At 71.9% G+C, this 112,264-nt stretch carries 104 protein-coding genes, 1 tRNA gene and 1 pseudogene (1 of these 106 cut by a window edge); 62 read left to right on the top strand and 44 right to left on the bottom strand.

The window, feature by feature from the left end; genetic code table 11:
* From tmk to ACFWJX_RS24010, 4 genes are all read left to right on the top strand, one after another.
* Window positions 1-1,649: the 3' portion of a dTMP kinase gene (tmk, locus tag ACFWJX_RS24025; protein ID WP_383246674.1), read on the top strand. Its footprint begins 1,561 nt before the window's first position; 1,649 of the gene's 3,210 nt are visible here — the last part of the coding sequence; its start codon lies beyond the left edge, outside the window; it ends in the stop codon at window positions 1,647-1,649.
* Between the two features lie 128 nt (window positions 1,650-1,777).
* On the top strand, window positions 1,778-2,983 hold the full coding sequence (locus ACFWJX_RS24020; RefSeq protein ID WP_383246671.1) for a DNA polymerase III subunit delta': 1,206 nt from the start codon (window positions 1,778-1,780) through the stop codon (window positions 2,981-2,983).
* Between the two features lie 112 nt (window positions 2,984-3,095).
* Window positions 3,096-4,667, top strand: a complete 1,572-nt coding sequence (locus tag ACFWJX_RS24015) for an alpha/beta hydrolase (protein WP_383246668.1) — start codon at window positions 3,096-3,098, stop codon at window positions 4,665-4,667.
* Between the two features lie 128 nt (window positions 4,668-4,795).
* A tRNA-Thr gene (locus ACFWJX_RS24010) sits at window positions 4,796-4,869 on the top strand.
* Between the two features lie 472 nt (window positions 4,870-5,341).
* Here ACFWJX_RS24010 and ACFWJX_RS24005 read toward each other — a convergent pair.
* Together ACFWJX_RS24005 and ACFWJX_RS24000 are read right to left on the bottom strand one after the other, a co-directional pair.
* On the bottom strand, window positions 5,342-5,917 hold the full coding sequence (locus ACFWJX_RS24005) for a TerD family protein (protein ID WP_383246664.1): 576 nt from the start codon (window positions 5,915-5,917) through the stop codon (window positions 5,342-5,344).
* Window positions 5,918-6,024: 107 nt separating this feature from the next.
* Entirely contained in the window at window positions 6,025-6,480 is a 456-nt protein-coding gene (locus ACFWJX_RS24000; protein WP_383246661.1) for a DUF5707 domain-containing protein, read from the bottom strand.
* A 270-nt stretch (window positions 6,481-6,750) separates the two neighbouring features.
* On the opposite strand from ACFWJX_RS24000, the gene ACFWJX_RS23995 reads away from it, so the two are divergent.
* Genes ACFWJX_RS23995 through ACFWJX_RS23985 form a run of 3 tightly spaced genes read left to right on the top strand, consistent with a single transcriptional unit; the run spans window position 6,751 to window position 10,213 of the window.
* Entirely contained in the window at window positions 6,751-9,150 is a 2,400-nt protein-coding gene (locus ACFWJX_RS23995) for a histidine kinase (RefSeq protein WP_383246658.1), read from the top strand.
* Window positions 9,147-9,830 (top strand): response regulator, encoded by a 684-nt coding sequence (locus tag ACFWJX_RS23990; protein ID WP_383246656.1) that lies wholly within the window; start codon window positions 9,147-9,149, stop codon window positions 9,828-9,830. The genes ACFWJX_RS23995 and ACFWJX_RS23990 overlap by 4 nt, the downstream gene beginning before the upstream one ends.
* 29 nt (window positions 9,831-9,859) lie before the next feature.
* Window positions 9,860-10,213 carry an SCO4225 family membrane protein gene (locus ACFWJX_RS23985; protein ID WP_383246653.1) on the top strand — a complete coding sequence of 118 codons (354 nt, stop codon included), beginning with the start codon at window positions 9,860-9,862 and terminating at the stop codon, window positions 10,211-10,213.
* A gap of 51 nt (window positions 10,214-10,264) precedes the next feature.
* Here ACFWJX_RS23985 and ACFWJX_RS23980 read toward each other — a convergent pair whose 3' ends face one another.
* Window positions 10,265-10,951: a response regulator gene (locus tag ACFWJX_RS23980; protein ID WP_383246651.1), complete on the bottom strand. Its 687-nt coding sequence runs from the start codon at window positions 10,949-10,951 to the stop codon at window positions 10,265-10,267.
* Window positions 10,948-12,354, bottom strand: coding sequence for a sensor histidine kinase (locus ACFWJX_RS23975; protein WP_383246648.1), 1,407 nt, complete (start codon window positions 12,352-12,354; stop codon window positions 10,948-10,950). The genes ACFWJX_RS23980 and ACFWJX_RS23975 overlap by 4 nt, the downstream gene beginning before the upstream one ends.
* Window positions 12,355-12,592: 238 nt before the next feature.
* Between ACFWJX_RS23975 and ACFWJX_RS23970 the strand changes: the two genes are divergently transcribed.
* Both ACFWJX_RS23970 and ACFWJX_RS23965 read left to right on the top strand, forming a co-directional pair.
* Window positions 12,593-13,282 carry an ABC transporter ATP-binding protein gene (locus tag ACFWJX_RS23970; protein ID WP_383247098.1) on the top strand — a complete coding sequence of 230 codons (690 nt, stop codon included), beginning with the start codon at window positions 12,593-12,595 and terminating at the stop codon, window positions 13,280-13,282.
* Between the two features lie 77 nt (window positions 13,283-13,359).
* Window positions 13,360-15,690: an FtsX-like permease family protein gene (locus ACFWJX_RS23965; RefSeq protein WP_383247097.1), complete on the top strand. Its 2,331-nt coding sequence runs from the start codon at window positions 13,360-13,362 to the stop codon at window positions 15,688-15,690.
* 35 nt (window positions 15,691-15,725) lie between these two features.
* On the opposite strand, the pseudogene ACFWJX_RS23960 reads toward ACFWJX_RS23965, so the two are convergent.
* Window positions 15,726-16,063 (bottom strand): annotated as a pseudogene (locus ACFWJX_RS23960) (RNA-guided endonuclease TnpB family protein); the annotation flags it as partial.
* A 458-nt stretch (window positions 16,064-16,521) separates the two neighbouring features.
* On the opposite strand from ACFWJX_RS23960, the gene ACFWJX_RS23955 reads away from it, so the two are divergent.
* Complete coding sequence (locus tag ACFWJX_RS23955) at window positions 16,522-19,617, top strand: BTAD domain-containing putative transcriptional regulator (protein ID WP_383246645.1); 3,096 nt, start codon at window positions 16,522-16,524, stop codon at window positions 19,615-19,617.
* Here ACFWJX_RS23955 and ACFWJX_RS23950 read toward each other — a convergent pair whose 3' ends face one another.
* Window positions 19,618-21,300 carry a bifunctional 3'-5' exonuclease/DNA polymerase gene (locus ACFWJX_RS23950; RefSeq protein WP_383246642.1) on the bottom strand — a complete coding sequence of 561 codons (1,683 nt, stop codon included), beginning with the start codon at window positions 21,298-21,300 and terminating at the stop codon, window positions 19,618-19,620.
* A 70-nt stretch (window positions 21,301-21,370) separates the two neighbouring features.
* Window positions 21,371-22,111: a Clp protease N-terminal domain-containing protein gene (locus tag ACFWJX_RS23945; protein ID WP_383246639.1), complete on the bottom strand. Its 741-nt coding sequence runs from the start codon at window positions 22,109-22,111 to the stop codon at window positions 21,371-21,373.
* An 85-nt stretch (window positions 22,112-22,196) separates the two neighbouring features.
* On the opposite strand from ACFWJX_RS23945, the gene ACFWJX_RS23940 reads away from it, so the two are divergent.
* Complete coding sequence (locus ACFWJX_RS23940; protein ID WP_383246636.1) at window positions 22,197-23,303, top strand: DUF2786 domain-containing protein; 1,107 nt, start codon at window positions 22,197-22,199, stop codon at window positions 23,301-23,303.
* Between the two features lie 35 nt (window positions 23,304-23,338).
* Here ACFWJX_RS23940 and ACFWJX_RS23935 read toward each other — a convergent pair whose 3' ends face one another.
* The 4 genes from ACFWJX_RS23935 to rpmB all read right to left on the bottom strand — a co-directional run bounded on the left by ACFWJX_RS23935 (window position 23,339) and on the right by rpmB (window position 25,212).
* Window positions 23,339-23,866, bottom strand: a complete 528-nt coding sequence (locus tag ACFWJX_RS23935) for a DUF4232 domain-containing protein (RefSeq protein ID WP_383246634.1) — start codon at window positions 23,864-23,866, stop codon at window positions 23,339-23,341.
* 93 nt (window positions 23,867-23,959) lie between these two features.
* Complete coding sequence (locus tag ACFWJX_RS23930) at window positions 23,960-24,517, bottom strand: hypothetical protein (RefSeq protein WP_383246631.1); 558 nt, start codon at window positions 24,515-24,517, stop codon at window positions 23,960-23,962.
* Window positions 24,518-24,670: 153 nt separating this feature from the next.
* On the bottom strand, window positions 24,671-24,976 hold the full coding sequence (gene rpsN / locus ACFWJX_RS23925; RefSeq protein WP_073495648.1) for a 30S ribosomal protein S14: 306 nt from the start codon (window positions 24,974-24,976) through the stop codon (window positions 24,671-24,673).
* Window positions 24,976-25,212: a 50S ribosomal protein L28 gene (gene rpmB, locus ACFWJX_RS23920; RefSeq protein WP_073495651.1), complete on the bottom strand. Its 237-nt coding sequence runs from the start codon at window positions 25,210-25,212 to the stop codon at window positions 24,976-24,978. The genes rpsN and rpmB overlap by 1 nt, the downstream gene beginning before the upstream one ends.
* A 62-nt stretch (window positions 25,213-25,274) precedes the next feature.
* Here rpmB and rpmG point away from each other — a divergent pair, with 62 nt between their 5' ends.
* The 5 genes from rpmG (at window position 25,275) to ACFWJX_RS23895 (ending at window position 28,134) form a co-directional block, all read left to right on the top strand.
* Complete coding sequence (rpmG, locus tag ACFWJX_RS23915; protein WP_150472150.1) at window positions 25,275-25,439, top strand: 50S ribosomal protein L33; 165 nt, start codon at window positions 25,275-25,277, stop codon at window positions 25,437-25,439.
* Between the two features lie 6 nt (window positions 25,440-25,445).
* Window positions 25,446-25,700, top strand: coding sequence for a type B 50S ribosomal protein L31 (locus ACFWJX_RS23910; protein ID WP_383246626.1), 255 nt, complete (start codon window positions 25,446-25,448; stop codon window positions 25,698-25,700).
* Entirely contained in the window at window positions 25,697-26,881 is a 1,185-nt protein-coding gene (locus tag ACFWJX_RS23905; protein ID WP_383246623.1) for a CobW family GTP-binding protein, read from the top strand. Before ACFWJX_RS23910 ends, ACFWJX_RS23905 begins: the two co-directional genes overlap by 4 nt.
* Window positions 26,882-26,884: 3 nt before the next feature.
* Complete coding sequence (rpsR, locus tag ACFWJX_RS23900) at window positions 26,885-27,118, top strand: 30S ribosomal protein S18 (protein ID WP_086771852.1); 234 nt, start codon at window positions 26,885-26,887, stop codon at window positions 27,116-27,118.
* A 755-nt stretch (window positions 27,119-27,873) separates the two neighbouring features.
* Window positions 27,874-28,134 carry a DUF397 domain-containing protein gene (locus tag ACFWJX_RS23895; RefSeq protein WP_355907402.1) on the top strand — a complete coding sequence of 87 codons (261 nt, stop codon included), beginning with the start codon at window positions 27,874-27,876 and terminating at the stop codon, window positions 28,132-28,134.
* A 96-nt stretch (window positions 28,135-28,230) separates the two neighbouring features.
* Here the strand turns inward: ACFWJX_RS23895 and ACFWJX_RS23890 are convergent, their stop codons facing one another.
* Both ACFWJX_RS23890 and ACFWJX_RS23885 read right to left on the bottom strand, forming a co-directional pair.
* Window positions 28,231-28,734, bottom strand: a complete 504-nt coding sequence (locus ACFWJX_RS23890; protein ID WP_383246619.1) for an ATP-binding protein — start codon at window positions 28,732-28,734, stop codon at window positions 28,231-28,233.
* A complete protein-coding gene (locus ACFWJX_RS23885) occupies window positions 28,676-28,906 on the bottom strand; it encodes a hypothetical protein (RefSeq protein WP_383247119.1) in 231 nt (76 codons plus the stop codon). Before ACFWJX_RS23885 ends, ACFWJX_RS23890 begins: the two co-directional genes overlap by 59 nt.
* A gap of 181 nt (window positions 28,907-29,087) precedes the next feature.
* On the opposite strand from ACFWJX_RS23885, the gene ACFWJX_RS23880 reads away from it, so the two are divergent.
* The 5 genes from ACFWJX_RS23880 to ACFWJX_RS23860 all read left to right on the top strand — a co-directional run bounded on the left by ACFWJX_RS23880 (window position 29,088) and on the right by ACFWJX_RS23860 (window position 34,095).
* The gene (locus tag ACFWJX_RS23880) at window positions 29,088-29,912 is read left to right on the top strand and encodes a helix-turn-helix domain-containing protein (RefSeq protein ID WP_383247094.1); all 825 of its coding nucleotides are present in this window, start codon (window positions 29,088-29,090) and stop codon (window positions 29,910-29,912) included.
* A gap of 142 nt (window positions 29,913-30,054) precedes the next feature.
* Window positions 30,055-31,515, top strand: coding sequence for an aldehyde dehydrogenase family protein (locus tag ACFWJX_RS23875; RefSeq protein ID WP_383246616.1), 1,461 nt, complete (start codon window positions 30,055-30,057; stop codon window positions 31,513-31,515).
* Between the two features lie 143 nt (window positions 31,516-31,658).
* Entirely contained in the window at window positions 31,659-32,300 is a 642-nt protein-coding gene (locus ACFWJX_RS23870; RefSeq protein ID WP_383246613.1) for a PadR family transcriptional regulator, read from the top strand.
* An 83-nt stretch (window positions 32,301-32,383) separates the two neighbouring features.
* Window positions 32,384-33,340, top strand: a complete 957-nt coding sequence (locus ACFWJX_RS23865; RefSeq protein ID WP_383246610.1) for an ATP-binding cassette domain-containing protein — start codon at window positions 32,384-32,386, stop codon at window positions 33,338-33,340.
* Complete coding sequence (locus ACFWJX_RS23860; RefSeq protein WP_383246607.1) at window positions 33,337-34,095, top strand: ABC transporter permease; 759 nt, start codon at window positions 33,337-33,339, stop codon at window positions 34,093-34,095. Before ACFWJX_RS23865 ends, ACFWJX_RS23860 begins: the two co-directional genes overlap by 4 nt.
* 41 nt (window positions 34,096-34,136) lie before the next feature.
* On the opposite strand, the gene ACFWJX_RS23855 is transcribed toward ACFWJX_RS23860, so the two are convergent.
* Both ACFWJX_RS23855 and ACFWJX_RS23850 read right to left on the bottom strand, forming a co-directional pair.
* Window positions 34,137-35,537 (bottom strand): glutamate decarboxylase, encoded by a 1,401-nt coding sequence (locus ACFWJX_RS23855; RefSeq protein WP_383246604.1) that lies wholly within the window; start codon window positions 35,535-35,537, stop codon window positions 34,137-34,139.
* Window positions 35,538-35,614: 77 nt separating this feature from the next.
* Entirely contained in the window at window positions 35,615-36,898 is a 1,284-nt protein-coding gene (locus ACFWJX_RS23850) for an ion channel protein (RefSeq protein WP_383246601.1), read from the bottom strand.
* 132 nt (window positions 36,899-37,030) lie between these two features.
* Between ACFWJX_RS23850 and ACFWJX_RS23845 the strand changes: the two genes are divergently transcribed.
* The gene (locus tag ACFWJX_RS23845) at window positions 37,031-37,795 is read left to right on the top strand and encodes a MerR family transcriptional regulator (RefSeq protein WP_383246598.1); all 765 of its coding nucleotides are present in this window, start codon (window positions 37,031-37,033) and stop codon (window positions 37,793-37,795) included.
* A 16-nt stretch (window positions 37,796-37,811) separates the two neighbouring features.
* Here ACFWJX_RS23845 and ACFWJX_RS23840 read toward each other — a convergent pair whose 3' ends face one another.
* Window positions 37,812-38,177: a YbjQ family protein gene (locus tag ACFWJX_RS23840; protein WP_382782549.1), complete on the bottom strand. Its 366-nt coding sequence runs from the start codon at window positions 38,175-38,177 to the stop codon at window positions 37,812-37,814.
* A gap of 139 nt (window positions 38,178-38,316) precedes the next feature.
* Between ACFWJX_RS23840 and ACFWJX_RS23835 the strand changes: the two genes are divergently transcribed.
* Window positions 38,317-39,282, top strand: a complete 966-nt coding sequence (locus tag ACFWJX_RS23835) for a DedA family protein (RefSeq protein ID WP_383246595.1) — start codon at window positions 38,317-38,319, stop codon at window positions 39,280-39,282.
* Between the two features lie 28 nt (window positions 39,283-39,310).
* Here ACFWJX_RS23835 and ACFWJX_RS23830 read toward each other — a convergent pair whose 3' ends face one another.
* Together ACFWJX_RS23830 and ACFWJX_RS23825 are read right to left on the bottom strand one after the other, a co-directional pair.
* Entirely contained in the window at window positions 39,311-41,008 is a 1,698-nt protein-coding gene (locus tag ACFWJX_RS23830) for a threonine/serine exporter ThrE family protein (protein ID WP_383246592.1), read from the bottom strand.
* 127 nt (window positions 41,009-41,135) lie between these two features.
* A complete protein-coding gene (locus ACFWJX_RS23825; protein ID WP_024885835.1) occupies window positions 41,136-41,627 on the bottom strand; it encodes an inorganic diphosphatase in 492 nt (163 codons plus the stop codon).
* Window positions 41,628-41,706: 79 nt separating this feature from the next.
* On the opposite strand from ACFWJX_RS23825, the gene dacB reads away from it, so the two are divergent.
* The 6 genes from dacB to folE all read left to right on the top strand — a co-directional run bounded on the left by dacB (window position 41,707) and on the right by folE (window position 49,433).
* Complete coding sequence (gene dacB, locus ACFWJX_RS23820) at window positions 41,707-43,362, top strand: D-alanyl-D-alanine carboxypeptidase/D-alanyl-D-alanine-endopeptidase (protein WP_383246589.1); 1,656 nt, start codon at window positions 41,707-41,709, stop codon at window positions 43,360-43,362.
* Between the two features lie 120 nt (window positions 43,363-43,482).
* Entirely contained in the window at window positions 43,483-44,613 is a 1,131-nt protein-coding gene (locus ACFWJX_RS23815; protein WP_383246585.1) for a zinc-dependent metalloprotease, read from the top strand.
* Window positions 44,614-44,824: 211 nt separating this feature from the next.
* Window positions 44,825-45,850 carry a tRNA lysidine(34) synthetase TilS gene (tilS, locus tag ACFWJX_RS23810; protein WP_383246582.1) on the top strand — a complete coding sequence of 342 codons (1,026 nt, stop codon included), beginning with the start codon at window positions 44,825-44,827 and terminating at the stop codon, window positions 45,848-45,850.
* A 51-nt stretch (window positions 45,851-45,901) separates the two neighbouring features.
* Window positions 45,902-46,462: a hypoxanthine phosphoribosyltransferase gene (gene hpt / locus ACFWJX_RS23805; RefSeq protein ID WP_086767428.1), complete on the top strand. Its 561-nt coding sequence runs from the start codon at window positions 45,902-45,904 to the stop codon at window positions 46,460-46,462.
* Between the two features lie 184 nt (window positions 46,463-46,646).
* On the top strand, window positions 46,647-48,686 hold the full coding sequence (gene ftsH / locus ACFWJX_RS23800) for an ATP-dependent zinc metalloprotease FtsH (RefSeq protein WP_383247090.1): 2,040 nt from the start codon (window positions 46,647-46,649) through the stop codon (window positions 48,684-48,686).
* A gap of 141 nt (window positions 48,687-48,827) precedes the next feature.
* The gene (gene folE / locus ACFWJX_RS23795; protein ID WP_383246579.1) at window positions 48,828-49,433 is read left to right on the top strand and encodes a GTP cyclohydrolase I FolE; all 606 of its coding nucleotides are present in this window, start codon (window positions 48,828-48,830) and stop codon (window positions 49,431-49,433) included.
* 41 nt (window positions 49,434-49,474) lie between these two features.
* Here the strand turns inward: folE and ACFWJX_RS23790 are convergent, their stop codons facing one another.
* The 6 genes from ACFWJX_RS23790 to ACFWJX_RS23765 all read right to left on the bottom strand — a co-directional run bounded on the left by ACFWJX_RS23790 (window position 49,475) and on the right by ACFWJX_RS23765 (window position 54,723).
* The gene (locus ACFWJX_RS23790; RefSeq protein WP_383246576.1) at window positions 49,475-49,963 is read right to left on the bottom strand and encodes a DUF3180 domain-containing protein; all 489 of its coding nucleotides are present in this window, start codon (window positions 49,961-49,963) and stop codon (window positions 49,475-49,477) included.
* Between the two features lie 70 nt (window positions 49,964-50,033).
* Entirely contained in the window at window positions 50,034-50,645 is a 612-nt protein-coding gene (gene folK, locus ACFWJX_RS23785; RefSeq protein WP_383246573.1) for a 2-amino-4-hydroxy-6-hydroxymethyldihydropteridine diphosphokinase, read from the bottom strand.
* Window positions 50,642-51,001: a dihydroneopterin aldolase gene (gene folB / locus ACFWJX_RS23780; protein WP_383246571.1), complete on the bottom strand. Its 360-nt coding sequence runs from the start codon at window positions 50,999-51,001 to the stop codon at window positions 50,642-50,644. Before folB ends, folK begins: the two co-directional genes overlap by 4 nt.
* A gap of 263 nt (window positions 51,002-51,264) precedes the next feature.
* Window positions 51,265-51,777: a nuclear transport factor 2 family protein gene (locus tag ACFWJX_RS23775; RefSeq protein ID WP_383246569.1), complete on the bottom strand. Its 513-nt coding sequence runs from the start codon at window positions 51,775-51,777 to the stop codon at window positions 51,265-51,267.
* Entirely contained in the window at window positions 51,774-52,751 is a 978-nt protein-coding gene (gene folP / locus ACFWJX_RS23770; protein WP_383246566.1) for a dihydropteroate synthase, read from the bottom strand. The genes ACFWJX_RS23775 and folP overlap by 4 nt, the downstream gene beginning before the upstream one ends.
* A gap of 145 nt (window positions 52,752-52,896) precedes the next feature.
* Window positions 52,897-54,723, bottom strand: coding sequence for a phosphatidylglycerol lysyltransferase domain-containing protein (locus ACFWJX_RS23765; protein ID WP_383246561.1), 1,827 nt, complete (start codon window positions 54,721-54,723; stop codon window positions 52,897-52,899).
* Window positions 54,724-54,954: 231 nt separating this feature from the next.
* Between ACFWJX_RS23765 and ACFWJX_RS23760 the strand changes: the two genes are divergently transcribed.
* Entirely contained in the window at window positions 54,955-56,067 is a 1,113-nt protein-coding gene (locus ACFWJX_RS23760; protein WP_383246558.1) for an alpha/beta hydrolase, read from the top strand.
* Window positions 56,068-56,242: 175 nt separating this feature from the next.
* Window positions 56,243-57,694: a hypothetical protein gene (locus tag ACFWJX_RS23755; RefSeq protein WP_383246555.1), complete on the top strand. Its 1,452-nt coding sequence runs from the start codon at window positions 56,243-56,245 to the stop codon at window positions 57,692-57,694.
* A 66-nt stretch (window positions 57,695-57,760) separates the two neighbouring features.
* Here the strand turns inward: ACFWJX_RS23755 and ACFWJX_RS23750 are convergent, their stop codons facing one another.
* Complete coding sequence (locus tag ACFWJX_RS23750) at window positions 57,761-59,095, bottom strand: PH domain-containing protein (protein WP_383246552.1); 1,335 nt, start codon at window positions 59,093-59,095, stop codon at window positions 57,761-57,763.
* The gene (locus tag ACFWJX_RS23745) at window positions 59,092-59,598 is read right to left on the bottom strand and encodes a PH domain-containing protein (protein WP_383246549.1); all 507 of its coding nucleotides are present in this window, start codon (window positions 59,596-59,598) and stop codon (window positions 59,092-59,094) included. Before ACFWJX_RS23745 ends, ACFWJX_RS23750 begins: the two co-directional genes overlap by 4 nt.
* Before the next feature lie 31 nt (window positions 59,599-59,629).
* Between ACFWJX_RS23745 and ACFWJX_RS23740 the strand changes: the two genes are divergently transcribed.
* Window positions 59,630-60,781 carry an NADH-quinone oxidoreductase subunit D gene (locus ACFWJX_RS23740; protein WP_383246546.1) on the top strand — a complete coding sequence of 384 codons (1,152 nt, stop codon included), beginning with the start codon at window positions 59,630-59,632 and terminating at the stop codon, window positions 60,779-60,781.
* Between the two features lie 17 nt (window positions 60,782-60,798).
* On the opposite strand, the gene ACFWJX_RS23735 is transcribed toward ACFWJX_RS23740, so the two are convergent.
* Window positions 60,799-61,827 (bottom strand): SAM-dependent methyltransferase, encoded by a 1,029-nt coding sequence (locus tag ACFWJX_RS23735; protein ID WP_383246543.1) that lies wholly within the window; start codon window positions 61,825-61,827, stop codon window positions 60,799-60,801.
* Window positions 61,828-61,974: 147 nt separating this feature from the next.
* Between ACFWJX_RS23735 and ACFWJX_RS23730 the strand changes: the two genes are divergently transcribed.
* The 4 genes from ACFWJX_RS23730 to ACFWJX_RS23715 all read left to right on the top strand — a co-directional run bounded on the left by ACFWJX_RS23730 (window position 61,975) and on the right by ACFWJX_RS23715 (window position 64,922).
* Complete coding sequence (locus ACFWJX_RS23730) at window positions 61,975-63,180, top strand: sensor histidine kinase (protein ID WP_383246540.1); 1,206 nt, start codon at window positions 61,975-61,977, stop codon at window positions 63,178-63,180.
* Between the two features lie 53 nt (window positions 63,181-63,233).
* Entirely contained in the window at window positions 63,234-63,905 is a 672-nt protein-coding gene (locus tag ACFWJX_RS23725) for a response regulator (protein WP_383246537.1), read from the top strand.
* 81 nt (window positions 63,906-63,986) lie between these two features.
* Window positions 63,987-64,619 carry an AAA family ATPase gene (locus ACFWJX_RS23720; protein ID WP_383246534.1) on the top strand — a complete coding sequence of 211 codons (633 nt, stop codon included), beginning with the start codon at window positions 63,987-63,989 and terminating at the stop codon, window positions 64,617-64,619.
* A 66-nt stretch (window positions 64,620-64,685) separates the two neighbouring features.
* A complete protein-coding gene (locus ACFWJX_RS23715) occupies window positions 64,686-64,922 on the top strand; it encodes a hypothetical protein (RefSeq protein WP_383246531.1) in 237 nt (78 codons plus the stop codon).
* 35 nt (window positions 64,923-64,957) lie between these two features.
* Here the strand turns inward: ACFWJX_RS23715 and ACFWJX_RS23710 are convergent, their stop codons facing one another.
* Both ACFWJX_RS23710 and ACFWJX_RS23705 read right to left on the bottom strand, forming a co-directional pair.
* Window positions 64,958-66,064, bottom strand: a complete 1,107-nt coding sequence (locus tag ACFWJX_RS23710; RefSeq protein ID WP_383246528.1) for a DUF5937 family protein — start codon at window positions 66,062-66,064, stop codon at window positions 64,958-64,960.
* Between the two features lie 59 nt (window positions 66,065-66,123).
* Complete coding sequence (locus ACFWJX_RS23705; protein ID WP_383246525.1) at window positions 66,124-67,356, bottom strand: threonine aldolase family protein; 1,233 nt, start codon at window positions 67,354-67,356, stop codon at window positions 66,124-66,126.
* Between the two features lie 173 nt (window positions 67,357-67,529).
* On the opposite strand from ACFWJX_RS23705, the gene ACFWJX_RS23700 reads away from it, so the two are divergent.
* From ACFWJX_RS23700 to ACFWJX_RS23655, 10 genes are all read left to right on the top strand, one after another.
* Window positions 67,530-68,459, top strand: coding sequence for a Rossmann-like and DUF2520 domain-containing protein (locus tag ACFWJX_RS23700; protein ID WP_383246523.1), 930 nt, complete (start codon window positions 67,530-67,532; stop codon window positions 68,457-68,459).
* Window positions 68,456-69,448, top strand: a complete 993-nt coding sequence (panC, locus tag ACFWJX_RS23695) for a pantoate--beta-alanine ligase (RefSeq protein ID WP_383246520.1) — start codon at window positions 68,456-68,458, stop codon at window positions 69,446-69,448. The genes ACFWJX_RS23700 and panC overlap by 4 nt, the downstream gene beginning before the upstream one ends.
* On the top strand, window positions 69,445-71,157 hold the full coding sequence (locus tag ACFWJX_RS23690) for an L-aspartate oxidase (protein ID WP_383246517.1): 1,713 nt from the start codon (window positions 69,445-69,447) through the stop codon (window positions 71,155-71,157). Before panC ends, ACFWJX_RS23690 begins: the two co-directional genes overlap by 4 nt.
* Before the next feature lie 5 nt (window positions 71,158-71,162).
* The gene (nadC, locus tag ACFWJX_RS23685) at window positions 71,163-72,152 is read left to right on the top strand and encodes a carboxylating nicotinate-nucleotide diphosphorylase (RefSeq protein ID WP_383246515.1); all 990 of its coding nucleotides are present in this window, start codon (window positions 71,163-71,165) and stop codon (window positions 72,150-72,152) included.
* Between the two features lie 16 nt (window positions 72,153-72,168).
* Window positions 72,169-72,966: a type III pantothenate kinase gene (locus tag ACFWJX_RS23680; protein WP_383246513.1), complete on the top strand. Its 798-nt coding sequence runs from the start codon at window positions 72,169-72,171 to the stop codon at window positions 72,964-72,966.
* 140 nt (window positions 72,967-73,106) lie between these two features.
* Window positions 73,107-73,790 carry a hypothetical protein gene (locus ACFWJX_RS23675; protein ID WP_383247087.1) on the top strand — a complete coding sequence of 228 codons (684 nt, stop codon included), beginning with the start codon at window positions 73,107-73,109 and terminating at the stop codon, window positions 73,788-73,790.
* A 76-nt stretch (window positions 73,791-73,866) separates the two neighbouring features.
* Complete coding sequence (locus tag ACFWJX_RS23670; RefSeq protein ID WP_383246510.1) at window positions 73,867-74,046, top strand: hypothetical protein; 180 nt, start codon at window positions 73,867-73,869, stop codon at window positions 74,044-74,046.
* 162 nt (window positions 74,047-74,208) lie between these two features.
* Complete coding sequence (locus ACFWJX_RS23665; RefSeq protein ID WP_073492037.1) at window positions 74,209-74,631, top strand: BlaI/MecI/CopY family transcriptional regulator; 423 nt, start codon at window positions 74,209-74,211, stop codon at window positions 74,629-74,631.
* Window positions 74,632-74,640: 9 nt separating this feature from the next.
* On the top strand, window positions 74,641-75,174 hold the full coding sequence (locus tag ACFWJX_RS23660) for an amino-acid N-acetyltransferase (protein ID WP_383246507.1): 534 nt from the start codon (window positions 74,641-74,643) through the stop codon (window positions 75,172-75,174).
* A 227-nt stretch (window positions 75,175-75,401) separates the two neighbouring features.
* Window positions 75,402-75,737: an Lsr2 family protein gene (locus ACFWJX_RS23655; RefSeq protein ID WP_383246504.1), complete on the top strand. Its 336-nt coding sequence runs from the start codon at window positions 75,402-75,404 to the stop codon at window positions 75,735-75,737.
* Here the strand turns inward: ACFWJX_RS23655 and ACFWJX_RS23650 are convergent.
* On the bottom strand, window positions 75,716-76,357 hold the full coding sequence (locus tag ACFWJX_RS23650; RefSeq protein ID WP_383246501.1) for an SCO3374 family protein: 642 nt from the start codon (window positions 76,355-76,357) through the stop codon (window positions 75,716-75,718). The two genes, ACFWJX_RS23655 and ACFWJX_RS23650, sit on opposite strands and share 22 nt — an antisense overlap.
* A gap of 431 nt (window positions 76,358-76,788) precedes the next feature.
* Between ACFWJX_RS23650 and ACFWJX_RS23645 the strand changes: the two genes are divergently transcribed.
* The gene (locus ACFWJX_RS23645; RefSeq protein WP_355907516.1) at window positions 76,789-79,317 is read left to right on the top strand and encodes an ATP-dependent Clp protease ATP-binding subunit; all 2,529 of its coding nucleotides are present in this window, start codon (window positions 76,789-76,791) and stop codon (window positions 79,315-79,317) included.
* Between the two features lie 102 nt (window positions 79,318-79,419).
* On the opposite strand, the gene ACFWJX_RS23640 is transcribed toward ACFWJX_RS23645, so the two are convergent.
* Window positions 79,420-80,061: an HAD family acid phosphatase gene (locus ACFWJX_RS23640; protein WP_383246497.1), complete on the bottom strand. Its 642-nt coding sequence runs from the start codon at window positions 80,059-80,061 to the stop codon at window positions 79,420-79,422.
* 510 nt (window positions 80,062-80,571) lie between these two features.
* Here ACFWJX_RS23640 and ACFWJX_RS23635 point away from each other — a divergent pair.
* Window positions 80,572-81,180, top strand: coding sequence for a M23 family metallopeptidase (locus ACFWJX_RS23635; RefSeq protein WP_383246494.1), 609 nt, complete (start codon window positions 80,572-80,574; stop codon window positions 81,178-81,180).
* Window positions 81,181-81,202: 22 nt separating this feature from the next.
* On the opposite strand, the gene ACFWJX_RS23630 is transcribed toward ACFWJX_RS23635, so the two are convergent.
* Window positions 81,203-81,802: a TetR/AcrR family transcriptional regulator gene (locus tag ACFWJX_RS23630; RefSeq protein ID WP_383246491.1), complete on the bottom strand. Its 600-nt coding sequence runs from the start codon at window positions 81,800-81,802 to the stop codon at window positions 81,203-81,205.
* A gap of 168 nt (window positions 81,803-81,970) precedes the next feature.
* Here ACFWJX_RS23630 and ACFWJX_RS23625 point away from each other — a divergent pair, with 168 nt between their 5' ends.
* Window positions 81,971-83,560 (top strand): MDR family MFS transporter, encoded by a 1,590-nt coding sequence (locus ACFWJX_RS23625; protein WP_383246488.1) that lies wholly within the window; start codon window positions 81,971-81,973, stop codon window positions 83,558-83,560.
* A 426-nt stretch (window positions 83,561-83,986) separates the two neighbouring features.
* Here ACFWJX_RS23625 and cseC read toward each other — a convergent pair whose 3' ends face one another.
* The 5 genes from cseC to ACFWJX_RS23600 form a co-directional block, all read right to left on the bottom strand.
* On the bottom strand, window positions 83,987-85,330 hold the full coding sequence (gene cseC / locus ACFWJX_RS23620) for a two-component system sensor histidine kinase CseC (RefSeq protein WP_383246485.1): 1,344 nt from the start codon (window positions 85,328-85,330) through the stop codon (window positions 83,987-83,989).
* A 12-nt stretch (window positions 85,331-85,342) separates the two neighbouring features.
* Window positions 85,343-86,044, bottom strand: coding sequence for a two-component system response regulator CseB (gene cseB, locus ACFWJX_RS23615; protein WP_073492028.1), 702 nt, complete (start codon window positions 86,042-86,044; stop codon window positions 85,343-85,345).
* Between the two features lie 283 nt (window positions 86,045-86,327).
* Window positions 86,328-86,990: a hypothetical protein gene (locus tag ACFWJX_RS23610; RefSeq protein ID WP_383246481.1), complete on the bottom strand. Its 663-nt coding sequence runs from the start codon at window positions 86,988-86,990 to the stop codon at window positions 86,328-86,330.
* Window positions 86,975-87,517 (bottom strand): SigE family RNA polymerase sigma factor, encoded by a 543-nt coding sequence (locus ACFWJX_RS23605; RefSeq protein WP_383246479.1) that lies wholly within the window; start codon window positions 87,515-87,517, stop codon window positions 86,975-86,977. The genes ACFWJX_RS23610 and ACFWJX_RS23605 overlap by 16 nt, the downstream gene beginning before the upstream one ends.
* 301 nt (window positions 87,518-87,818) lie before the next feature.
* Window positions 87,819-88,808: an A/G-specific adenine glycosylase gene (locus ACFWJX_RS23600; RefSeq protein WP_383246477.1), complete on the bottom strand. Its 990-nt coding sequence runs from the start codon at window positions 88,806-88,808 to the stop codon at window positions 87,819-87,821.
* A 314-nt stretch (window positions 88,809-89,122) separates the two neighbouring features.
* Between ACFWJX_RS23600 and ACFWJX_RS23595 the strand changes: the two genes are divergently transcribed.
* Window positions 89,123-89,953, top strand: a complete 831-nt coding sequence (locus ACFWJX_RS23595) for a hypothetical protein (protein WP_383246474.1) — start codon at window positions 89,123-89,125, stop codon at window positions 89,951-89,953.
* Window positions 89,954-90,038: 85 nt separating this feature from the next.
* On the opposite strand, the gene disA is transcribed toward ACFWJX_RS23595, so the two are convergent.
* On the bottom strand, window positions 90,039-91,163 hold the full coding sequence (disA, locus tag ACFWJX_RS23590) for a DNA integrity scanning diadenylate cyclase DisA (RefSeq protein WP_252545420.1): 1,125 nt from the start codon (window positions 91,161-91,163) through the stop codon (window positions 90,039-90,041).
* Between the two features lie 81 nt (window positions 91,164-91,244).
* The gene (radA, locus tag ACFWJX_RS23585; protein WP_355907547.1) at window positions 91,245-92,654 is read right to left on the bottom strand and encodes a DNA repair protein RadA; all 1,410 of its coding nucleotides are present in this window, start codon (window positions 92,652-92,654) and stop codon (window positions 91,245-91,247) included.
* Between the two features lie 307 nt (window positions 92,655-92,961).
* On the opposite strand from radA, the gene ACFWJX_RS23580 reads away from it, so the two are divergent.
* A complete protein-coding gene (locus ACFWJX_RS23580) occupies window positions 92,962-94,665 on the top strand; it encodes a hypothetical protein (RefSeq protein ID WP_383246470.1) in 1,704 nt (567 codons plus the stop codon).
* 67 nt (window positions 94,666-94,732) lie between these two features.
* Here the strand turns inward: ACFWJX_RS23580 and ACFWJX_RS23575 are convergent, their stop codons facing one another.
* The gene (locus ACFWJX_RS23575) at window positions 94,733-95,563 is read right to left on the bottom strand and encodes a hypothetical protein (protein WP_383247084.1); all 831 of its coding nucleotides are present in this window, start codon (window positions 95,561-95,563) and stop codon (window positions 94,733-94,735) included.
* A gap of 200 nt (window positions 95,564-95,763) precedes the next feature.
* Here ACFWJX_RS23575 and ACFWJX_RS23570 point away from each other — a divergent pair, with 200 nt between their 5' ends.
* From ACFWJX_RS23570 to ilvD, 4 genes are all read left to right on the top strand, one after another.
* Complete coding sequence (locus tag ACFWJX_RS23570; protein ID WP_383246467.1) at window positions 95,764-96,696, top strand: Ppx/GppA family phosphatase; 933 nt, start codon at window positions 95,764-95,766, stop codon at window positions 96,694-96,696.
* 507 nt (window positions 96,697-97,203) lie between these two features.
* A complete protein-coding gene (locus tag ACFWJX_RS23565; RefSeq protein ID WP_383246464.1) occupies window positions 97,204-98,028 on the top strand; it encodes a sugar phosphate isomerase/epimerase family protein in 825 nt (274 codons plus the stop codon).
* Window positions 98,025-98,630, top strand: coding sequence for a TetR family transcriptional regulator (locus ACFWJX_RS23560; RefSeq protein ID WP_383246461.1), 606 nt, complete (start codon window positions 98,025-98,027; stop codon window positions 98,628-98,630). The genes ACFWJX_RS23565 and ACFWJX_RS23560 overlap by 4 nt, the downstream gene beginning before the upstream one ends.
* 143 nt (window positions 98,631-98,773) lie before the next feature.
* Window positions 98,774-100,627, top strand: a complete 1,854-nt coding sequence (ilvD, locus tag ACFWJX_RS23555) for a dihydroxy-acid dehydratase (RefSeq protein WP_383246459.1) — start codon at window positions 98,774-98,776, stop codon at window positions 100,625-100,627.
* A 151-nt stretch (window positions 100,628-100,778) separates the two neighbouring features.
* On the opposite strand, the gene ACFWJX_RS23550 is transcribed toward ilvD, so the two are convergent.
* The gene (locus ACFWJX_RS23550) at window positions 100,779-102,944 is read right to left on the bottom strand and encodes a serine/threonine-protein kinase (RefSeq protein ID WP_383246456.1); all 2,166 of its coding nucleotides are present in this window, start codon (window positions 102,942-102,944) and stop codon (window positions 100,779-100,781) included.
* Between the two features lie 182 nt (window positions 102,945-103,126).
* Between ACFWJX_RS23550 and ACFWJX_RS23545 the strand changes: the two genes are divergently transcribed.
* From ACFWJX_RS23545 to ACFWJX_RS23535, 3 genes are all read left to right on the top strand, one after another.
* A complete protein-coding gene (locus ACFWJX_RS23545; RefSeq protein WP_383246453.1) occupies window positions 103,127-103,471 on the top strand; it encodes an SH3 domain-containing protein in 345 nt (114 codons plus the stop codon).
* Between the two features lie 97 nt (window positions 103,472-103,568).
* Window positions 103,569-104,132 carry an EamA/RhaT family transporter gene (locus ACFWJX_RS23540; protein ID WP_383246451.1) on the top strand — a complete coding sequence of 188 codons (564 nt, stop codon included), beginning with the start codon at window positions 103,569-103,571 and terminating at the stop codon, window positions 104,130-104,132.
* A gap of 118 nt (window positions 104,133-104,250) precedes the next feature.
* The gene (locus tag ACFWJX_RS23535; protein ID WP_383246448.1) at window positions 104,251-105,021 is read left to right on the top strand and encodes a class I SAM-dependent methyltransferase; all 771 of its coding nucleotides are present in this window, start codon (window positions 104,251-104,253) and stop codon (window positions 105,019-105,021) included.
* Here ACFWJX_RS23535 and ACFWJX_RS23530 read toward each other — a convergent pair.
* A complete protein-coding gene (locus tag ACFWJX_RS23530; protein ID WP_383246445.1) occupies window positions 104,985-106,106 on the bottom strand; it encodes a SulP family inorganic anion transporter in 1,122 nt (373 codons plus the stop codon). The two genes, ACFWJX_RS23535 and ACFWJX_RS23530, sit on opposite strands and share 37 nt — an antisense overlap.
* Before the next feature lie 267 nt (window positions 106,107-106,373).
* Here ACFWJX_RS23530 and ACFWJX_RS23525 point away from each other — a divergent pair, with 267 nt between their 5' ends.
* The 3 genes from ACFWJX_RS23525 (at window position 106,374) to proC (ending at window position 109,006) form a co-directional block, all read left to right on the top strand.
* Complete coding sequence (locus tag ACFWJX_RS23525) at window positions 106,374-107,219, top strand: ABC transporter ATP-binding protein (RefSeq protein ID WP_383246442.1); 846 nt, start codon at window positions 106,374-106,376, stop codon at window positions 107,217-107,219.
* Complete coding sequence (locus ACFWJX_RS23520) at window positions 107,216-108,019, top strand: ABC transporter permease (RefSeq protein ID WP_383246439.1); 804 nt, start codon at window positions 107,216-107,218, stop codon at window positions 108,017-108,019. Before ACFWJX_RS23525 ends, ACFWJX_RS23520 begins: the two co-directional genes overlap by 4 nt.
* Window positions 108,020-108,193: 174 nt before the next feature.
* Window positions 108,194-109,006: a pyrroline-5-carboxylate reductase gene (proC, locus tag ACFWJX_RS23515; protein WP_383246436.1), complete on the top strand. Its 813-nt coding sequence runs from the start codon at window positions 108,194-108,196 to the stop codon at window positions 109,004-109,006.
* A 40-nt stretch (window positions 109,007-109,046) separates the two neighbouring features.
* Here the strand turns inward: proC and ACFWJX_RS23510 are convergent, their stop codons facing one another.
* On the bottom strand, window positions 109,047-109,631 hold the full coding sequence (locus ACFWJX_RS23510) for a cysteine hydrolase family protein (protein WP_383246433.1): 585 nt from the start codon (window positions 109,629-109,631) through the stop codon (window positions 109,047-109,049).
* Between the two features lie 75 nt (window positions 109,632-109,706).
* On the opposite strand from ACFWJX_RS23510, the gene ACFWJX_RS23505 reads away from it, so the two are divergent.
* Window positions 109,707-110,738, top strand: coding sequence for a GlxA family transcriptional regulator (locus tag ACFWJX_RS23505; protein WP_383246430.1), 1,032 nt, complete (start codon window positions 109,707-109,709; stop codon window positions 110,736-110,738).
* On the opposite strand, the gene trpS is transcribed toward ACFWJX_RS23505, so the two are convergent.
* The gene (trpS, locus tag ACFWJX_RS23500) at window positions 110,678-111,703 is read right to left on the bottom strand and encodes a tryptophan--tRNA ligase (RefSeq protein ID WP_383246427.1); all 1,026 of its coding nucleotides are present in this window, start codon (window positions 111,701-111,703) and stop codon (window positions 110,678-110,680) included. The two genes, ACFWJX_RS23505 and trpS, sit on opposite strands and share 61 nt — an antisense overlap.
* Between the last annotated feature and the right edge of the window lie 561 nt (window positions 111,704-112,264).

Here is a 112,264-nt window from a genome sequence, read left to right as displayed (position 1 = left end):
GGAAGTCCACGCAGGCCGAGGCGCTCGCCGAGTGGATCAGGGCCAAGGGCCACGAGGTCGTCCTCACGCGCGAGCCGGGGGCCACGCCCGTGGGCAAGCGGCTGCGGTCCATCCTGCTCGACGTCTCCAGCGCCGGTCTGTCGCACCGCGCCGAGGCACTGCTGTACGCCGCGGACCGCGCGGAGCACGTCGACACCGTCGTGCGGCCCGCCCTGGAGCGCGGCGCGGTGGTCATCACCGACCGGTACATCGACTCGTCCGTGGCCTACCAGGGTGCCGGCCGGGACCTCTCCCCGACCGAGGTCGCGAGGATCTCGCGCTGGGCGACGAACGGGCTCGTGCCGCATCTGACGATCCTGCTGGATGTCTCCCCGGAGACCGCCCGTGAGCGCTTCACCGAGGCGCCGGACCGCCTGGAGTCGGAGCCGGCCGAGTTCCACACGCGGGTGCGCTCCGGCTTCCTCACGCTGGCCGCCGCCGACCCCGGCCGCTACCTCGTCGTCGACGCCGGCCAGGAGCCGGAGGCCGTGACCACCGTGGTCCGGCACCGGCTCGACCGGATGCTGCCGCTCTCAGAGGCCGAGATCAAGGCCCAGGAGGAGGCACGGAGGAAGGCCGAGGAGGAGGCCCGCCGCAAGGCTGAGGAGGAGGCCGCCCGCAAGGCCGAGGAGGAGCGCCTGGAGCGGGAGCGCCAGGAGCAGCTCGCCAAGCTGCGCGCCGAGGAGGAGGAGCGCAAGCGCCGCGAGCTGGAGGAGGCGCAGCGCCGCGAGGCCGAGCGGCAGGCTGAGGAGGCCCGGCAGCGCGCCGAGGAGGCACGCAGGCGTGCGGAGGAGGAGCGGGTGCGGCTCCTCGCCGAGGAGAAGGCCCGCGCCGAGGAGGAGGCCCGCCGCAAGGCGGAGGAGGAGCGGCGCCGCAAGCAGGCCGAGGAAGAGGCCCGGCTGCGCGCCGAGGCCGAGGCGCGGCGCCTGGAGAAGCAGCGCAAGGCCGAGGAGGCGCTCCTGCGGGCCGAGGAGGCGCGGCGCGCCGCGGAGCAGGCCGCCGCCGCGGCCCAGGCCCGGCTGCGGCCGGCCCCGCCCGCGGCGCCCTCGGTCGCCCCCGAGGCGGTGACCGTGCCGACCCCGGTGGTGACGCCGACGAACGCGTCGGGCGGGCCGATCGAGGACACGGCCGTACTGCCTCCCGTGCGGATGGACAAGGAACCGGTCGAGGACGCGGCGGATGCTGCCGCGGCGCCGGCCGCCGGGGAGTCCGCGGCGCGGGGATCGGACAACGAGGTGACGGCCGAGCTGCCGCAGCCGCCGGCGCCTGCCGGGGCCGCGGACGAGACGGCCGTACTGCCGCCAGTGCGCGGGGCGAGCCCCGAGGAGGAGACGGCCGTACTGCCGTCCGTGTCCGAGGAGCATCCGGGCGACCGGGTGCCGCCGGGGTACTTCCGCGACGAGCGCGCGGCGGGGCCGGACGGGACCGAGGACCGGACGCGGGAACTGCCCCAGGTCGACGAGTCGGGCGCGCCCCGTCAGCGGCCTCGCTCCGACTGGGCCGAGGAGACCCCGCTGGACGACCTGCCGTCGCTGGCGGACGAGCTTCTGGGCCCGCACCGGGACGACGACGACCGCGACGAGGGCCGCGGGCGGGGCCGGCGGCGCTGACGTCCGTGACCGCCGCGCCGGGTTGTCAGTGGCTGCCCGCACAATGGAACCGGCAAGGCGCAGGGTGATCCGCACCGCGGACCGACCGGCGGTGCGGACGTGTATGTGACGGAAGGGCGGCGTGACCCATGACCGTGTGGGACGACCTCGTCGGGCAGGAGAAGGTGAGCGATCAGCTCGCCGCCGCCGCCCGGGACGCCGACGCGCTCGTCACCGCGACCACGGCCGGGACCGCGCCGCCCGAGGCGTCGAGCATGACGCACGCCTGGCTGTTCACGGGGCCGCCCGGCGCGGGCCGGATCCAGACGGCCAGGGCCTTCGCCGCCGCGCTCCAGTGCGTGAGCCCGGACCGGGCGCTCGGCGGGATCCCGGGCTGCGGCTTCTGCGACGGCTGCCACACGGCCCTCGTCGGCACCCACGCCGATGTGTCCACGGTCGCCGCCGTGGGCGCGGAGATCCTCGTCAAGGACATGCGGGACACGGTCCGCAAGTCGTACACCTCCCCGGCGACCGGACGCTGGCAGATCATCCTCGTCGAGGACGCCGAGCGGCTGAACGAGAAGTCGGCCAACGCCGTCCTCAAGGCCGTCGAAGAGCCGGCCCCGCGTACGGTCTGGCTCCTGTGCGCGCCCTCCATCGAGGACGTCCTGCCCACGATCCGCTCCCGCTGCCGGCATCTGAACCTGCGCACACCCTCCGTGGACGCGGTCGCCGACATGCTCGTACGGCGCGAGGGCGTCGAGCCGGCCGTCGCCGCGTCCGCCGCACGCGCCACCCAGGGGCACGTCGACCGGGCCCGCCGGCTCGCCACCGACCCGGCGGCCCGGGAGCGCCGCGCCGCCGTGCTGAAGCTGCCACTGCGCGTCGAGGACGTCGGCGGCTGCCTCAAGGCGGCGCAGGAACTCGTCGACGCCGCCGCCGAGGACGCCAAACAGCTCGCCGAGGAGCGGGACACCAAGGAGACCGACGAGCTGAAGGCGGCGATGGGTGCGGTGCAGGGCGGCCGCATGCCGCGCGGCACGGCGGGCGTGATGAAGGACCTGGAGGACATGCAGAAGCGGCGGCGCACGAGGACGCAGCGCGACAGCCTCGACGTCGCGCTCGCCGACCTCACCGCCTTCTACCGCGACGTCCTCGCCCTCCAGCTCGGCTCCCGCATCGCCCTCGCCAACGTGGACGCCGAGGACGCCCTGGAGCGGCTGGCTCGTGCCAGCACCCCCGAGTCCACCCTGCGCCGTATCGAGGCGATCGCCGCGTGCGGGGAGGCCCTCGACCGGAATGTGACTCCGCTGCTGGCGGTGGAGGCGATGACGATGGCGCTGAGAGCGGGCTGAGAGTCCGTCCGGTGGGCGGCCGCCGGGACCGAGCGGATTGACCGGGTCACTCGTCCGTGGCAGTTGGCGTACGCACCGCATTCAGCTCGTTGCCCACAGTTACGCTCGCTGGATGCACACCAGGCGCTCCTCCCACAGGTTCCGTACCGGCGTCACGCTCCTCTCCTTCGCCGCCCTGCTCGTCTCGGCCTGCTCCTCCGGGAGTTCGACGAGTTCCGCCAGCCCCGCGGCGGCCGGAGCGGCACTGGCCGCGCTGCCGCAGGCCACGCCGTCCGCGCTCGCGCCGTACTACGGGCAGAAGCTGAGCTGGCGCGACTGCGGCGTCCCCGGGTTCCAGTGCGCCACGATGAAGGCGCCGCTCGACTACGCCCGCCCCGGCACGGACGACGTCCGGCTCGCCGTCGCCCGCAAGAAGGCGACCGGCCCCGGCAAGCGGATCGGCTCGCTGCTGGTGAACCCGGGCGGACCGGGCGGCTCGGCGGTCGGCTACCTCCAGCAGTACGCCGGCATCGGCTACCCCGCACAGGTCCGCGCCCGTTACGACATGGTCGCCGTCGACCCTCGCGGGGTGGCCCGCAGCGAGCCCGTGGAGTGCCTCGACGGGCGTGAGATGGACGCGTACACGCAGACCGACGTCACCCCCGACGACCAGCGCGAGACCGACGAACTGGTCGACGCCTACAAGGAGTTCGCGGAGGGCTGTGGCGCACGGTCGCCCAAGCTGCTGCGGCACGTCTCCACCGTCGAGGCGGCCCGCGACATGGACATCCTGCGCGCGGCCCTCGGGGACCGGAAACTGACGTACGTGGGGGCGTCGTACGGGACGTTCCTCGGCGCGACGTACGCGGGGCTGTTCCCGGAGCGGGCCGGGCGGCTCGTGCTGGACGGCGCGATGGACCCGTCGCTGCCCTCCCGCCGGATGAACCTGGACCAGACGGCGGGCTTCGAGACGGCGTTCCAGTCGTTCGCGAAGGACTGCGTGCGGCAGCCGGACTGCCCGCTCGGCACGAAGGCGGCGCAGGTCGGAAAGAACCTCAAGGCGTTCTTCGACCGGCTCGACGCCCGCCCCCTGCCCACCGGCGACGCGGACGGCCGCAGGCTCACCGAGTCCCTCGCCACCACCGGCGTCATCGCGGCGATGTACGACGAGAGCGCCTGGCAACAGCTGCGCGAGGCGCTGACCTCGGCGATGCGCGAGAACGACGGCGCCGGACTGCTCGTCCTCTCCGACAGCTACTACGAGCGGGACGCCGAGGGCGGCTACGCCAACCTGATGTTCGCCAACTCGGCCGTGAACTGCCTCGACCTGCCGGCCGCGTTCAACGGCCCCGACGAGGTGCGCGGGGCGCTGCCCGACTTCGAGAAGGCGTCCCCCGTCTTCGGCGAGGGTCTCGCCTGGGCCTCCCTGAACTGCGCGTACTGGCCGGTCGCGCCCACCGGTGAACCGCACCGCATCGAGGCGAAGGGCGCGGCCCCGATCGTCGTCGTCGGCACCACCCGCGACCCCGCGACCCCCTACCGCTGGGCCCAGTCCCTGGCCCGCCAGCTCTCCTCGGCCCGCCTCCTGACCTACCGCGGCGACGGCCACACCGCCTACGGCCGCGGCAGCTCCTGCATCGACTCCGCGATCAACGCCTACCTCGTCCGCGGCACCCCTCCGACGGACGGAAAGCGCTGCTCATAGGTCTGCGGTCACTCCGCGGCCAGTCCGAGGCCACCCCGGAGCGACGGCCTCCGGGGGCGGTTCGGAGCACTCCCGGAAACTGTGTAGACTTACCCGCGTTGCTGACCGCACCATGGTGCGCACAGCGCGCCGCCTTAGCTCAGATGGCCAGAGCAACGCACTCGTAATGCGTAGGTCTCGGGTTCGAATCCCGAAGGCGGCTCTGTGAAAGCCCCAGGACTCACTCGCCGTGACCTGGGGCTTTCGCTTTTCTTCGGCGCGTGGGCGGAGCGGCCCTGGACGCCCGTGGGCTGGTGGCGGGGCGGGTCGGGGCGGGCGGGCGTGGCGTTCTTCGCGGGCGGGCAGCCGAGTGCCGTCAGCGCGGTGCACGTAACCTCTCGTCTCGCATTCTGAACGCGGACGGTGCTCCGTGAGATGCGGACGGCCTCGGTGCCAATTCGGAGTTGCAATGGAGCGCCGAGTTGAAATCTTTGCGGCGGCACTCTTCCGCGCCCAGGCCGCCGAAGGACGTCACCTTCCTCGGCTCCCGCGGCCGGCTGACCAAGGACACCTCGTACGGGAAGGCCGCGACCCCGCCGTCCGGCTCGGCCGAGCCGGCACCCGTCGTCGGCGACAGGGCCGGGCAGCCGCCGGCCGCCGCGGAGGCGGTCGGCAACCGACCGTCGGGGGGTGGGTCAGAGATTGACGCCGAAGTCGGTGGCGATGCCGGCCAGGCCGGAGGCGTAACCCTGGCCGACGGCACGGAACTTCCAGTCCGTGCCGTTCCGGTACAGCTCGCCGAAGACCATCGCGGTCTCCGTCGAGGCGTCTTCGGAGAGGTCGTAGCGGGCGATCTCGGCGCCGCCCGCCTGGTTGACGACGCGGATGAAGGCGTTGCGCACCTGGCCGAAGCTCTGGCCGCGGTTCTCGGCGTCGTGGATCGAGACCGGGAAGACGATCCTGTCGATCTCGGCGGGCACGGCGGCGAGGTTCACCTTCACGCTCTCGTCGTCGCCCTCGCCCTCGCCGGTCAGGTTGTCGCCGGTGTGCTCGACGGAACCGTCCGGGCTCTTGAGGTTGTTGTAGAAGATGAAGTGCTGGTCGGAGGCGACCTTGCCGGACGCGTCCAACAGCAGTGCGGAGGCGTCCAGGTCGTAGTCGGTACCCGTCGTGGTCCGTACGTCCCAGCCGAGTCCGATCAGGACCGCGGTCAGACCCGGGGCCTCCTTGTTGAGCGAGACGTTGCCGCCTTTGGACAGAGAAACTCCCACGCTGCTCTCCTCCTCGGAAACCGCCCTCGGATCCATGAGACGTGAACCCGAAAAAACTCTACAACAGTGTAGAAATTACCGGGAGGGTGGCGACGGCGCCGGGACCGTCAGCGGGCGACGGTGAACTCGGACGTGCGGGGCGCGAACTCCGTGTCGCCGTCCTTGGCCGTCGCCAGGGTCGAGATGTGCCAGCTGCCTTCCGCCAGTTCGGCTGCCTCCGCCTTAGTGATCTTCAGCGTGTAGGTGCAGCGGGACGTGTCGTCCGAGGTGCTTCGGCAGGTCGCGCTCTCCACGGACCCCATCTCCGTCTCGGTCGGATCCAGGCTCGAACCAGTCGGCCAGGCAAGGACTTTCAGGCCGCGGACGCCGGAGTCGTCGCTGACGTCCGCGGTGAAGGTGAGGGAGCCGGTCAGGCCGGCGGACGGTGGGACGTAGCGGGCCGAGGCGTTGTCGACGGTCAGCTTCCTGGCCGTCTCCGTCGAGGCCAGGGCCAGACCGCCGGCGGCGACTCCGCCGAGGGCCACGACGCCGACGATCGACGACACGAGAACGCGCTTGGACATGGGAGATCCCCCTGAAGTGGGTGGTGAAAGGGAAGGAAGGGAAGACGATCGGGGTGCTCGGACGAGCCGGCCGCCGATCCCTTCCTCGATGTGATCGAGCCTAGGGGCGCCCGGTCCCGTGGTCCTCGCGCTGCGGGATGACCGTCCTCCCGAACCGGAGGTAGAGAGCGACTCCGCGCCGCCCCCCTCCCTCTGCATCCCAGGTAAGAGAACGAAATCCGCCTCCAGCCGGAGAGGGCCGTTCACCTGCGGCCATAGCCTGGATTCGTCATGAACCGAACCGATGACCGGCTGCTCCCGGTCCTGCTGATCTGCGTCCAGGCCGTGGTGTGGCCCGGGGCGGAGCTGGTGCGTGGGGCCGTACCGCCCGCGTCCGCCCTGCTGGTGGCCGCGCTGGTCGCCGGGCCGGTCACAGCCGCTCTCGCGCTCCGCCGTGCCCGGCCAGTGGTGGCTCTCATGCTGGTTGCCGCCGCCTGTGCGCTGGGCGCCGGGCCGTTGCCCGTCGGCGCGATGGCGGTCCTCGGGACCGCGGGGGTCGCGCTGGCCCTGTTCACGGTGGCGACCGAACGCGACACCTTCACCGCCGTGCTGTGCGTCGTCGCGCTCGCCGCCTGGCAGCTTCTCCAGAACATCAGCCTGCACGGGCTCAGCGACCGCGACGGGCTCGACCTCGTCCTGACCGCCCTGCTGTACGCCGCCGCGTGCGGCACCGGTCTGCTGGTGCGGCGCACCCGTCGGGCACGGGGGACGGCCGAGCGGGTGCTGCGGCGCGCCGAGGCCGAGCGTCACCGGCTGCCGGCGGCAGAACGGCGTCGGATGGAACGGGAGTTGCACGACGTCAGCGCCCACCATCTGACGGCCGTGGTGGTCACGGCGGGCGCGGCGCTGGGGCTGCGCGACCGCCGTCCCGAACTCGCCGAGGGCGCGCTGGAGTTCGCGGCCGAGACCGGGCGCGAGGTGACCCGCGCGCTGGGCGCGGTGCGGGCGCCGGCTCCCTCGCGGGAGGAACTTCCCTCTCCCGAGGAGCGGTTGCGAGGCCTCGTCGCCGGGTTCCGCCGGCTGGACCAGCGGGTGGAGTGCGAGATCGATCCGCTGCCGGACGGTGCCGTGGCGGACGCGGCGTACGGCATCGTGCGCGAGGCGCTCACCAACGTCGCCCGGCACGCCCCCGGTGCCGCCACGACGGTGCGGTGCCGTTACGGCGACACCCGCACCGAGGTGGTGGTGACGAGCGCGGCACCGCCGGCCGGTGCCGCGGCGCACGGCGCGGGTCTCGGCTCGGGACGTGGCCAGGGCTTCCTGCGGTCCCGGGCACGGGAGGCCGGCGGCACGCTGACCAGCGGTCCGACGCCCGAGGGCGGCTGGGAGGTGCGGGCGGTCCTGCCGGGGCGTTCCGCCGCGCCGGTGGAGGCGTCCGTGCCGCGCAGCTACCGTCTCGCCCAGGTGACGGCCGCGGTCGGGCTGTGCCTGCAACCGCTGCTGCCGGTGCTGGTCGTCCGGTCGGAGGCCACGTCGAGCGGGTCGCAGGTGTCGGCCGGCGTGCTGTTCGCGCTGCTGGCCGCGGCGCAGGCCGTCGCGCTGCTGTGGCTGCGGCGGGCGCCGCGCGCCGCCCAGGGCGTACTGCTCGGTCTGGCCCCGCTGTGGCCGGTGGCGATGGCGGTGGGGGAGTACACCGGTCCCGTCGTCCTGCCGCTGGCGCTGAGCATGCTCGCCACGTGCGTGGCGCTCGCCGCGGACGCGGCCGTGCTCACTCGCGACCAGCGCGCGCGGCGTCCCCCGGGCATGCCCTCGGCCGCCGTCGCCGTACACGCCGTCGCCGTGAGTGCCGCCGTCCTGGACCGTGGCACGGACCTCCCCGACTGGGCGGTCCCCGTGGGCGCGACGGCCGCGGTGGCGCTGGTGGTGGGCGCGGCCCGCTGGGCGGGAGCCGTGCGGGGGCGGCGGGACCTGGCCGCGCGTGGGGTGCGGGAGGAACGTCTCGCCGCCTGGACCGAGGCGGCCGTACGGGACGCGTGGGCCGAGCGGCGCCGGATCGCCGCCGGTCTGGAGACCACGGTGCTGGCGCGCGCCGCCGACATGGTCGCGGAGGCGGAGGCGGGCCGGCTCGACACGGCCGCCGATCGGGCCCGCGAGGCCCTGGCAGCGATGCGCGCGCTGCTCGACACGGTCCGGGAGGGGGAGCCGGGGCCGACCGGGCCCGAACTGCGCCCGCAGCCCACCCTCCAGGCCCTCGACCTGCTCGCCCAGCAGTGCCGGGCCACCGGCCGCGAGGTGGAGATACGGCTCTCCGACCGGGTACCCGAACGGCTGCCGACGGCCGTGGACCTGGCCGCCTATCACGCCGCCGAGACGATGCTCGCCGTCGGCGGAGAGGAGCCCGCGGTGCTCGAACTCGACGTCGACGGCGACACGTTGACCCTCACGACCACCGGGGTGCCCCGCGCCGGCCGTCCCGCCGTACGGCAGCGGCTGGCGGCGCGGGTCGCGGCACTGGGCGGCACCCTGACCGCGGCGGAACCGGGCGCGGTACGTCTGCGGTTGCCCCTCACGGGGGCGTCGGTTCCGGACCCGGTTCCGGACCCGGTTCCGGACCCGGTTCCGGACCCGGTTCCGGACCCGATGCCGGACCCGGTTCCCGAGCGCGGCGGCGACGAGGAGGGGGAGCGGTGAGCCTCAGGGTGCTGGTCGTCGACGACCAGGGCGTCGTGCGGGCCGGGTTCGCCGCCGTCATCGACGCCGAGGAGGACATGACGGTCGTCGGCGAGGCCGGTGACGGCGCCGGGGCGGTGCGGCTCGCCGCGGAACTGACGCCCGACGTGGTCGTCATGGACGTACGGATGCCGGACCTGGACGGCATCGCCGCCACCCGGATCATCACCGGCCGGGAGAACGCGCCCCGGGTGCTGGTGCTGACCACCTTCGACCTCGACGCCTACGTGTTCGACGCGCTGCGTGCCGGCGCCTCCGGCCTCCTGTTCAAGGACGTGCGCTCCACCGAACTCCTGTGCGGGATACGGGTGGTGGCCGCCGGCGACAGCGTGCTCACCCCGTCCGCGACCCGCCGCCTCATCGGCCACTACGCGTCCGGTGCGGGCCCCGGGTTCCGGGCAGGGAGCGGCCCCCGCGAGCCGGACAGCCTGACCGGCCGCGAACGGTACGTCCTCACCCTGGTCGCCTCCGGGCTCGACGACGCGGAGATCGCCGGGCAGCTCGGCACCACCGTCGGCACCGTGACGTCCCACGTCAACGCGCTGCTCCGCACACTCGGGCTGCGCGACCGGGTCCAGGCGACGATCCTCGCCTACGACCTCGGACTCGCCCGCCCGAACCTGCCCGGCACCCACATCTGACCGACCACCCACCGGCCGAGGAGCCCACCGTGCCCGATGCCAACACCAATACCGGTACCGGTTCCGGTACCGGCCAGCCCTTTTCCCGCCGACTGCGCCATGTGCTCGGTGACGCCGTCGCCCTCGCCTACCTCGCGGTCTGTGCCGCCCTGCTCGTCTGGGCGATCGTGGTGAGCGCGGTCGACGACTCGGGCGAGTCCATGGCGGCCGTCATCCCGCTGCTCGCCACCGCCCCGGGCAGCCTCCTGTTCCTCGTACTGCCGGACAGCGGCGCGATGCTGCTCCTCGCCGTCGTGCTCGGCGCGCTGATCAACGCGACGGTCATCGGCTGGTGCTCCCGCGCGCTGCGCCGCGGCGGCGGGCGCGGAACGGCGGCTTCCTGACCCCGGTGGCCGGGAGGCACGCGTGGCGGTGACGAGGACGACGCCTGCCCCTCAGACACCCACGTCGCCCGAGCGAGGCACGATCAGGCCGGTCTCGTAGGCGACGACGACCGCCTGCGCACGGTCCCGGAGGCGGAGCTTGGCGAGGATGCGGGCCACATGGGTCTTCACGGTCGCCTCACTGAGACGGAAGCGGGCCGCGAGTTCCGCGTTGCTGAGGCCGCCGCCGAGGGCCTGGAGGACCTCCCGCTCCCGTGGGGTGAGGACCGAGAGGTCCCGGTGCAGGGCGGCCGTACCGGAGCCGTGGGCGACGAAGCGTTCGACCAGGCGGCGGGTGATGGCGGGGGAGAGCAGCGCGTCCCCGGCGCGGGTCAGGCGGACGGCCGCGACCAGGTGTTCCGGGGTGACGTCCTTGAGGAGGAAGCCGCTGGCGCCCGCGGTGAGGGCGGCGTAGACGTAGCGGTCCAGATCGAACGTGGTCAGCATGACGACGCGGGGCGGCGGGTCGGGCACCGCGCCGGACAGGATGCGCCGGGTGGCTTCCAGGCCGTCCGTGCCGGGCATGCGGATGTCCATCAGCACCAGGTCGGGGCGGGTGCGGTGGACCGCCTCGACGGCCTGGTCGCCGTCGGCGGCCTCGGCCACGACGTCGATCCCGTCGGCCGCCAGGATCATGCCGAAGCCGGTGCGGACCAGCGCCTGGTCGTCGGCGATCACGACGCGGAGCGGCTCGGTCATGCAGGTTCCCCGATCGGGAGGACCGCGTGTACCTGGTAGCCGCCGGTGGGGCGGCCGCCCGCCCGGAGGGTGCCGCCGTGCAGGGCGACGCGTTCGCGCAGGCCGGTCAGACCGCGGCCGGTGCCGGTCCGGGCCGACGCGGAGGCCGTCCCACCGGTGTCGGTCACCACCACATGCAGGGCGTCGGGAGTGTGCTCCAGGGCCACCCGGACCGTGGCACCCGCCGCATGCTTCACAGTGTTGGTCAGCGCCTCCTGCACCACGCGGTACGCGGCGAGGCCGACACCCGCGGGCAGCGGCACCGAAGTGCCGGTGACGGTCAGTTCCACGGGTACGCCGGTGGCGCGGACCCGGCCGACCAGCGCCGGAACCTGGGACAGGTCGGGCTGCGGGGCCAGGTCGGCGTCGAGGACATGGTCAGTGTCCGTGCCGGTTTCGGGCTCCTCCCCGGCCGGCGTCAACAGGCCCATGACCTGCCGCAGTTCGGCCATCGCCGTGCGCCCGCCCGCCTCGACGGCCAGCAGCGCCTCACGAGCCCGGTCGGGCGCGGCGTCCATCACCTTGCGGGCCGCGCCCGCCTGGATCACCATCACGCTCACATTGTGGGTGACGATGTCGTGCAACTCCCGTGCGATGCGGGCCCGCTCACGGTCCAGCGCGAGCCGGGTCGCGGCCTCCTGCCGTACCTCCAGCGCGTGCACCCGCTGCTTCCAGACGTGGGTCGCGTTCGCCCCCAGACCCACGCCGACCAGCAGCAGGAAGGGGACCACGCCCGGGGTGACGTACGGGAAGTTCTCCTCGGGGAACGCCGCGATCAGACCGGCGCCCGTGAGCACGCCGGCGAGTGCGCGCAGCCGGTGCGGGCTGTAGACGGCGGCGCTGTACGCGGCGACCACGCAGGACAGGAACGTGTAGACGGTCGTGTCGCCCGCGCCCAGACGCTGGTTGGACAGCAGCGTCGTGACGATCACGGCCCCGAAGGCCGTCAGCGGGTACCGGCGGCGGGCGGCCAGGGGCAGGGCGGTCAGCGCGGCCAGGACGATCTGCCAGGGTTCGAGATGGCCGACCGGACCGAGGTCCGCGACCCAGCCCGCGGGCGGCGGAGGCGGCACTGGCACCGGTACCGGCCCCTGCACGAGGGGCACTTTCCCCGACGGTACGACCATGCCCGCGTCGCCCTGCCGTACCGCGGTGCCCACCGTGCAGACCGCCAGTACGAAGGCGAGGATCACGTCGGCCGTCCACATCCACCGGGACGGGCGCGGCAGCGGTCCCGCGGCACGCAGCAACGCCGACGCACCGGACCCGGGCAGCACCGAGGCGGCCGACCCGCGCAGTGCCGTGAGGGCGGACCTCCACCGGTCCGCCGTCCCCGCCCGTGTCGCCCCCGCAGCCCCACCCATGCGCTCAGTGTCGCAAGCACCCCGCCCCGCCCACATCCCTCCCGGTGGCGAGGGCCCCTACATCGTCCGCGTACATCGCAGGGATGACCCGCGCGCCGGGTCCGCCCGGTACGGCAGCCGGTCTCGCCGTAGCGGGCGACGACCCCGGACCGGTTCCCTCCCTAGCGTCGGGGCGACCACCGACCACCGACCACAGGCCGCAGGAGGCGTCGTGACATCGACCGCACCCGTCATCGACATGCATGGGGTGAGCAGGAAGTACGGCGCGGGACCGCCCGCCCTCGACGACGTCACGCTGAGCGTGCGGGCGGGGGAGGCGCTGGCCGTCGTAGGGCCCTCCGGCAGCGGCAAGTCGACGCTGCTCAACCTGATCGCCGGACTGGACCGGCCCAGCGCGGGCAGCGTCACGGTCGGCGGGGTGCGGGTGGACGAGCTGAACGAGACGGGCTCGGCGCGGTACCGGAGGGACCGGATCGGCATGGTCTTCCAGTTCTTCAACCTGCTGGACGACCTGACCGTGCACGACAACGTGCTGCTGCCCGCCCAGTTGGCCGGGATGCCGCGGGCCGAGGCGCGGGCACGGGCGGCGGAACTGCTGTGGCACCTCGGCGTCGAACGGCATGCCGGCGCCTACCCCGGCCGGCTGTCCGGCGGGGAGCGCCAGCGGGTCGCCGTCGCCCGCGCCCTGATGAACCGGCCCGCGCTGCTGCTGGCCGACGAGCCCACGGGCGCGCTGGACACCGCATCCGGCGAGCAGGTCCGAGAGCTGCTCACCGGGCTCAACGCGGACGGCCAGACCATCGTCCTGGTCACCCACGACCTCGTCCTGGCCCGGTCCTGCGCGACGCGGACCGTGGAACTGGTCGACGGCCGGGTCGCCCGGGACAGCGGCAGCGTGCCGGGTCACCGTCCGGCGGTGAGCCCGTGAGCCCCAGAAGACTCACGAGCCCTCTCGGCCGGGTCGTCCGCGCCGGGGTGGCCCGCCGCCGCGTCCAGACCGCCGTGATGGTGCTGACCACGCTCATGGCGGTGACCGCGTCCGTCCTCGCCGTCGGCCTGCTGGTCGCGGCGCGGGCCCCCTTCGACCGGGCCTTCGCCGCACAGCAGGGGGCCCATCTCGCCGGGCAGTTCGACGGTACGAAGGTGACCGCGGAGCGGCTCGCGCGGACCGCCGACGCGGCCGGGGTGGCGGCCGTGGCGGGCCCGTTCCGGACCGTCCCCGTGCGGGCGAGGACCGCCTCGGACACCGCTGTCCTCCCGGCCGGGGTGGATCTTCCGCCCTTCACCGTCGTCGGCCGGGCGGGCCCCGGCGGCCCGGTCGACCGGGTCCGGATGGTCGAGGGCAGGTGGGCGACCCGGCCGGGCGAGATCGTCCTGGCCGACGGCGTGCTGCCCGCCCGCCCCGGCGGACAGCTGGCCCTGCCGACCGCGCCGGGCGCGCCCTCCCTGACCGTGGTCGGCATCGCCCGATCGGTGACCGACACCGCCCAGGCCTGGGTGACCCCGGACCAGGCCGAGACGCTGGCGGCGGAGGACGGCACGGCCGCCGGGTACGAGATGCTCTACCGCTTCCGCCACGCGGAGACGGACGCCGACGTGGCCGCCGGCCGTGCCGCGATCACGGCGGCCGTACCGCCGGACGCGCTGAGCGGATCGCGGTCCCACCTCACCGTCGAACAGGAACGCACCGCGAACGCACGGGCGTTCGTCCCCTTCCTGGCCGCCTTCGGCGTGCTGGGGCTGCTCCTGTCCGTCCTCGTCGTCGGCATCGTGGTCAGCGGCGCGGTCGGCGCGGCCACCCGCCGCATCGGCATCCTCAAGTCCCTCGGCTTCACCCCGGCCCAGGTCGTCCGGGCCTACGTCGGCCAGGCACTGCTCCCGGCGGTGGTCGGCTGCCTCCTCGGCCTGGCCCTGGGCAACGCGCTGGCCGTCCCGGTCCTCGGCGAGGTCGGTGAGGCCTTCGACGCGCCGGTGACCACGATCCCCCTGTGGATCGACGTCGTGGTGCCCGCCGGGGCCCTGTTCCTGGTCGCGGGCGCGGCCCTGCTGCCGGCACTGCGCGCGGGCCGCCTGAGCACCGTCGCGGCGCTCGGCGTCGGCCGCGCGGAGGGGAGGAAGCCGGCGTCGGCCCGGTCGGTGAGGCGGCTCACGGGACGGCTGCCGCTGCCCCGCGCGGTCGGCCTCGGCCTGGCCGACCCCTTCGCCCGGCCCGCCCGTTCGGGCACCATGGCGGCGGCCGTCGCCTTCGGCGCCGTATGCGTCACCTTCGCCGTCGGGCTCGCCCTCTCGCTCGGGGTCGTCCAGGCGGGCCGCATGCTCAACTCGGCCGGCTCCGTCGTCGTACAGACCGGGGGAGGGTCCGGTCCGCCCGGTGCCCAGGTCGTGCACGCGGGCAGGGAGGCGGAGACGCCGAAGGCCGATCCCGAGAGGGTCGCCGCGGTACTGCGGGCGCAGGAGGGGACCGGCCGGTTCTACGGCACGGCCCGCGCCGAGGTGAGCGTGCGGGGCATCACCGGGGCGACCACCGTGGTGGCGTACCAGGGAGACTCCGCGTGGGGCGCTCCCCGGACCGTCGCGGGCCGCTGGCTCGACGGTCCGGGGGAGGCGGTGGTCACCAAACGGTTCCTGGATGCCGCCGGCATCGGGGTGGGGGACACCCTGCGCCTGACGGAGCGGGGGCGGCACGCCTCGGTGCGGATCGTCGGCGAGGCGTTCTTCACCGAGGGCCAAGGGATGGCACTCCTGACCTCCACCTCCACCCTCGCCGACCTGGGGCTGGACGCGCGGCCCGGCCGGTACGACGTGAGGACCGAAGCCGGCACGGATCTCGCCCGCTATCTCGGCTCGCTGCAAGGCGACCTGGAAGGCGTGGGCGCCGTCGCGCAGGCGAACACCGGTGACTCGTCGAGCGTGATCCTGGCCATGGACGCGCTGATCGGGATGCTCACCCTGATGCTCGTGGTGGTCGCCGGCCTGGGCGTCCTCAACACGGTCGTCCTCGACACGCGGGAACGCGTCCGTGACCTGGGCATCCTCAAGGCCCTCGGCATGACGCCGCGGCAGACCGTCGCCATGGTCGTCACCTCCGTCGCCGGAACCGGCCTGCTCGCGGGCCTGGCCGCGGTCCCGGCCGGGGTCGCCCTGCACCACTGGGTCGTCCCCCTCATGGGCGACGGCGTCGGCTTGAACCTGCCCACCGCGGCCCTCTCCGTCTACGACCCACAGCGACTGACCCTCCTCGCCCTCGGCGGCCTGGTCATCGCGGTGGCCGGCGGCCTGCTTCCGGCGAGCTGGGCGGCGAGGACGGACACGGCCACGGCGCTGCGGTCGGATTGAATCCGACCTCGCGTGAACGAAGGGGGACTCCTGGCTCAGGCAGCCTCCTGGAGCAGCGCTCCAGAAGGTCTTCCGCCGTCGGTCCCAGCCGGGTCGGGACCGGCCCTGACGAGCATCACGCGGGCAGAGTCCTTGTCCCTTGGGGAGACGGCGCCGCACGCGGTGCGGGTGTAGGTGCGCTCAGCCAGCGGCAGTGCGTGCTTGGCTCTCGCATCGCAGTGCGCGCGGTCCATGGAGGTGTGCGCGGGGTGTACGAGGGGGCGTCCCGCCCGTGCCGGTGGTCCATCACGGTCAGCGCGACGGCGTCGTGGTCGCGGACAACCTTCTTGGCCCGCTCGCGGCCGGTGTCCTCCCGCTGCCTCGCGACTTTCTCCCCGGCGTGCACACCGTGGCACCGTCGCAAAAGACAGTCAGCGTCCGGCAGTCGCGGCGCGGACCCCGGTCGGTCACCTCCGCCGACCGAGGCCCACACGCGCCTCCGGATCCGGCCGCGGCGGCGACACTCCCCCGAGAAACGCGTTGTACGCGCGCACCGTCGGGCCAGATCCGATGTTGTGATCACATCAGGTCGCACCAACGAATCGCTAACATGTGGCCAACGGTTCTCCGCCTCACCGAAGCCGTCGGCACAGCCGTCGTCGCAGGTCGCCTGGCTTGAAGTCGCCGGGTGGGCACGGGAGGCAGCCGGAACGGTAGCGGATTCCTGCGGGAACCGTCGGGGACAGGATGGCGGAATACCGCCGCGCCGGGGCGGAAATCCGCCAGAACGGCGGGGTGCACGCCGTGGGGCGCGACCGGGGACGGACGCGCGGAAGGGCGAGGGTCGGTGTGATGCGGCGGTACGGGCTGCGGTTCGGACTGCTGGGCCCACCGGTCCTCTACGACACCGTCCCGACCGACGCTCCGGACCCTCCCCCCGCCCCTGTTGCCGCTCCCGTACCCCGCAGCATCCGCAGCCCCAAGGGGCGCGCCCTGCTGGCCGCCCTGCTGCTCGACGCCGGCCGGATCGTCCCGGTCGATGCGCTCAAGGAGGTGCTGTGGGGCGGTGCGCCGCCCGCATCCGCGCAGGCCTCGCTGCACAACCACGTCACGCGGCTGCGCCGCATGCTCGACGACCCGACGCGGCTGCGTACGGCCCCGCCGGGCTACCAACTGCGGGTCGAGCACGGCGAACTCGACGTCCACGTGTTCGAGTACCACCTCGCCACCGCACGCGGCGCGCACGCCGCCCACGACTGGGAGCGCGTGGTCGACGCGTGCGCGGCGGCGCTCGCCCTGTGGCGGGGCACCCCCCTCAGCGGACTCCCCGCCGAACTGGGCGGCTACGCCTTCACCCAGCGCCTGAAGGAGGCGCGGCTGCTCCTCCTGGAATGGCGCTACGACGCCGAACTCGCCCTCGGTGAAGCCACAACCGGGGCCGGAGCGGGGACCGCCACTGACACGGGCACCGGAACCGGCACCCGACGCCGACCCGCCCCCGCCCTCGACCGTCTCGTCCCGGAGCTGACCGCCCTGGCCGCCGAGCATCCCCTCCGCGAGGCCTACCACCGTCAGCTGATGCTCGCCCTGCACCGGGGCGGCCGTCAGGCCGAGGCCCTCGCCGTCCACCGTGACCTGCGCACCCGCCTCGTGGAGGAACTCGGCATCGAACCGGGGCCGGCGGTACGCGACGCCCACATGGAGATCCTGCGCGGCCAGCGAACGGACCCCGAAACCACGCCGACCCCCGCCCCCGCTCACCGCCCCGCCCAGCCCTTCCCACCCCCCGCCCAACTCCCTCCGCCTCCCGCTCACTTCACCGGCCGTACCGCCACCCTCCGCTCCCTCCACCCCACCCTCACCGCGCAGCCACCGGCCGGCGCGGGCGTGCTCGCCGTCATCAGCGGTATGGCCGGCGTGGGCAAGAGCGCCCTCGCCCTGCACGTGGCCCACACCCTGAAGGAACGTTTCCCCGACGGTCAGCTCTACATCAACCTGCACGGCGCCACCCCGGGCATGACGCCCCTCACCGCAGGGCAGGCCCTCGCCGCCCTCCTCCGCGACCTCGGCACCGACCCCCGGCACATCCCCGAACACCCGGACGCCGCATCGGCGTTGCTCCGCACCCTGCTCGCACCGACCCGCACCCTCCTGGTGCTGGACGACGCCGCACACGCCGCGCAGGTACGCCCGCTGCTGCCGGCCGGCCCCGGCTGCGCGGTGATCGTCACCAGCCGCTCCCTGCTCACCGCCCTCGACGGCGCCCACCGCTTCCCCCTGGCGCCCCTGTCCGACGAGGAGAGCGCGACCCTGCTGCGCGCGGTGTCGGGACGCGACGGTCTCGGCCCCGGGCACCCCCTCGTCGGCCTCACCGGCCGTCTCCCGCTCGCCCTGCGCGTGGTCGCCGCCCGTCTCGCCGCCCGCCAGGCCCTCACCCCGGACGTCCTGGCGGGCCAACTGGCGGAGACCGACGGCCGGTTGCACCACCTGGAGTACGACGACCTCAGCGTGCGCCGCTCCCTCGCCGTCGCACACGACGCGCTCGCCGCCTCCGACCGCGAGGCCGACCGCGACGCCGCCCTCGCACTCCGCCACATCGGCGCCCTCGACCTCCCTGCCTACGGCGTGCCGCTGCTCGCCCGCCTCACCGGCACCGGCGAGCGCCGCGCCGAGGCCGCCCTCGACCGCCTCGTCGACGTCGCCCTCCTGGAGGAGACGGCGTACGGCCGCTACGCCCCCCACGACCTCGTGCGGGACTTCGCACGCGAACTGGCGGAGAGCGCAGGCACCGACGGCGCCGCCGTCCCGAGGGCGGCCGCCCTGTGCTGGTACGCCGCCGTCGCCGAACGGGCCCTCACGGCCATCGTCGAACCGGGCCTCGACCAGGACGACCGCCGCCTGCCCACCCCCGCCCAGCCGCGCGGGCACGCGGCCCATGTGCGGGACGTGCCGCCCTTCACCGGCCCCGAGGAGGCCTTCGCCTGGGGCGACAGCGAACTGGAGAACATCGTCGCGCTGGTGGAGGACGGCACGAACGACGTCCACGGCCATGCCGATGACCACGCCCCCCTCGTCTCCACCCTCCTGCGCCTGCTCTTCCCCTACCTCCACCGCAGCGGCCGGGTCGCCGAGATGGAGGTGCTCGGGCGGACCGCCCTGCGAGTGGCGCGACGGCTCGGCGACGAGGCCGCCGAGGCCTACGCGCTGGGAGATCTCGCGGGCCTGCACTTCCTGACCGGCCGCCAGAAGGACGCCCTCGCCCTCACCGACCGGGCCCTGACGATCTGGCGGCGCCTCGACCGGCTCTCCTGGATCCGGCGCTGCCTCAACAACCGGGGCCTGCTGCTGGAGGGCCTCGGCCGCTACGAGGAGTCCGGCCTCGCCCTGCGGCAGAGCCTGGAGTACTCGCGCCAGCTCGACGACCGGCACGGCCAGGCCGTCACCCACAGCCACCTCGGCAACCTGTACGAGCACACCGACCCGCGCGCCGCCATCGAGCAGCACCGGCTCTCGCTCGCCATCGGGGACGAGATCGGGGCCGTACTCGTGCAGCACTCGGCGCACTGCAACATCGGCTACGCGCATCTCACCCTCGGTGAACCGGCCGCCGCACGGCCGCACTTCGAGGAGAGCCTGCGCATCCTCGGCGGCCACGGCGACTGGCACGGCGAGTCCCAGTCCCGGCTCGGCCTGGTCCGCGCGCTGCGCCTGCTGGGCCGCACCGAGTCCGCCGTCCGCGAGTGCACCGAGCTGCTCCGCCGGGCCGACGCCCGCGCCGACTGCTACACCGGCGCCCTGGCCCGCCACCAGCACGGTCTCCTGCTGCGCGAGCAGGGCCGGCCGGAGCGGGCGGTGGAGGAGTGGCGGCGGGCGCTGGCCGCGCTGGACGGCACGGACGAGAAGGCCGTCGTGGGGGAGCTGAGGGAGCTGCTCGCCGGGGCGCGGTGATCACTTGGCGTCGGCATAGCACTCCACGACCGCCGTGGTGAACGGGAACCTGACCCGCGTCTGCCCGAACGTCAGCCGTCCGGCCAGGTCCGACGCCTCCCGGATCGCGGCGACGACCGTCTCGGCCTCCTCCTCGGGACAGTGCACGATCACCTCGTCGTGCTGGAAGAAGACCAGCTCGGCCGCCATGCCCGCACACGTGTGCCGCAGCGCGGCGAGCAGCAGCAGGGTCCAGTCGGCGGCGCTGCCCTGGACGACGAAGTTGCGGGCGAAGCGGCCCCGCGCGCGGGCGTCGCTGGAGGCGTACCCCGGCACCCACTGGCGGGTCTCGGGCGGGTCCTCGTCCCCGGACGGGATGCCGGCCTCCGCCGCCGCGCCCTCCCCGGCCGCGGGCGGGCAGGTCCGCCCCAGCCAGGTCCGCACCAGCCGGCCCTCCTCGCCGGCCCGTGCCGCGTCGTCGACGTACGCCACCGCGCGCGGGAAGCGGCGGCGGAGCGCGGCGAGGTTCTTCAGTCCGTCGCCGGAGGTCTGGCCGTAGACCGCGCCGAGCACGGCGAGCTTGGCCTGGGCACGGTCACCGGAGAAGGCGCGCTCGGAGACGGCCTGGTAGAGGTCGCTCTCCCGGCCGGCCACCTCCATCAGCCCCGGATCGCGGGAGATCGCCGCGAGGACGCGCGGCTCCATCTGGTCGGCGTCGGCGACGACGAGCCGCCAGCCGGGGTCGGCGACCACGGCCCGCCGGATCACCTTGGGGATCTGGAGGCCGCCCCCGCCGTTGGTCACCCAGCGGCCGGTGACGGTGCCGCCCGCGAGGAACTCGGGCCGGAAGCGGCCGTCGCGCACCCAGTCCTGGAGCCAGGACCAGCCGTGCGCGACCCAGATGCGGTACAGCTTCTTGTATTCGATCAGCGGCTTCACGGCCGGGTGGTCGATCGACTCGAGTTCCCAGCGGCGGGTGGACCTGACCCTGATGCCGGCCTGCGCGAACGCCTTGACCACGTCGGCGGGCAGGTCCGGCCGCACCCGGCGCCCGAACGCCGCCGACACCTCGTCCGCGAGTTCGGCGAGGCGCCGGGGTTCGCCCCTGCCCGCGTACCGCTCGCCGAGCAGGTCGTGCAGCATCTCGCGGTGGACGTCGGCGCTCCAGGGCAGTCCCGCGCGGTTCATCTCGGCGGCCACCAGCATCCCCGCCGACTCGGCCGCCGTCAGCAGCCGCATCCGCTCCGGGTGCTCCGCCCGGTCGTGCCGCCGCTGCTGCTCGGCGTAGACCGCGAGGAGGTCGGCCAGCGGGAGCGCGGTGGCCTGCGGCTCGAACAGCGGGGACTGGGCGCCGGGCTCGGCGGCGCGCTGCGGCGGGTCGGGCGGGACCGGGCCGCCGCGCAGCCGGGCCAGGGCGGCGGCGGCCGAGCGGGGCTCGCCGTGCCTCCCCTCGTGGCCGAGGAGGAGGGTCTCGGCGTCCTCGACGTCGTAGCACCGCTCTACTCGCACCCCCGCGGCGAGCAGACGCGGATACACCTCCGCCGTGGACCGCCACACCCACCGGCCGACGTCCGGCCGGGCCCGGACCGCCGCCGCCAGGTCCGGCTCGTGGACCACTGGTCCCGCGGGCAGCCCGTCCGGACCGAGGGCGGCCAGCTCCGCGCCACCACCCTCGGCCGGAGCGAGTGCCCAGCGTTCGGCCATGCTGCGAGTGTCGCAGGGGGGTCTGACATCGGGCCGGGACGACGTCCGGGCGCCCGCGGGCCCGCCGCCCTCAGGCCCCCTTCTCGCCTTCCCCCGCCCCCACGATCTCGGCCAGCGTCTCCTCGACGTACCGCTCGACGCCCGCCTTGTCGGCACCGAGCCCGCTCAGGACGCCCTCGCCGTTCTCGAACTCCAGCAGGGCCAGCAGGATGTGCTCGGTGCCGATGTAGTTGTGGCCGAGGCGCAGGGCCTCGCGGAAGGTGAGTTCGAGGACCTTCTTGGCGTCCGAGCCGTAGGGGACGAGTTCGGGCACCTCGTCGGCGGCGGGCGGCAGCGCGGCGGTCGCCGCCTCGCGCACCGCCTCCGGGCTGACGCCCTGCGCGGCGAGCGCCTTGACCGCGAGGCCCTCCGGTTCGGCGAGCAGGCCGAGGACCAGGTGGGCGGGCAGCCCCTCGGAGTTGCCGGCCGTCTTGGACGCGGTGTGGGCGGCCATGACGGTGTTCCGCGCGCGTGGGGTGTACCGGCTGAAGCCCTGGCTGAGGTCGAGGTCGGCCGACTCCTTGGGCACGAACCGCTTCTGCGCGGCCTGCCGCGTCACGCCCATGCTCCGGCCGATGTCGGTCCAGGAGGCCCCCGAACGCCGGGCCTGGTCGACGAAGTGACCGATCAGGTGGTCGGCCACGTCCCCGAGGTGCTCGCCGGCGATGACGGCGTCCTGGAGCTGTTCCAGCGGTTCCGGGTGGACCTTCTTGATGGCGTCGATGAGGTCGTCGAGACGGATGGAGGACGTGGGATCCTGTCGCGAGGTCATGTGTCAACCGTAAGTTGACACCTCTGGACTGTCAACCCTTGGTTGACAGTCTCGTACCGCCACGCGCGCGTGGCACGATCCATGGGTGAGCAGCACGCCCAGCACCGTCGAACGCGCCTTCCAGGCAGCCCTCTACGACGACACCGACACGGCCCTCGACACCGGCGCCTCCCTGCTGGCCGCCGACCCGGCCGCGGACGCCGAACTCGACCGGCGCGGCGAGGAGTTCCTGGCGGCCGCCTGGCGCCGCGGCTGGCAGCCCGCCGACCTCGTACGGCTCGTGCGCCGCGACCTGGAGGACACCCACGTACGACTGCTCTCGGCGCTGATCCGCGCACAGGCGCCGCACGACCGGGCGCGCGGCAGGCGCTGGTCGGCCCAGCTGGACGAGCTGCCCACCGACCCCTCGCCCCGTACCGGCGACCGCTTCTCCCACGCCACGACGGTCCTGGAGCTGTACCGGCTGCTGCTGCGGCTGCCCACCCTCGAACCCCTCCAGGAGGCGAGCGGGCGGCCGCGCTCCGACTCGCGCATGCTCACCCGCATCCGCGCGCTGCTCGCCAAGGCGGAGGCGACCGGGTTTCCCGAGGAGGCCGAGGCGCTCACCGCGAAGGCGCAGGAGCTGATGGCCCGGCACAGCGTCGACGAGGCGCTGCTCGACGCGGCGGCTCCGGCGCCGGACGCGCCCGGCGCCCGCCGCATCGGCGTCGAGCCGCCGTACGAGCAGGCCAAGGCGGTGCTGCTGGACGCGGTCGCCGGCGCGAACCACTGCCGGGCCGTGTGGAACGAACCTTTCTGCTTCTCCACGGTCGTCGGCTTCGAGGCCGACCTGGAGGTGGTGGAACTGCTCTACACCTCGCTCCTGGTACAGGCGAGGACCGCGATGACGAAGGCGGAGGCGGCACAGCGGGCGGGCGGCCGCAAACGCACGAAGAGCTTCCGCCAGTCCTTCCTGGCCGCCTACGCCCACCGCGTGGGCACCCGCCTGGCCGCGGCGGCCGAGACCCCGGTCACCGCCGACCTCCTCCCGGTCCTGGCATCCCGGGAGGTGGCGGTCACGGCGGCCACGGACCGCCTCTTCCCGCGGACGACCACCACCCGCCTGCGAGGCATCACCGACGAGGCGGGCTGGACGGAGGGCGCCGAAGCGGCGGACCGGGCCCAGGTCCACTCCCGCCCGCACCTGCCCTGACCGGGCCCGGCAACCGGACCCGGCCGGACCCGGGATCAGTCCCCCGCCACCTGGAACGCGCTCACCGAGGCGTCCGGCTCGTCACCGTCCTTGAGGGCGACCGCGCCGTACGACCAGTCCAGGCTCTCGGTGGCGGAGGCGTCCGGCAGCCCGTACTTGAGGGTCTTGACGGCGAGGCTGCCGTCGCCGTCCTCGCCGCGGACGTAGGTGATCGTGAAGGAGGCGGTGCCCTGCTCGGCGAGGGGCAGCGGCTGGGACTCGGCGCCCTCGTCGCGGGGGACCGCGACGGTGGTGCCGCCGCCCTCCAGCTCGACCTTCGGGAAGCCGTCCAGGGTGCACTCCTTGCCGCCGTTGGTGACCGTGACGGTCACGTTGCCGGTGTCCCCGGCGGCGGGGGCGGCGTTCACGGCACCGGCCGCCATGGTCAGATCACCGGCGGCGCAGGCGGTGCCGGAGGAGGCCTTGTTCTGTCCGTCGCCGGAGGCGCTGTCGTCCCCGCCCCCGCAGGCGGTGAGAAGGAAGGCGGCGGCGAGTGCGGTGACGGTGATCGGAACGGCGCGCATGAGTGGTCCCTACGGTTACGTGACGGTGCTCGGAGGATCATCACGCATGAACGCCCTCTTCCGCCGCACGCCCCCGCCCTCGTGATCGCTTCGCTATCCCGGACCGGCCGTCGGCAGCCCGGACGGCCACTGTCCGCCCTCAGCCTTGGTGTACGTCTCCTCGCCGGCCGCGCCGTCCCAGGTGATCTTGAGGCTCTCGCCGTCGGCGGAGTCGACCATGCCGGTCGTCCGGTCCTTCTTCCCGCTCGTGCAGGTGAGCCGGATCATCGTCATGCCGGCCTCCTTGCCGGCGGTCCCGCTGCACACGGTCCCGCCGGTCGCGAACAGGGCGGCCTGCCGCCCGGTGATGATCAGGGCGACGGCCCGGCCGTCCGCCGTGGCGAGCCAGCTCCCCTCCAGCTCGCCGGAGGCCGTGACCGGGGCCGAAGACCCGCTCGTCCCGCCACTCCCGCCCCCGGTGTCCGCGTCGGCCGTGACACTCGGCGTGGCCGAGGACGAGCTGTCGGAGTCACCGTCGTCGCTGCACGCGGACAGCGCGAGCGCCGCCGCCAGTACGGCGGCGGTCACGGCGGCGGCCCGCGCCCCCCGGCGGGACGTCCCGCGCGCGGGACGCGAGGTGGGCGAGGGGCGCGAGAAGTTCACCGAAGTCACTGCGGGCTCCCAAGCTGTAGCCGGACGGCCGGGTCGACCGGAGGAACCGGAAAGTACCGGAAGGACCGGCAGCAAGCTACCAGCCGGGAAACAAGGGAGGTCCGCCCCAGGCCCGCCCCGGCGACAACACCGCGGGACGCGAGCCTACGGACGTCACCAGGAGGCCTTGCGCACCCCCGGCAGATACCCCGCGTGCGCCTGTCCGCGCAGATTCACCCGGGACAGCCCGAACGCCCGGTGGTACCCGCGAGGCCGTCCGTCCACCTGGTCCCGGTTACGCACGCGTGTGGCGCTCGCGTCCCGCGGCTGCCGGCGCAGCTCCCGCTGGGCGGCCAGCCGTTCCGCCTCCGTAGACGACGGCCGCCGGACGATCTCCTTCAGCTCGGCCCGCCGCTCGGCGTACCGGGCGACGACCTCCTGCCGCTGCTCGTTCTTCGCGATCTTGCTCTTCTTCGCCATCAGACCCGCACCCCCCGCGCCCGGATCCGGGCGACGGCCGCCTCGACGCCGATCACGTCGACCGTCTTGATCCCCTTCGTGCTCAGCCGCAGCCGTACCTGACGGCCCTCGCTCGGCAGCCAGTAACGCTTGGACTGGATGTTGGGGTCGAAGCGGCGCGAAGTGCGCCGGTGGGAGTGGGAGATGCGGTTGCCGAAGCCCGGCTGGGCGCCGGTCAGCATGCAGTGCGCGGACATGGGTGACGTACCTCTCCTCGAAGTCAGATGCTAATGGAATTCATTTTCAGTAAGGTAGCAGCATGGCACGCAACGAACTGCGCCCGGTCATCAAGCTCCGCTCCACCGCGGGGACCGGCTACACGTACGTCACCCGCAAGAACCGCCGCAACGACCCGGACCGTATGACCCTGCGCAAGTACGACCCCACCATCGGCCGCCACGTCGACTTCCGAGAGGAGCGCTGACCAGCCATGCGCGAGGGAATCCACCCGCCCTACGGTCCCGTCGTCTTCCGCGACCGCGCCGCGAACCACGCCTTTCTCACCCGCTCCACGATGAGCAGTGAGAAGACGGTCGAGTGGGAGGACGGCAACACCTACCCCGTCGTGGACGTCGAGATCTCGTACGTCAGCCACCCCTTCTACACCGGCACCGCCCGCGTCCTGGACACGGCCGGCCGCGTGGAGCGCTTCGAGCGCCGGTTCGGGAAGCGGAGCGGGGCGTGAGTCTGCCGGTGGTGATCGTCGGCGGGCTGCACGCCGAGGCCCGCCGGACGACCGTCGCGCGGCTGCTCGCCGATGTCCGCGGCAGCGTGGCGCTCCACCACGACCTGGCGACGGCGGCGGCGGGCACGGTCGTCCGCACGATCCGGGACGCCGACGGCATCCTCTCCGCGGGCGAGGCGCCGCTGGTCAACGACTGTGCCTGCTGCGCCCTGCGCGAGGACCTCGTGCCCGAGCTGCTCCGCCTCGCCGACGACCCCACCACCCGGCTGGCGGTCGTCGAACTGTGGGACTCGGTCGAGCCCAAGGCGATGGCGGAGGTGGTCGTCGCCGGAGGCCTCACGGTCACCGGCGTGATCACCGCCGTCGACCCGGCGCTCCTGCTGCCGTACCTCGGCAACGGCGACGACCTCGCCGAGCGCGGCCTCGCCGCGGCGGCCACCGACCAGCGGACCGTCGCCGACACCTTCGCGCGGCAGCTGGAGTACGCCCCCGTCCTGGCCGTCGTCGACTCCCCGGAGGCCGACGAGGAGGACCGCGAGCTGCTGGTCCAGCTCCATCCGACGGCCCGTCGGGTCCCCGTCCGAGGCGGCCACCTCGGGGACCCGGCGGGCCCATCCGCACATGCAGGTGGACCGGAGCCGCGCTCGCCGCTCGTCGCCGCCGCGTTCGCCGGCTTCGACGTGGAGGCCGCCGCCGCGGCCCAGCACCCGGCCTGCGCCCTGCTGCCCGCCGAGGCCGACGCCCACGGCGTCACCACCTTCGTCTGGCACCGCCGCCGCCCCTTCCACCCCGAGCGGCTGTACGCGGCACTGGAGGACCTGACCTGCGCCGCCGCCCGCAGCCGGGGCCGGTTCTGGCTCGCCGACAAGCCGGACGTGCTGCTCCACTGGGACGCGGCGGGCGGCGCCCTGTGTGTCGAGTCCGCGGGCCCGTGGCTGGCCTCGTTGCCGGACGCGGCCTGGGAGATGCTCCCGCCGGTGCGCCGAGCCGCGGCCGCCATGGACTGGCACCCCGAGCACGGCGACTGCTGCCAGCACCTGGTCTTCACCTCACCGGGCCTCGACCGCGACGGACTCCATGAGCTGCTGGAGTCCTGTCTGCTCACCGACGCCGAGTACGCCGCCGGGCGCGACGCCTGGAAGCGGCTGCCACCCGCCTTCGACACCCTCCTGGAGGTCTGACCCGTGCCCCGCAAGACCGAACGCAAGCCCGTCAAGAACCGGCCCAACCCGCTGGATCAGGCCGGAATCACCTACATCGACTACAAGGACACCGCCCTGCTGCGGCGGTTCATCTCCGACCGCGGCAAGATCCGCAGCCGCCGGGTCACCGGTGTCTCGGCCCAGCAGCAACGCCGCCTGGCACGGGCCGTCAGGAACGCCCGCGAGATGGCGCTCCTGCCGTACAGCACCCGCTGACACCCCGGCGAGACCCCGTCGTATTCGTACGATCGCTCCCCTCATCGTCGTACGACCCGATCGCTGTTCGTACGACGGAAAACGCACCGGCCGTCCCGTCGTCCTGGCGGGATGCGCGACCCGATATCCGCCGACCGACCGTCTCCCGCGACCTGTTCGGAGACGGGACCGCCCTCGCCCCCGTGGACGACGCCTCCGTCGCCCACGGGGGCGAGGCCGTTTCGCGCCGGGGAGGCGGGGGCCGAGGCCCCGGCCTGTTCGCGGCGAGGGCGGCGACGGCGCGGGCGGCTGCCGTGAGGTCGATGCCGGGGCCGCCGGAGGCTGCCCGCGGGCCGGACGGCGTACCGAGTGGACGGTCGGCGTCCGGCCAGGCAGGCGGGATCCGGCCATCCGCCGTGGCCCGCGCCGGGGTCAGTCGGCCGAACCGTGTCCGGGGCGACGGAACATCGAGGGCCCCCGATGCGTCTCTTCCTGTGCACGAGTGGTTCGATCCGTACCACCTGTCCTGCCCGCCCAGCCGCAGGCCCCCCAGGAAGACCGGTGGCCGCATGCCGAGCGGGCTTCGGGGCAGACGCGCGACGGGCCCCAGCACCGTCCCGGGCTCGGTAAAGCAGGCGCCAAAGCTGTAACCGTGCAAGCACCCCACGTGCACGTGCATCTGCTCATGCAGACGCACGTGAACGGGGCTATGATCCGGAACAGTTGACCACGGCATCTATGGCCACACGAGCCAGTGCACCACCAGGGAGCGACCTGTGGACCACGACGTTGACGGGGGGCACGACGTGTACAACGGCATGGCGGCCACACAGCTGTACGGCGTTGCCTGGCAGAAGAGCCGGCACAGCAACTCGCAGGGATCCTGCGTCGAGTTCGCGCGTCTGCCCGGCGGTGACGTGGCCGTACGCAACTCGCGCTTCCCGGACGGTCCCGCGCTCGTCTACACGCGGGCCGAGATCGAGGCGATGCTCCTGGGCATCAAGGACGGTGAGTTCGACCACCTGATCGCCGGCTGACGGCGGCCCGCCCCGGCGTGCGACGCGCCGGGGAGAACGGTGCACAAGGGGCCGCGACGCGCGTAGAACCGCGGCACCAGAAGGCGCCGCGGTTCGTCATTCGGCGGGGGTGTGCAGCCGGAACAGCGCCCAGACGACCTTGCCGCCCAGGCTCGGGGAGAGCGGGTGCCAGCCCCAGCCCTCGGCGAAGGAGTCGACGAGGAACAGGCCGCGGCCCGACTCCGCAGCGAAGTCGTCCACCTCGCGCGGCAGGGGACTGTCGTGACTGGGATCGCGCACCGCGCACACCAGCCGCTCGGTCCACCGCAGCAGGTGCAGCCGCACGGGCGGCCGCTGCTCGGGCACGCACGGCGTGGCGTCGGGCGGCAGTCCGTGCCGCAGAGCGTTGGTCACCAGTTCCGAGACGACCAGACATATGTCGTCGAACCGCTCGCCCACGTCCCACTGACCCAGGGTTCTCCTGGTGAACTGGCGTGCCTCACGCACCGCTTCGAGGCGGGCCGGCAGGGCGCAGGAGGCCGCGTCGGACACGGCCGCGGGATCAAGCGGCGGAAGGCCCTGCCGTAACGGCTCGAGCATGGTCGATCCATTCGTCCCCATGCGAGGCACTCCCGGGATTCGCGGTCGTTGCGATGCAGCGGTGGCGCGGGACCATGGTTTCCGATGCGCAGAACAGATGCAAGGGCAGATGCACGTGCACATGACCGAAATGGACCCGCCCGTACCGCTTCTTGGCCATTTTTTCCGCCATCTTCTTGCGGTTGGCGAGCACTCCCCTTGCTTTCTCCTCACCCTTCCCTCGCGCAGCACCGCGTGTACCCTTTGGCTTTTTCCATCTCTGTAATCGGACGAGTACTGCTCGAAGTGTTTTAGTGGCAGACTGCGGGCCCTGAGGACGGTTGGGGAGGCTGGCGAACGTGAGCGCGGGAGAGCCCGGATCGGTGGTGCGGCGGATGCTGCTCGGCTCGCAACTACGGCGACTGCGTGAGGCACGCGGCATCACACGCGAGGCGGCGGGGTACTCGATCCGGGCGTCGGAGTCGAAGATCAGCCGAATGGAACTGGGCCGGGTGAGCTTCAAGACCCGTGACGTCGAAGACCTGTTGACGCTGTACGGCATCTCGGACGACGCCGAACGCCAGGCGCTCGTCGGACTCGCCCGCGAGGCCAACGTCGCAGGCTGGTGGCACAGTTACTCCGACGTCCTGCCCAACTGGTTCCCCACCTACGTCGGCCTGGAGGGCGCCGCCGCCCTGATCCGGGCGTACGAGGTCCAGTTCGTGCACGGCCTGCTCCAGACCGAGGCGTACGCGCACGCGGTCGTGCGGCGCGGGATGAAGGGGGCGAGCGCGGCCGACGTCGACCGGCGCGTGGCCCTGCGCCTGGAGCGCCAGAAGTACCTCGTCGCCGAGAACGCCCCCGACTTCCACATCGTCCTCGACGAGGCAGCCCTGCGCCGGCCGTACGGCGACCGCGAGGTCATGCGCGAGCAGCTCCAGCACCTGATCGAGATCTCGGAGCGCCCCAACGTACGGCTGCAGATCATGCCGTTCAGCTTCGGCGGCCACTCCGGTGAGTCCGGCGCCTTCACCATCCTGAGCTTCCCGGAGTCCGACCTCTCCGACGTCGTCTACCTGGAACAGCTCACCAGCGCCCTCTATCTGGACAAGCGCGAGGACGTCGCCCAGTACGAGCAGGCCCTGAAGGAACTCCAGCAGGACAGCCCCGGCCCCGACGAGAGCCGGGACCTGCTGCGCGGGCTGATCCAGCTCTCCTAGGCCGCATCCTCAGGGTTTCCCCTCGGGAAACCCGGGAGTGCCCCAGGTGTTACCCCAACTCCCTTGAAACACACGTACGATGACGTGTGATCAGATCGTGATGCCGATCGGAGCCGATCGCAGCAGGGGATTGAGGGATCACATGTCGTCGTACTTCACAGACCTGGCCCAGCAGTACATCGACGGTAAGTGGCGTCCAGGGACCGGGTCCTGGGACATCATCGACTTCAATCCCTACAACGGCGAGAAGGTCGCGTCGATCACGATAGCCACGGTCGACGAGGTCGACGAGGCCTACCGTGCCGCCGCCCGCGTCCAGAAGGAGTGGGCGGCCACCAACGCCTACGCCCGCCGCTCGGTCTTCGAGAAGGTGCTGCGGCTGGTCGAGGAGCGCGAGGCGGAGATCAGCGAGGTCCTGGTCGACGAGGCCGGTGGCACGTTCGGCAAGGCCGCCTTCGAACTCCACCTGGCCAAGGAGTTCCTGCGCGAGTCGATCCACCTGTCGCTGCGCCCCGAGGGCCGGATCATCCCCTCGCCGATCGACGGCAAGGAGAACCGCGTCTACCGCGAGCCGGTCGGCGTCGTCGGCGTGATCAGCCCCTTCAACGTGCCCTTCCTGCTGTCGCTGAAGTCGGTCGCCCCCGCGCTGGCCCTCGGCAACGGCGTGGTGCTCAAGCCGCACCAGAACACCCCGATCTCCGGCGGCACGATCATCGCCAAGCTCTTCGAGGACGCGGGCCTGCCCGCGGGCCTGCTGAACGTCGTCGTCACCGACATCGCCGAGATCGGCGACGCCTTCCTGGAGCACCCGGTCCCGCGGGTGATCTCCTTCACCGGCTCCGACAAGGTCGGCCGGCACGTCGCCACCGTCGCCGCCTCGCACTTCAAGCGGTCCATCATCGAACTCGGCGGCAACAGCGCCTTCGTCGTCCTCGACGACGCCGACGTGGACTACGCGGTCGACGCCGCCGTCTTCAGCCGCTTCGTCCACCAGGGCCAGGTCTGCATGGCCGCCAACCGGATCCTGGTCGACCGCTCGCTCGCCGACGAGTTCACCGAGAAGTTCGTCGCCAAGGTGAAGACGCTGAAGTCCGGCGACCCGCGCGACCCGCAGACCCTCATCGGCCCGGTCATCAACTCCTCGCAGGCCGAGGCCGTCTCCGGCGTCGTCGACCAGGCCATCGCCGAGGGCGCGACCGCCCTCCTGCACGGCACGACCACCGGCAATCTCGTCGAGCCCTCCGTGCTGAGCGACCTGCCCGCCGACTCCGGCCTGCTCCAGCAGGAGGTCTTCGGCCCGGTCGTCTTCATCAACACCTTCGACGGCGAGGAAGAGGCCGTCCGCCTCGTCAACGACACCCCCTACGGGCTCAGCGGCGCCGTCCACACCGGCGACATCGAGCGGGGCGTCGGCTTCGCCAAGCAGATCGTCACCGGGATGTTCCACGTCAACGACGCCACGGTGCACGACGAGCCGATCGTGCCGTTCGGCGGCGAGAAGAACTCCGGCGTCGGCCGTCTCAACGGCGAGACGACCCTGGAAGCCTTCACGACGACGAAGTGGATCTCGGTCCAGCACGGTCGCAGCCGGTTCCCGTTCTAGGTCTGCCTCCCCGGCAGGCCCTGGGCGCGTCCTCAGGCCTGCCGTCCCGTTCCGGCCGGTCCCCTCTTCGGGGTCCGGCCGGTTCCGCTCTCCGCTCCCGGCCCGTTGTCCCCGCGGGTTGCGGGCGGCCTAATCTGGACGCCATGTCAGCGATCCGTCTCCTCGTGCTGGGCTCGGTGCGTCAGCACGGGCGGGCCCACGGCTACCAGGTGCGCAACGACCTGGAGTACTGGGGCGCCCATGAGTGGTCCACCGCCAAACCGGGCTCGATCTACCACGCCCTGAAGCAGATGGCGAAGCAGGGACTGCTGCACGCGCACGAGATCGCCCCCTCCACCGTGGGCGGCCCGCCCCGCACCGAGTACGAGATGACCGAGCGGGGCACCGAGGAGTACTTCCGGCTGGTGCGTGAGTCGCTGACCTCGTACGACCAGAAGATGGACGTGAAGTCGGCGGCCCTCGGCGTCATCGTGGACCTGCCGCGCGCCGAAGCGGTGTCGCTGCTGAAGGAACGGGTCCGCCGCATCGAGGAGTGGCGCTCGGCCGTCACCGAGCACTACGTGCCCGAGGAGGGCCCGGAGCAGCTCGGGCACATCGGCGAGATCATGAACCTCTGGGTCCACATGGCGGACGCCGATGCGGAGTGGACCGAGGGCCTGATCGCCCGGATCGAGGGCGGTGCCTACACCTTCTCCGGCGAGGGCGAGCCGTTCGTCGGCGTCCTCGCGGACGACCAGGAGAACCCGTACGCGACGGGGGAGCGGCACCCCGGGGACAATCGCTAATCAAGTTTGACGACTGGGGTCGGCCGCGTTAGCTTAGACAGGTAGTCAAGTTTGACTAACGAGAAAAGGTGGGGGTTCGGTACATGGCCGACGCGGCAATCACCGTCGAGGACGTACGCAAGAGGTACGGCGACAGACCGGCACTGGACGGGCTCGACCTCACTGTGGCCCGCGGCACGGTGCACGGGGTGCTCGGCCCCAACGGCGCGGGCAAGACGACTCTGGTCAGGATCCTGTCCACGTTGCTGCGGCCGGACTCGGGCCGGGTCGAGGTGGCCGGACACGACGTGGTGCGCCGGGCCCGTGACGTCCGCCTGCGCATCGGCCTGCTCGGCCAGCACGCGGCACTCGACGAGGAACTGGGCGGCCGCCAGAACCTGGAACTGTTCGGCCGCCTCCACCACCTGGGCGCCCGCCAAGCGCGGGTGCGTGCGGACGAACTGCTGGAGCGCTTCGAACTCGGCGACACCGGCCGCAAGCCGGTGCGCTCCTACAGCGGCGGCATGCGGCGCCGGCTGGATCTCGCCGCATCCCTGATCACGGACCCGGAGGTGCTGTTCCTGGACGAACCGACCACCGGCCTCGACCCGCGCGGCCGCGCCGAGGTGTGGTCCGCGGTCCGCTCCCTCGTCGGCGGCGGCACGACGGTCGTGCTCACCACCCAGTACCTGGAGGAGGCCGACCAGCTCGCGGACCGCATCTCCGTCGTGGACCACGGCCGGATCATCGCCGAGGGCACCGCGGACGAACTGAAGGCGCTCACCGGCGGCGACCGCATCGACGTCGTCCTGCGCGACGAGGGCCTGCTGGGCGCCGCGCTCGCCCTGCTGCCCATGGCCAGGGACGAGATCTCCGTCGACCTCGACCGCAGGCTGCTCAGCGCCCCGGTCACCGACCGCATGGCCGCCCTCTCCGCCGTCGTCCGCGCCCTGGAGGAGGCCGGCATCCAGGCGGAGGACGTGGCCCTGCGCCGCCCCACGCTCGACGAGGTGTTCCTGCACCTGACCGGGCGGGACGACCGCACGAAGGAGGCCGTGTGAGTACGTACGCGCTGACCGATTCCTGGACCATGACCCGGCGCGAACTCGCCCACTGGGCACGGCAGCCCGGCCGGCTGGTCGTCGGGCTCGTCTTCCCGGTGATGCTGCTGCTGATGTTCGCCTACCTGGTCGGCGGCGGCCGCGAGGTGAGGGGCGACTACCTCGACTACCTGATCCCCGGCATGCTCGCGCTCACCATGGCCTTCGGCCTGGAGGGCACGATGCTCGCCGTCACCCAGGACCTCAACAAGGGCGTCATCGACCGCTTCCGCTCCATGCCGATGGCCGACGGCGCGGTCCTGGTGGGCCGCTCGGCGGCCGACATGCTCCAGTCGGCACTGGGCCTGGCGGTGCTGATCGGCGTCGGGTACGCGCTCGGCTGGCGCGCCCAGGGCGGTGCCGGTGCCTTCCTGGGCGCCGTGGGTCTTCTCCTCCTGTTCCGCTTCGCGATGCTGTGGATCGGCATCCTGCTGGGGCTGGTGGCCGGGAAACCGGAGATGGTCCAGGCCGTGCAGATCCTCGTCTGGCCGGTCGGTTTCCTCTCCAATGCCATCGCCACCCCGGAGTCCATGCCGGGCTGGCTCGGCACGGTCGTCGAGTGGAATCCGATGTCCCGGACGGCGACCGCCGTACGTGACCTGTTCGGCCCGGCGGGGGAGACCGGCGGCCTCTGGCCGGCTGTCGTCTGGCCGCTGGTCCTGCTCGCCGTGTTCTTTCCGCTGGCGGTCCGCAGGTTCGGGCGCATGAGCCGGTGACTCGGTGACTCGCTGACTCGGCGGCTCATCGATTCAGTGGCTCAGTGATGGAAGCCGGTGGCCGCCTCCTTGTCCCGCGTCAGGGGGTGCGGTTGCCGGCGCAGCTCCGGCAGCAGCCGTGTCAGGTCGTCCATGAACAGGTCGGCCAGGTCCGAGGAGAAGCCGTTGCGGCACACGATCCGCACGACGGAGAGGTCCTCGCGGTTCGGCGGGAAGGTGTACGCCGGCACCAGCCAGCCGTGCTCACGCAGCCGCCGGGAGACATCGAAGACGTCGTAGGACTCGACGCCCGGGGCCGTGGTGAAGGCGAACACGGGCAGCTCGTCGCCCCGGGTCAGCAGCCGGAAGTCGCCCAGCGCCTCCACCCGGTCGGCGAGACCCCGGGCGACCTCCCGCGTGGAGCGCTGCACGGCCCGGTAGCCCGAGCGGCCCAGCCGCAGGAACGTGTAGTACTGCGCGACGACCTGGGCGCCCGGTCGCGAGAAGTTCAGCGCGAAGGTCGGCATGTCGCCGCCCAGGTAGTTGACGCGGAAGACCAGTTCCTCGGGCAGGGCGTCCCGGTCGCGCCACAGCGCCCAGCCGACACCGGGATAGACCAGCCCGTACTTGTGCCCCGAGGTGTTGATCGAGGCCACGCGCGGGAGACGGAAGTCCCACACGAGGTCCTCGTCCAGGAAGGGCGCGATCATCGCGCCGGACGCCCCGTCGACGTGCACCGGGATGTCCAGGCCGGTGCGCTCCTGGAGGGCGTCCAGGGCGGCGCACAGCTCGGCGATCGGCTCGTAGGACCCGTCGAAGGTGGAGCCGAGGATGCCGACGACCCCGATGGTGTTCTCGTCGCACAGTTCGGCGGCGGCCTGGGGGTCGAGGTGGAAGCGGTCGCCCTCCATGGGCACCAGTCGGGCCTCCACCTCCCAGAAGTTGCAGAACTTGTCCCAGCAGACCTGGACATTGACCCCCATGACCAGGTTCGGCCGGACGGTCGGGTCCGGTTCGCGTTTGCTCCACCGCCGCTTGAGAGCCATCCCGGCCAGCATGCAGGCCTCGCTCGACCCGGTCGTCGAACAGCCCACGGCCGCCGATGGATCAGGCGCGTTCCACAGATCGGCGAGCATGGCCACGCAGCGGCGCTCCAGCTCGGCGGTGCGCGGGTACTCGTCCTTGTCGATCATGTTCTTGTCGCGGCACTCCGCCATCAGCACCCCGGCCTGCGGCTCCATCCAGGTGGTGACGAAGGTGGCCAGGTTCAGCCGGGAGTTGCCGTCCAGCATCAGCTCGTCGTGGACCAGTTGATACGCCGTCGAGGGCGGCGTCGGGCCGTCCGGCAGACGGTGCTTGGGCGGCGCCTCGGTCATACCGGTGACCGGGTCCGCCTCGCCGTAGAAGGGGTTCACGGACAGGGAGCGCTCGTCGGGCTTCGCGGGGCCTTTGTGCAAGGGCATGGGATTCTCCTGTCAGGGTGAGGGCGGCAGGACCGGGGGCTTCCTGCCGCTTCATCGGATCGAAGGGCCTGATCGGTTCACCGGATCGCTGTCCCGTCCTCGCGCAACTGCATCTGCGGCCTGCCGGTCACCAGCAGCCAGGCCGGCAGCGAGGCGATGCACAGCAGCGCGATGACCGCGGGGGAGGAGACCAGGACGGCGGCGACGAACAGGCTCACCCAGCCCTGCCGGGTGATGGCGAGGAGCACGCCGAGAACGCCCGTCGCCACGCCGACCGCGGGATGCACGGCGGGTACGACCGCGTGAGCGGTCAGCCCGAGCGCGACGCCCACGAACACCGCCGGGAAGATCCGCCCGCCCCGGAAACCGCAGGACGCGGCGACGAGCAGCGCGGCCAGCTTCACCACCGTCATCGTGGCGAACTCTCCGGCCGTCCAGCCCTCGGGATCGTGGGCGAGCTCCCCGACCTCGTCCAGTCCCTTGAAAAGCGTCAGATGGCCGCCCAGGGCCGCCAGCAGCCCCAGCACGACCCCACCGGCCGGCAGCGCCAGCATCGGATGCCGCAATCGCGCGAACACGCCGTGGACGTACGGGAAGGCGCGCACGGCGGTCATGCCGAGCAGCGCGCCCACGGAGGCGATCACCATCGCCGACAGCAGATCGCCCCAGTCGGGCTCCCCGAACGCCGGCAGTCCGAGGTCGAAGCTGGGACGGGCCACCAGGGTCGTGGTCATCGCACCGGCCGCGGCCGCGACGAGCGGTGCGAACACGTTGTCCCACAGCGGCCCCTCGGTCTGCCGCCCGGCCAGCGCCTCGGAGATCAGCAGCGCCGCCGCGACCGGCGTGCCGAACAGCGCCCCGATCGTCGCCGCCTCCGCCAGCACCGGCCACACCCGGCCCGGCGCCCGCGGCAGCAGCCGGCGGCCCAGCCAGTACGCCAGCCCCACGTTCACCGCGATGATCGGGTTCTCGGGGCCCAGGCTCGGCCCGCCGGCCAGCATCAGCATGGTCGCCAGCAGCAGCCCCGGCAGCACCACGGGCGGCAGCACGGGCGCGTCGAGGCCGGTGGTCGCCGGATCGGGACCCGCGTGCCCCGGCACCTTCCACACCACCAGCCCGACCGCGAGGCCGGTGGCGGTGAGCATGGCGACCATCCACAGCACCGAGTAGCGGCCCACCCCCAGGGCGTTCGGCAGGTTCTCCCACAGCACGCTCTGCAACTGCTCGGCCAGCTCGCTCACCAGCAGCAGAAGCAGGCTCGCCAGCACTCCGACGACCAGGGCGGGCAGGATCGCGGGCAGCAACGCGCGCGCGGGACTCGCCGGAGAGGGGGGTGTCTGCCGCGCGGAGTCCTGAGCCACGGGCTCACGATAAGCGGACAAATCCGGCGCCGCCCGGGGAGCCGGGAGCCGCCCGCTGATATGGGCTTGCACCTGACGTCACGTGAGGGCCCACCGTGGAGTGCGAACCGAGAAGGACAAGGAGCGGACGAAGTGAGCTACTCCGTGGGACAGGTCGCCGGTTTCGCCGGAGTGACGGTGCGCACCCTGCACCACTACGACGGCATCGGCCTGCTCGTCCCGAGCGGGCGCAGCCACGCGGGCCACCGGCGCTACGGCGACGCCGACCTCGACCGGCTGCAGCAGATCCTGTTCTACCGAGAACTCGGCTTCCCGCTCGACGAGGTCGCCGCCCTGCTCGACGACCCGGAGGCGGACCAGCGCGCGCACCTGCGCCGTCGGCACGAGTTGCTGACCGCCCGCATCGAGCAGCTTCAGAAGATGGCCGCGGCCGTGGAACACGCGATGGAGGCACGTGAGATGGGCATCGACCTGACCCCCGAGGAACGTTTCGAGGTCTTCGGCGACAAGGACCCCGAGCAGTACGCCGAGGAGGCCGAGCAGCGCTGGGGCGGCACCGAGCTGTACGCCGAGTCACAGCGCCGGGCCGCCCGCTACACCAAGGAGGACTGGCAGCGCATGCAGGCGGAGGTGGCGGACTGGACCGGACGCTACGACGCGCTCATGGCCGCCGGGGAACCGCCCACCGGCGAGCGGGCCATGGACCTGGCCGAGGAACACCGACAGCACATCAGCGGCTGGTTCTACGAGTGCTCGTACGAACTCCACCGCTCCCTCGGCGAGATGTACGTCGCCGACGAGCGGTTCAAGGCGTTCTACGACTCCACGCGCGCGGGTTTGGCCGAGCACCTCAAGGAGGCCATCACCGCCAACGCGGCCCGGCACACACCCGCGTAGCGTCCCGTGGCCCGGGTCACTCCCGGGCCACCACCACCGCCGTCCCGTACGCGCACACCTCGGTGCCCACGTCGGCCGCCTCCGTCACGTCGAAGCGGAACGCCAGCACGGCGTTGGCCCCACGCGCGCGTGCCTGTTCCACGAGCCGGTCCATGGCCTGGTTGCGGGTCTCGACGAGCGTCTTGGTGAGGCCCTTCAGCTCACCGCCGATCATCGACTTCAGCCCGGCCCCGATCTGGCTCCCGAGGTGCCGCGAGCGCACCGTCAGCCCGAAGACCTCCCCGATGACCTGTTCGATCCGGTGCCCGGGTACGTCGTTCGTGGTGACGACCAGTACGTCCGGCTGGGGCCCCTGGCCGCCGCCGTAATCTTCGATGCCCATGCTCACAGGTTTGCCCGACCGGGCTCACAGTGCATCCTGGGGACCCCCATGGAACCTGGGGCGGACGCATTGCGTTGATAGCTTTGTGCGGCCGTAGAAGGACGCTGTATTTCCTCACCCCCGTCAGGAGCCCGGAACCGTGACGACCCTTGCCCTCGGACCGAGCTGGCTGGACCCCGACTATCTGCTCGACAGCTTCGGCATCTGGGGTCTGCTGCTCATCGTCTTCGCGGAGTCGGGCCTGCTCATCGGGTTCTTCCTGCCAGGTGACTCGCTGCTGTTCACCGCGGGTCTGCTGATCACGTCGAAGCAGCTGGACTTCCCCCTGTGGGCGGCGATCGTCCTGATCTGCGTCGCCGCGATCCTGGGCGACCAGGCGGGCTACATGTTCGGCAAGAAGGTCGGCCCGTCCCTCTTCACCCGCCCGGACTCCCGCCTCTTCAAGCAGGAGAACGTCACCAAGGCCCACGAGTTCTTCGAGAAGTACGGCCCCAAGTCCCTGGTCCTGGCCCGCTTCGTGCCCATCGTCCGCACGTTCACGCCGATCATCGCGGGCGTCAGCGGCATGCGGTACCGCTCGTTCCTGATCTTCAACATCATCGGCGGCATCCTGTGGGGCGCGGGCGTGACCCTGCTCGGCTCCTGGCTGGGCAACATCGACTTCGTCAAGAAGAACATCGAGCCGATCCTGCTCCTGATCGTCCTTCTCTCGGTGGTCCCGATCATCATCGAGTTCCTCCGCGCCCGCTCCCAGTCCAAGAAGAACCCCCGGCGGGCCGAGCCCCCCGCCCAGGAGCAGCCGCGGCCCCTCTACCATCAGCAGCCCGTGGACGACGCCACGACCCAGCTCCGCCGCATCGAGGAGCACGACCCCTACGGCAACCAGGGCGGCACTCAGGGCCAGACCGAGTACCAGGGTCAGACCGAGTACCAGGGCGAGTACCAGCAGAACGACTACTACGGCCAGCAGTACCAGCAGCAACAGCAGTACCCGCAGCAACAGCAGTACCCGGAGCAGCAGTACCCCGAGCAGCAGGACTGGCAGCCCCAGCCCCAGCCCCAGCAGCAGAACGGCCAGTACCCCTACAACCAGGGCGGCTACTGAAAAGCGGGGCTCCCGTAAGGAGCCGGCTTCAGAATCCTCGGGTCCGCTTCGCGGCGCGCCGCTTCTCCGCGGACCCGATCCGCAAGAACAGCCGCGAGATCTCCGACCCGAGGTTCACGCCGATGGCGATGGCCATCGCCAATGCGGCCGCCTTGGTCAGGGAGACCAACCCCGCGTCCACCTCGTTCTGCGCGATGGCCAGCAGCCCGAAATAGGTGGCCGACCCCGGCAGCAGCGGCCCGATCGCCGCGGTCGTGTAGGGCAGCGCCGAAGCGAACCGGTACCGCGACAGCAGCTGCCCGAACAGCCCCACCACCCCCGCCGCGACGGCGGTGGAGGCCACCGGCGAGATCCCGCCGGCGTAGTGCATCGCGCCGTACACCGACCAGGCGACGCCCCCGTTCAGCGTCACGGCCAGCACGGTGGACCGTTCCTGCTGAAGCAGTACCGCGAAGGTCAGCGACAGCAGCATCGACGCGCCGATCTGCCACAGCGGCCGCTCGGTGATGCCCAGGTAGGCGTCGGGGTTGAGATGGGCGCCGAGCTGCACGCCGAGGTAGAGCATCAGCAGCACGCCGACGACGATGCCGACGAAGAAGTACATGACCTCGAGGAGGCGGGCGGCGGCGGTGATGTAGAAGCCGGTCAGACCGTCCTGGACGCCCGCCACCAGGGCCCGTCCGGGCAGCAGCGCGAACAGCCCACCGGTGATGACGGCGGACGCCTTCACGTCGACGTGCCCGAGCGTCAGCGCGATGCCGATCGCGGCGGGCGGCATCGCGGCCACCAGGAACTGGTAGAACTCCGGCAGCCCGCGCCCCGCGCACAGCCACGCCAGCCGGTCGCCGAGCATCGCGCCGATCGCCGCCGCCACGAACACGACCAGGTCGCCGCCGACGAGCACCGAGGCCGCGCCCGCGAGCAGCCCGCTCGCCGAGGTCAGCACCCACGTCGGATACGGGTGCCGGTTGCGCCGCATCTCCGCGAGGCGCCGGTAGGACTCCTCCAGGGAGACGTGCGTCTCGGGGTCGCTGAGGTCGTCGACGAGGTGGAAGACGGCCGCCAGGCGCGTGTAGTCGGTGCCCCGTCGCCGTACCGTCCGTGACGCCGTCACCGGGTCCTCGACGAGGGACGGCTGGTAGGAGATCGACAGCAGGGTGAAGGTGACGTTCGGCTCGCAGCGGTCGAGCCCGTAGGAGCGGCAGACCGCGAACATCGCGGCCTCCACGTCCTCGGCGCCCTCTCCGCCCGCCAGCAGCAGCTCGCCGATGCGCAGGGTCAGGTCGAGCACGCGCGGGACGGCCGGACCGCCCTCCTCCACCTTGGGCGGCGGCTCCGGCGCGGGCCGCTCGGCGACCGGCATGCGCAGCATCGTCCGCATCCGGTCCTGCCAGGGCACGTCCTTGGTCAGACTGACCACGGGAAAGCCCTCGGCGGGCGTGAAAGCGGGCGGGGCGTGCCGCGCGCTGTACGTCCGCGGCAGACTGAACGCCGACCCCTCGGACTCCGCGCCGGCCGGCTGCGCGACGTCGAGGCCCTCCGGAACGGCGAACTCCGACGTGGTCTCCGATTCGCCCCCGCCCTTGGGACCCTTGGGACTCTTGGCACCTTTGGGGCCCTTGGGGACGGCCAGTCCCGGCGGGATCGCGAACTCGGAGGTGATCTCCGGATCGAACGTGCCCCTCGCCTCGTCCGACTGCGGCTTGCGGTCCTCCGCCTCCGTCACTGGGCAACGCTCCCTGAACGACACATTCCGTAGACCTCAGTATGCGCACCGCCACCTGCGCACCGGCATGCCAAAGGGCCGCACGCGTGCGTGCGGCCCTGCACGGCCCCCTCAGGGGCCCGGCGACTCAGTGACCGCCCTGGTCCTTGAAGCGCTTGTACGACCGCTCGATCTCGGCCTCGGCGTCGACGCGGCCCACCCAGTCGGCGCCCTCGACGGACTTGCCGGGCTCCAGGTCCTTGTAGACCTCGAAGAAGTGCTGGATCTCCAGCCGGTCGAACTCCGACACGTGGTGGATGTCCCGCAGGTGCTCCACGCGCGGGTCGGTCGACGGGACGCACAGCAGCTTGTCGTCGCCGCCGGCCTCGTCGGTCATGCGGAACATGCCGATCGCGCGGCAGCGGATGAGGCAACCCGGGAAGGTCGGCTCGTCCAGGATGACCAGCGCGTCCAGCGGGTCACCGTCCTCGCCGAGAGTGTTCTCGACGAAGCCGTAGTCGGTCGGGTAGGCGGTCGAGGTGAAGAGTCGACGGTCCAGGCGGATCCGACCGGTCTCGTGGTCCACCTCGTACTTGTTCCGCGAACCCTTCGGGATCTCGATCGTGACGTCGAACTCCACCGGTGGCTCCTCCATGATCAGCACATAGTTCTGGTGGTTAAGTGTCCCTCACGCAGGTGTGTGATCGCGAAAGGGGCTGGTGATCGTGCCCGAGCTGAGGCCTTGGCGGGCCGCGAGACCCCATGTGGTGCGGGCAGCGGACGCCGTACGACCGCGTCTGGCACGAGCCGCAGGGATCGTACGGCCACGTCTCGCGCGCGCGGCGGCCGCTGCCGAGCCGTGGGTCGCACGGCTCACGCAGGCGGCGAAACCGCAGCTCGCGCGGATCACGAGGCCGAAGACCGGCCGGACCTGGCAGTACACCGCGGGTGCGACGACCGCCGGACTGGCCCTGGCCGTCGGCGTGGCGACCGCCGCCGGTCCCTGGGACTCCACCGGTCAGCGTACGGCCGAGCGGGACCGGGCAGCCGCACTGGAGCGGGCGGGTGGCGTAGATCACGGCCGCCCGGCCGAAGGGTCCGGTACGTCCGACACGGCGGCCGGAGCGCCGCGGCCCGCCCCCAGCGCCGGATCCGTCCTGACCGGCCTCGGCGGCGCGACGACCACCGTGAAGTCGGCCCCGGCTCCCGCCGCCCTCGCCCGCGTCCTCGGCCCGCTCCTCGCCGACCCGGCCCTCGGCACCCGCCGTACGGCCGCCGTCGTCGACGTGAGCACCGGCCGGCGGCTCTACGGCAGCGGAGCCGACACGGCGCTCACCCCGGCCTCCACCACGAAGATCGCCACCGGGGTCGCCGCGCTCGCCGCGATGGGCCCCGACCACCGCCTCACCACCCGCACCGCCCTCGAACCCGGCACCAAGGAAGTCGTCCTCGTCGGCGGCGGCGACCCCACCCTCACCGCCCGCGAGAAGCCCGAGGGCTGGGCCAGCCTGCGCACCCTCGCCGCCTCCACGGCGACGGCCCTGAAGAAGCGCGCCATCACGCACGCGACCCTGTCGTACGACACCACGCTGTACGCCGGCACCGAAGTTCACCCGATCGGAGTCAACCCGAACCTTGCCCGCGTCACCGCCCTGACCGCCGACGAGGGGCGTACGGACGGCTCGTCGAGCGGCCCGGTGACCCGCGTGCCCGATCCGGCGGGGGACGCGACCAGGAAGTTCGCCGAGTTCCTGCGGGCGTACGGCGTCGAGACGTCCGCGCCCGGCCCGTCGAAGGCCTCCGTGCGTGCGGAGACCCTGGCGACGGTCTCCTCGGCCCCGCTCGCCTCGATCGTCGAGCGGATGATGACCAACAGCGACAACGACATCGCCGAGGCGCTCGCCCGCCAGACCGCCCTCGCGACCGGCGTGCGCGCCGACTTCGCCGGCGCGGGCAAGGCGATCCGCATCCAGCTGGGCAGGCTCGGACTGCCGCTGGACGGCGTCGACTTCAGGGACGGCAGCGGCCTCGACCGGAACGACCGCCTCACCGCGAGCCTCCTGACCGCGCTCCTCGTCAAGGCCGGCGACCCCACCCGCCCCGACCTCCGCCCGGTCCTCACCGGCCTGCCCGTCGCCGGATTCACCGGCACCCTCACCACCCGCTACACGGCCGCCGCGGCCGACGCGGCAGGTGTCGTCCGCGCCAAGACCGGCACCCTGACCGGCGTCAACACCCTGGCGGGCACGGTCGTCGACCGCGACGGCCACCTCCTGGCCTTCGCCGTCCTCACCGCGAACACCACGGACCCGACGGCAGCCCAATCAGCCCTGGACAGAACAGTCACGGCCTTGGCGGCGTGCGGCTGCGCCTGAGGCGTCCGCGGGGCATGCGTGTCCCCCGAGGCGGCAAGGGCGGGCGCGGGAACCCTGACTCATCCCCCACTCCCACCCCACGCCCTGCCCGCAACGGCACCCCTCACGTACGGTTGACGCATGACGAGCATCGGTGGTGCCTCTTCCGGGATGGTCGACTGGAATCTCGCGGTCGCGACCGCGACCCGGCTCGTACGGCCGGGCCCAGAGGTGAGCCGCGACGAGGCCCGTGCCGTCGTCGCGGAACTGCGCCGGCACGCCAAGGCCTCGGAAGGACACGTCCGGGGCTTCACTCGTATGGGCACCGAGGACATCCACGACACCCCCGTCCTGGTGGTGGACCGCCCCGGCTGGATCCGGGCGAACGTGGCCGGCTTCCGGGAGATCCTCAAGCCCCTCCTCGTCAAGATGGAGGAACGCCGCGGCGGCAGCGCCGGCGGCGCTGTCCTCGGCGCGGTCGGCGGCAAGGTCACCGGCGTGGAACTCGGCATGCTGCTGTCGTTCCTGTCCTCGCGCGTCCTCGGCCAGTACGAGACCTTCGCCCCGGCCACCCGCGAACTGCCCGCCGGGGCCAACGGTGGCGGCCGGCTCCTCCTGGTGGCCCCGAACATCGTCCACGTGGAACGCGAACTCGACGTGGATCCCCACGACTTCCGCCTCTGGGTGTGCCTGCACGAGGAGACGCACCGCACGCAGTTCTCCGCGGTGCCGTGGCTCCGCGATCACCTGGAGGGTGAAATCCAGTCGTTCTTGGCGGAGACGGACGTCGACCCCATGACGTTCCTGGAGCGAGTCAGGGAAGCGGCCCAGTCCCTCGCGGGCGGACGCCCCGAGGGCGAGGAGGACGACGGCGGCCGTTCCCTGGTCGAGTTGGTCCAGAGTCCCGCCCAGCGGGAGATCCTCGCCCGGCTGACCGCGGTGATGTCCCTCCTGGAGGGCCACGCCGACTTCGTGATGGACGGAGTGGGCCCGGAGGTCGTACCGACCGTCGCCGAGATCCGCGAGAAGTTCCAGCAGCGCCGGGCCAAGGGTGCCTCGCGGCTGGACACGGCCCTGCGCAAGCTGCTCGGCCTGGATGCAAAGCTCAGGCAGTACAAGGACGGTGAGCGTTTCGTGCGGTCCGTCGTCGAGGAGGTCGGCATGGACGGCTTCAACCGTGTGTGGACCTCGCCGAACACGCTCCCCACCAAGGCCGAGATCGCCAAACCGGCGGACTGGGTCGCGCGGGTGCACCGCAAGACCGAGTCGTGAACCGGCGGGCCGGTGGTGAGCGGTCGTGGTCCGTCGTGAATCGAAATCGGCCGACGGCAGGAGAACGCCCCTGCAATCACCCGTCCGAGGGACCGTGAGTCCCCATCAGGCGTGCAATGCTCGGGGAACGGCCCGGTTCTGTCACCATCTACACACTCTGCGTGACTGATCTCGGGTTCAGCCCCCGAAAATTTCATGAAGGGAACCGGACATGGGTCCCCATCCTGCGGTCGCGGCGATACGCCTGGCGGTCCGCCGCGTCCTCCACGACATCCTCACCGACCACCACAGCACGACTGACGCCGCCTCTCACGAGCGTCCGCCCTCGCCGCTCGTGCTCGTGGCCTGCTCCGGAGGCGCCGACTCCATGGCGCTCGCCTCCGCCCTCGCCTTCGAAGCCCCCAAGCTCGGCATCCGCGCCGGTGGTGTCACCGTCGACCACGGCCTCCAGCCCGGCTCCGATCTGCGCGCCGACGAGGTCGTCCTGCGCCTGCGCGAACTCGGCCTGGACCCGGTGCAGGCCACCACGGTCACCGTCGGCCGTGAAGGCGGCCCCGAGGCCGCCGCCCGGGACGCCCGCTACGCCGCCCTCGACGCCGCCGCCGACCGCCACGGCGCCGCCGCGGTCCTCCTCGGCCACACCCGCGACGACCAGGCCGAGACCGTCCTCCTCGGCCTCGCCCGCGGCTCGGGCACCCGTTCCCTGTCCGGAATGGCCGCGGTCTCGGGGGCCGGCGGCCGTTACCGCCGGCCCTTCCTCCAGCTCGACCGGCAGACCGCCCGCAAGGCCTGCATGGCCCAGTCCCTCCCCGTCTGGGACGACCCGCACAACACCGATCCGGCCTACACCCGCTCCCGGCTGCGCCACGAAGGCCTGCCCGCCCTGGAGAAGGCCCTCGGCAAGGGCGTAGTCGAGGCCCTCGCCCGTACGGCCCAGCTCTCCCGTGACGACGCGGACGCCCTCGACGCCTGGGCCGGCCAGGCCGAGGCGGCCGTACGGGACAACACCGGTCTCCTGGAGTGCGCCAAGCTCTACGCCCTGCCGCCCGCCGTGCGCCGCCGCGTCCTGCGCCGCGCGGCCATCGAGGCGGGCGCCCCGGCCGGTTCGCTCTTCGCCCGGCACATCGAGGAGATCGACCGGCTGATCACCGGCTGGCGTGGCCAGGGAGCCATCAATCTCCCCGGCAAAGTCGTCGCCCAGCGCCAGGGTGGCAGACTGGTGATTCGGCAAGGCTGAATCCCGACCCTCCACTCGGAGGGGCGGCGGCCGGTGGGACGACCGAAAGTGATGCGGGTGGACGCGAAAGACATGGGTGCCGACCTCAAGACGGTGCTCATCACCAAGGAAGAGATCGACGTCAAGCTGGCGGAGCTGGCGGCGAAGATCGACGCGGAGTACGCGGGCAAGGACCTGCTCATCGTCGGAGTCCTCAAGGGCGCGGTGATGGTCATGGCCGACCTCGCTCGGGCGCTGTCCACCCCCGTCACCATGGACTGGATGGCCGTGTCCTCGTACGGCGCGGGCACCCAGTCCTCCGGTGTGGTGCGGATCCTCAAGGACCTCGACACCGACATCAAGGGCAAGCACGTCCTGATCGTCGAGGACATCATCGACTCCGGACTGACCCTGTCCTGGCTGCTGTCCAACCTCGGCTCGCGCGAGCCCGCATCCCTCAAGGTGTGCACGCTGCTGCGCAAGCCGGAGGCGGCCAAGGTCGCGATCGACGTGGAGTGGGTCGGCTTCGACATCCCCAACGAGTTCGTCGTGGGCTACGGCCTCGACTACGCCGAGAAGTACCGGAACCTCCCGTTCGTCGGTACGCTCGCGCCCCACGTGTACGGCGGCTGAGCCACAAGAGCGTCCTGTGTAGGACGATCGGGAACCCCAGCGGGTTCCGCGCCGTTGGAGCATGCAGACGGGTTCGTCAGCCTTCCCCGTGCGGCTTCGCGCGACAATGCTGGGGTACCGTCAGAAGAACTGTCTTATCAAACTCACTATGGCAGGAGGGACGGGGCGGCACCGCTCCGTATGGATGGACGTGAAGCGATACTTCCGTGGGCCGGTCATGTGGATCGTGCTGGCCGTCCTTGCCGTGGTCGTGTTGATGCAGGTCGTCGGCTCGTCCGGCGGCTACAAGACGGTGGACACAGGCCAGGTCGTTGCAGCGATCAACGACAACAAGGTCGAGTCGGCCAAGCTCACCACCGGTGACGAGCAGATCATCAAGGTCACGCTCAAGGACGGCACAAAGGTCAAGGGCAGCTCGAAGATCCAGGCGAGCTACATCGGCGATCAAGGCGTGACCATCGCCAACACCCTGCAGACCAAATTCCAGGACAAGCAGATTCCGGACGGTTACACGGTCTCGCCGACGAAGCAGAACGCTTTCGTCGGGATTCTGCTGTCCCTGCTCCCCTTCGTCCTCATCGTCGTCGTCTTCCTGTTCCTGATGAATCAGATGCAGGGTGGCGGCTCCCGGGTCATGAACTTCGGCAAGTCCAAGGCGAAGCTCATCACCAAGGACACGCCGAAGACGACGTTCGCGGACGTCGCCGGCTCGGACGAGGCCGTCGAGGAGCTCCACGAGATCAAGGAGTTCCTCCAGGAACCGGCGAAGTTCCAGGCCGTCGGCGCCAAGATTCCCAAGGGTGTGCTCCTGTACGGGCCTCCCGGCACCGGCAAGACCCTGCTCGCACGCGCCGTCGCCGGCGAGGCGGGCGTCCCCTTCTACTCGATCTCCGGTTCCGACTTCGTCGAGATGTTCGTCGGTGTCGGTGCCTCCCGAGTGCGTGACCTCTTCGAGCAGGCCAAGGCGAACGCCCCGGCGATCGTCTTCGTCGACGAGATCGACGCGGTCGGCCGCCATCGCGGCGCCGGCCTCGGCGGTGGTCACGACGAGCGTGAGCAGACGCTGAACCAGCTGCTCGTCGAGATGGACGGCTTCGACGTGAAGGGCGGCGTGATCCTCATCGCCGCCACGAACCGGCCCGACATCCTCGACCCGGCGCTGCTGCGCCCCGGCCGTTTCGACCGCCAGATCGCGGTCGACCGTCCGGACATGCAGGGCCGTCTGGAGATCCTCAAGGTTCACCAGAAGGGCAAGCCGGTCGCGCCCGACGTCGACCTGGCCGCCGTCGCCCGCCGCACCCCCGGCTTCACGGGTGCCGATCTCTCCAACGTGCTGAACGAGGCCGCGCTCCTTACGGCCCGCTCGGACCTGAAGCTGATCGACAACCACATGCTGGACGAGGCGATCGACCGCGTGGTCGCGGGCCCGCAGAAGCGGACCCGGATCATGTCGGACAAGGAGAAGAAGATCACCGCGTACCACGAGGGCGGCCACGCCCTGGTCGCGGCGGCTTCCCCCAACTCCGACCCGGTCCACAAGATCACGATCCTGTCCCGCGGCCGGGCGCTCGGTTACACGATGGTGCTCCCGGAAGAGGACAAGTACTCGACCACCCGCAACGAGATGCTCGATCAGCTCGCCTACATGCTGGGCGGTCGCGCGGCCGAGGAACTGGTCTTCCACGACCCGACCACGGGCGCCGCGAACGACATCGAGAAGGCCACTGCCACGGCCCGCGCGATGGTCACCCAGTACGGCATGACCGAGCGTCTCGGCGCCATCAAGTTCGGCGGCGACAACACCGAGCCCTTCCTCGGCCGTGAGATGGCTCACCAGCGCGACTACTCGGAAGAGGTCGCCGCGCTGGTCGACGAAGAGGTCAAGAAGCTCATCGAGAACGCGCACAACGAGGCCTGGGAGATCCTGGTCGAGAACCGCGACGTGCTCGACAACCTGGTGCTCCGGCTGCTGGAGAAGGAGACGCTGAACAAGGAGGAGATCGCCGAGATCTTCTCCGCCATCGTCAAGCGCCCGGCCCGGCCCGCCTGGACCGGCTCCTCGCGGCGTACGCCGTCCACCCGTCCGCCGGTGCTCTCCCCCAGGGAGCTGGCACTGACCAACGGGGCCAACGGCGCGACGCCCGCGATCAGCACCGCCAAGTCCTCCGCGGTGGACCCGGCCTCGGTGGCCGACCCGGTCCCCGAGGAACGTCCGGAGAGCTGACGCTCCGGGTCCCGGTGGCCCCACCAGGCCCGGAATGGATGCCGCGCCCCCCAGGTTCTAGCCTGGGGGGCGCGGCATTTCGGTTATGGCCGCACAATCACGCGTGATCCACACGCGACCCGCACAGGAACGAGGCACAGAATGACCGACCCCGTGACGCTGGACGGCGAGGCCCTCGTCGGCGCGTTCGACGAGAAGCGGGCCGAGAACGCCGTACGTGAGCTGCTGATCGCGGTCGGCGAGGATCCGGACCGGGAAGGGCTGCGGGAGACGCCCGCGCGGGTGGCGCGGGCCTACCGGGAGATATTCGCGGGGCTGTGGCAGCAGGCCGAGGACGTGCTGACCACGACGTTCGACCTCGGGCACGACGAGATGGTGCTCGTGAAGGACATCGAGGTCTACAGCACCTGTGAGCACCATCTGGTGCCGTTCCGCGGTGTCGCCCACGTCGGGTACATCCCGGCCACCAGCGGAAAGATCACCGGCCTGTCCAAGCTGGCCCGGCTGGTGGACGTCTACGCCCGCCGCCCCCAGGTGCAGGAACGTCTCACCACGCAGATCGCGGACTCCCTGATGGAGATCCTGGAGCCGCGCGGAGTCATCGTCGTCGTGGAGTGCGAGCACATGTGCATGTCCATGCGGGGCATCCGCAAGCCAGGTGCCAAGACCATCACCTCGGCGGTGCGTGGACAGCTGCGGGACGCGGCGACGCGCAACGAGGCGATGAGCCTCATCATGGCCCGCTGAGACCGCTCATCACGGGCCGCTGAGGCGATTCGGCGGCGGTTCTACGCCGCCGAGGCCGCGCCCGAGTTGTTGTCGTCGTCGTCCTCGGGGAGCTTGCAGACGTGCTCCAGGAAGATGGCCGCCGCTATGACACCGAAGCCGGCCAGGACCGAGAACCCGGCGTAGATGGCCTGGTCGCGGCGGGCCGGGATGTCGAGGGACTCCAGCAGGAAGGCGCCGGTACCGCCGTACATTCCGGAGACCAGGGCGGCGACGAGCGCGCTGGCCTGGCCGAAGACGACCGCGCGGGCCGCCATCAGAGGATCGACGCCCTTGGCCTCCGGGCGGCGTTCGCGCTGTGCCTTGAGACGGGCGCGGATCGAGAGCGCCGTGGCCAGCAGCACCGTGGCGATCACGGCGAGGACGATGGGGGCGGCCAGCGGGACGCTGGGCAGGGTCCCGACCGAGTTCCAGAGGCGGGCACCCGCCCAGGACAGAACTCCCGCGACGACGAAGACGCCGGCCAGCATCCTGATGCGCAGCTCTCTCACGGTGTCCCTTCGCATTCCCCCGGGTTCCACGGCCCGTGGCCGTGGACGATCGTCGTCCTGACCTTAACGACTACTCGGGCAGCCGGAGTTCCAGGTCCTTGCGAGCGGCCACACCGTCGCGCGACACGGTGTCGAGCAGCTCGGCGACCGCGCCGCGGCCGGGCACCTGGGCGTCGGGCTCCACGTCGTGCCACGGGGCGAGGACGAAGGCGCGTTCATGGGCGCGCGGGTGGGGCAGGGTCAGCGACGGATCGGCGGAGACGACATCGGCGTACGCCACGATGTCGACGTCCAGGGTGCGCGCGCCCCAGCGCTCCTCCCGGACGCGGTGGAAGGCCTCCTCGACCGCGTGCGCCCGCTCCAGCAGGGACGACGGGGGCAGCGTCGTCTTCAGGACGACGATCGCGTTGAAGTACGACGGCTGGCTGCCCGGCTCCACGCCCCACGGCTCGGTCTCGTACACCGGGGAGACGGCCTTGATCCGCACGCCCGGGGTGTCCTCCAGGGCGTCGATGGCGCCCTGGAGGGTCTCCAGCCGGTTGCCCAGGTTGGAGCCGATGGAGATCACGGCCCGTTTCGGGTTGTGCAGGGTGGTGTCGGCGGCGTCGACCTTCTCGACGACGGAGGCGGGCACCGGCTGTACGGTCGGGTCACTCTGCCCCTCGGTGAAGAACGCGGTCATACTCGGCTCCGGGTGATGGTGACGGTCACGTCGTCGAAGGGGACCGTGATCGGTGCGTCCGGTTTGTGGACGCAGACCTCGACCTCCTGGACCCCTTCGTGCTTCAGACAGGCCTGGGCGATGCGCTCGGCGAGCGTCTCGATGAGGTCGACCGGCTCGCCCTGGACGACGGCCACGACCTCCTCCGCCACGATGCCGTAGTGCACGGTCTTCGCCAGGTCGTCGTCGGCCGCGGCCGGACGGGTGTCCAGGCCCAGGACGAGGTCCACGATGAAGGTCTGGCCCTCCTCGCGCTCCCTGGGGAACACGCCGTGGTACCCACGGGCCTTGAGGCCGCGCAGCGCGACACGATCCACGCGAATCACTCCTGCAATCGTCGGGAACGGCCGGTCCGTACCGCGTGCGGGCGGCACACCGGCCTCGAACGAATCTACCTGCGAGCACTGACACGGCCGGGCCGCGGGGGCACCGGCCGCGTCGGAGCCAGGAGGATTCACCGTGTGTTTCCCCCGGGGAACCCGGTGGCTCACGGGCTGGTAGCCGCGCCTACCCAGGGATGCGTGATTCCAACCACGTCCTGCTCCCGATGGCCCACCCGGCCCGCTTGGCGCCTACCCGCTCAGGACGGGGATTCCTCGTCGGGGTCCTCTCCGTTCTCGGCGTTCTCCGCCATGACCGGGGAGGCGTGGTGCGACCAGAGCTTCCAGCCGTCGGGGGTGCGGCGGAACACGTTCGTGGCGACCACCAGCTGGCCCACGAGGGGTCCCAGCTCCTCGCCGGCCTCCGGGGCCGGGCCGCCGCTGAGGATGTTCTCGGTGCAGGTCACCAGGGCCGTGTCACCGGAGACGGACACATGCACATCGGTGAGGAAGAACTGGATGTAGTCGGTGTTCGCCATGATCAGCGCGTACGACCGCAACACCTCGCCGCGCCCGGTGAGCACCGGCCATCCCGGGTGTACGCAGGAGACGACGCCCACGTCCGCCGGGTCGTGGAACTCCTCGTCGACGCCCAGGTCGGAGGGGGTGAGCCAGAGCGAGGACACCACGTCGAAGTCGCCCTGTTCGAGTGCCTCGTAGAAGGCCGTGTTGGCGGCCTCGACCTGCTCGACATCGGTGTGGGGGGCGCTCACCGGGCTCCTTCTGCGCCGTGCGGGGTGTCCGAGGGGCGCGTGTCCTGAGGGGCTGGCGCGTCGGGCGTGCTGTGCGCCCCGTCCGCCGTGCCCACGCCCGGCGTGTGACCGTCCGCGCGCGCTCCTTCCACGGCGCGCGCGACGCGCACCGCGTCCGCCGTCGCGCGCACCTCGTGCACACGCACCGCCCAGGCGCCGGCCTGCGCCGCGAGGGCGGATACGGCGGCCGTGGCGGCGTCGCGCTCGCGCGCGGGCGGGGGCGCGCCCTCCGGCCCCGCCAGCACCCGGCCGAGGAACCGCTTGCGGGAGGCGGCGACGAGCAGGGGATGGCCCAGCCCGTGCAGCCGGTCGAGGCGGGCGAGCAGGGAGAGGTCGTGGCCGGCCTCCTTGGAGAAGCCGAGTCCCGGGTCGACGACCACCCGGTCGGGGGCGATGCCGCCCGCCAGGACGGCGTCCACGCGTGTGTGCAGTTCGTCGACGACTTCGCGGACGACATCGTCGTAGACGCCCTTGACGTTGCCGCCCTCGAGGAAGCCGCGCCAGTGCATGACGACGAAGGGGGCGCCGGCGTCGGCGACGACCGGGATCATCTCCGGGTCGGCGAGGCCGCCGCTGACGTCGTTGACGAGCGCCGCGCCCGCGGCGAGGGCCTGGGCGGCGACGGAGGCGCGCATGGTGTCGACGGAGACGACGACCCCTTCGGAGGCGAGGCCGCGGACGACGGGGACGACGCGCCGGAGTTCCTCCGCCTCGTCGACCCGGGTGGCGCCGGGCCGGGTGGACTCGCCGCCGACGTCGACCAGGTCGGCCCCCTCGGTGACCAGCGCGAGTCCGTGCTTGACCGCGGCCGTCGTGTCGAACCAGCGGCCGCCGTCGGAGAAGGAGTCGGGGGTCACGTTGACGACCCCCATGACCGCGCACCGGTCCCAGTCCGGAAGGCCGGCGACGCGCCCTCGTCCGCTCTGCTTGCTCATACGTTCAGCCTAGGCCCAGCGGGGGCCGCCATACCGGGTGGCCCGGGGGGAAGCCCCAGGGCTGAGGGGGTGGGGCATCCACCCGGGCCGGTCCCGATGCGGCGTCGGTCCGCTCGTCTCCGTGCCGTTCCGCCTCCCGTCCCGGCTACGCCGCCCGCACGTTTCTGTCGGCCATCGTGTGCTCGGCCACCGAGTGGGCACACGCGCGTGCCGCGGACGTACGGCGGCGCAGGAAGCGCGGCAGGGGCAGGGCGAGGTTGACGAAGCCCTCGGCCTGCATGGCGGCGAAGCCGATGCGGGGGAGGTCCCCGGAGGCCCGGTAGACGACGAAACGGGGCTCCCACCGGGGCTGGAACTTGGCGTTGAACTTGTACAGCGACTCGATCTGGAACCAGCGCGAGAGGAAGACCAGCAGTCCGCGCCAGGCGCGCAGCACCGGTCCGGCGCCGATCTTCTCGCCGCGGGCCAGTGCCGAGCGGAACATGGCGAAGTTGAGCGACACGCGCGCGATGTCGAACTTGGGGGCCGCCTGGAGGGAGGCGACGATGAGGAGTTCGTTCATGCCGGGGTCGGCCGAGCGGTCGCGTCGCATCAGGTCCAGGGAGGCGCCGTCCGGGCCCCACGGCACGAAGTGCAGGATCGCCTTGAGGTCGCCGTAGGGACCCGGTTCGGCGTCGGCCTTGTGGGCGGTGGCGATCAGGCAGTCGCCGTCGGTGGCGTCGCCGATGCGGCCGAGTGCCATGGAGAAGCCGCGCTCGGTGTCGGTGCCGCGCCAGTCCTCCGCGGCGAGCCGGATGCGCTCCAGTTCGCCTTCGCCGATGTCACGGACACGTCGGACCCGGGTCTCGTAACCGGCGCGTTCGATGCGCTTCACCATCTGGCGCACGTTGCGCATCGCGCGGCCGGCCAGCGAGAAATCCGCGACGTCCACCACCGCCTCGTCGCCCAGTTCCAGGGCGTCCAGTCCGGTCTCGCGGGTCCACACCTCGCCACCGGTCTCGGAGCAGCCCATGACGGCGGGCGTCCAGGAGTGGGCCTTGGCCTCGTCCATGAAGCGCTCGATCGCGCCTGGCCAGGCCTCCACGTCGCCGATGGGGTCGCCGCTGGCGAGCATCACGCCGGAGACGACGCGGTAGGTCACGGCCGCCTTGCCGCTGGGGGAGAAGACGACGGCCTTGTCGCGGCGGAGCGCGAAGTGGCCGAGCGAGTCCCGGCGGCCGTGCTTGTCCAGCAGGGCGCGCAGCCGGACCTCGTCCTCCTCGGTGAGGCGCGCGGCCGGGTGCTCCGGGCGGAAGGCGAGGTAGACGGTGGTGATGGCGGTGAGCAGGCCCAGGGCGCCCAGGGAGAAGGCGACCGTCCAGGAGGTGTTGCCCTGGTAGTCGACCGGGCCCTCGAAGCCGAAGAGGCCGTACAGGACGTGGGAGATGCGGTCGGCCAGGCTGGGGTCGCCGACCATGCGCCCCGGATGGGCGCTGACGATGACCAGGCCCAGTCCGAGGGAACCGGCGCCCATGAGGACGAAGTTGGCCAGCGCGCGCCAGCGGCTGCGCGGGTCGGGCAGGGCCGCGAACTGGTCGCGGTGGCGCAGCAGCGGCACCAGGAGCGCGACGGAGATCAGCGCGCCGACGAGTGAGTGCCGGTAGGTGAACTGCGCGACGGCACCCGCCGGGAGCAGGGCGACGGCCGCGCGCCAGGCGCGCCGCTTGCTGCGCTTGAGGCCGTGCGCGAGGAGCAGCAGCAGGACGCCGGTGCTCAGCGAAAGGGCCGCCGCGAACGGGCCGAGCGCGCCGGGCAGCACCTCGGCCATGGTGTGCATACGGCTGTGGCGGAACCGCGGGAAGACCCCGGCGGCGACGTCCAGCAGGCCCACGAGGGCGCAGGCCCGGCCGATGAGGGCGGGCACGGCCTCGGGGCGCGGCCCCCTGATCAGCTGCCGCACCCGGCTTGATCGATTCGGAACCCCGATCGACATTTCCCCATCTTCCCTGACAGACATCGCATCCCGTAGTTCCGCGAGAGACTCTGAAATCCGGTGCCGATTCGGGCATCCGGCGACATTGCGCCCTCTAGGACGGTGTCTCGGGGGGAGAGGTTCACTCGTCTCTTTCAAAGCCGCCGAAAAGGCAAGGGAAAGTCCGGGGCAAGCCCTCGCGGGGAGCGGGGGCCACGGGAACCCGGACGGAGAGCGCAGGCAGGAACACCCATGGGTCTCACGAGCACAACAGTGCTGCTGCTGGCAGTGCTGTCCGCCGTACTGCTGTTCGTCGGCACGGTGTGGCAGTGGCCGCGTCTGGCCGGGCGCGGCTGGCGGGCCGTCAGCGCGCGCGTCGCCCTGCTGCTGGCCACCCAGCTGGCCCTCTTCGCGTCCGTGGGGCTCGCCGCGAACCAGGCCTTCGGGTTCTACGCCAGCTGGGCGGACCTGTTCGGCCAGGAGACCGAGCAGGGCGTCGTCGTCGACCATGCGGGCGGCGGGCCGCTGCGGGTGCTCGACACCCGGCGCGTGGAGGGCGGCGGCGGGCGGCCGGAGTTCGGCGGCCAGATCCAGAAGGTCGCCGTCAACGGCCGTACGACGCGCATAGCCTCGCCCGCCTTCGTGTACCTGCCGCCGGAGTACTTCGACCCGCACGACCGCGCGCGTACGTTCCCGGCGGCCGTCGTCCTCACCGGCTATCCCGGCACCGCGGAGGCCCTCGTGGACAAGCTGGACTACCCGCGCACCGCGCGCGGGCTCGCCGAGGACGGCCGCATGCAGCCGATGATCCTCGTGATGATGCGGCCGACGGTGGCGCCGCCGCGGGACACGGAGTGCGTGGACATCCCCGGCGGACCGCAGACCGAGTCCTTCTTCGCCAAGGATCTGCCGGCCGCCGTGACGGCCCACTACAGGGTGAACAGGACGCCCGGCAGCTGGGGTGTCATCGGCGACTCCACGGGCGGTTACTGCGCACTGAAGCTGGCGATGCACCACCCCGAGGTCTACGGGGCGGGCGCCGGCCTCTCGGCGTACTACAAGGCGCCGACCGACCCGACGACCGGTGACCTGTTCCACGGCGACGAGACGCTGCACAACGAGGCCGATCTGCGGTGGTTCCTGAAGCACCGGCCCGCGCCCGACACCTCGTTGCTCGTCACCAGCAGCAAGGTTGGAGAATCCAACTACAAGGCCACGTTGAAGTTCATTGAACTGGCGAAGGCCACCAACAGGACAAGGATCTCGTCGATCGTCCTCGAAAGCGGCGGGCACAACTTCAACACCTGGCGGCGGGAGATCCCGCCGACTCTGGAGTGGATCAGCGGGCGGCTGAGCGGCGGCTGAGCGGCCGGTGACGTCGGCGGACGGCCGGTGGTGGCCGTGGCGACCAGAAATGATCTTGATTGCCGGTGAATTCGGCGACCGGTTTCTTTCCTGATGCCGCGTGAGAGCTTCGGTGTGGCTGTGTTTTTACGGGGCGGGGCGCCAACATTCGCCTACGCGCGGTAAGTTTCTGGCCATGCCACGTGGACGTCACCGCCATTCCCCACCTTTGCACCGGCTGCTGCCTCCTTCGGCGATCGCAGGCGTCTCCCTCGTCTGCGCGCTCGGTCCCTGGGTCTTCACGGAGCCATCGTTGCTCCGGGCTCTGGCCGCGGCCGCCGCGGCGACGGCGGTCGGGAGCGCGTTCGTCATGCGCCGCTGGGACATCCAGGCCGGCAAACAGGTGGCCGACCTCACGCGCGCGCGTGCGGGCGACGAGTGGCGTCACGAGGAGCGGGTCGCCGAACTGGAGAGCGACCTCGAGGAGTCGCGCGAGCTGCGCGTGAAGCTGGAGCAGCGGCTGCGGGCCAAGCGCGCCGAACTGGCCGGACTGCGCAACGAACACGCGTCCCTGCTGCGCCGTTACGCGACGGCGGAGACCGAGCGGGCGAGCGCCCTGGAGGGCCGCCGCCTGCTCGAGATAGAGAGCGCGGTCCCGTCGCTGGCGCTGCCGCCCGCGCGGGTCGCGGAGGACGACGCGGACGCGGCGGAGACGCGGAAGGCCGCAGTCGAGACGCGGGAACCGGCCGAGGGCGACGCCACGGAGGCCGCGGGTACGGAGGCCGAGGCACCCGAGACCGGAACCACCGACGCCGCCGACGCTTCCGACACCGTCGAGGACGAGGACGAGGAGGAGACCCCCGCGGTCTTCTCCCCCTCCGGGTCCAAGCTGTTCCTGCGGGCACAGGCCGCGTTGGCCCGCTTCGACACCGACGGCCCGAAGCCTGTGCAGAGCACGGGCACGGACGACGAGCCCACCGACGCCGAGCCCGTCCGCGCCGCCGCCCCCGCCGCCCCCGCCGAGTCCGGCGGCGACGCGGAGGCCGCGCGGGAGGACGAGGTCAAGGGGAAGCCCGAGGCGGTCGACGAGCACGCGCGCGCGGCCGCCCCCCATCTGACCGCGGAGGCGGACGACACGCCGGACGAGAAGGTCACCCCGGAGGAGCCCACCGCCCGGACGAAGTCCGAGGACACCCCGCCCGCCGAAGAGGCCGAAGCAGTGGAGGCCCCCGAAGCCCCCGAGACCCCCGAGGCCCCCGAGGTCGCCCCCGTGGCGGCCACCGGCACCGGCGCGCTCGCCGCGCCCTCCGCCGCCCCCGCGCAGCGGCCCTCCGGCCACTTCACGGTCCCGACCGCGGTCGCCGTCGTACCGGCCACGCAGCCGGTACGACGTCCCGTGGCCGAGGGCGGTTTCGACTTCTTCGGGGCGGAGAAGGCCACGGCGTCCGCCGCGCTGGAGGCCGTGCAGAACGAGGACCTCGCCGATGTCGTGGGCGAGGAGGCGCTCGCGCTCCACAAGGCCGAGGCCGGGGCGGAGTTCAAGCCGGCCCACGAGCAGGAGCGCGCCGTCGGCCAGGTCATCGACCTGACCGCGCACGACGAGACCGAGCAGATCGACGTCCAGGGACTGCGCAGCGCGGTCTCCTGAACGGCCCGCCGGAAGACCTCGGCCCGCCACGCCCTGCGGCGCGGCGGGCCGCGGTGCGCCCGGCGGTCACGCCATCCACTGGTCGGAGCGCGCGTCGCGGCGCCCGGTGCGGGACCGCTCCGCCTGGCCGCCCAGCAACTCCGCCGCTTCCTGTGCGTCCCGCAGACGCGCCGTCACCGTCTTGTTGGCCCCCGTGTCCACATGGACGTCGGCGAGGCGCCACAGCCGCTTCCAGGGCCCCTGGGACAGGCGCACGCTCTGCACCTTCGCATGCGGCACGAGCGCCACGCTGCGGCGCAGCAACCCGTGCCGGGCGACGAACACCGCGCCCGTGACGGCGATGCCGTAGCCCCGCCACCACAGTGGGAGGCACCGCCCGGCCCGGCGCGGCGGCCGGGACAGGGCGGCCGTCGCCGGCACCTCCGTGCCGGGCAGCACGCGCGCGATGACGGCCTCGGCGGCCGCGCGCGGGGCGACCGGCACGAGCACGGAGTTGGCCGAGCCGGCCACGTCCAGCTCGACCCGCACCCACCCGCGCCGCCGCCACAGCAGCGGTTCGACGATGCGGACCGTCTGCACCCGGCCGGGCGGCACCGTCTCGTGCGTACGGTCGAGCAGGCCGTGGTCGATCCGCAGCCCGTCCGGGGACTCGCCGACCGTCCAGTCGTACTCGCCGACGAACCGTCCCGCACTGCTCGCGCCCGCCGCGCCCAGCAGCGGCACGCCGGTGGCGAGGACCGTCCACACGCTGTGTGTGGCGAGCCACAGGACCGGGGGCACGACGAGCGCGGCGGCGAGCGCGCCCCAGGTGGCGCCGGTCAGCATCAGGGCGATCGCCAGTTCGCGTGCGGGCACGCGCAGCAGTTCGCGCGAGGGCGCCTCGCCCACCTCATGGGCCGTCTCGGGCGCGAAGCCCGCCGCGCGCGCGAGCAGCTCCGCGCGCAGGGCGCGTGCCTCCGACTCGCCCAGGAAGGCCAGTTCGTCCTTCTTGTCGGCACCGACGACGTCGAGGCGCAGCTTCGCGACGCCCACGATCCGCGCGAGCAGCGGTTGGGTGACATCGACCGCCTGGAGGCGGTCGAGCCGGATGTGCGCGGTGCGCCGGAACAACAGGCCGGTGCGGATGCGCAGTTCGCTGTCCGTCACCGCGAAGTGGGTGAACCACCAGGACAGGAACCCGTAGAGGGAGGCCGCGGGCACGACCACCGCGAGCACGATCAGCAGGGTCGTCGTGGTCAGCCGGGTCAGCTGCTCCTGGGCCTGGTTCGGATCGTGCGCCGCCCATCCCACGACCACGGCGACGGGCGCCCACGCCCGCCTGAACGGCGTCACCGGATGCAGCCGCCGCTCGACGACCACCCGCTTCGGCCGTACGCCCTCGTCGACGCCCGGCGTCGTCACAGCCCCGCCGATCGGGCCTCGCCCAGCGCGGTCAGCCGGTCCCGCAGCCGTTCCGCCTCGGCCGGGTCCAGACCGGGGATCGTCGCGTCGGTCGCCGCGGCAGCGGTGTGCAGCTGCACGCTGGCGAGCCCGAAGTGCCGCTCCACGGGACCGGAGGTCACCTCCACGAGCTGCATCCGCCCGTACGGGACGACCGTCTCCTCGCGCCACAGCACGCCCCGGCTGATCAGCAGGTCGTCCGCGCGCTCGGCGTACCGCCAGGAGAGCCAGTTGCGGCCGAGCCCGACCCAGCCCCAGACCATCCCCACCAGGGGCAGCAGTGCGAACGCGGCCCACGCGGGGCCGGCGAACAGGCCGAGCAGTACTCCGACGGCGACCGCGGCCAGCCCCAGCCACACCACCAGCAACAGCCGCCGCATGCGCAGCAGCCCCCGCGGCAGCGCGGTCCACGGCGGCTCGGCCTCCGGTGTCGTTTCCGCGTCTGCCGCGCTCCCCGTTTCCATACCGCCAGCGTACGTAGGAGAGACTGGGTCCATGACTCCTACGACGGAGACCACGGTCGGGATCGGCGGTGCCGCGGAGAGCACCGACATGGTGCTCAACATCGGCCCCCAGCACCCCTCCACGCATGGCGTGCTGCGACTCAGGCTCGTGCTGGACGGCGAGCGCATCCGGCAGGCGGAGCCGGTGATCGGCTATATGCACCGCGGCGCGGAGAAGCTGTTCGAGGCCCGCGACTACCGCCAGATCATCGTGCTGGCCAACCGCCACGACTGGCTGTCGGCCTTCTCCAACGAGCTGGGCGTGGTCCTCGCCGTGGAACGGATGCTCGGCATGGAGGTGCCCCCGCGCGCGGTGTGGACGCGGACGCTCCTCGCGGAGCTGAACCGGGTGCTCAACCACCTGATGTTCCTGGGGTCGTATCCGCTGGAACTCGGCGGGATCACGCCGGTCTTCTACGCCTTCCGCGAGCGCGAGGTGCTCCAGAACGTCATGGAGGAGGTCTCCGGCGGGCGCATGCACTACATGTTCAACCGCGTCGGCGGCCTCAAGGACGACCTGCCGGCCGGCTGGGCGTCGCGCGCGCGTGGCGCGGTCACCGCCGTGCGTTCGCGCATGGACGTCTTCGACGACCTCGTGCTCGGCAACGAGATCTTCCGGGGCCGCACACGCGGCGTGGGCACCCTCACGCCGGCGGCCGTGCACGCGTACGGCGTGAGCGGGCCGATCGCGCGAGCCTCAGGCGTCGACTTCGACCTGCGCCGCGACGAGCCCTACCTCGCGTACGGCGAGTTGCAGGACACCCTGAAGGTGGTGGGCCGGACCGAAGGAGACTGTCTCGCGCGCTTCGAGTGCCTCCTGGAGCAGACGCACAACGCGCTGGACCTCGCGGACGCCTGTCTGGACCGCCTCGGAGACCTGCCGCCCGGCCCGATCAACCAGCGGCTCCCGAAGGTCCTCAAGGCGCCCGAGGGGCACACGTACGCGTGGACCGAGAACCCTCTCGGCATCAACGGCTACTACCTCGTCAGCAAGGGCGAGAAGACGCCGTACCGGCTGAAGCTGCGCTCGGCCTCGTACAACAACATCCAGGCGCTCACCGAGCTGCTGCCGGGCACGCTGGTCGCGGACATGGTGGCGATCCTGGGGTCGCTGTTCTTCGTCGTCGGGGACATCGACAAGTAGGCGGCGTGGGCGGCGGGTCACTCGGCGGCTGAGGCGTCCGGGACGAGTGGGTGCGGGATGCCCACCGGACGGAGAAGCCATGCGAAGTCGCCGAGCCCGCCCCGTGCGGTCAGTTCGGCCGCCTCGCCGGCGCCCGCCAGGGCACGCACGTAGGCGGCGGGGTCCGTGGAGGCGAGGGTGAGCGGGGGACGGGCGCCCGCCAAGCCCAGGGCGCGCAGGGCGGCGCGTTGCCGGAGGAGGAGCGGGCGCTCAGGCGTATGCGCCGGAGTGCACGCCTCCGCACACGCATCCAGTGCCACATGGGCCGTGATGTCGCAGGTGCCGTCCGGGACAGGTGAGGTCTCGCGGCCCTCCCGGAAGCCGGTGAGCGTGCCGAACGGAGGGCGCGCCTCCGCCGTGTGCGCGTAGTCCACGGCCACCGCGAGCCCTCGTGCGACACGGGAGACGGCGGCGGCCCAGGCACGGTCCCTCGGCAGTCCGATCTCGGCCCGGAGCCCCTCCTCGCCCGGCAGCGGCCACCACCGCGCGAGCCACTCCGCCTCGGCCCCGGACACCGGCTCGCCGAGCCGCTCGGCCCCGTCGTCGCGGACGAGGACCAGCCGGGGCACGCCCGCGGAGTCGACCTCGGCGACCTCCACCGGCACGTTGTCGAGCCACTCGTTGGCGAACAACAGGCCGTTGACCTGCGGCGGAGGCTCGGGCAGCCAGGTGATCCCGGGGGCGAGGCCCGCCGGGCGGGCGGCGACTTCGACGCCGTACGCGCGCGTGCGGGCAGCGACATCGGCGGGGAGTGCGGCGAGCACGCCGGTGACCAGTTCGCCGCGACCGGCGGCCATGTCGACGAAGTCGAGCGACGCGGGCCGGCCGAGCGCCTCGTCGACCCGGCACAGCAGCCGGGCCACGGCCTCGGCGAAGAGCGGGGAGGCGTGCACGGACGTGCGGAAGTGCCCGGCCGGACCCTCGGGGCGCAGGTAGAAGCCGTCCGGGCCGTACAGGGCGGCCTCGGCCGCGGCCCGCCAGCCGCGCCATCCGCCGGCGCCGGTCACCGTTTCGACCTCCGGATCGTCTCCACCACCTGATCAGACTAGGCGTACAGGCGATCACGGTCTCCACCTTGCGGAGTACGCGCGCCGGGCCCGGATCGGCCCTCCGGTTGACCCCTGCACACATCTTGCTTCCCTACTCTGGGTTACGTGCAGCGCCTCTACGACTTCCTCCGCAGACACCCGACCTTGGTCGACGGCTTCTGGGCCCTCGTCCTGTTCGGGATCTCTGTGGTCGCCGGAACCACCTCCGGCGAGAACCACGAGGGAACCGACTCCCTGGCGCTGCTCGTACCGATCGCCCTTCTGCTGGGCCTGGTGGTGGCGCTGCGGCGGCGCATGCCGGAGCGGATGCTGCTGCTGGCCTGCGCGCTCGGTCTCGCCCAGCTCGTGCTGGACGTCGCGACGACGGCCGCCGACTTCGCCCTGCTGGTGATCGTCTACACGGTCGCCGCGACGGGAGCCCGCTGGGCGTCCAGGCTCGCGCTGGGCATGGGCCTGTGCGCCGCGACCCTGGCACAGCTGCGCTGGCAGAACGAGCAGACGAGCGTGGCGGGCAACGTGGCCATAGTCGTCTTCCAGACGGTGCCGTTCGCGCTCGCCTGGGTGCTCGGCGACTCCGTGCGCACCCGGCGGGCGTACTTCGCCCAACTGGAGGAGCGCGCGGCGCGCCTGGAGAAGGAGCGCGAGGCGCAGGCGAAGGTCGCGGTCGCCGCCGAGCGCGCCCGGATCGCGCGCGAGCTGCACGACGTCGTCGCCCACAACGTGTCGGTGATGGTGGTGCAGGCCGACGGCGCCGCCTACGTCCTCGACGCGGCGCCGGACCAGGCCAAGAAGGCACTGGAGACGATCTCCTCGACCGGCCGCCAGGCCCTCGCCGAGATGCGCCGCCTGCTGGGCGTTCTGCGCACCGGCGAGCACGAGGAGGGCGGCGAGTACGTCCCGCAGCCGGACGTCGAGCAGATCGAGGACCTCGTACAGCAGTGCCGCGGCTCCGGCCTGCCCGTGGACTTCAAGGTCGAGGGCACCCCGCGGCCGCTGCCGAGCGGCGTCGAGCTGACGGCGTACCGGATCGTGCAGGAGGCGCTCACCAACACGCGCAAGCACGGGGGGCCGAACGCGGGCGCCAGCGTGCGCCTGGTCTACTTCGACGACGGTCTCGGTCTGCTGGTCGAGGACGACGGCAAGGGCGCCCCGCACGAGCTGTACGAGGAGGGCGGCGCCGACGGCGGAGGCCACGGCCTGATCGGGATGCGTGAGCGGGTCGGCATGGTCGGCGGCACGCTGGACGCGGGCCCGCGTCCCGGCGGAGGATTCCGCATCAGCGCGCTGCTCCCTCTCAAACCGGCGCATTGACGCCGACGCACGCCTTCTGTTGACACCTGTCACAACCCATGGAAGAGGACTCGATGACGATCCGCGTGATGCTCGTCGACGACCAGATGCTGCTGCGCACCGGGTTCCGGATGGTGCTCGCCGCTCAGCCGGACATGGAGGTCGTGGCCGAGGCGGGCGACGGCGTCGAGGCCCTCCAGGTGGTGCGTTCGACCGCGGTCGACGTGGTGCTGATGGACGTGCGCATGCCGAAGCTGGACGGGGTCGAGGCCACCCGGCGCATCTGCGCCGACCCGAACGCGCCCAAGGTGCTGATCCTGACCACCTTCGACCTCGACGAGTACGCCTTCTCCGGGCTGAAGGCGGGCGCCTCCGGCTTCATGCTGAAGGACGTGCCGCCGGGCGAGCTGCTCACCGCGATCCGCTCCGTGCACAGCGGCGACGCGGTGGTCGCGCCCTCCACCACCCGCCGCCTCCTCGACCGGTTCGCGCCCATGCTGCCCAGCGCGGGCAAGGAGCCCCAGCACAAGGAGCTGGAGCGGCTCACCGGGCGGGAACGCGAGGTCATGATCCTGGTCGCCCAGGGGCTGTCCAACGGGGAGATCGCGGCCCGGCTGGTGCTGTCCGAGGCGACCGTCAAGACCCACGTGGGCCGCATCCTGACGAAACTGGGGCTGCGGGACCGGGTGCAGGTGGTGGTCCTGGCGTACGAGACGGGGCTGGTGCGGGCGGGGGGCCACGGCTGAGGGCAGCTCCGGGTGCGTGCGGACGTACGGATCACCGCCGAACGCGCCCCGCGCGCGCCCGGCGGCCACTAGGGTCGGCGCATGCTCCTGTGGATCAACGGTCCCTTCGGGGGCGGCAAGACACAGACCGCACACGAGATCCGGCGCCGCCTGCCGGGCAGCGTCGTCTGCGACCCCGAACACGCCGGCTTCGGTCTGCGCCGCATGCTGCCGCCGGACCTGCGGGGCGACTTCCAGGACCTGGTGTCCTGGCGGCAGGGGGTCGTCGAGGTGCTCGACCTGGCGCTCCGTAAGCACGACGGCGTGGTGATGGTCCCCATGACGGTGACCGACCCGCGCTATTTCGCCGAGACCGTCGGCAGACTGGGCGAAATGGGCCACGACGTACGGCACTTCACGCTCCTCGCCCAGCGGGAGACCGTGGTGAAGCGGCTGCGCGAGCGGGGCCTGGGGCGCCTTCTCCGGTTGGCCGCCGGGAAGAAGGCGGTGCCTCGCAGGGAGAGTTGGGCCGTCGAGCAACTGGACCACTGTCTGGGACGGCTGCGTGAACCGGAGTTCGCCGAGCACCTGTGGACGGACCACACCAGCGTGCCGAAGACGGCCGACCGCATCGCCGTCCTGGCCGGGCTCACGCTGAGGCCGAACACCGAGGGGGCGCTGCGCACGCGGCTGCGCCAGGCGCGGATCGGCCTGAAGCACATCCGGTTCGACTGAGGACGGACTCCGCCGGTGAACGCCCAGGGCCTGTGGAGCGAGGTCCGCAGGGCTTACGGTGACGCCGTGAAGATGCTTCCGGAATGGGCCGTGCTCGCGCGGTGGGCCGCGTGGTGGGCCGCGGTCACGCTCGCCTTCTGGCTCCTGGGCCGGGTCGCGGACCAGCGGCCGAGCGTCCTGGGGTGCGCCGCGACAGCCGTCTTCGCGATCGCGGCGGGCGAACTCGGCGACCGATGGCGACGACGCCGGACCAGGATCCGCGCGGCGAGGCGTCGGGCACGCACCGGCGGTTCCGTAGGCTGACGGTCGCCGCCCGCAGCAGTCCGCGAGGACCCGCCCTATCTGAGGACCCCCTCCAGGAAGTCGCTGCCCAGCCGGGCCACCCGCGTCACGTCGAGCTGATGCAGCACGTACCGGCCGCGCCGGCGGGTGGTGATCAGGCCCGCCTTCTTCAGGACGGCCAGATGCCGGGATACCTCGGGGGCCGTCATGCCGTGCAGTTGGGCCAGCTCGCTCGTGGTGTACGCGCTGCGCGCCAGCTGGCGGCAGATCCGCATCCGGACGGGATGGGCCAGGGCTGTCATCCGAAGCGTGAGCTGCTCGACCGACGGCGGCGAGGCCAACTCCGGGGAGCCGACGGGGTAGTGCAGCACGGGCTGCCAGCCGCTCCGGTGCAGCACGCTGAGGTGGGGCCAGCCGAGACTGGTCGGCACGAGGAGCAGCCTGCCGCCCGCCGTGACGGTACGGCCCTCGATGAGCTTGTCGACGTCGATCCGGCCGGCTGCCTCGTCCAGGCTCAGGACGGGGGACACCGCCGCCAGCGCCTCCGCCATCCCGCGGTGCCGCAGCAGTTCCGTCTTGTGCCGGGCGTCCGCCGTCAGCTGGTGACTCAGCCGCGACCAGACCTCCGCGAAGAACGCCTCGTCGCAGTCCTCCAGGAAGCGCCGCAGCCATGCGCGCACGCTGGGCGGGTCGTCGAGCAGCCGCTGGGTGAACCGCACCTGCTGGGGACCGCGCGAGGCGGCCACCTCCAGGGCGCGACGGCGCACGCGCTCGTCCGTGAGGACCAGAGGTTGGTAGGAGCCGTAACTGATCACACAGGTGAACTCCAGGGCCGCGTCCACGAACTGCTCGTCCGTCAGCTTGTCGAGGAGGTCCAGCTCCTCGGCGAGCGTCCCGCGCGGGAGCGTGCTGCGGCCCGGGATACCGGCATACGGCATGAAGAGGTCCGAGAACGTCGTCCGCCACAGGAAGTCGGCCTCGCACATCCGGTCGGCGAGATGCGAGTCGAGGCGCGCGGTGACACTCGTGACCCAGCCCTGGAGGCCCGGATGGTGCCCCGGCTCGGACAGCGCGTGAAGCGCCATGCCGAGCTCGGCCAGGGGGGACGGCACGATCGCGACCCTCTCCGGCCGCAGCCCCGTGATGTCGATGCGCACGCTCATGCCCTCATGGTGCACCCCGCCACTGACAACGCCGTCCCCGGTCGCCGGCCGGCTGACGTCTACCCGTCGGCCTGCCGCCCGGCCCGCCCGGCCTCCTCCTTCAGCCGGACCACGAAGTCGGCGACCGCCGTTCGCACGTGCTCGGCGCTCCACTCCAGGCCGGGGGCGCGGACGTCGATCTCCGTGACGGCCAGGCCAGGCACCGGCGCGTCCCAGGAACGGGCGAAGAGCAGGGTCCCGGTCTCCTCGGCCGTACGGATCGCGGCCTCGGCGACCATGTCGGCGTCGTACGGCAGCCACACCTGGAACTCGTTGGTGTGCGGCACCTCGGGGTGCACGCGCGACCACGGCAGCCCGGCCGCCGCCAAGCCCTCGGCCAGCGCGGCGGCCACCACGCGCGCGTGGCGCACGTACGAGGGCAGGCGGGGCAGTTCGCGCTCCAGGCCCAGCAGCGCCGACAGGGCGGTGGGGAACTGCTGGAAGACCGTGCCGCCGTAGCGGTGGCGCCAGACCTTCGCCTCCTCGACCAGGGTGCTCGGGCCGGCCAGTGCGGCGCCGCCGAAGCCGTCGAGGGACTTGTAGAACGACACGTAGACGCTGTCCGCCAGTCCGGCGATCTCGTCGAGCGGGCGGTCGAAGTGGACGGTGGACTCCCACAGGCGCGCGCCGTCGAAGTGCACCACCGCGTCCCGCTCGCGCGCCGCCTCTACGAGATCGTTCAGTTCCTCCCAGGACGGCAGCAGGTGTCCGGGGCCCACGAGCGGCAGTTCGAGCATGAGCGCACCGAAGGGCTCCTCGCAGTCACGGACCTCCTCGGCGGTGGGCTGCCGCGGCTCGGCGGTCAGCCGGACCGGGCGCAATCCACTGACCTGGCTGAACGCCCCCCGTTCGTGCACCTCCGGGTGGGCCTTGGCGTGCAGGGCCACGGCCGGGTTCCCGGTGCGGCCCGCCCAGCAGCGCAGGGCCACCTGTTGCGCCATGGTTCCCGTCGGGAAGAAGGCCGCGGCGTCCTTGCCGAGCAGCGCGGCGACCTTGGCCTCCAGGGCCGCGACGACGCCGTCGCCGTACATGTCGACGGATTCGTCCAGGTCGTACACCTCGTCGGCGGCGTCCAGGAGGGCGAGCCGCTGGCGGATCGTCCCCTGCAGGCCGGAGCGCGCCAGCACCCGCCGCGCGCTGCGCGAGGCCCTCCTGCGCCGCTCCCAACGGCGCCTGCGCCGCTCGTCCTCCGACACCGGCTCGGGCGGCTCCTGCTCGTACACCTGCGTGGGCCGATCCGCCGTATCACTCATGCCGTGGATCATTTCGCGCGCGTGGCCACGAGGGCACCCGATTTCGGCGGCGGAGGAAGAGTGCGGTTACCCACAGCCTGTGGACAACTGGAGCCCCTGGTAACCGATCGCGTTAACATGACGAGAAATCGTCCGGTACCCAGAGCGGACTGGAACGGGAAGGCCGCCGTCGCGTGAGTACAGTCCAACAGCCAGACCCCAGGGACCGCCCCGCGCGGCTGACCGTCGGCGTCGTCGGCGCCGGTCGCGTCGGCCCCGCGCTCGCCGCGTCCCTCCAGCTCGCCGGACACCGCCCGGTCGCCGTCTCCGGCGTCTCCGACGCCTCCCGTCGGCGCGCCGCGACGATGCTGCCGGACGTACCCCTCGTCACCCCCGCCGAGGTCATGGCGCGCGCCGACCTGGTCCTGCTGACGGTCCCCGACGACGCCCTGCCCGGCCTCGTCGAGGGCCTCGCCGAGACCGGCGCGGTCCGCCCGGGCCAGCTGCTCGTGCACACCTCCGGCCGGTACGGCGCGAGGGTCCTGGACCCCGCCCTGCGTGCGGGCGCGCTGCCGCTGGCCCTGCACCCGGCGATGACCTTCACCGGCACCGCGGTGGACGTCCAGCGCCTGGCCGGCTGCTCCTTCGGGGTCACCGCGCCCGACGAACTGCGGCTGGCCGCCGAAGCCCTCGTCATCGAGATGGGCGGCGAACCGGAATGGATCGCCGAGGAGAACCGGCCGCTCTATCACGCGGCCCTCGCCCTCGGCGCCAACCACCTGGTCACCCTGGTCGCCCAGTCCCTGGAGCTGCTGCGCGCGGCCGGTGTCGAGGCGCCCGACCGGATGCTCGGCCCCCTGCTGGGCGCGGCCCTGGACAACGCGCTGCGCTCCGGCGACGCGGCGCTCACCGGCCCCGTCGCGCGCGGCGACGCGGGCACGGTCGCCGTGCATGTCTCCGAGCTGCGCAGGCATGCCCCGCAGACCGTCGACGGCTATCTGGCGATGGCCCGCGCGACGGCCGACCGGGCCCTGGCCAGCGGTCTGCTCAAGCCGGAGCTCGCCGAGGACCTCCTCGGGGTACTCGCCAAAGGGACCGACGGCGCCGAGGGAGACGTCCGATGACCACGACCCTGCTGCGCACCGCCGGTGAGCTGCACGCCCGCACGCGCGCGGGCCGTCGCGCCGTCGTGATGACGATGGGCGCCCTGCACGAGGGGCACGCCACCCTCGTCCGCACCGCGCGCGAGATCGCGGGACCGGAGGGCGAGGTCGTCGTCACGGTCTTCGTCAATCCGCTCCAGTTCGGCGCGGGCGAGGACCTCGACCGCTACCCGCGCACCCTGGACGCCGACGTCAAGATCGCCGAAGAGGCCGGCGCGGACGTGGTGTTCGCCCCGTCCGTCGACGAGGTCTACCCGGGCGGCGAACCCCAGGTCCGCGTCAGCGCCGGGCCCATGGGGGAGCGCCTGGAGGGCGCCTCCCGCCCCGGGCACTTCGACGGCATGCTCACCGTCGTCGCCAAGCTGCTGCACCTGACCCGCCCGGACGTCGCTCTGTACGGGCAGAAGGACGCACAGCAGCTCGCGCTGATCCGGCGCATGGTGCGCGACCTGAACTTCGCCATCGACATCGTCGCCGTACCGACCGTGCGCGAGGACGACGGACTGGCGCTGTCCAGCCGCAACCGCTATCTGTCCCCGGCCGAGCGGCGCACCGCGCTCGCCCTGTCCCGGGCGCTGTTCGCGGGCCGCGACCGGCATGCCGCGCAGGAGGCGCTGCGGGCACGCGCGCGTGAGGTGCCCGCCACCCACGCGCGTGCGGAGGCGCTCAGCGCCCTCGGCGAGTCCCGCGCGGCCGCCGACGCCCACGCCGTGGCCAAGGCCGCCCCCGGCTCCGTGGCCGCCGTCCGCGCCGCCGCCCGCACGGTCCTGGACGAGGCCGCGCGCATGGTCCCGCCGCTGAAACTGGACTACCTCGGCCTCGTCGACCCGTCCGACTTCGGCGACATCGACGACGACTTCACCGGCGAGGCCGTCCTCGCCGTCGCCGCCCGGGTCGGCACGACCCGGCTGATCGACAACCTCCCCCTCACCTTCGGAGCCGCCTCGTGACCAGCACAGGCATACGACTGCACGCGCCCGCGCCCGGGTGGTCCATCTCCGCGGACGTCGTGGTCGTCGGCTCCGGGGTGGCCGGCCTCACCGCCGCCCTGCGCTGCGAGGCCGCGGGACTGACGACGGTCGTCGTCACCAAGGCCCGCCTGGACGACGGCTCCACCCGCTGGGCGCAGGGCGGCATCGCGGCCGCGCTCGGCGAGGGCGACACACCCGAACAGCACCTCGAGGACACGTTGGTGGCGGGCGCGGGCCTGTGCGACGAGGACGCGGTACGCCTCCTGGTCACCGAGGGCCCCGACGCCGTACGGCGGCTCATCGAGACCGGCGCCCACTTCGACGAGTCCGAGGAAGGTGGCCTGGAGCTGACCCGCGAGGGCGGCCACCACCGCCGCCGCATCGCGCACGCGGGCGGTGACGCGACCGGCGCGGAGATCTCCCGCGCGCTCGTCGAGGCGGTCCGCGCGCGCGGACTGCGCACCATCGAGAACGCGCTCGTCCTGGACCTCCTCACGGACGCCGACGGCCGCACCGCCGGTGTCTCCCTGCACGTCATGGGCGAGGGCCAGCACGACGGCGTGGGCGCCGTGCACGCGCCCGCGGTCGTCCTCGCCACCGGCGGCATGGGCCAGGTCTTCTCCGCGACCACCAACCCGTCCGTGTCGACGGGCGACGGCGTCGCGCTCGCCCTGCGCGCGGGCGCGGAGGTCTCCGACCTGGAGTTCGTGCAGTTCCACCCGACCGTGCTGTTTCTCGGCCCCGACGCGGAGGGCCAGCAGCCCCTCGTCTCCGAGGCGGTGCGCGGCGAGGGCGCCCACCTGGTCGACGGCGACGGAGTGCGCTTCATGCTGGGGCAGCACGAGCTGGCCGAGCTGGCGCCCCGCGACATCGTCGCCAAGGGCATCATGCGCCGCATGCAGGAGCTGGACGCCGAGCACATGTACCTCGACGCCCGCCACTTCGGGGCCGAGATGTGGGAGCACCGCTTCCCGACGATCCTCGCCGCCTGCCGGGCCCACGGCATCGACCCGGTCACCGAGCCGGTCCCGGTCGCGCCGGCCGCCCACTACGCCTCCGGCGGCGTGCGCGCCGACTCCCACGGCCGGACCACCGTCCCGGGCCTGTACGCCTGCGGCGAGGTCGCCTGCACGGGCGTGCACGGCGCGAACCGGCTGGCCTCCAACTCCCTCCTGGAGGGCCTCGTCTACGCCGAGCGCATCTCCGCCGACATCGCGGCGAGCCGGTCGGCGGACGGCCTCCCCGCGCGCGTGCCCGTCCCCGTCGAGCACCCCGAGAAGCCCGCACACCCGCTCCTCGCCCCCGAGGCCCGGTTCGCGATCCAGCGGAGCATGACCGAGGGCGCGGGCGTCCTGCGCTCCGCCGACTCCCTGGAGAAGGCCGCCGAGCAGCTCCAGCGGCTGCACTCCGAGGCCCGCGACGCCCTCGACGAGAACGGCAAGACCGCCGAACCCGGCGTCGACACCTGGGAGGCCACCAACCTCCTGTGCGTGGCCCGCGTCCTGGTCGCCGCCGCCCGGATGCGCGAGGAGACCCGCGGCTGCCACTGGCGCGAGGACCGCGCCGAGCGCGACGACACCGGCTGGCGCCGCCACATCGTCGTACGGCTGAATCCGGACCGGACCCTCGCCGTACACACCACCGATACCGCAGACTTCCCCCCGACCCGGCACCAGCAGGAGCAGTGACAGAAGTGAGCACCCCCGAGGACCTTCCCCTCGTCCAGAGCGGCGGCTGCGGCGACGGCTGTGCCTGTGGCACGGACGCCGACCCCACCGACGAGGAGTACCTGGAGTGCGGGCTCGATCCCGCGCTCGCCCAGCTCCTGGCCGACGCCGGGCTCGACCCCGTCGAGGTCGAGGACATCGCCAACGTCGCCATCCAGGAGGACCTGGCCCACGGCGTGGACGTGACGACGGTCGCGACCATCCCAGAGGACGCGGTGGCCACCGCCGACTTCACCGCGCGCGAGGCGGGCGTGGTGGCGGGCCTCAGGGTCGCCGAGGCCGTGCTCTCGGTCGTCTGCACGGACGAGTTCGAGGTCGAGCGGCATGTCGAGGACGGCGACCGCGTGGAGGCCGGGCAGAAGCTGCTGTCGGTCACCACGCGCACGCGCGACCTCCTCACCGGCGAGCGCAGCGCGCTGAACCTGATGTGCCGCCTCTCCGGCATCGCGACCGCCACGCGCGCGTGGGCGGACGCGCTGGAGGGCACCGAGGCACGCGTGCGTGACACCCGGAAGACCACGCCGGGCCTGCGCGCCCTGGAGAAGTTCGCCGTGCGCTGCGGCGGCGGCCTCAACCACCGGATGTCGCTGTCCGACGCGGCCTTGGTCAAGGACAACCACGTGGTCGCCGCGGGCGGCGTCGCCCAGGCCTTCCAGGCCGTACGGGAGGCCTTCCCGGACGTGCCGATCGAGGTCGAGGTCGACACCCTGCACCAGCTGCGCGAGGTCATCGAGGCCGGCGCCGACCTGATCCTGCTGGACAACTTCACGCCCGCGGAGTGCGCGGAGGCCGTCGGCATCGTCGACGGGCGCGCGCTCCTCGAGGCCTCCGGCCGGCTCACCCTGGACAACGCGAAGGCGTACGCCGACACCGGAGTCGACTTCCTGGCCGTGGGCGCCCTGACCCACTCCTCGCCGATCCTGGACATCGGCCTGGACCTGCGAGCGGCGGAGTAGGGAGCGGGATCCGGCCATGCTGCTGACGATCGACGTAGGGAACACGCACACCGTGCTCGGCCTGTTCGACGGGGAGGACATCGTCGAGCACTGGCGGATCTCGACGGACGCCCGCCGCACGGCCGACGAGCTGGCGGTCCTTCTCCAGGGTCTGATGGGCATGCACCCACTCCTGGGGGTGGAGCTGGGCGAGGGCATCGACGGCATCGCCATCTGCGCGACCGTCCCGTCCGTCCTGCACGAGCTGCGCGAGGTGACCCGCCGCTACTACGGCGACGTCCCCGCGGTGCTCGTCGAGCCCGGCGTGAAGACGGGCGTACCGATCCTCTTCGACAATCCCAAGGAGGTCGGCGCCGACCGCATCATCAACGCGGTCGCCGCCAACGAGCTGTACGGCGGCCCCGCGATCGTCGTGGACTTCGGCACGGCGACCACGTTCGACGCGATCAGCGCGCGCGGGGAGTACGTCGGCGGCGTCATCGCGCCCGGCATCGAGATCTCCGTCGAGGCCCTGGGCGTCAAGGCCGCGCAGCTGCGCAAGATCGAGGTGGCCCGCCCTCGCAGCGTGATCGGCAAGAACACGGTCGAGGCGATGCAGTCCGGCATCGTCTACGGCTTCGCCGGCCAGGTCGACGGTGTCGTGGGCCGGATGGCCAGGGAACTGTCCGAGGATCCCGACGACGTGACGGTGATCGCCACGGGCGGTCTGGCGCCGATGGTGCTGGGCGAGTCCTCGGTGATCGACGAGCACGAGCCGTGGCTGACGCTGATCGGGCTGCGCCTGGTGTACGAGCGGAACGTCTCGCGGATGTGAGGCGTGAGTCGTGAGCGAGGGGCTGTGGGTGTGGGGCCGGTCCGTGGAATCGGGCGCGCCACACCCACTCCTTATGTCGAATTTGTCTGATTAGCGCGTATCGTCGCCGCATGCCCACGCCATACGGATCCCGCGGCGGCATGGCGTTCGGTGCGGAGGAGCTGCGTGTGCTCCGTCGCGCCCTCGCCCTCGCCCTCCACCCCGGCCCCGCCTCGTCCGAGGACGTCCAGGACTGCCATCGCCTCGCCGAATCTCTCGACGAGGCGATGCGCGAGGCCGCCCGGTTGCGGGCCTTCCTGGTGTCCGACCTCGCCCGGTACCGCGCCGCCCTCCCCGGCACCGCCGCCGGTTACCTCGCGCTCCTGGAGGAGGTGCTGGCCACCGGGCACCGGCCCGAGGCCGACGACCTCGCCGCTCTGCGCGCCCTGCGGGGCAATCCGACGGCGGCCGCCCTCCTGGACCACTGCCAGACCCTTGCCGAGCAGGACGTACGCGCCCGTCTCGCCCGCCGTACGGCCCGCCGGGTCGTCGCGCCCGCCCCCGTGGTGCCGGCCTCCCGTACGCGCCTCCTGGCGCTTCCCGGGGGCCGTTCCGGGGCCGTGGCGGAGGTCGTTCGCGACCGCCTCGTGGTCGCCACCGAGGAGCCGACACCGCGTCCTGCCGAGAAACCCACGGAGAAACCGCCCGCCCCCGGGCCCGTCCCCGTGAAGCCGCAGGAGCCGGAGCCCTCCCGCCGGCCCGTGCCCACGCCGGGCGAGGTCTTCCCGCGGCGCAAGCCCGCCCCGCCGTCCACCGGCCCGCGGGAGCGGCTCGCCGCCGGCTGACGGGGGCGCCGCCGGCCCGCCTCGCCGTACGCGACCCCGTCCCGATGTCCCGTTCCTCCCTGGCTACCCTGGATCCATGGACTATGTCTCCGCGCTGCTGCCCCCCGTCGTCATGGCCGTCTTCTTCATCGGCCTGATCAGGGTGATCGTGAAGACCCAGGGCGGCAGCAACAAGGCCAAGGAGGACGCGGCCGTCGACGCCGCCCTCGCGCGCGCGGAGAGCACGCGCCAGCCCTCCGCGAAGACCGAGGCCTGATCCCCCTCAGGTCCCCGCACCTCCCACGCGCGTCCTTCGGGGCGTACGGCTCCCGCCTCAGGGTGTCGTACGCCCCTTTTCTTCGTATTTGTTGAAGAAGGCGCACGTCCGGCACGCGATTGGCGAGATCTCCCACTATCGTTCTGAGTTGTGCCTCGCCCATTGGGAGAACTCGAAGACGCGGTCATGACGCGGGTGTGGAAGTGGAACCGCCCGGTCACCGTTCGAGAAGTCCTGGAAGACCTTCAGCAGGAACGGTCCATCGCCTACACCACGGTGATGACCGTTTTGGACAATCTCCATCAGAAGGGCTGGGTGCGCCGTGAGGCGGAAGGCCGGGCCTATCGATATGAGGCGGTCTCCACACGTGCCGCCTACGCCGCCGCCCTGATGAACGAGGCCTGGACACAGAGCGACAACCCCGCCGCCGCTCTCGTCGCCTTCTTCGGGATGATGAGCGACGAACAGCGCCATGCCCTGCGCGATGCGGTACGCATCGTCCAGGGACCCGAAACTTCCGAACGCCCCGAAGCGGGGAGTCCGCGGGAGAACCCCGGGTCGGCGACGGAGTCCGACGGGCGATAGCGTCCGCTCATGTCAGCACAGAGCCCTGAAGTCAGCGCTAAAGCCATCACCGTCCGCCGGGCCCGGACCAGCGATGTCCCCGCCGTACGCCGTCTCCTTGACGCGTACGTCCGTGGCGGCATCCTGCTCGACAAAGCGACGGTGACCCTTTACGAGGACATCCAGGAGTTCTGGGTCGCCGAACGCGACGACAACGCCGAGGTCGTGGGCTGCGGTGCCCTGCACGTGATGTGGGAAGACCTCGCGGAAGTCCGCACTCTCGCGGTGAAGCCCGGCCTGAAGGGCGCCGGCGTCGGTCACCAGTTGTTGGAGAAGTTGCTGCAGACCGCGCGCTGGCTCGGCGTTCGCCGGGTTTTCTGCCTGACCTTCGAAGTGAACTTCTTCGGCAAGCACGGCTTCGTGGAGATCGGCGAGACGCCGGTCGACACCGATGTCTACACGGAGCTGCTCCGTTCCTATGACGAGGGCGTCGCCGAGTTCCTCGGTCTCGAACGAGTGAAACCGAACACCTTGGGCAACAGCCGGATGCTTCTGCATCTGTGATCGTCGAGTCCCATTCCGGTGGAGCCGCCTTGCCCAGGTGCCCTATGTCCGAAACGCGCACGTTTCCGTGCGGTGTACGGGCAGCCGGTCTCTCCCGAGGGTTTGTGTTTTCCCAGCAAAAGCGGTTTGCTTTCCGACGTACTGCAGTACTGCATATAACAGGGGGCGGCGAAACGGCGGAACGCCGTAGACCCCCGGCCCTCACGTTATCGATGAAAGGAAATCCGGTGGCACAGAAGGTTCAGGTCCTTCTTGTCGACGACCTCGACGGCGGCGAGGCCGACGAGACCGTGACGTTCGCGCTGGACGGCAAGACATACGAGATCGATCTCACGACTGCCAATGCGGACAAGCTGCGCAGCCTTCTCGACCCCTATGTGAAGGGTGGCCGGCGCACCGGTGGCCGTGCTTCGGGTGGACGTGGAAAGACGCGCGCCGCTGTCGGTGGCAGCCAGGACACCGCGCAGATCCGCGCCTGGGCGAAGGAGAACGGTTACGAGGTCAATGACCGTGGCCGTGTTCCCGCGACCATTCGCGAGGCCTACGAGAAGGCCAACGGCTGAGCGCAGGCGCGCCGCAGCCGGACACGGTGACAGTGCGTCGCCAGCGTGTCCACCAATCGCACCAGGTCGGGGGCGCCCCCAACGCCCCCCAGCGCCGACATCGTCGGCAGCGAGGCCTCGACCTCGCGCCCTCCGACGGGGGGCCGCACCCACACGGCGGCCCCCTGCACCGCTGTCCCGCCACAGGTTCCGCCCGGCGGCAGGGGCGCCTCGACGGCCCCGCCCGCGCCGGTCGCCGTCAGATCCAGCGGCAGCGCGTCCCACTCCAGCCACCGCAGGATGCCGGGCAGCTCCTCCGCGCTCCCCGCCGCCACCAGCAGCCGCATCCGGTCGCCCCGCACAGCCACCGGAGAGCCCGGCGCCAGGTGCCTCAGCGCCGCGTGACCCGCCTCCGCCGGCACGTCCAGCACGTCGAAGCACACGCCCACCCGAAGTCGTACGGGCTCTCCGGGCACCGTCGGCCACCCCAGTTCGTTCTCGTACCAGCCGCGGAGGCTCTCGGCCGGACGGTCCGGATCGAGCGGCCTGCGGGGAGAGGGGACCGGGGATGTCGCAGAGGCGGCCGGAGGGACGGCCAGGGAAACGACCTGGAACACGGCCGAGGGGACTGAGCCAACCATGCCGAGTGCAACAGTCCTGAACGCCCCCGAGTTACGCTGAGTGCTCCACCAAATGCGCACAGTGGCGAAACGGGGGGCGTGCGGGGGTGCCGGGAGGCGCAAGGTTGTTCGCCCGTAGCGGAGGGATCGGGTGCTCACGGCATGGAGTGTCAGTCCCGGCGGGTAAGACATCCCTAGTGGGAGGGGGCGACACGCAGGAAACGGCGGTCTCACGTTCGCCATCGGCGTACTGGCGACAGGGGTAACTGTCTGGCCTGCGGGAACATCGTCTCGCACCATCGGGTTGGAGCAGATGTCGGCGTTCGGGGTCAGGAGGCCATCGACGGTGTCGGCAGTTGGAATGAGCGGTCCCCGCTTGCGGGACTAAGCTGCGGAAGGACAGGGAGGGGAAGTTCCCCCCACTGCCTGACCGCTCTGAGGAGCGATTAACGATGTTCGAGAGGTTCACCGACCGCGCGCGGCGGGTTGTCGTCCTGGCTCAGGAAGAAGCCCGGATGCTCAACCACAACTACATCGGCACCGAGCACATCCTCCTGGGCCTGATCCACGAGGGTGAGGGTGTCGCCGCCAAGGCCCTTGAGAGCCTCGGGATTTCGCTCGAGGCGGTCCGCCAGCAGGTGGAGGAGATCATCGGGCAGGGGCAGCAGGCCCCGTCCGGCCACATCCCCTTCACCCCCCGTGCCAAGAAGGTCCTGGAGCTGTCGCTCCGCGAGGCCCTTCAGCTCGGCCACAACTACATCGGCACGGAGCACATCCTGCTCGGCCTGATCCGTGAGGGCGAGGGCGTCGCCGCCCAGGTCCTGGTCAAGCTGGGCGCAGATCTGAACCGTGTGCGGCAGCAGGTGATCCAGCTGCTCTCCGGTTACCAGGGCAAGGAGACCGCCGGCGCCAGTGGCGGTCCTGCCGAGGGCACCCCCTCGACGTCCCTGGTCCTCGACCAGTTCGGCCGGAACCTCACCCAGGCCGCTCGTGAGTCCAAGCTCGACCCGGTCATCGGGCGCGAGAAGGAGATCGAGCGGGTCATGCAGGTGCTGTCCCGCCGTACCAAGAACAACCCGGTCCTGATCGGTGAGCCCGGCGTCGGCAAGACCGCCGTCGTCGAGGGCCTCGCCCAGGCCATCGTCAAGGGCGAGGTGCCCGAGACCCTCAAGGACAAGCACCTCTACACCCTGGACCTCGGCGCGCTGGTCGCCGGCTCCCGCTACCGCGGTGACTTCGAGGAGCGCCTGAAGAAGGTCCTCAAGGAGATCCGCACCCGCGGCGACATCATCCTGTTCATCGACGAGCTGCACACGCTGGTCGGTGCGGGTGCCGCCGAAGGCGCCATCGACGCCGCTTCGATCCTGAAGCCGATGCTGGCCCGCGGTGAGCTCCAGACCATCGGTGCCACCACGCTGGACGAGTACCGCAAGCACCTGGAGAAGGACGCGGCCCTCGAGCGCCGCTTCCAGCCGATCCAGGTCGCGGAGCCGTCCCTGCCGCACACCATCGAGATCCTCAAGGGTCTGCGCGACCGGTACGAGGCGCACCACCGTGTCTCCATCACGGATGAGGCGCTGGTCCAGGCGGCCACCCTGGCCGACCGGTACATCTCGGACCGCTTCCTGCCGGACAAGGCGATCGACCTGATCGACGAGGCCGGTTCCCGGATGCGCATCCGCCGGATGACCGCGCCGCCGGACCTGCGCGAGTTCGACGAGAAGATCGCCGGCGTCCGCCGCGACAAGGAGTCCGCGATCGACTCGCAGGACTTCGAGAAGGCCGCATCCCTCCGCGACAAGGAGAAGCAGCTCCTGGCCGCCAAGGCCAAGCGGGAGAAGGAGTGGAAGGCCGGCGACATGGACGTCGTCGCCGAGGTCGACGGCGAGCTGATCGCCGAGGTCCTCGCGACCGCCACCGGCATCCCGGTCTTCAAGCTGACCGAGGAGGAGTCCTCGCGTCTGCTGCGCATGGAGGACGAACTCCACAAGCGGGTCATCGGCCAGAAGGACGCCGTCAAGGCGCTCTCGAAGGCGATCCGTCGTACGCGTGCGGGCCTCAAGGACCCGAAGCGTCCCGGTGGTTCGTTCATCTTCGCCGGCCCGTCCGGCGTCGGTAAGACCGAGCTGTCCAAGGCGCTCGCCGAGTTCCTCTTCGGTGACGAGGACGCGCTGATCTCCCTCGACATGTCGGAGTTCAGCGAGAAGCACACGGTGTCGCGTCTCTTCGGTTCCCCGCCCGGATACGTGGGTTACGAAGAGGGTGGCCAGCTGACCGAGAAGGTCCGCCGCAAGCCGTTCTCCGTCGTCCTCTTCGACGAGGTGGAGAAGGCCCACCCGGACATCTTCAACTCGCTGCTCCAGATCCTGGAGGACGGTCGCCTGACCGACTCCCAGGGCCGGGTCGTGGACTTCAAGAACACGGTCATCATCATGACGACCAACCTCGGCACGCGGGACATCTCGAAGGGCTTCAACCTCGGCTTCGCCGCCGCGGGTGACACGAAGTCCAACTACGAGCGCATGAAGAACAAGGTCTCGGACGAGCTGAAGCAGCACTTCCGGCCCGAGTTCCTCAACCGCGTCGACGACGTGGTCGTCTTCCCGCAGTTGACCCAGGCGGACATCCTCCAGATCGTCGACCTGATGGTCGGCAAGGTGGACGAGCGCCTCAAGGACCGGGACATGGGCATCGAGCTCTCCCAGTCCGCCAAGGAGCTGCTGTCCAAGAAGGGTTACGACCCGGTGCTGGGTGCGCGTCCGCTACGTCGCACCATCCAGCGCGAGATCGAGGACACGCTCTCGGAGAAGATCCTCTTCGGTGAGCTGCGTCCCGGTCACATCGTGGTCGTGGACACCGAGGGCGAGGGCGAGGCCAAGACCTTCACCTTCCGGGGTGAGGAGAAGGCGGCGCTGCCGGACGTTCCGCCGATCGAGCAGGCGGCCGGCGGGGCGGGTCCGAACCTGAGCAAGGACGCCTGAACCTCCAGGGGCTGAGCCTCCGAGGGCTGAGCCTCCGGGGTCCGAGCTGACGAAAGGGGCCGGTGCTGAAAAGCACCGGCCCCTTTCGCATGTCCGCAGGATTTACGACAGCTGCCCGTCGTAGTCCGGCAGCTTGAAGGTCTTCTCGGCGTGGCCGCCCGACAGGTCGGTGGCGCTGTTGCCGATGTTCCCGATGATCGTGTAGCCCTTGGACTCGATGTTCACGCGCTGGGCGGTCTTGTAGGCGGCGACGTCCTTGAAGAGGTCGAACAGGCCGCGTACGTAGAGGCCGGAGACCTTGTATCCGACGTACTTGAGGTTGTAGTCGGTCACGCCCGAGATGATGCCGGGGCGGGCGGTGACGAAGAAGAGCGAGACGCCGTGCTCCTGGGCGTACCTGGCGACGTCGAGGACCGGCTTGTTGGCCGGCTGCGGGTAGCTGAAGCCGAAGTCGGTCTCCAGGGTGGTGTTGTCGATGTCGAGGACCAGGGCCTGCTTCTCGCCCGGCTTGACGGCGGCGATGCGCTGCTTCAGGTAGGGCAGGGCCTGGTTCATCACGGACAGGCAGTCCGCCTGCCAGGTGTGGTAGTCGACGTCCTCCGCGGCGGCGGTGGCGACGGCGGTGGTGCCGGTGGTGCCGGTGGCCGTCGCGGCCTGGGCGCCGGCCGGGACGGCCATCGCGGTGACGGCGGCCGTCGCCACGGCGGTCATGCCGATACGGCGCGTCCAGGTGCCTCTGGTCATGGTGTGGGGGTCCTCTCGCGTCCAAACGCTGCGGGTGTCGTGGGCATGCTCATCGGTGGGGATGGCTTGAGGGGAACCAGCGGGTTACTGGACGGTAGAGGGCCGTGAGAGGCCGGTCACACCCTCGTGCACGCTTCGTGACGCGGGTCACAACTGCCTGAAGGGCCAGGCAAGTAGCCGCCGTCACATTGCGAAGTGCCGTACGCCGGGCGGCCGGTGACATGGCGCACAGGAGTTACGTCACGTACTAGGCGGAATAGTGGCGAGGGCGACTCGGGCGAAAGGGATATAACAGCTAGAACCCTTCCGTCCGACAGGCCTCCCGCGTGGACGGGGGGTGAATGCGGTCGTAAGGGTGGACTGTTAAGAAGTGTGCCGTTTTGGGACGGACTACTAGGTTCCGTCGTAGATCACACGTTTGGGGCATTGCCGATCCCCGGGTTACCAAGGGATGGCCATCCGGTCCGTACGTCGGGTGGTTCTCTCTGTCCCCGGCCCCATGAGGTTTCGATGTTCCAGCGCGTCCCGTTCCGTTCTTCCCGTACGTCCCAGCTCCGCACCCGCGTGGCCGTCGGCGCCGCCGCTCTCGGCGCCACGGTCGTGCTGGGGTCCGGAGTGGCGTCCGCTGTCGCGCCCCAGGCTCAGACGGCGGCACCCACGGCCGCGACCGCCGTGTCGGTCGCCAAGAAGGCCTCGGCGGCCTCCTGGGTCGACCCGGTGAAGAAGTACAAGCTGTCCGCCAGCTTCGCCCAGGCCGGCAACATGTGGAACTCCACCCACAGTGGCCAGGACTTCGCCGTGGCGACCGGCACCAAGGTCCTCGCCGCCCACGGCGGCAAGGTCGTCAAGGCCGGCGGCAACGGTGCCGGTGACGGCCCCGCCTACGGCAACGCCGTCGTCATCAAGCACGCCAACGGCGTCTACTCCCAGTACGCCCACCTGTCGCGCGTCGACGTGAAGGTCGGCCAGATCGTCAAGACCGGCCAGCGCATAGCCCTGTCCGGCAGCACCGGGAACTCCAGCGGCCCGCACCTGCACTTCGAGATCCGGACCACCGCCAACTACGGTTCGGCGATCGACCCGGTGAAGTTCCTGCGCGGCAAGGGCGTGACCGTCTGACGACGGTGATCCGCGGCAGCCGTCAGGACGACGACTGCGAGCCCTGATGAGCCTGAGTGATCAGATCGATGGCGACCTCGAGGACAGCTTCGCGCTTCTCCTCGGGGTCGCCTTCGAGGTCGTGCAGGAAGAACATGCCGGCGTGCAGCGTGAAGATGGCGCTGACGCAGCGCACCTGGTCGGCGAGGGGGGCGTCCGGGTCGATGACGATGTCGCGCAGTCCGCGCATGCGGTTCTTGAAGGACTCGCCGACCTGGAGCTCGCGGACCGTCGCCTGGTTCTCCTGCATGAAGCGGAAGAACGGGGCCGCCTCGCTGAGGGCGCGGCTGTAGCGCCGCAGGAGTTCCTGCTTGGTGTCCAGGGTGCGCGGCTGGCTCCGGCCCCACTCGATCAGGTCCTCGATCGGCTTCGTCAGATCCGTGAAGATGCTGACGATGATCTCTTCCTTGGTCTTGAAGTGGTAGTACAGGGCCGCCTTGGTGACGTCCAGACGCTCCGCGATCTCGCGGAGGGAGGTCTTCTCGTAGCCCTGCTCGGCGAAGAGTTCGAGCGCCACGTCCTGGATGCGCTGGCGGGTGTTGCCGCGGCGTCGCTGCTTGGTGCCGTCCATGGTGACGTCCATCCTCGTACTCCTCGCGTCGCCGCGAAAGCGGGTGCCGGCAGGTAAGAAACGCTTACCTTCTGCCCTGTCGGAACTTACTTGACGCCCGGCTAGTTGCGGGTCTATTTTCCCAGTCTAGTGAACTAGCCGGGCGGCAAGTAAGTGCCTGCCCTGGGGGAGTGGGAAACGATGGCGGACACGAGAACCGTTGAGCCGGACACCGGCATACCGGCCAAGAAACAGCAGAGCGTGCGGGTCGTGATCCTCGCACTGATGATCACGATGATGCTCGCGATGCTCGACAACATGATCGTGGGCACCGCGATGCCGACGATCGTCGGCGACCTCGGCGGCCTGGAACACCTGTCATGGGTGGTGACCTCGTACACCCTCGCCACCGCCGCCTCCACCCCGATCTGGGGCAAGCTCGGCGACATGTACGGGCGCAAGGGCGCCTTCCTCAGCTCGATCGTCATCTTCCTGGCCGGCTCGGTCCTGAGCGGGATGGCCCAGGACATGGGCCAGCTGATCGGCTTCCGTGCCGTGCAGGGGCTCGGTGCCGGCGGTCTGATGGTCGGCGTCATGGCGATCATCGGCGACCTCGTTCCGCCGCGCGAGCGCGGCAAGTACCAGGGCATGATGGCCGGCGTGATGGCGATCGCCATGATCGGCGGACCGCTGGTCGGCGGCACCATCACCGACCACTGGGGCTGGCGCTGGGCCTTCTACATCAACCTGCCGCTCGGCGTGGTGGCCCTCGGCCTCATCACCGCCGTCCTCCACCTGCCGAAGAAGCGGTCCCAGGCGCGCATCGACTACCTGGGCGCCGGACTGCTCACCGTCGGCATCACCTCCATCGTGCTCGTCACCACCTGGGGCGGCACGGAGTACGCCTGGTCCTCCGCGCGGATCATGGAACTGATCGGCATCGGTGTCGCCACGCTCGTCGGGTTCGTGTTCTGGCAGACCAGGGCCGTCGAGCCGATCCTGCCGCTGCACATCTTCCGCAGCCGCAACTTCACGCTGATGGCCGTCATCGGCTTCATCACCGGCTTCGTGATGTTCGGCGCCACCCTGTTCCTGCCGCTGTACCAGCAGTCGGTGCAGGGCGCCTCGGCGACCAACTCCGGCCTGCTGCTCCTGCCGATGCTCGGCGCGATGCTCGTGACCTCGATGGTCGCCGGCCGGATCACGACCAGCAGCGGCCGCTACAAGATCTTCCCGGTCGCCGGCAGCGCGCTGATGATCGTCGGGCTGTATCTGTTGTCCACGATGGACACCGGCACCTCCCGGTTCACCTCCGGTGTGTTCATGGCGGTCGTCGGCCTCGGCATGGGCTGCCTGATGCAGATCACCATGCTGGTCGCGCAGAACAGCGTCGAGATGAAGGACATGGGCGTCGCGTCCTCCTCGGCCACCCTCTTCCGTACGCTCGGTTCCTCCTTCGGTGTCGCGATCATGGGCGCGCTGTTCAACAGCCGGGTCCAGGACGCCATGTCCGAGCGGGCCGGCGCGCTGGGCTCCAAGATCACCGAGCAGTCCGCGCAACTGGACGCCGCCAGCCTCGCCAAGCTTCCGGCCCCGGCGCGGGAGGCCTACCAGTTCGCGGTGTCCGACGGCACGCACGCGGCGTTCGTCCTCGGAGCCGTCGTGGCCGTGGTCGCGCTGGTGGCGGCCGTGTTCGTCAAGGAGGTCCCGCTCCGCGGAGCCGAACCGAAGCAGGAGAACACCCCGGACGGGCCCACCGCCCCGAAGACGCCGGCGGTCGAGCCGGTCTGACCCACCGCGAATGCGAAGGGACCGCCGCCGCCTGTCGAGGGCGGCGGTCCCCCCTCCGTCGCTGTATGACCTGCGCGAGAGGCCCCCGGCCGGCGTCCGCCCCGGGGGCCTCTGGCATGGGGCAGGGCGGTACCTGGTGCTGTGACCCGCAGGTGGCTGTACGCCTGCACCTGGCTGTACGTCTGCGCCGGGCCCTGCGACCCACACGTGCTGCCCAACTGATCAGCACGTACGCATCTGGCCCTGTGGCCTGCACTGGCCCAGCGGCCTACCCCTGCCCCTGCCCTCTGGCCTGGGCCCTGCCCCTGCGGCTACGCGGGGCCCTGCGGCCTCCACCGGCCCCCGCCGCCAGTACACGCACCCAATGGCGGCACCTGGCTCCACGGCGGCGCCCGCCCCGCACGCCCACCCGCCCGTCGCCCGCCCCTACGGCAGCATCGGATGGCTTCCCGTGTTCGTCGGGGCGTGTTCCGGTAGCCAGAGGACGGCTACGGCGCCCTCGGACGGTATGTGTTCCGGCGCTCCCGCGGGCCGTACGTTGCGGAAGGTCAGCCGGGCGCCCAGGACGCGGGCCTGTCCTGCCGCGATGGTGAGGCCGAGGCCGTGGCCGCGGCCTGCCCGGTCGCTGCTGCCCGTGCGGAAGCGGCTCGGGCCCTCCGCGAGCAGATCCTGGGGGAACCCGGGACCGTGGTCACGGACCCGGATGACCCTGCCCTCGACGGTGACCTGGATCGGCGGCTTGCCGTGCCGGCCGGCGTTGGTGAGCAGGTTCAGCAGGACGCGCTCCAGGCGCCGCGGGTCGGTGGTGACCATCGACTCGTGTACCACCCGTACCTCGACCTCCGGGTCCTTGGCCGCCACCCGCCGGGTGACGAACTCGCCCAGCAGGATGTCCTGCAACTCCGCGCGCTCGGAGGCGCCGTCGAGGCGGGCCACCTCCAGGACGTCCTCGACGAGCGTGCGCATCGCCTTCGCCCGGTCCATGACCAGTTCGGTGGGCCGGCCAGGCGGCAGCAGTTCGGCGGCCGTCAGCAGTCCGGTCACGGGTGTGCGCAGCTCGTGCGCGATGTCGGCGGTCACCCGGCGCTCGGCCTCCAGCCGCTGTTGGAGCGCGTCGGCCATGGCGTCCACGGCGGAGGCCAGGTCGTCGGTCTCGTCCCGCACGACCCCGCCGATGGCTTCCCGCACCCGCACGTCCGTCTCGCCCGTGGCGACCCGGTTCGCCGCGGCCGCCGCCTTGCGCAGCCGGCGCGACAGCTGCCCGCCGATCAGCACCCCGAGCGCGCTGCCGCCGAGGACGACCGCGATGGAGCCGATCACCAGGGCCTGGTCGAGGTCGTTGAGGATGTCGGTGCTGCGGTCGGTGAAGCCGGTGTGCAGGGAGAGGACATGCCCGTCCTTCAAAGGCACGGCCGCCCAGATGTCCGGCGCCCCGTCCCCGCGGTCGGAGACGAACGTGGCCCGGCGCCCCTTCTCGACCTTGAACCTCAGCTCCGAGGGCAGTTCCTGGTCGTCGATCTTGCTGTTGGGGAAGTTGGGGCGCCCGGACAGCTCGTAGTTGCGCTGGGCGATCTGGATGCGCTCGTCGGCCAGGTCACGGGCGTTGTCCAGCATGGACACCCTCGCGGCGTTGTGGACGACGAGGCTGAGCACGACCGCCACCAGCGCGCCGACCAGCGCGATGGCCGCGCTGAGCTTCCACCGCAGGCCGGTGCGGATGCCCACGCGCTCCACGCGGGCCGGAACCAGGTGCCGCAACATCCCCCGCATACCCCTGTCCGCTCAGGCCTTCAGTTTGTAGCCGAAGCCGCGGACCGTCTCGATACGGTCCTGGCCGATCTTCGTCCGCAGCCGCTGCACATGGACATCGACGACGCGGGTGTCACCACCCCAGCCGTAGTCCCACACCCGCTCGAGCAGCTTGTCCCGTGAGAGGACCGTGCCCGGGGCGGAGGAGAACTCCAGCAGCAGGCGCATCTCGGTCGGCGTGAGCGCGACCGGCTGCCCGGCCCGGCGCACCTCCATGCCCTCGGTGTCGATCTCCAGGTCGCCGAAGGTCAGCACGCCCCCGGCGGCGGAGGACTCCGCCTCCCCGCGGTCCGGTCCGCCCGCGTGCCCGAATCGGCGCAGCACCGCGCGGATGCGGGCGACCAGGACGGCCCCGTCGAAGGGCTTGGTCACATAGTCGTCGGCGCCGGCCTCCAGGCCGAGGACGACGTCGATGGAGTCGGCGCGCGCGGAGAGCATGATCACCGGCACGGTGGACTCGTCCCGGATTCGGCGGCACAGACTCACGCCGTCCAGTCCGGGCACCATGACGTCCAGCAGGGCGATGTCGGGGCGGTCCGCCCGGAACGCCTCCAGGCCGGACAGGCCGTCGGGCATCGCGGTGACCACGAAGCCGTCCCGCTCCAGGGCGAGCTGGGTGGCCTCGCGGATGACGTCGTCGTCCTCGACGAACAGAACGTGTGTCTGGTCTGCCATCCCGGTGCTCTCAGTCCTCATTGATGTCGCGGATGTGCGGTGTCTGTTGTGCCTGCGGGGGCCTGTTGTGCCCGTGCGTCCGTGTGTCCGTGTGTCTGTCGGTGCGCTGTCAGGTTTGTTGTCCCTAGGTGGGACGCCCGGAGCGCCTGGTGCGTTCACTGGTTCATCGGTCCGGGAGGCCCGAACGGTTCACGCGACAGAAGATTTTCTTGCCGAGCTGCCGAGCCGCCGAGCTGCCGAGCCGCCGAGTTTCGATGTACGGAGTTTCGATGTACTGAGTCCGTCAGCCGCTCTCCGGCACCGGCGTCGCATCCCCGCCGACGACGCTGCTGTAGTCGTTGTGCCAGCTGTACTCCTTGACGAAGCGGCCCGTGGCCGTCCAGCGGTACGTGATCACGTTCTCGCCGGAGGGGCTGGAGACCGGGTCGCCCTTCTCGTACACCTGCTTGGTCACCACCAGGTCGCCGCGGTCGATCTCGGCGTAGACCGGGGGTTCCTCGGCCTTGAACACGTTCTCGTACCGGCCGCTCGTCACCCGGTACACATACGACCCGACCCCGACCGCGTCACCGCAGGTCAGCACGTTGACGACGACATCCGTCTCGGCGCCGCCGGTGAGGTCCCCGAAGGAGACGTCGACCGGGTACTCGTCGCCGACGCAGGGTTTCAGCTCGCGCTTGACCTCCGCCGAGACCTCGGGGTCGTCCTTGACGATCCGGACGGCGTCGGTGCGGTCGGGGACGTCGGTGGGGGTGCCCGACGGGGAGGCGGTGGTGCCGGCGACCGCCTCGGCGTGTGCCGGGCCCTCGTCACGGGCGCCGGTGCCGCCGGTGGCGCACGAGGACAGGAAAAGGCCGAGGGCGGCGAGCACGGCCACCGCCGCGATCACCGCCTGGAAAGTGCCTCGGGCCGGTGAGGGCCCGGCCTCGGTCAGGCCGCCGTGCAACGCTCCCGCTCCTCACGCTCCAGCGCGCGTGCGTCCAGATCGCGGGCTTCCAGCTCCTCGCGGAGCCGGGCGAGCGCCCGGTGCAGCGTGCTCTTGACCGTACCGGCCGACATGCCGAGGGCGGCGGCCGTCTCCTCTGTGGACATCTGCTCCCAGTGTCGCAGCACGACGACGCTGCGCTGCTTCGGAGCGAGCACCTTCATCGCGTCCATCAGCAGGGCGCGGTCCGCGTGCTGCTCGGTGGAGTCCTGCACGCTGGCGTCCGGCAGCTGCTCGGTGGGGACTTCCTCCAGCTTGCGGGCCCGCCACCACTCGGTCCGCGTGTTGATCATGACCCGGCGCAGGTAGGCGTCCGCCAGCCGCTTGTCGGCGATACCGTCCCAGCGGCCGTACGTCCGCGCCAGGGCGGTCTGGAGGAGGTCCTGCGCGTCCACCGGGTCCGGAACCAGTCGGCGGGCGCTGCGCAGCAGCGCGTCCTGCCGGGTGCGGACGTACTCCTCGAACTCGAGCACCTCTCCGTGCGCCATGATCAACCGCCTCCGTATCCCCGTTCCGGCTGGCTGTCGTCCGCCGGTTTCCTGCTCGTGGTCTGTGGCCCTCGTGTCGCTGCCGGGCACACAAGCGAAGCTACGGAGGTGTTGTCACGGCACTGTCCGAGGCAGCCTGCGGCTAGCAGTCGGCTGTCCGTCGGTTGTGTAACGGAGGTGGGTCAGGGGTAAGGAAGTCGGCCCAATGCTGCCGGTTTGTGATGAGTCTTCCGCCGGTCGACTGTGACAGGGGCCCGGCTGCGGCCCCGGCATCGCCGTCCGACTGTGAACTGACCGTGCGTCAGGTGAGCGGCAGCCGGTACAGGCCGCCCGCCAGCGGTTCGACCAGACCGTCCGCGACGAGGCCGTCCAGCGCACGCGCGCGCTGCACCGGCTCGTGCCACACCCGGTCGAGTGCCGCCTGCGGCACGGGCGTGTGGGCCTCCCTCAGGACGGCGAGCAGTTTGCCGCGCACCTGGCGGTCCGTACCGGCGTACGTCTGGCCGCGGCGCGCCGGGCCGTCGTGTTCCGGCTTGCCCGCGAGCCGCCAGGCGCACTGGGCGGCGATCGGGCAGTGGTGGCAGGTCTCGTTCCGCGCCGTGCAGACGAGCGCTCCCAGCTCCATGGACGCGGCGGCCCAGCGTGCGGCGACCTTCTCGTCCTCGGGCAGCAGGGCGCGCGCCAGCTTGCGCTCGGCAGCCGTGGTGGCGTTCGGCGGGTACTGGACCCCGGTGACCGCGCGCGCGAACACCCGGCGGACGTTGGTGTCCAGGACGGCGTGCCGCTGCCCGTAGGCGAAGGAGGCGACGGCGGCGGCCGTGTACTCGCCGATGCCGGGCAGCGCCAGCAGCTGCGCGTGATCCGCCGGTACGTCGCCGCCGTGGCGTTCCGTTATGGCCACCGCGGCGCCGTGCAGCCGCAGGGCGCGTCGCGGATAGCCGAGCCGGCCCCACGCGCGCACGGCCTCACCGGGGGCCTCGGAGGCCAGGTCGGCGGGGCGCGGCCAGCGGGCGAGCCACTGCTCGTAGACCGGCAGGACGCGGCTGACCGGCGTCTGCTGGAGCATGAACTCGCTGACCATCACACCCCAGGCACCGGCCTCGGGGCGCCGCCAGGGCAGGTCGCGGGCGTGGTCCTCGAACCAGTCGATGACGGGGGAGTGCAGGCGCGTGCCGGTGGCCCGTCCGGCGGTCGTCGGGTCGGTCGTGGCCGCGGGCGGCTGCTCTCGGGTGGGCTGGCCGGAGACGGTGTCGGCGGGGCTGTGGTGCGGGGGCTTCGTGGGCGCAGTCATGGCCCTTCCGATCCTGCCATGCGCGAAGGGGCACGCGCGCGTACCGCCACCGGTGGGGCGGGGCGCGGGAGCCATCCGCGCGCGTGGGCCACGGGCGCGGCCGGAGGTGTGAGGGGCGCGCGTGCGAAGGAGTGCGCCGTCACGGACCGTGTCCGGAACGCGGCGCCGATGTCACGTCCCGCGACCGGGAAGGGTGCGCGAGGGTCTCAAGTCGGCACCGGGACAGCCGTGTCCGGGATGATGATCCGGAAAAGTTGTGTCCCAGGCGGCGGGTGGGGCCGAGCAGCGCAAGGATCTCTCGTACAGTTTGCGCCGTGGGATCTATGCGCAATCCGGTCGGGCCGCTTCCCTCCTCCATCTACTGGCGACGGAGGGTCGTACTGCTGTCCGTGCTCGCCCTGTTGGCGTTGCTGATCACGTGGGTGGTCACCGCGGGCGGGGGTGACGGCAAGAACGGGGCGGACGGCTCCAACGGCAAGAATCCCGCCTCCTCCATCACGCCGGGCCCTTCCGGCTCCGGGCCCGCGATCAGTCAAAACCCGGGCGGGCGCGACGAGTCGGGCGACGAGGGCACCGGCGGCTCCGGTTCGGGCTCGGAAACCGGGTCGGGCGACGGTGCCGGATCCGGCGGCGAGGACACGGGCGGAGCCGGTTCGGCGGGGTCCGGTGGTTCCGCCGCCGGTACCGGCGCCGGTACCGGCGGCAGCGGGTCGGGTACGACGCTGCCGGCCGGTACGACGCTGCCCAACTGCACCGCCAGCGTGGTCACGTTGAGCCTGCGCAGCGTCCGCAACACCTACTCGCCGGACCAGACGCCCACGTTCCGGCTGACGGCGCAGAACTCCTCCGGCAATGACTGCAAGGTCGATCTCGGGCCCAGGAACGCGGTGTTGACGATCACTCAGGCCGGCGTCGCCCAGGACTACTGGTCGTCCGCCGACTGCCCGAAGGGATCCGCGAGCCTGCTGTACCGGGTGCCGGCCGGGGGCAGCTTCACCTACACCATCACGTGGGACCGGAAGCCGAGTGCGCCGGAGTGCGCGACGCCTCCGGCGGGGATCGCGGGGGCCGGGACCTACCTGGTGGAGGCGAAGGCGCCCGGGTTCACGAAGGCGCAGACCTCGTTCGTCCTCGACCAGGACTGAGGCAGGGCGGCGGCACGGCTGTCGAGCCCGGCTCGGGGCGCGGTGGCCGATGCCGCCTCACGGGCACCACACATACCGCCTGGCCTCAGACGTACCGCTCCAGAATCGACGACTCCGCCAGCCGCGATAGCCCTTCGCGCACGCTGCGTGCCCGCGCCTCGCCCACGCCGTCGACCGTCTGAAGGTCGTCGACGCTCGCCGCGAGGAGCTTCTGCAGGCCGCCGAAGTGCTCCACCAGGCGGTCGATGATGGCGCCGGGGAGGCGGGGAACCTTGGCCAGCAGGCGGAAGCCGCGCGGTGAGACCGCGGAGTCGAGCGCCTCGGGGGAGCCGGTGTAGCCCAACGCACGGGCCACCGTGGACATTTCGAGCAGCTCCGCGTGGGTGAGCGCGTTCAGTTCGTACAGGGCCTCGTCGACCGTGCGGGAGCGCTTGGCCGTGGGCTCCGGAACATAGTCCCGGACCACCAGTTCACGCTCTGGCTCCACGCCCGCGATCAACTCGTCGAGCTGGAGGGAGAGAAGACGCCCGTCGGTGCCCAGTTCGACCACGTATTCGGCGATTTCGGTGGCGATGCGGCGCACCATCTCCAGGCGCTGCGCCACCGCCGAGACGTCGCGGACCGTCACCAGGTCCTCGATCTCCAGCGCTGACAACGTTCCCGCGACCTCGTCCAGGCGGAGCTTGTAGCGCTCCAGGGTCGCGAGCGCCTGGTTCGCGCGGGACAGGATCGCCGCGGAGTCCTCCAGGACGCGGCGCTGGCCGTCGACGTAGAGCGCGATCAGGCGCATGGACTGGGAGACCGAGACGATGGGGTAGCCGACCTGCTTGCTGACGCGGTCCGCCGTGCGGTGACGGGTGCCGGTCTCCTCCGTGGGAATGGTGGGGTCCGGCACCAGCTGCACGCCGGCCCGAAGGATCTTGGACAGGTCGGACGAGACGACGATGCCGCCGTCGAGCTTGCACAGCTCACGCAGGCGCGTGGCCGTGAACTCGACGTCCAGGACGAATCCGCCCGTGCACATCGTCTCGACCGTCTTGTCGGAACCGAGCACGATGAGTCCGCCGGTGTTGCCGCGGAGAACCCGTTCCAGGCCGTCGCGCAGGGCCGTGCCGGGAGCCACCGCGCTCAGCGCGGCACGCATCAGGCCTTCGGCACCGGAACTCCCACCGGACTTTCCGGGAGCTGCCGCCCGGTCGTTGGCTGCCACTGCACTCCTCCGGTCACAGGTTCTTTGGTGCTCCCGTTTCGCGCACTCGGTTCGTACGGACGGGCGAGACCTGGGCAAAGTCTACCGGCGCTGCTCCGACTCCCGCGGGGCCTCTCGCTGACGGGAGCGCGGGAGCACCCTCAGAGCCTCCCCCATGTTCGCGACTTCGAGGACCTTCATCCCCGCGGGGATCTTGCCGGGATCGCCCGGCACGAGCGCGTGCGTGAAGCCCAGGCGGTGGGCCTCGGCGAGTCTGCGCTGGACGCCCGTGACCCGTCTGACCTCGCCCGCGAGGCCCACCTCGCCGATCGCGACGAGGTTCTTGGGCAGGGGGGTGTCGCTCGCCGCGGAGGCCAGCGCGAGGGCGATCGCCAGGTCCGCCGCGGGCTCGGAGAGCTTCACGCCGCCGACCGTCGCGGAGTAGATGTCCCGCTTGCCGAGCGCGCTGATCCTGCCCCGCTGCTCCAGGACCGCGAGCATCATCGAGACCCGGGAGGTCTCCAGGCCCGACGTGGTGCGGCGGGGGGAGGGGATCTGAGAATCGACGGTGAGCGCCTGTACTTCGGCGACCAGGGGGCGGCGGCCCTCCAGGGTGACCGTCAGACAGGTGCCGGGGACCGGTTCGTCACGACGAGTCAGGAAAAGGCCGCTTGGGTCGGTAAGGCCCGTGATGCCCTCGTCGTGCAGTTCGAAGCAGCCGACCTCGTCGGTGGCGCCGTAGCGGTTCTTGACGCCTCGCACGAGACGCAGGCGCGCGTGCCGGTCGCCCTCGAAGGACAGGACGACGTCCACGAGGTGTTCGAGGAGGCGCGGGCCGGCGATCGCGCCGTCCTTGGTGACATGGCCCACCAGCAGCGTGGACATGCCGCGCTCCTTCGAGGCGCGGATCAGCGCGCCGGCGACCTCGCGGACCTGGGCCATGCCGCCGGGTGCGCCGTCGATCTCCGGGGAGGCCACCGTCTGCACCGAGTCGACGATCAGCAGCGACGGCTTCACGGCGTCCAAGTGACCCAGGACGGCGGCCAGATCGGTCTCCGCGGCGAGATACAGGTGGTCGTGGATGGCGCCGATGCGATCGGCCCGCAGCCGGACCTGGCTCGCCGACTCCTCACCCGTGACGTACAGCGTGCGGTGCTCGTCGCTCGCGGCCTTGGCGGCCACGTCGAGCAGGAGCGTGGACTTGCCGACGCCCGGTTCACCGGCCAGGAGGACGACCGCGCCCGGGACCAGACCGCCGCCCAGGACGCGGTCCAGCTCGGGCACGCCGGTGGGGCGGGCAGTGGCCTGACGGCCGTCGACCTGGCCGATGGGCAGGGCGGAGGTGGTGACACGGCCGGGCGCCGTCGTACGGACCGCGGGCACGCCGTACTCCTCGACCGTGCCCCAGGCCTGGCATTCGGGGCACCGGCCGAGCCACTTCGCCGTCTGCCACCCGCACTCCGTGCAGCGGTAGGACGGACGGTCCTTCGTGGTCTTCGTGCGGGCAGCCATGGGGAAACCGTAACCGCCAGGTCTGACAACGCGAGAAGCCTGTGCATAAAGCCGGTCCGGCGGGGCAGACGCGTCCCCGAGGCAGCGTTCGCCGCGTCCGCCCCCCGGGGCGGCGGACGCCGGGTGAGGGCGCCCGGCCATCCCCCCGGCCGGGCACCCTCACCCCTTGTGAATCGGCCACGGCCGTCATGAATGAGCCACTCGACCCGCGTTTGCTGTCCCCTTATGAGGGATCGTTTCACCCGTACGGATTAAAAGGACTCAAGGGGGCAGAAGAGGTCGTTCCACGGCGCCTACGGTCGCACGGGTGATGAGCAGCAGTTCGGAAACCCCGACCCGCACGACCGGCGCACACCGGGCGCACAGGGAGGCGCGCGACCGCGCTGCGGTGCGCACGCTGGCGCAGCGCCCACCCGCTCGCTACGAGCCCTACCTGGACGGCCTGTTCACCTACTGTCTGTCCGTCCTGTGCGACCACGACACCGCCACGGCGGCCCTCGGCGACGTCCTGGCGCTCGCCGAACGGCGCGGACAACGCGTCCCGGACGCCGCCGGCGACCGCAGGGCCTGGCTCTACGCCCTGGCCCGCTGGGCCTGCCTGCGCAAGCTCGGCGAGGCCAGGCAGAAACGTCAGGGCACCCACGCGCCGGCCCGGCACGGCGCTCACAGGACGAGCGGCGCCGAGCCCCTGCCCGACGACCTCCAGGAGCAACGGCGCCGCGAACTCGCGCTGCTGGCCTGGCCGGAGGCCGCAGGCACCAGCCCGGAGCAGCGCGAGGCGCTCGAACTCGCCGTACGGCATCACCTCGCCGCCCACGAGGTGGCGGCCGTTCTCGGCATGGAGGTCGCCGCGGCCCGCGAGCTGCTCTCCTCCGCCGCCTGCGAGGTGGAACGCACGCGTGCGGCCCTGGCGGTCGTCGAGACCGGCGGCTGCCCCGGCGTGGCCCGCCTGACCGGCGACCACCAGCTCGTGCTCAGTGCCGCGCTGCGCCGCGAACTCGTCCGGCACGTCGACGACTGCCCGCGCTGTCGTCGGGCCGCGGAGCGCGCGGTCCCCGGCCGCTGGCCCGGCGCCGGGGTCACACCCGCCGAGCTGCCCGTCCTGGAAGCGCCCCGCGCGGCCCTGCACACCGTCCTGGCGCACCTCCCCCGCGCGCGGGGTGCCGCCGCGCCACGCTTCGACCGGCGCGGCTTCCCGATGGACCCCAAGGACCGTGCCGCCCGACGGGACCGCCTCCGCGCGCGTGCCGTCACGACGACGGTCGTCGCCACCGTCGTCGCCGCGCCCGTGCTCGCCCTCTGGGCGGCCTACCGGGGCACACCGACCGCCGACTCCGACGGCCGCTCGCCCACCGCCAGCGAGGCACAGGGCCCCGACGGCCTCGACGACGACGGGTCGGGCGGCTACCAGAATGCCGGCAACGCCAGCACCCGGCCCGGCTCCCGCCTCACCGAGGGCGACAAGCCGGATGTCTCCGTGGAGGTCGTCAGCGTCCCCGGACTCGGCGACAAGGGTGCGGGCCGACTGACCGTCACGGCCGGGCACAGCGGCGACACCACCCTGATCACCCTGACCGCGGCCGAGGACGCGGACGGGCCGGTCCGCTGGTCGGCGACCACCGGCGCCTCCTGGCTCTACCTGAGCCGCACCACGGGCACACTCCAGCCCGGCGAATCGATCACTCTCAAGGTGTACGTCGACCATCTGCGCGAGCCCGCCGGGCACTGGCACGCGCGCGTGGCGGTCTCCCCGGCCGGTGCCGTCGTCTCCATCGAGGGCTACGGCATCGCGCCCACCCCCTCGGACCCCGACCCCACGCCGAGCGGCCCGCCCCCCTCGTCCGACCCGGAGCCGACCCCGACGGCCTCGCCCCCCACCGACCCCACGCCGAGCGACCCGCCGACCTCCGCCGACCCCGAGCCCACGCCCACCGACCCCTCCCCGTCCGACCCGGGCGGCTCGACCCCGCCGTCCGACGGCAGCGGCGACCCGAGCCCGTCGACGTCGTAGGCCGAGACCGGTCCGATCCGGTCCGGGAAGCGAGTCGGCCCGGCTCCTGGGAGCCGGGCCGAGGGCCTCACACGGTCGGTTCGACGGGATCGACGGGGACCAGCGGGTCCGCCCGATCCACCGGCGGACCCGGTACCGGGTCCGCCGGGTGCGGGGCCAGCAGCGGCAGCTGCGAGGCGAGCCGCTCCTCGCACAGCTCGACCAGACGGTCGTAGCCGGCCTTGCCCATCAGCTCGATCAGCTCCGGCCGGTAGGAGACGTACACCGGGTCGCCCGCGCCGTGCGCCGAGGTCGCCGACGTGCACCACCAGTGCAGGTCGTGCCCGCCCGGACCCCAGCCGCGCCGGTCGTACTCACCGATCGAGATCTGGAGCACGCGCGTGTCGTCGGGCCGGTCGATCCAGTCGTACGTCCGCCGCACCGGCAGCTGCCAGCAGACGTCCGGCTTGGTCTCCAGCGGCTCGCGGCCCTCCTTGAGGGCGAGGATGTGCAGCGAGCAGCCGGCGCCGCCGGCGAACCCCGGGCGGTTCTGGAAGATGCACGAGCCGTTGAACGGGCGGGTCTGCCGGGAGCCCTCGTCGTCCTCCGAGATCCAGCCGTCGCGCTCGCCCTCGGCGTGGTGCTGCCAGATGTCGGGCGTGAGCCGCGCCACGTGCCCCGCCACGCGCTTCTCGTCGTCCTCGTCGGAGAAGTGCGCGCCGAGCGTGCAGCAGCCGTCGTCCGCGCGGCCCGCCTGGATGCCCTGGCAGCCGCTGCCGAAGATGCAGTTCCAGCGAGAGGTCAGCCAGGTCAGATCGCACCGGAAGACCTGATCGTCGTCCGCCGGATCCGGGAACTCGACCCACGCGCGTGCGAAGTCGAGACCCTTCTCGTCCGCTTTCAGGGCCCTGCGCGACATCTTCGACGACTTCACCCGCGAAGAACCCGAAGGAACCTTGGTGGATTCGGCGGCCTTGTCTGTCTTGTCGGCCTTTTCTTCCTTCGCCTTTTTCGTCTTTGGCACCTGACCAGGGTAAGTCGCCCGCGCGCGGCAACGGGACCGTCTCAGGATGGGCACCAGGGGCCGAGGCCAGGACGGCTGGCAGTAGCGTTCCCTGCATGAGACTCGGTGTCCTCGACGTGGGATCGAACACGGTGCATCTGCTGGTCGTGGATGCGCACCCGGGCGCGTGCCCGCTGCCCGCGCACTCGCACAAGGCGGAACTGCGCCTCGCCGAACTTCTCGACGAGAGCGGGGCGATCGGCCGCGAGGGCGTCGACACGCTGATCGACGTCGTCCGGGAGGCCCTCCAGGCCGCCGAGGACAAGGGCGTCGAGGACGTGCTGCCGTTCGCGACCTCCGCCGTGCGCGAGGCCGGCAACGCCGACGACGTCCTCGCGCGCGTGCAGGCCGAGACCGGTGTCGAGCTTCAGGTCCTCAGCGGCGAGGAGGAGGCCCGGCTCACCTTTCTCGCCGCCCGCCGCTGGTTCGGCTGGTCGGCCGGCAAGCTGCTGGTCCTGGACATCGGCGGAGGCTCCCTGGAGATCGCGTACGGCATCGACGAGGAGCCCGACGCGGCCGTCTCCCTCCCGCTCGGCGCGGGCCGTCTCACGGCCGGCTGGCTGCCCGGGGACCCGCCCGACGCCGAGCGGATACGAGCGCTGCGGCGGCACGTGCGCGCCGAGATCGCCCGGACCGTCGGGGAATTCAGCCGCATCGGCTCCCCCGACCACGTCGTCGCCACGTCGAAGACCTTCAAGCAGCTCGCCCGCCTCGCCGGCGCCGCCCGCTCCGCCGACGGCCCCTACGTCCAGCGCCAGCTGAAGAGGGAGTCCCTGGAGGCCTGGGTGCCCCGCCTGGCCGGCATGACCACCGCCCAGCGCGCGGAGCTGCCGGGCGTCTCCGAGGGCCGCGCGAACCAGCTGCTGGCGGGCGCGCTGGTCGCCGAGGGAGCGATGGACCTGTTCGGCGTGGAGGCGCTGGAGATATGTCCGTGGGCACTCCGGGAGGGCGTGATCCTGCGGAAGCTCGACCACATGGGGTCGCCGTAGCGCGGGCCGACCACGCGCGTGCGCGAGACCGGCACGCGCGCGTAGAGCGGCGCGTGCGCGTAGAGCGGCGCGTGCGCGTAGAGCGGCACGCGCGCGTAGAGCGGCGCGTGCGTGAGCGCGGGCGAGCCGAAGACGCCCGCTGGGTGCAAGCCGGACACGGCCGCTGGGGGCCAGCCGGAGACGCCCGCCCGGGGCCAGCCGGACACGCCCCGTCGGAGGCCAGCCGGACACGCCCCGTCGGAGGCAAGCCGGACACGCCCCGCCCCGAGCGGCACGCGCGCGTGAGCGCAGACGACCGAGCACAGCCCGCCCCGTCCAACCCGCCCCCTCCGACCGCACACCACCCGCCCCCGACCGAACAGGGCCCGCCCCTTCCGTCGCCCCGCCCGGCCGGACACCGCTCGCCGCGACGGATCGAACCCGGCCACTCCCGCCACCCGTGGCGTGCGCCACAACGGCGAAGAGGCACCCCGCAGTCCGGTCACCGCACCCCGTAACCTGTCCCCCATGGCAGAGCCAGTCGTGCGCATCCCGGATGCGAAGGTCGCCCTGTCGACTGCCTCGGTCTACCCGGAGTCGACGGCGACGGCCTTCGAGATCGCCGCGCGCCTCGGCTACGACGGGGTCGAGGTCATGGTGTGGAACGACCCGGTCAGCCAGGACATCGACGCGCTCCGCAGGCTCAGCGACTACCACCGCGTCCCGATCCTCGCCGTACACGCTCCATGCCTGCTCATCACGCAGCGCGTGTGGTCGACCGACCCGTGGGCCAAGCTCCAGCGGGCGCGCGCGGCGGCCGAGAAGCTGGGCGCGAGCACCGTCGTCGTCCACCCGCCGTTCCGCTGGCAGCGCCAGTACGCGCGCGACTTCGTCCAGGGCATCTGGCGGATGGCGGACGAGACGGACGTACGGTTCGCCGTCGAGAACATGTACCCCTGGCGCTACCGCGACCGCGAGATGCTCGCGTACGCGCCCGACTGGGACGTGACGAAGGACGACTACCGGCACTTCACGATCGATCTCAGCCACGCCTCGACCGCCCGTGCCGACGCGATCCACATGCTCGACCGCATGGGCGACCGGCTCGGCCACGTGCACCTCGCCGACGGCAACGGCTCAGCCAAGGACGAGCACCTCGTCCCCGGCCGCGGCTCGCAGCCCTGCGCCGAGCTGCTGGAGCGGCTCGCGCTGGGCGGCTTCGACGGGCATGTCGTCATCGAGGTCAACACCCGGCGCGCGATGTCCAGCGCCGAACGTGAGGCCGATCTCGCGGAGGCCCTGGCCTTCACGCGCCTGCACCTGGCGTCGGCGCTGAAGGTGCCCCGCCGGTGACCGACACCGGAGCGCGCCGCCGCGGACGGCCCCCGCGCGCCGAGTCCGCCGACACCCGTGACCGCATCCTCGCGGCGGCCCGCGAGGAGTTCTCCGAGCGGGGCTACGAGAAGTCGACCGTGCGGGGCATCGCCAAGGCCGCCGGGGTCGACGCGGCGTTGGTGCACCACTACTTCGGCACCAAGGAGCAGGTCTTCGCGGCGGCCGTGGAGGTCGCCGTCGCACCCGCCCTCGACGCGCCGGACGCGGTCGCCGACGCGCCGTTGGACCAGGTGGGGGAGCACCTCACCCGGTTCATGTTCGGCGTCTGGGAGAACCCCACCACGCGCATGCCGCTGCTGGCGATCGTCCGCTCGGCGGTGAACAACGAGACCGCGGCAGCCGTCTTCCGCCGTCTCGTCGCCGCGCAGCTGCTGCGCCGCATCGCCGCCCAGCTGGACGTGCCGGACGCCGAGCTGCGCGCCGAGCTGGCGGCCGCGCAGCTGGTCGGTACGGCGATGCTGCGGTACGTGATCAAGGTGGAACCGCTGGCCTCGGTGGACGTGGAGCAGATCATCGCGCGCGTGGCGCCGGTGGTGCAGGGGCACCTCACCGGCCCCTGAGCGCGAGAGCCGGCGAGAGCCGGACAGCCGGGGAGCGCCGGACCCCGAGATGCGTATCCCGCATTCCGGACACCTCGTCCCGCTCCCTGGATGACCGGCGTACGCTCATGAGCAGCCCTATCTGCCTGAAGGAGCGAGCGACGATGCCCGAGCTGAGGTCCCGCACAGTCACCCACGGACGCAACATGGCGGGCGCACGCGCCCTTATGCGCGCCTCCGGTGTACCCGGTGCGGACATCGGCCGGAAGCCGATCATCGCGGTGGCCAACAGCTTCACCGAGTTCGTGCCCGGCCACACGCACCTGGCGCCGGTCGGCCGGATCGTCAGCGAGGCGATCACCGAGGCCGGCGGCATCCCGCGCGAGTTCAACACGATCGCCGTCGACGACGGCATCGCGATGGGCCACGGCGGCATGCTCTACAGCCTGCCCTCCCGCGACCTGATCGCGGACAGCGTGGAGTACATGGTCGAGGCACACTGCGCCGACGCCCTGGTCTGCATCTCCAACTGCGACAAGATCACCCCGGGCATGCTGATGGCCGCCCTGCGCCTGAACATCCCGACGGTCTTCGTCTCCGGCGGCCCGATGGAGTCCGGCCGCGCCACCCTCGTCGACGGCACGGTCCGCACGCTCGACCTGGTCGACGCGATCTCCGACGCCGTGAACGACAAGATCTCCGACGAGGACATCCTCCGCATCGAGGAGAACGCCTGTCCGACCTGCGGCAGCTGTTCCGGCATGTTCACCGCCAACTCGATGAACTGCCTGACCGAGGCCATCGGCCTCTCCCTGCCCGGCAACGGCTCGGTCCTGGCCACCCACACCGCGCGCAGGCGGCTCTACGTCGGCGCCGCCCGCACGGTCATGGACATCACCCGCCGCTACTACGAGCAGGACGACGAGTCGGTCCTGCCGCGCAACGTCGCCACCCTCGCCGCGTTCGAGAACGCGATGGCGCTGGACATCGCGATGGGCGGCTCGACCAACACGATCCTGCACCTGCTGGCCGCCGCCCAGGAGGCGGAGGTCCCCTTCGGCCTGGACGAGATCAACGCGGTCTCGCGCCGCGTGCCCTGCCTGGCGAAGGTCGCGCCGAACGTCGCCAAGAACCGCACCTACTACATGGAGGACGTGCACCGCGCCGGCGGTATCCCCGCCCTCCTCGGCGAGCTGCACCGCGCCGGCCTGCTGAACGAGGACGTGCACTCGGTCCACAGCCCGTCCCTGGCGGACTGGCTGAAGACCTGGGACGTGCGAGCCGGCTCCCCCTCCCCGGAGGCGATCGAGCTGTGGCACGCGGCCCCGGGATGCGTCCGCTCCTCCGAGGCCTTCTCCCAGTCCGAGCGCTGGGAGGCCCTCGACGACGACGCCGAGAACGGCTGCATCCGCTCCGCCGAGCACGCGTACTCCAAGGACGGCGGCCTGGCGGTCCTCAAGGGCAACCTCGCCGTCGACGGCTGTGTGGTGAAGACGGCCGGGGTCGACGAGTCGATCTGGACCTTCGAGGGTCCCGCGGTCGTCTGCGAGTCGCAGGAGGAGGCCGTCGAGAAGATCCTCAACAAGCAGATCACCCACGGCGACGTCGTCGTCATCCGCTACGAGGGTCCCAAGGGCGGCCCCGGCATGCAGGAGATGCTGTACCCGACGTCCTTCCTCAAGGGCCGAGGCCTCGGCAAGACCTGCGCCCTGATCACCGACGGCCGTTTCTCCGGCGGCACCTCGGGCCTGTCCATCGGCCACGCCTCCCCGGAGGCGGCCTCCGGCGGCACCATCGCCCTCGTCGAGGACGGCGACCGCATCCGCATCGACATCCCGAACCGCACGATCGAGTTGCTCGTCGACGAGACGGAACTCGCGCGCCGTGACGAGGCGTTGAACGGGGTGTACGCCCCGTCGAACCGTGAGCGCAAGGTCTCCGCCGCCCTGCGCGCCTACGCCGCGATGGCGACGAGCGCCGACAAGGGCGCGGTGCGGGACGTGTCGAAGCTGGGCTGACGCCCGACCGAAGAGTGAAGGGCCGCCCCCGTCAACAGGGGGCGGCCCTTTCGCATCGGACGAAGTCTGCGAAGTCGGCGAAGTCTGCGAAGTTCGCGAAGCCCATGACATCCACGAAGTCCGCGAAGTCCGCGAAGTTCCCGCACGAACCTCACCAGCCCGACGGATCCCGTCCGTCCACCGCGAACACCGTCCCGTCGGGAGCCCCGGCGTAGACCCCTCCGTCGGCCGCCTCGGGCGCGGGCAGCGTACTGACCACCTCGTCGGAGTGCGCGCCGAACCGCAGCTCCGTCTGGCCGACGAGCTTCCCCGCCTCGGCGTCGACGGCGAGAAGACGGCCGTCGGGGGCGCTGAAGTACACGTGTGCGCCGTCGACGGTCGGCACCGAACCCCTGCTCACGGCCGTCTGGAGGGACCACAGCAGCTTCTCCGCACGGGTGTCGACGGCCACGAGAGCACCGTCGTACGTCATGAGGTAGACCCGGTCCCCGTACACCGCCGCGCTCGGCTGCTGGAGCGCGACGGACAGCGCGACCCGCCGCGACACCTTCGTCTCGGGGGTGAAACGGACCACGGCGTCGGCCCGGCCATAACCGCCGTCCCCGTCCTCGGCCAGCAGTACGACGCTGTCGTCCCCGGCGCCCACCAGTGTCAGAGCCTCGTCGAACCGCTCGTCCCACCGCACGTCCCCGGTGGCGGGGTCCACCGCGGTGACCCGGGTGCGGCCCTCGCCCGAGGTGCTGGTCGCGTAGACCAGCGAGTCCCCGGGGAACGACACGAAATACGGATCGCCCACCCCCGGGATCCGCCGGCTCCACGCGGTCCGCCCGGACGCGGCGTCCACCCCGGTCACCGTGCCGTCGCCCGCCGTCAGCAGCAGGGTGCCGCCGGCGTACCGGACACCCCCGTACGTCGACACGTCCCGCTCCCAGCGCACCTTGCCCGATGCCGGGTCGAAGGCCTCGACGCGCTTGCCCGAGTGCGTGAGCACATGCGCCAGCCCGCCCGCGACGACCGGCGCCTCGCGGGGCTTGTCGTCGGGGGACAGGGCGTGCCGCCACAGCTCGCGCCCGTCGGACGCGTCGAGGGCGGACACCCACCCCAGCTGGGCACAGATCAACCGCCGCGCGTCGTACGTGCACTTGGGTAGACCGTCGGCCCCGGCCGGGCGCGTCGCCCAAGGAGCGAAGGAGTCGGCGGCGGACCGTGACCCGCCCGCGCCCCGCGCGGCCCCGCCCGCGTCCTCGCCGAAGACCTGGACGCAGGCGAACCCGCCGCCCACGACGAGCAGCAGCGAGCCGAGGGCGAGAGCGACCTGCCGCCGCCGCCCCCACCGCCGCGTGCCCACCTCGCCTGCGCCGGCGGCCTCGCCGTCCGACGGCTTCGACGACTCAACCGGCTCCGCCGCCCCAGCCGACCCCGCCGGCTCCGATTCCTGCATGTCACCGGGCGCACGCTGTGCCGGTATGAACGCCTGGGTGTCGTACGAGGCGGCCACCGACCGCAGCTCCCGCATCAACTCGTCGGGCGTCGGCCGGTCCTCGGGCTCCTTCGCGAGACAGCGCAGCACCATCGGCGCGAGGCTCTCCGGCAGGCCGGTCAGATCGGGCTCGTCGTGCACGACCTGATACGCCACGACGTACGGGCTGTCCGAGTCGAACGGCCCCCGCCCGGTCGCCGCGTGCACCAGCACGGACCCCAGCGCGAAGATGTCGGCGGCGGGCCCGACCTCCCGCGGCCGCCGGAACTGCTCGGGCGCCATGAACGGTGGCGTCCCGATCAACTTGCCCGTCTCGGTGCGCAGTTCGCTGTCTTTCGGCCGAGAGATGCCGAAGTCGATGACCTTCGGACCGTCCTCGGCGAGCAGCACGTTGCTGGGCTTCAGATCCCGGTGCACCACGCCGACCCGGTGGATGTCCCGCAGCGCCTCCGCGAGCCCGGCCATCAGCCGCCGCAACTCGTCCGGGCCCATGGGCCCGTTCCGCTTCACATGCTCCGACAGGGTCGGGCCGGGAATGAACAGCGTGGCCATCCAGGGCCGTTCGGCCTCCGGATCGGCGTCGACGACGGGCGCGGTGAAGGCACCGCTGACCCGGCGCGCGGCCGCCACCTCCTGCCGGAACCGCCCCCTGAACTCGGGGTCCCGCGCGAATTCGGCGTGTACGACCTTCACCGCGACCTTCATGCCCGAGGTGCTGCGGGCCAGGTGGACCACGCCCATGCCCCCCGAGCCCAGGCAGGACTCCAGGTGGTAGTGACCGGAGTACTCCGGAAGTTCCGCTTCCGCGCCCGCTCCGGTGTTGTGCTGTGGCGCCATGGACCACCCCCGTGCTGTTCGTCCGCGCGCGCGACGCACGGAGCCTAGTCGATGACGCTCGCGGGACCGAGGCGACTTGCTAGCCTCCATGTGCGAATCGTGTACATGTGTTTCATGGCTTGATTCGGGGGAATCAACGTGACCCCATGGCAGCCATGGGGTCTTACGGGGGAGGTTTTTTCATGTCTGTCGACCGCGTGGAAGAAGTGAGAGAGGCCGAAGAGGCCGGAGTGGTTGCGGCCGGGGACGCCGTCGAGGCACAGGTCGCGACGGCGGGGCTGACGTACTACCCGATCGCGCCCGGCGTGCGCCTCAACGTGCGCAGCGGACCTGCCACCAGCTACCCGATCGTCAAGGTCCTGCCCGAGGGCACGCGGGTGCCGATCTTCTGCCAGACGCCCGGCACCTCGGTCACGGGCCCGTACGGCACGACGAACATCTGGGACAACATCGCCGACAGTCAGTTCGTCTCGGACGCGTACGTGAGGACGGGCAGCGACGGCTACATAGCGCCCCGCTGCGACTGACCCACCGGCGCGCACCGAAGCGCGCACCCACCCGTGCGAACGCACCTGCTCGACACCCACCCGGGGACCCCGCCCGGCCCGGAGCCATAATCGTCCCGTGAGCGACGAAAACGGCACCCCGGACACCACGGCGGGTTCCCCGGACCGCGAGGCGGGCTCCTCCGGCCCACCGGCCGGTTCCCGGGCCGCGGGCAACCCCACCGGCCCCCGCCCCGAGCCCCTCCGCTTCTTCGGCACCACCTGGGTGGACCACGACCACGGCTACACGCCCCGCCGCATCGGCGTGGCCGTCGGCTCGCTCGCCGCCGCGGTCGCCTCCTGCCTCGTCCTGCGCTTCGCCTACGAGGGCGTCGCGCTCGCCGGCACCGGTGGTTTCGTGACCGTGCTGCTGGTCGTCATGTTCGCGATCTCCAGCGCCCTGGCCTTCCGGAACACCTGGGACGCCTTCACCAGGCGTCCCGACCCCGACCGCCAGGCCTCCCTGCGGGGCCTGCTCGCCATCGGTTTCGTCGGCTCCCTTCTCGCCTACTTCTTCCGCTCGCTCACGGAGGCCCCCGGCGAGAAGCTGCACCGCGCGGAGTACGAGGCCGCCCGTTCCGAGCACGAACGCCGCACCGCGCGCCGTCCCCGCAATCCGTCGAAGAAGCGCCGCCGCTCCTGAAGGGGTCCACGACGGGCGACCACACCGATCCGATCGCGGGTCAGCCGAGGACTCCGCAGCGCCCGCACCCAGCACGGCTGTCTGGTCTCCCCCCGGCCCCTCCCGCCACCATGGCCCTATGACCCCCGCCTCCAGCACCTCACGGGCCCTCTCCTTCGACTCCGCCGCGGCCCAGTACGCCGCGAACCGACCCTCCTACCCGGCGGCTCTCTTCGAGGCGATCGAGGACATGGCGGGCCGCCCGTTGGCCGGCGCACGCGTCGCCGACATAGGTGCCGGCACCGGGATCGGGACCGCCCTCCTGCACGCCCGAGGCGCCCGGGTCGTCGCCGTCGAGCCGGGGGACGGCATGGCGGAGCAGTTCCGCCGGGGTCTGCCCGAGGTGCCGATCGTCCGCGGCGACGGCAACCACCTCCCCCTCGCCACCGCCTCCCTCGACTTCCTCACCTACGCCCAGTCCTGGCACTGGACCGACCCGGACCGCTCGATCCCTGAGGCCCTGCGTGTCCTGCGCCCCGGTGGCGCCCTCGCGCTCTGGTGGAACGCCGCCGCGCTCGACGTACCGTGGATCGACGCGCAGACAACCCGCGTCGAGCGCCACTTCGGCCTCGACCGGGTCGTGGGCGGGAACGGCGACGGCACGCACGAGGCCCTCGCCACCTCCGCCGGCCACCTCGACTTCGACCGCCGCCACGTCCGCTGGAGCCGCCGCGTCCCCGTCGACACGCACCTGGCGAACATCAGCAGCCACTCGCTGTTCCTGGTGCACGGCGAGGAGAGCACCGCCGCCTTCATCGACGCGGAGCGCCGGCACCTCCTCGCCGTCTTCCCCGACGGTCTGGTCGAGGAGACCTACGACGTCGGGCTGCTGCTCGCGACCCGCCCCTGACCCCGCGGGCCCCGCCGCTCCCGTGCGGCGGCCCACCCCTCCAGGGCCGCCGCGCACGCGTGATCCACGTGCCGCAGGCCGCCCAGCTCCAGCCGTATCTCCCGGTCCCGATGCAGGACGTCCAGCGCGTGCAGGGCGTCCAGCAGCTTCGGCAGCCGCAGGAACGTGGCATGCCCCAGCACCCGTACGACGATCCCGGCCTCACCCCGGTCCTCGGTCTCCACGTGCACATGGCTGACCTCCCAGGCCGTCTTCGCCACGGCCAGCGCCAGCCCGACCAGTACCCCCTCGAACAGATTCCCCACGACGACCCCGACGGCCGTCACTCCCAGAACCACCGCCTCACCGCGATGCCCACGCCACAGCGTCCGCAGCTCCCGCACGGGAACGAGCCCCAAGCCGACGTACACGAGCAGAGCGGCCACCGCCGCGACCGGGATCACCCCCACGACCCCGAGCGCTCCTAGCCCGCCGACCGCCACCACCAGCACCCCCATCCGATGCGGCCCCCGCGCGAACGACGACTCCGCCCACGCGACCGCCACGAGTGCCACGACGGCCCCGACCACCCCCACTTCCGCCAGCCGTCCGAACTCCGCCGCGCCCGGCAGCCGTACGGCATCCCCCAGCCCTCCCACCTCGACCCGCCGCACCTCCAGGTCGAGCACCCAGGTCACGGCCGCCGCCGGCACCACCGCGACCAGCGGCGCCGGAAGCAGCCGCGCACCCCGCCGCCACCGCCCCCACAGCAGCGACACGACCAGAGTGGCACCCCCCACTGACAGCGCCACCGGATCCCCGCTCCCGCCCGCCGGTACGGCTGTGTCCCCGAGGGCGTGCACCTGGCCGGTGACCAGGACGAGCCCGATTCCGGCGAGCATCCCCTGGACGACGGCCACCGGCACGGCCCGGAACCACCGTCCCAGCCGGACCAGCGAGGCGACCAGCCCACCGACCGCGCCGGTGACCAGCCCCAGCTCGGCGGGTACTCCGGAGGCCAGGGCGACGCCCACGCTCATGGGCTGCGCGATGAGGAAGACGACCAGCGCAGCCGACAGTTCGGTCCTGCGGACACCACGGCGCATGACGACGGCACCTCCGGCCGGACAGGGGAGATGCATGGGCGCCGCGTCGGGGGAGAGCGCGGCGAACTGAATCCGATTGTCATCAAGTCGAGTTGGCCGCGCACCACAAAGAACCGATCACCACACGAACGTGGAAGCGCGCGAACCGAACCGGCGCACCCCAAACGCGCCGCCACGCACCCCACACGCGCCGACGCGCGCCCCACCGCACAACGCATGCCCACCCCCTGCTTGACGGCTCCCGCCCCCGGAGAGATTATTCATCACATGGTGAATTACAGCGACCGAACCCCCGAACCTCCCGACGACACGGGACCCGACACCTCCGCCCCCACCACGCCGCCCGACGCCACGGCCGCCGTACGTGCCTCCGCCCTCACCGTCGTCCGAGGCCCCCGCACGGTCCTGCGCACCCTCGACTTCGCGGTCCCGCGCGGCCAGATCACCGGCCTCCTCGGCCCCTCGGGATGCGGCAAGTCGACGCTGATGCGCGCGATCGTCGGCACCCAGGCCAAGGTCACCGGCACCCTGGACGTCCTCGGCCGCCCCGCCGGCCACCCCACCCTCCGCACGCGCATCGGTTACGTCACCCAGGCACCCTCCGTCTACGACGACCTGTCGGTCCGCCAGAACCTCGACTACTTCGCCGCGATCCTCGACCCAGGCCGCGGGGCAGCCGACCGCCGCCACGACGATGTCGCCCGAGCCATCGCCGACGTCGACCTGACCAGCCACGCCGACGCCCTCGCGGGCAACCTCTCCGGCGGCCAGCGCAACCGCGTCTCCCTGGCCGTGGCCCTCCTCGGCGCCCCCGAACTCCTCGTCCTCGACGAACCGACGGTCGGCCTGGACCCGGTCCTCCGCCGCGATCTGTGGAACCTCTTCCACGAGATCGCCGCCTCCCGCGGCACCACCCTCCTCGTCTCCTCCCACGTCATGGACGAGGCCGAGCGCTGCCACCGCCTGCTCCTCATGCGCGAAGGCGAGATCCTCGCCGACGGCGCCCCCGACGAACTGCGCGCCCGCACCGGCACGGACACGGTCGAGGCCGCCTTCCTGCACCTGGTCGACGAGGCGACCGAGGCGACCCGCAAGAAGGAGAAGACCCGATGACCACCAACACCGAGCCCACTGCGCCTACGACCCCCGCCAACTCCACGGCACCCACCGCCCCCCTCAGCCTCTCGCGCACCACCGCGACCGCCGCCCGCGTCCTGCGCCAGCTCCGCCACGACCCGCGCTCGATCGCCCTGATGATCCTCATCCCGTGCGTGATGCTGTTCCTGCTCCGCTATGTCTTCGACGGCAGCCCGCGCACCTTCGACAGCATCGGCGCGTCCCTTCTCGGGATCTTCCCCCTGATCACGATGTTCCTGGTCACGTCCATCGCCACCCTGCGCGAACGCACCTCCGGCACGCTCGAACGCCTCCTCGCCCTCCCCCTCGGCAAGGGCGACCTGATCGCCGGCTACGCCCTGGCCTTCGGCACCCTGGCGATCGTCCAGTCCGCCCTCGCCACCGGCCTGGCCCTCTGGTTCCTCGACCTGGACGTGATGGGCAGCCCTTGGCTCCTCCTCCTCGTGGCCCTGCTCGACGCCCTCCTCGGCACAGCCCTCGGCCTCTTCGTCTCGGCCTTCGCGGCATCCGAGTTCCAGGCGGTCCAGTTCATGCCGGCGGTGATCTTCCCCCAACTCCTCCTCTGCGGCCTCTTCACCCCCCGCGACACCATGCACCCCGCCCTGGAGGCCGTATCGAACGTCCTCCCCATGTCCTACGCGGTCGACGGCATGAACGAGGTCCTCACCCACACGGACATGACAGCCGAGTTCATCCGAGACGCCCTGATCGTGGCAGGCTGCGCCCTCCTGGTCCTGGCCCTGGGAGCAGCAACCTTGCGTCGCAGGACGACCTGACCTCTTCCAGCCCGTCATGGGGGTACCCCCTTGGGTGCGCAGTCCTCAGGGACGGGAGCGGGAGATGGAACGGGGGGCGACCCAACCGCCCACCCACCGGACAGCCCCCGCCCCCACACCAGCCCCGATGCGAGGATGACCCCGGACGACGCAACCCCCCGGAGGACCCCCGCCATGTCCCAGAAAGTCGCAGTCCTAGGCACCGGCAAGATCGGCGAAGCCCTTCTCAGCGGAATGCTCCGAGGCGGCTGGCCCCCCGCCGACCTCCTCGTCACCGCCCGCCGCGCGGACCGCGCCGAGGAACTCCGCGCCCGCTACGGCGTCACCCCGGTCACCAACGCCGAAGCGGCCAAGACCGCCGACACGCTGATCCTCACGGTGAAGCCGCAGGACATGGGCGCCCTCCTCGACGAGCTGGCCCCGCACGTCCCCGCCGACCGCCTGGTCATCAGCGGAGCCGCCGGCATCACGACCGCCTCCATCGAGGAGCGCCTCACCGCCGGGGTCCCCGTCGTCCGCGTCATGACGAACACGCCCGCCCTCGTCGACGAGGCCATGTCCGTCATCTCCGCCGGCAGCCACGCCACCGCCGACCACCTCGCCCACGCCGAGGAGATCTTCGGTTCCGTCGGCAAGACGCTCCGCGTCCCCGAGTCTCAGCAGGACGCCTGCACGGCCCTCTCCGGCTCCGGCCCGGCGTACTTCTTCTACCTGGTGGAAGCGATGACGGACGCCGGCATCCTGCTCGGCCTGCCCCGCGACAAGGCCCACGACCTCATCGTCCAGTCCGCGATCGGCGCCGCGACGATGCTCCGCGACAGCGGCGAACACCCGGTCAAGCTCCGCGAGAACGTCACCTCTCCGGCCGGCACCACGATCAGCGCCATCCGCGAACTCGAGAACCACGGCGTACGAGCGGCCCTCATCGCCGCCCTGGAGGCCGCCCGCGACCGCAGCCGCGAGCTGGCCGCCGGCACCAAGGACTGACGACAGCGGCCCTGCCCGTCCCACCGCCCACCGGGGGCGGTCACTTCGCCGCGTCCACCACCTCCGCGGTGGTGACGACCCGCGCGAAGCCGCCCCCGTGCAGCGACACCGCCGAGGCCTGCCCCACCTCCTCCGCACTCCGCCGCCAGCCGAACGGCCCTTCGAGGTCGAACGTGTACGTGGCGTCGTACGCGACCACGACGTCGTACCCCAGGTTCCCGCCCATCCGCGCGGTCGTCTCCACGCACATGTTGGTCTGGATCCCGGCCAGCACGAACTGCGCGACGCCCTCCGCCCTCAGCCAGGCGTTCAGATCCGGCGTCCCGTAGAAGGCGGAGTTCACGGTCTTCGTGACGAACAGCTCGGCCCCGGCACCCTTCCCCCTCCTCTCCTCCACGTACGCCTTGAAGTCGTTCCCCTCATGTCCCGCCCGCAGCGGCGACTCCGCCTTGACCGAGTCATGCCGCACAAACACGACCGGCCGCCCCGTGGCCTGCCATACGTCGATGAGCGAGGCGATGTTGTCGTCGGCACCGGGGTTGTTCCGACGCCCCCAGAAGCCGGCCTCGTCGAAGCCCTTCTGTACGTCCACGACCACCAGTGCTGCGTTCTCAGCGATGTCCATGCCCTCGATCCTGCCGCCGGGACCCCACCCGCCCCAGAGGTCGGAAAGTCACCGATCGATGGTTTACTGCCATCCATGGAGCAGGGCAAGGAGAACGCACCCACGGAGCCGAGGACCGTGTACCGAGTGGCCCTCGTCGCCTTCCCCGGCATCCGCGCCTTCGACGTCTCCGTCATCACGGAGGTCTGGGGCACCGACCGCACCGACCGCGACGCCCCCGCCTTCGACCTGCGCCGCGTCGCCACCGACACCACCACACCCGTCCCCATGCGCGGCGGACTCAGCCTCCTCCCCGACCGCACCCTCTCCTGGCTGCCGCGCGCCGACCTGATCCTGGTCCCCGGCCTCGACGACCACCTCACCCCCGCACCACCTCCCGTCCTCGACGCCCTCCGCCGCGCCCACACCCGCGGCACCACCATCGCCGCCCTCTGCGGCGGAGCCTTCACGCTCGCCCAGGCCGGCCTCCTCGACGGCCGCCGCGCGATCACCCACTGGAACCTCATCGACCTCCTGCGCGCCCACCATCCCCAGGTCGCCGTCGTCCCCGACGCCCTCTTCATCGAGGACGACAACATCTGGACCGCCGCCGGTACGGCAGCCGGCATCGACCTCTGCCTCCACCTGGTCCGCCGCTCCCACGGCGCGGAAGCGGCCGCCACCATCGCCCGCTCGATGGTCACCGCCCCCTTCCGCACCGGCACCCAGGCACAGTTCATCGAACACGCCACCCCGCACACCGACCGCGACGCCGACACCCTCGCCGACGTCCGCGAACACGCGCTCCGCCGCCTGCACGAACCGCTCACGGTCGCCGACCTGGCGGCCCGCGCGGGCATGTCCCCGCGCACCTTCGCTCGCCACTTCACTGCAGCCACCGGCTCCACCCCGCTCCGCTGGCTGCTCGACCAGCGCCTCGCCGCGGCTCAGAAGCTCCTCGAACGCACCGACCTCCCCATGCCCGAGGTCGCCCGCCGCGCGGGCTTCGGCAGCGAGGTCACGATGCGCCAGCACTTCGCGTCGCGCCTCGCCACCAGCCCACGTGCCTACCGGGCCGCGTTCAGCGCCGGCTCCGCCACCGCGGGCAGCAGCCCGATCGCCCGGTAGGCGGCATCCACGACCGGCCGGGCCATGGCCCGCGCTCTCTCCGCACCATCCCTCAGCACCCCCTCCACGAAGCCAGGGTCAGCGCACAACTCCTTGTGCCTGGCCTGCACGGGCCTGAGGACCTCCACCACAGCCTCGGCGGTGTCCTTCTTCAAAGCGCCGTACGACTCGTATACGTCTGCCAGCGCCTCCGGGTTCCCGCCCGTGCAGGCCGCGAGGATCTCCAGCAGATTCGCGATCCCGGGGCGCCCCTCCCGGTCGTACTCGACGTCCCGCCCGCTGTCGGTCATGGCCCGCATGACCTTCTTCCGCACGACGTCCGGCTCGTCGAGCAGGTAGACGATGCCGGGACCGGAGTCATCGCTCTTGCCCATCTTCGACGTCGGCTCCTGAAGGTTCATGACCCGAGCCCCCACCGCCGGATGCGTGGCCCGCGGCACCACGAACGCCTGCCCATAGCGCTGGTTGAACCGCAGTGCCAGATCCCGGGTCAGCTCCACATGCTGCGTCTGATCGTCCCCGACCGGCACCTCGTCCGTTCCGTACGCCAGGATGTCCGCCGCCATCAGTACCGGATAGGTGAGCAGCGACAAGCGCACGCTCCCACCCCGCTCACGCTCCCGCGCGGCCTTCTCCTTGTACTGGATCATCCGCCGCATCTCGCCGTCGGTGGCCACACACTCCAGCACGTACGACAGCCGCACGTGCTCGTCGACATGGCTCTGCACGAAGAGGGTGCACAACTGCGGATCCAGCCCGGCCGCCAACAGCAATGTCGCGGCCTGCCTGCTCAGCCGACGCACCCGCGCGGGGTCGTGATCGACCGTGAGCGCGTGCAGATCGACGACACAGAACAGCGCGTCCGCCCGATGCTGGTCGACCGCGGCCCATTGCCGCATGGCCCCCAGATAGTTCCCCAGCGTCAGATGCCCGGTCGGCTTGACCCCGCTGAAGACCCGCTTCATCTCTCCACCTCCTGGTCGAGGCCGCCGCACCCGGCCGGCCGACCCCCCGGAGGGAGAAACAGAAACGGCCGCCGAGGCGGCGGCCGTTGAGTGCATACGTCAGTCCGGCCGCCGTCAGGCGGCCCACCACAGCTGGGTGCTGCACGTACGCGTAGTCATGAGAGGCAGGGTACGCCTCCAGGGTGGCTCCAGGACATGAGTTGACACACCCAGGGTGGCTACGTAGTGTTCTCCGAGTTGTCCGACGTGAGCGCCGACTCCGGTCGGTCCCCGGACAGCCATTCCGCAAGTACCAACCACACCTCGGCGAGCAGTCGATTCGTCTGTCGTCGTGTCATTGGCGTATGTATTCGCGAAATGAGGAATCCGCGTTCGAAAGGACGCAGCCCCGATTGGCTTCGGGGCCAGGGAATCCGCTAAAGTCTCACTCGTCGGAACGGCCCAACAGCCGGGAAGGCAACCCCCTCTCTGACGGGGAATCAGCGCCGAAAGGATCTGATAGAGTCGGAACCGCCGGAAAGGGAAACCGCGAAACAAAAGCGGGAACCTGGAAAGCACCGA

Origin of the sequence: Streptomyces sp. NPDC058335 (assembly GCF_042723915.1) — a bacterium.
GTDB lineage: Bacteria > Actinomycetota > Actinomycetes > Streptomycetales > Streptomycetaceae > Streptomyces.
This window is presented reverse-complemented; position numbering and strand designations above follow the sequence as displayed.

What these genes read in the sequence shown, in the direction of transcription:
- ACFWJX_RS24020 (WP_383246671.1), top strand. Translation starts at nt 1,778, where the DNA reads ATGACCGTGTGGGACGACCTCGTCGGGCAGGAGAAGGTGAGCGATCAG.
- ACFWJX_RS24015 (WP_383246668.1), top strand. Translation starts at nt 3,096, where the DNA reads ATGCACACCAGGCGCTCCTCCCACAGGTTCCGTACCGGCGTCACGCTC.
- ACFWJX_RS24000 (WP_383246661.1), bottom strand. Translation starts at nt 6,480, where the DNA reads ATGTCCAAGCGCGTTCTCGTGTCGTCGATCGTCGGCGTCGTGGCCCTC.
- ACFWJX_RS23995 (WP_383246658.1), top strand. Translation starts at nt 6,751, where the DNA reads ATGAACCGAACCGATGACCGGCTGCTCCCGGTCCTGCTGATCTGCGTC.
- ACFWJX_RS23980 (WP_383246651.1), bottom strand. Translation starts at nt 10,951, where the DNA reads ATGACCGAGCCGCTCCGCGTCGTGATCGCCGACGACCAGGCGCTGGTC.
- ACFWJX_RS23975 (WP_383246648.1), bottom strand. Translation starts at nt 12,354, where the DNA reads ATGGGTGGGGCTGCGGGGGCGACACGGGCGGGGACGGCGGACCGGTGG.
- ACFWJX_RS23970 (WP_383247098.1), top strand. Translation starts at nt 12,593, where the DNA reads ATGCATGGGGTGAGCAGGAAGTACGGCGCGGGACCGCCCGCCCTCGAC.
- ACFWJX_RS23965 (WP_383247097.1), top strand. Translation starts at nt 13,360, where the DNA reads ATGGTGCTGACCACGCTCATGGCGGTGACCGCGTCCGTCCTCGCCGTC.
- ACFWJX_RS23955 (WP_383246645.1), top strand. Translation starts at nt 16,522, where the DNA reads ATGCGGCGGTACGGGCTGCGGTTCGGACTGCTGGGCCCACCGGTCCTC.
- ACFWJX_RS23950 (WP_383246642.1), bottom strand. Translation starts at nt 21,300, where the DNA reads ATGGCCGAACGCTGGGCACTCGCTCCGGCCGAGGGTGGTGGCGCGGAG.
- ACFWJX_RS23945 (WP_383246639.1), bottom strand. Translation starts at nt 22,111, where the DNA reads ATGACCTCGCGACAGGATCCCACGTCCTCCATCCGTCTCGACGACCTC.
- ACFWJX_RS23935 (WP_383246634.1), bottom strand. Translation starts at nt 23,866, where the DNA reads ATGCGCGCCGTTCCGATCACCGTCACCGCACTCGCCGCCGCCTTCCTT.
- rpsN (WP_073495648.1), bottom strand. Translation starts at nt 24,976, where the DNA reads ATGGCGAAGAAGAGCAAGATCGCGAAGAACGAGCAGCGGCAGGAGGTC.
- rpmB (WP_073495651.1), bottom strand. Translation starts at nt 25,212, where the DNA reads ATGTCCGCGCACTGCATGCTGACCGGCGCCCAGCCGGGCTTCGGCAAC.
- rpmG (WP_150472150.1), top strand. Translation starts at nt 25,275, where the DNA reads ATGGCACGCAACGAACTGCGCCCGGTCATCAAGCTCCGCTCCACCGCG.
- ACFWJX_RS23910 (WP_383246626.1), top strand. Translation starts at nt 25,446, where the DNA reads ATGCGCGAGGGAATCCACCCGCCCTACGGTCCCGTCGTCTTCCGCGAC.
- ACFWJX_RS23890 (WP_383246619.1), bottom strand. Translation starts at nt 28,734, where the DNA reads ATGGGGACGAATGGATCGACCATGCTCGAGCCGTTACGGCAGGGCCTT.
- ACFWJX_RS23880 (WP_383247094.1), top strand. Translation starts at nt 29,088, where the DNA reads ATGCTGCTCGGCTCGCAACTACGGCGACTGCGTGAGGCACGCGGCATC.
- ACFWJX_RS23875 (WP_383246616.1), top strand. Translation starts at nt 30,055, where the DNA reads ATGTCGTCGTACTTCACAGACCTGGCCCAGCAGTACATCGACGGTAAG.
- ACFWJX_RS23870 (WP_383246613.1), top strand. Translation starts at nt 31,659, where the DNA reads ATGTCAGCGATCCGTCTCCTCGTGCTGGGCTCGGTGCGTCAGCACGGG.
- ACFWJX_RS23865 (WP_383246610.1), top strand. Translation starts at nt 32,384, where the DNA reads ATGGCCGACGCGGCAATCACCGTCGAGGACGTACGCAAGAGGTACGGC.
- ACFWJX_RS23855 (WP_383246604.1), bottom strand. Translation starts at nt 35,537, where the DNA reads ATGCCCTTGCACAAAGGCCCCGCGAAGCCCGACGAGCGCTCCCTGTCC.
- ACFWJX_RS23840 (WP_382782549.1), bottom strand. Translation starts at nt 38,177, where the DNA reads ATGGGCATCGAAGATTACGGCGGCGGCCAGGGGCCCCAGCCGGACGTA.
- ACFWJX_RS23815 (WP_383246585.1), top strand. Translation starts at nt 43,483, where the DNA reads ATGACGAGCATCGGTGGTGCCTCTTCCGGGATGGTCGACTGGAATCTC.
- tilS (WP_383246582.1), top strand. Translation starts at nt 44,825, where the DNA reads ATGGGTCCCCATCCTGCGGTCGCGGCGATACGCCTGGCGGTCCGCCGC.
- hpt (WP_086767428.1), top strand. Translation starts at nt 45,902, where the DNA reads ATGCGGGTGGACGCGAAAGACATGGGTGCCGACCTCAAGACGGTGCTC.
- ftsH (WP_383247090.1), top strand. Translation starts at nt 46,647, where the DNA reads ATGGACGTGAAGCGATACTTCCGTGGGCCGGTCATGTGGATCGTGCTG.
- folE (WP_383246579.1), top strand. Translation starts at nt 48,828, where the DNA reads ATGACCGACCCCGTGACGCTGGACGGCGAGGCCCTCGTCGGCGCGTTC.
- folK (WP_383246573.1), bottom strand. Translation starts at nt 50,645, where the DNA reads ATGACCGCGTTCTTCACCGAGGGGCAGAGTGACCCGACCGTACAGCCG.
- folP (WP_383246566.1), bottom strand. Translation starts at nt 52,751, where the DNA reads ATGAGCAAGCAGAGCGGACGAGGGCGCGTCGCCGGCCTTCCGGACTGG.
- ACFWJX_RS23765 (WP_383246561.1), bottom strand. Translation starts at nt 54,723, where the DNA reads ATGTCGATCGGGGTTCCGAATCGATCAAGCCGGGTGCGGCAGCTGATC.
- ACFWJX_RS23760 (WP_383246558.1), top strand. Translation starts at nt 54,955, where the DNA reads ATGGGTCTCACGAGCACAACAGTGCTGCTGCTGGCAGTGCTGTCCGCC.
- ACFWJX_RS23755 (WP_383246555.1), top strand. Translation starts at nt 56,243, where the DNA reads ATGCCACGTGGACGTCACCGCCATTCCCCACCTTTGCACCGGCTGCTG.
- ACFWJX_RS23745 (WP_383246549.1), bottom strand. Translation starts at nt 59,598, where the DNA reads ATGGAAACGGGGAGCGCGGCAGACGCGGAAACGACACCGGAGGCCGAG.
- ACFWJX_RS23740 (WP_383246546.1), top strand. Translation starts at nt 59,630, where the DNA reads ATGACTCCTACGACGGAGACCACGGTCGGGATCGGCGGTGCCGCGGAG.
- ACFWJX_RS23725 (WP_383246537.1), top strand. Translation starts at nt 63,234, where the DNA reads ATGACGATCCGCGTGATGCTCGTCGACGACCAGATGCTGCTGCGCACC.
- ACFWJX_RS23720 (WP_383246534.1), top strand. Translation starts at nt 63,987, where the DNA reads ATGCTCCTGTGGATCAACGGTCCCTTCGGGGGCGGCAAGACACAGACC.
- ACFWJX_RS23710 (WP_383246528.1), bottom strand. Translation starts at nt 66,064, where the DNA reads ATGAGCGTGCGCATCGACATCACGGGGCTGCGGCCGGAGAGGGTCGCG.
- ACFWJX_RS23705 (WP_383246525.1), bottom strand. Translation starts at nt 67,356, where the DNA reads ATGAGTGATACGGCGGATCGGCCCACGCAGGTGTACGAGCAGGAGCCG.
- panC (WP_383246520.1), top strand. Translation starts at nt 68,456, where the DNA reads ATGACCACGACCCTGCTGCGCACCGCCGGTGAGCTGCACGCCCGCACG.
- ACFWJX_RS23680 (WP_383246513.1), top strand. Translation starts at nt 72,169, where the DNA reads ATGCTGCTGACGATCGACGTAGGGAACACGCACACCGTGCTCGGCCTG.
- ACFWJX_RS23675 (WP_383247087.1), top strand. Translation starts at nt 73,107, where the DNA reads ATGGCGTTCGGTGCGGAGGAGCTGCGTGTGCTCCGTCGCGCCCTCGCC.
- ACFWJX_RS23670 (WP_383246510.1), top strand. Translation starts at nt 73,867, where the DNA reads ATGGACTATGTCTCCGCGCTGCTGCCCCCCGTCGTCATGGCCGTCTTC.
- ACFWJX_RS23660 (WP_383246507.1), top strand. Translation starts at nt 74,641, where the DNA reads ATGTCAGCACAGAGCCCTGAAGTCAGCGCTAAAGCCATCACCGTCCGC.
- ACFWJX_RS23650 (WP_383246501.1), bottom strand. Translation starts at nt 76,357, where the DNA reads ATGGTTGGCTCAGTCCCCTCGGCCGTGTTCCAGGTCGTTTCCCTGGCC.
- ACFWJX_RS23645 (WP_355907516.1), top strand. Translation starts at nt 76,789, where the DNA reads ATGTTCGAGAGGTTCACCGACCGCGCGCGGCGGGTTGTCGTCCTGGCT.
- ACFWJX_RS23640 (WP_383246497.1), bottom strand. Translation starts at nt 80,061, where the DNA reads ATGACCAGAGGCACCTGGACGCGCCGTATCGGCATGACCGCCGTGGCG.
- ACFWJX_RS23635 (WP_383246494.1), top strand. Translation starts at nt 80,572, where the DNA reads ATGTTCCAGCGCGTCCCGTTCCGTTCTTCCCGTACGTCCCAGCTCCGC.
- ACFWJX_RS23630 (WP_383246491.1), bottom strand. Translation starts at nt 81,802, where the DNA reads ATGGACGTCACCATGGACGGCACCAAGCAGCGACGCCGCGGCAACACC.
- ACFWJX_RS23625 (WP_383246488.1), top strand. Translation starts at nt 81,971, where the DNA reads ATGGCGGACACGAGAACCGTTGAGCCGGACACCGGCATACCGGCCAAG.
- cseC (WP_383246485.1), bottom strand. Translation starts at nt 85,330, where the DNA reads ATGCGGGGGATGTTGCGGCACCTGGTTCCGGCCCGCGTGGAGCGCGTG.
- cseB (WP_073492028.1), bottom strand. Translation starts at nt 86,044, where the DNA reads ATGGCAGACCAGACACACGTTCTGTTCGTCGAGGACGACGACGTCATC.
- ACFWJX_RS23605 (WP_383246479.1), bottom strand. Translation starts at nt 87,517, where the DNA reads ATGGCGCACGGAGAGGTGCTCGAGTTCGAGGAGTACGTCCGCACCCGG.
- ACFWJX_RS23600 (WP_383246477.1), bottom strand. Translation starts at nt 88,808, where the DNA reads ATGACTGCGCCCACGAAGCCCCCGCACCACAGCCCCGCCGACACCGTC.
- radA (WP_355907547.1), bottom strand. Translation starts at nt 92,654, where the DNA reads ATGGCTGCCCGCACGAAGACCACGAAGGACCGTCCGTCCTACCGCTGC.
- ACFWJX_RS23575 (WP_383247084.1), bottom strand. Translation starts at nt 95,563, where the DNA reads ATGTCGCGCAGGGCCCTGAAAGCGGACGAGAAGGGTCTCGACTTCGCA.
- ACFWJX_RS23570 (WP_383246467.1), top strand. Translation starts at nt 95,764, where the DNA reads ATGAGACTCGGTGTCCTCGACGTGGGATCGAACACGGTGCATCTGCTG.
- ACFWJX_RS23565 (WP_383246464.1), top strand. Translation starts at nt 97,204, where the DNA reads ATGGCAGAGCCAGTCGTGCGCATCCCGGATGCGAAGGTCGCCCTGTCG.
- ilvD (WP_383246459.1), top strand. Translation starts at nt 98,774, where the DNA reads ATGCCCGAGCTGAGGTCCCGCACAGTCACCCACGGACGCAACATGGCG.
- ACFWJX_RS23550 (WP_383246456.1), bottom strand. Translation starts at nt 102,944, where the DNA reads ATGGCGCCACAGCACAACACCGGAGCGGGCGCGGAAGCGGAACTTCCG.
- ACFWJX_RS23545 (WP_383246453.1), top strand. Translation starts at nt 103,127, where the DNA reads ATGTCTGTCGACCGCGTGGAAGAAGTGAGAGAGGCCGAAGAGGCCGGA.
- ACFWJX_RS23535 (WP_383246448.1), top strand. Translation starts at nt 104,251, where the DNA reads ATGACCCCCGCCTCCAGCACCTCACGGGCCCTCTCCTTCGACTCCGCC.
- ACFWJX_RS23530 (WP_383246445.1), bottom strand. Translation starts at nt 106,106, where the DNA reads ATGCGCCGTGGTGTCCGCAGGACCGAACTGTCGGCTGCGCTGGTCGTC.
- ACFWJX_RS23525 (WP_383246442.1), top strand. Translation starts at nt 106,374, where the DNA reads ATGGTGAATTACAGCGACCGAACCCCCGAACCTCCCGACGACACGGGA.
- ACFWJX_RS23520 (WP_383246439.1), top strand. Translation starts at nt 107,216, where the DNA reads ATGACCACCAACACCGAGCCCACTGCGCCTACGACCCCCGCCAACTCC.
- proC (WP_383246436.1), top strand. Translation starts at nt 108,194, where the DNA reads ATGTCCCAGAAAGTCGCAGTCCTAGGCACCGGCAAGATCGGCGAAGCC.
- ACFWJX_RS23510 (WP_383246433.1), bottom strand. Translation starts at nt 109,631, where the DNA reads ATGGACATCGCTGAGAACGCAGCACTGGTGGTCGTGGACGTACAGAAG.
- ACFWJX_RS23505 (WP_383246430.1), top strand. Translation starts at nt 109,707, where the DNA reads ATGGAGCAGGGCAAGGAGAACGCACCCACGGAGCCGAGGACCGTGTAC.
- trpS (WP_383246427.1), bottom strand. Translation starts at nt 111,703, where the DNA reads ATGAAGCGGGTCTTCAGCGGGGTCAAGCCGACCGGGCATCTGACGCTG.